The 94,532-nt window shown below is 39.9% G+C and carries 73 protein-coding genes and 1 CRISPR repeat array (1 of these 74 cut by a window edge); of the genes, 43 read left to right on the forward strand and 30 right to left on the reverse strand.

Annotation, left to right across the window (positions count from 1 at the left end):
• Positions 1 to 2,161: direct repeats of the CRISPR family, unit length 28 nt; unit sequence GTTCACTGCCGCACAGGCAGCTTAGAAA; it begins 1,109 nt to the left of the window's first position.
• A 278-nt stretch (positions 2,162 to 2,439) separates the two neighbouring features.
• Together MTCD1_RS01230 and MTCD1_RS01235 are read right to left on the reverse strand one after the other, a co-directional pair.
• Positions 2,440 to 2,739 (reverse strand): cyclic-phosphate processing receiver domain-containing protein, encoded by a 300-nt coding sequence (locus MTCD1_RS01230; protein WP_057182294.1) that lies wholly within the window; start codon positions 2,737 to 2,739, stop codon positions 2,440 to 2,442.
• Positions 2,740 to 2,792: 53 nt separating this feature from the next.
• Entirely contained in the window at positions 2,793 to 3,347 is a 555-nt protein-coding gene (locus tag MTCD1_RS01235) for a hypothetical protein (RefSeq protein WP_057182292.1), read from the reverse strand.
• A gap of 141 nt (positions 3,348 to 3,488) precedes the next feature.
• On the opposite strand from MTCD1_RS01235, the gene MTCD1_RS01240 reads away from it, so the two are divergent.
• Positions 3,489 to 4,274, forward strand: a complete 786-nt coding sequence (locus MTCD1_RS01240) for a hypothetical protein (protein ID WP_057182291.1) — start codon at positions 3,489 to 3,491, stop codon at positions 4,272 to 4,274.
• Positions 4,275 to 4,456: 182 nt separating this feature from the next.
• Positions 4,457 to 5,191, forward strand: coding sequence for a hypothetical protein (locus tag MTCD1_RS01245; RefSeq protein WP_057182289.1), 735 nt, complete (start codon positions 4,457 to 4,459; stop codon positions 5,189 to 5,191).
• Between the two features lie 17 nt (positions 5,192 to 5,208).
• Here the strand turns inward: MTCD1_RS01245 and MTCD1_RS01250 are convergent, their stop codons facing one another.
• The 3 genes from MTCD1_RS01250 to MTCD1_RS01260 form a co-directional block, all read right to left on the reverse strand.
• Positions 5,209 to 6,237, reverse strand: a complete 1,029-nt coding sequence (locus MTCD1_RS01250) for a helix-turn-helix transcriptional regulator (protein ID WP_057182287.1) — start codon at positions 6,235 to 6,237, stop codon at positions 5,209 to 5,211.
• A gap of 72 nt (positions 6,238 to 6,309) precedes the next feature.
• On the reverse strand, positions 6,310 to 6,438 hold the full coding sequence (locus MTCD1_RS22095; RefSeq protein ID WP_257721028.1) for a hypothetical protein: 129 nt from the start codon (positions 6,436 to 6,438) through the stop codon (positions 6,310 to 6,312).
• Between the two features lie 439 nt (positions 6,439 to 6,877).
• The gene (locus MTCD1_RS01260; protein WP_057182283.1) at positions 6,878 to 7,108 is read right to left on the reverse strand and encodes a hypothetical protein; all 231 of its coding nucleotides are present in this window, start codon (positions 7,106 to 7,108) and stop codon (positions 6,878 to 6,880) included.
• Positions 7,109 to 7,565: 457 nt separating this feature from the next.
• Here MTCD1_RS01260 and MTCD1_RS01265 point away from each other — a divergent pair, with 457 nt between their 5' ends.
• The 4 genes from MTCD1_RS01265 (at position 7,566) to MTCD1_RS01280 (ending at position 13,601) form a co-directional block, all read left to right on the forward strand.
• Complete coding sequence (locus MTCD1_RS01265; RefSeq protein ID WP_057182281.1) at positions 7,566 to 9,536, forward strand: methyl-accepting chemotaxis protein; 1,971 nt, start codon at positions 7,566 to 7,568, stop codon at positions 9,534 to 9,536.
• 255 nt (positions 9,537 to 9,791) lie between these two features.
• Positions 9,792 to 10,232: a YtoQ family protein gene (locus MTCD1_RS01270; protein WP_057182279.1), complete on the forward strand. Its 441-nt coding sequence runs from the start codon at positions 9,792 to 9,794 to the stop codon at positions 10,230 to 10,232.
• Between the two features lie 284 nt (positions 10,233 to 10,516).
• Positions 10,517 to 11,458, forward strand: a complete 942-nt coding sequence (locus MTCD1_RS01275; protein ID WP_057182277.1) for an urea transporter — start codon at positions 10,517 to 10,519, stop codon at positions 11,456 to 11,458.
• A gap of 262 nt (positions 11,459 to 11,720) precedes the next feature.
• Complete coding sequence (locus MTCD1_RS01280) at positions 11,721 to 13,601, forward strand: M43 family zinc metalloprotease (protein ID WP_159459890.1); 1,881 nt, start codon at positions 11,721 to 11,723, stop codon at positions 13,599 to 13,601.
• A 65-nt stretch (positions 13,602 to 13,666) separates the two neighbouring features.
• Here MTCD1_RS01280 and panC read toward each other — a convergent pair whose 3' ends face one another.
• The 9 genes from panC to MTCD1_RS01325 form a co-directional block, all read right to left on the reverse strand.
• Positions 13,667 to 14,539, reverse strand: coding sequence for a pantoate--beta-alanine ligase (panC, locus tag MTCD1_RS01285; protein ID WP_057182273.1), 873 nt, complete (start codon positions 14,537 to 14,539; stop codon positions 13,667 to 13,669).
• A gap of 80 nt (positions 14,540 to 14,619) precedes the next feature.
• Positions 14,620 to 15,414, reverse strand: a complete 795-nt coding sequence (gene panB, locus MTCD1_RS01290; protein ID WP_057182271.1) for a 3-methyl-2-oxobutanoate hydroxymethyltransferase — start codon at positions 15,412 to 15,414, stop codon at positions 14,620 to 14,622.
• A gap of 137 nt (positions 15,415 to 15,551) precedes the next feature.
• The gene (gene folK, locus MTCD1_RS01295) at positions 15,552 to 16,040 is read right to left on the reverse strand and encodes a 2-amino-4-hydroxy-6-hydroxymethyldihydropteridine diphosphokinase (protein ID WP_057182269.1); all 489 of its coding nucleotides are present in this window, start codon (positions 16,038 to 16,040) and stop codon (positions 15,552 to 15,554) included.
• A 13-nt stretch (positions 16,041 to 16,053) separates the two neighbouring features.
• Entirely contained in the window at positions 16,054 to 17,475 is a 1,422-nt protein-coding gene (gene pcnB, locus MTCD1_RS01300) for a polynucleotide adenylyltransferase PcnB (RefSeq protein ID WP_082606578.1), read from the reverse strand.
• A gap of 208 nt (positions 17,476 to 17,683) precedes the next feature.
• Complete coding sequence (locus tag MTCD1_RS01305; protein WP_057182268.1) at positions 17,684 to 18,376, reverse strand: SDR family oxidoreductase; 693 nt, start codon at positions 18,374 to 18,376, stop codon at positions 17,684 to 17,686.
• A gap of 61 nt (positions 18,377 to 18,437) precedes the next feature.
• Complete coding sequence (gluQRS, locus tag MTCD1_RS01310; RefSeq protein ID WP_057182266.1) at positions 18,438 to 19,385, reverse strand: tRNA glutamyl-Q(34) synthetase GluQRS; 948 nt, start codon at positions 19,383 to 19,385, stop codon at positions 18,438 to 18,440.
• A gap of 31 nt (positions 19,386 to 19,416) precedes the next feature.
• Complete coding sequence (gene dksA, locus MTCD1_RS01315; protein ID WP_088568891.1) at positions 19,417 to 19,863, reverse strand: RNA polymerase-binding protein DksA; 447 nt, start codon at positions 19,861 to 19,863, stop codon at positions 19,417 to 19,419.
• 274 nt (positions 19,864 to 20,137) lie between these two features.
• Positions 20,138 to 20,851, reverse strand: coding sequence for a DNA/RNA nuclease SfsA (sfsA, locus tag MTCD1_RS01320; RefSeq protein ID WP_057182262.1), 714 nt, complete (start codon positions 20,849 to 20,851; stop codon positions 20,138 to 20,140).
• A gap of 63 nt (positions 20,852 to 20,914) precedes the next feature.
• Entirely contained in the window at positions 20,915 to 21,358 is a 444-nt protein-coding gene (locus MTCD1_RS01325) for a hypothetical protein (protein WP_057182260.1), read from the reverse strand.
• A gap of 439 nt (positions 21,359 to 21,797) precedes the next feature.
• On the opposite strand from MTCD1_RS01325, the gene hrpB reads away from it, so the two are divergent.
• Together hrpB and mrcB are read left to right on the forward strand one after the other, a co-directional pair.
• Positions 21,798 to 24,416, forward strand: a complete 2,619-nt coding sequence (hrpB, locus tag MTCD1_RS01330; RefSeq protein ID WP_231733078.1) for an ATP-dependent helicase HrpB — start codon at positions 21,798 to 21,800, stop codon at positions 24,414 to 24,416.
• Between the two features lie 44 nt (positions 24,417 to 24,460).
• Positions 24,461 to 26,770 carry a penicillin-binding protein 1B gene (mrcB, locus tag MTCD1_RS01335; protein WP_057182258.1) on the forward strand — a complete coding sequence of 770 codons (2,310 nt, stop codon included), beginning with the start codon at positions 24,461 to 24,463 and terminating at the stop codon, positions 26,768 to 26,770.
• A gap of 67 nt (positions 26,771 to 26,837) precedes the next feature.
• Here the strand turns inward: mrcB and MTCD1_RS01340 are convergent, their stop codons facing one another.
• A complete protein-coding gene (locus tag MTCD1_RS01340) occupies positions 26,838 to 27,182 on the reverse strand; it encodes a DUF3718 domain-containing protein (protein WP_057182256.1) in 345 nt (114 codons plus the stop codon).
• Positions 27,183 to 27,648: 466 nt separating this feature from the next.
• Between MTCD1_RS01340 and MTCD1_RS01345 the strand changes: the two genes are divergently transcribed.
• The 10 genes from MTCD1_RS01345 to MTCD1_RS01390 all read left to right on the forward strand — a co-directional run bounded on the left by MTCD1_RS01345 (position 27,649) and on the right by MTCD1_RS01390 (position 38,129).
• Positions 27,649 to 28,011, forward strand: a complete 363-nt coding sequence (locus MTCD1_RS01345; protein WP_057182255.1) for a YebG family protein — start codon at positions 27,649 to 27,651, stop codon at positions 28,009 to 28,011.
• 45 nt (positions 28,012 to 28,056) lie between these two features.
• Positions 28,057 to 28,812, forward strand: a complete 756-nt coding sequence (locus tag MTCD1_RS01350) for a M48 family metallopeptidase (protein ID WP_057182253.1) — start codon at positions 28,057 to 28,059, stop codon at positions 28,810 to 28,812.
• A gap of 781 nt (positions 28,813 to 29,593) precedes the next feature.
• On the forward strand, positions 29,594 to 29,959 hold the full coding sequence (locus tag MTCD1_RS01355) for a response regulator (RefSeq protein ID WP_057182251.1): 366 nt from the start codon (positions 29,594 to 29,596) through the stop codon (positions 29,957 to 29,959).
• Positions 29,956 to 30,564, forward strand: a complete 609-nt coding sequence (locus MTCD1_RS01360) for a hypothetical protein (protein WP_057182249.1) — start codon at positions 29,956 to 29,958, stop codon at positions 30,562 to 30,564. Before MTCD1_RS01355 ends, MTCD1_RS01360 begins: the two co-directional genes overlap by 4 nt.
• Positions 30,565 to 30,611: 47 nt before the next feature.
• On the forward strand, positions 30,612 to 31,580 hold the full coding sequence (locus tag MTCD1_RS01365) for a GGDEF domain-containing protein (RefSeq protein ID WP_231733077.1): 969 nt from the start codon (positions 30,612 to 30,614) through the stop codon (positions 31,578 to 31,580).
• A gap of 406 nt (positions 31,581 to 31,986) precedes the next feature.
• Positions 31,987 to 34,464: a bifunctional aspartate kinase/homoserine dehydrogenase I gene (gene thrA / locus MTCD1_RS01370; RefSeq protein WP_057182245.1), complete on the forward strand. Its 2,478-nt coding sequence runs from the start codon at positions 31,987 to 31,989 to the stop codon at positions 34,462 to 34,464.
• Positions 34,464 to 35,435 (forward strand): homoserine kinase, encoded by a 972-nt coding sequence (thrB, locus tag MTCD1_RS01375; RefSeq protein ID WP_057182243.1) that lies wholly within the window; start codon positions 34,464 to 34,466, stop codon positions 35,433 to 35,435. The genes thrA and thrB overlap by 1 nt, the downstream gene beginning before the upstream one ends.
• A gap of 84 nt (positions 35,436 to 35,519) precedes the next feature.
• Positions 35,520 to 36,845: a threonine synthase gene (gene thrC, locus MTCD1_RS01380; RefSeq protein ID WP_057182241.1), complete on the forward strand. Its 1,326-nt coding sequence runs from the start codon at positions 35,520 to 35,522 to the stop codon at positions 36,843 to 36,845.
• A gap of 166 nt (positions 36,846 to 37,011) precedes the next feature.
• On the forward strand, positions 37,012 to 37,707 hold the full coding sequence (gene ung, locus MTCD1_RS01385; protein ID WP_057182239.1) for a uracil-DNA glycosylase: 696 nt from the start codon (positions 37,012 to 37,014) through the stop codon (positions 37,705 to 37,707).
• Between the two features lie 119 nt (positions 37,708 to 37,826).
• Entirely contained in the window at positions 37,827 to 38,129 is a 303-nt protein-coding gene (locus MTCD1_RS01390; RefSeq protein WP_057182237.1) for a hypothetical protein, read from the forward strand.
• Positions 38,130 to 38,144: 15 nt separating this feature from the next.
• Here MTCD1_RS01390 and MTCD1_RS01395 read toward each other — a convergent pair whose 3' ends face one another.
• The 3 genes from MTCD1_RS01395 to MTCD1_RS01405 form a co-directional block, all read right to left on the reverse strand.
• Positions 38,145 to 38,741 carry a GNAT family N-acetyltransferase gene (locus MTCD1_RS01395; RefSeq protein ID WP_057182235.1) on the reverse strand — a complete coding sequence of 199 codons (597 nt, stop codon included), beginning with the start codon at positions 38,739 to 38,741 and terminating at the stop codon, positions 38,145 to 38,147.
• 140 nt (positions 38,742 to 38,881) lie between these two features.
• The gene (locus tag MTCD1_RS01400) at positions 38,882 to 39,835 is read right to left on the reverse strand and encodes a D-2-hydroxyacid dehydrogenase (protein ID WP_057182233.1); all 954 of its coding nucleotides are present in this window, start codon (positions 39,833 to 39,835) and stop codon (positions 38,882 to 38,884) included.
• 209 nt (positions 39,836 to 40,044) lie between these two features.
• Positions 40,045 to 41,247: an NnrS family protein gene (locus MTCD1_RS01405; RefSeq protein ID WP_057182232.1), complete on the reverse strand. Its 1,203-nt coding sequence runs from the start codon at positions 41,245 to 41,247 to the stop codon at positions 40,045 to 40,047.
• A 637-nt stretch (positions 41,248 to 41,884) separates the two neighbouring features.
• On the opposite strand from MTCD1_RS01405, the gene MTCD1_RS01415 reads away from it, so the two are divergent.
• Positions 41,885 to 42,559 (forward strand): alpha/beta hydrolase, encoded by a 675-nt coding sequence (locus tag MTCD1_RS01415; protein WP_057182675.1) that lies wholly within the window; start codon positions 41,885 to 41,887, stop codon positions 42,557 to 42,559.
• Between the two features lie 364 nt (positions 42,560 to 42,923).
• On the opposite strand, the gene MTCD1_RS01420 is transcribed toward MTCD1_RS01415, so the two are convergent.
• The 3 genes from MTCD1_RS01420 to MTCD1_RS01430 all read right to left on the reverse strand — a co-directional run bounded on the left by MTCD1_RS01420 (position 42,924) and on the right by MTCD1_RS01430 (position 46,523).
• Positions 42,924 to 44,297, reverse strand: coding sequence for a sigma 54-interacting transcriptional regulator (locus tag MTCD1_RS01420; protein ID WP_057182230.1), 1,374 nt, complete (start codon positions 44,295 to 44,297; stop codon positions 42,924 to 42,926).
• Positions 44,298 to 44,370: 73 nt separating this feature from the next.
• Positions 44,371 to 44,994, reverse strand: a complete 624-nt coding sequence (locus MTCD1_RS01425) for a hypothetical protein (protein WP_057182228.1) — start codon at positions 44,992 to 44,994, stop codon at positions 44,371 to 44,373.
• Positions 44,991 to 46,523 (reverse strand): sensor histidine kinase, encoded by a 1,533-nt coding sequence (locus MTCD1_RS01430; RefSeq protein WP_057182226.1) that lies wholly within the window; start codon positions 46,521 to 46,523, stop codon positions 44,991 to 44,993. Before MTCD1_RS01430 ends, MTCD1_RS01425 begins: the two co-directional genes overlap by 4 nt.
• Positions 46,524 to 46,894: 371 nt before the next feature.
• Here MTCD1_RS01430 and MTCD1_RS01435 point away from each other — a divergent pair, with 371 nt between their 5' ends.
• The 3 genes from MTCD1_RS01435 to MTCD1_RS01445 all read left to right on the forward strand — a co-directional run bounded on the left by MTCD1_RS01435 (position 46,895) and on the right by MTCD1_RS01445 (position 51,512).
• A complete protein-coding gene (locus MTCD1_RS01435; protein WP_057182223.1) occupies positions 46,895 to 47,248 on the forward strand; it encodes an EF-hand domain-containing protein in 354 nt (117 codons plus the stop codon).
• Positions 47,249 to 47,511: 263 nt separating this feature from the next.
• Positions 47,512 to 49,701 carry a M3 family metallopeptidase gene (locus tag MTCD1_RS01440; protein WP_057182221.1) on the forward strand — a complete coding sequence of 730 codons (2,190 nt, stop codon included), beginning with the start codon at positions 47,512 to 47,514 and terminating at the stop codon, positions 49,699 to 49,701.
• Positions 49,702 to 49,940: 239 nt separating this feature from the next.
• Entirely contained in the window at positions 49,941 to 51,512 is a 1,572-nt protein-coding gene (locus MTCD1_RS01445) for a hypothetical protein (RefSeq protein ID WP_057182219.1), read from the forward strand.
• Between the two features lie 142 nt (positions 51,513 to 51,654).
• Here MTCD1_RS01445 and MTCD1_RS01450 read toward each other — a convergent pair whose 3' ends face one another.
• Positions 51,655 to 51,912 carry a DUF2164 domain-containing protein gene (locus MTCD1_RS01450; RefSeq protein ID WP_057182217.1) on the reverse strand — a complete coding sequence of 86 codons (258 nt, stop codon included), beginning with the start codon at positions 51,910 to 51,912 and terminating at the stop codon, positions 51,655 to 51,657.
• A 270-nt stretch (positions 51,913 to 52,182) separates the two neighbouring features.
• Between MTCD1_RS01450 and MTCD1_RS01455 the strand changes: the two genes are divergently transcribed.
• Complete coding sequence (locus MTCD1_RS01455) at positions 52,183 to 53,133, forward strand: putative porin (RefSeq protein WP_057182215.1); 951 nt, start codon at positions 52,183 to 52,185, stop codon at positions 53,131 to 53,133.
• A 92-nt stretch (positions 53,134 to 53,225) separates the two neighbouring features.
• Here MTCD1_RS01455 and MTCD1_RS01460 read toward each other — a convergent pair whose 3' ends face one another.
• On the reverse strand, positions 53,226 to 53,684 hold the full coding sequence (locus tag MTCD1_RS01460; RefSeq protein ID WP_057182212.1) for an Lrp/AsnC family transcriptional regulator: 459 nt from the start codon (positions 53,682 to 53,684) through the stop codon (positions 53,226 to 53,228).
• Positions 53,685 to 54,064: 380 nt separating this feature from the next.
• Between MTCD1_RS01460 and iscX the strand changes: the two genes are divergently transcribed.
• The 12 genes from iscX to MTCD1_RS01520 all read left to right on the forward strand — a co-directional run bounded on the left by iscX (position 54,065) and on the right by MTCD1_RS01520 (position 68,409).
• Positions 54,065 to 54,271 (forward strand): Fe-S cluster assembly protein IscX, encoded by a 207-nt coding sequence (gene iscX / locus MTCD1_RS01465; RefSeq protein ID WP_057182210.1) that lies wholly within the window; start codon positions 54,065 to 54,067, stop codon positions 54,269 to 54,271.
• A gap of 290 nt (positions 54,272 to 54,561) precedes the next feature.
• Positions 54,562 to 56,250, forward strand: a complete 1,689-nt coding sequence (locus MTCD1_RS01470) for an NAD-dependent malic enzyme (protein WP_057182209.1) — start codon at positions 54,562 to 54,564, stop codon at positions 56,248 to 56,250.
• 178 nt (positions 56,251 to 56,428) lie between these two features.
• The gene (ndk, locus tag MTCD1_RS01475; RefSeq protein WP_057182207.1) at positions 56,429 to 56,860 is read left to right on the forward strand and encodes a nucleoside-diphosphate kinase; all 432 of its coding nucleotides are present in this window, start codon (positions 56,429 to 56,431) and stop codon (positions 56,858 to 56,860) included.
• Positions 56,861 to 57,153: 293 nt separating this feature from the next.
• Positions 57,154 to 58,326 (forward strand): dual-specificity RNA methyltransferase RlmN, encoded by a 1,173-nt coding sequence (rlmN, locus tag MTCD1_RS01480; protein WP_057182205.1) that lies wholly within the window; start codon positions 57,154 to 57,156, stop codon positions 58,324 to 58,326.
• Between the two features lie 249 nt (positions 58,327 to 58,575).
• Complete coding sequence (pilW, locus tag MTCD1_RS01485; RefSeq protein ID WP_082606588.1) at positions 58,576 to 60,135, forward strand: type IV pilus biogenesis/stability protein PilW; 1,560 nt, start codon at positions 58,576 to 58,578, stop codon at positions 60,133 to 60,135.
• Positions 60,128 to 61,135, forward strand: a complete 1,008-nt coding sequence (locus tag MTCD1_RS01490) for a RodZ domain-containing protein (RefSeq protein ID WP_057182200.1) — start codon at positions 60,128 to 60,130, stop codon at positions 61,133 to 61,135. The genes pilW and MTCD1_RS01490 overlap by 8 nt, the downstream gene beginning before the upstream one ends.
• 67 nt (positions 61,136 to 61,202) lie before the next feature.
• Entirely contained in the window at positions 61,203 to 62,333 is a 1,131-nt protein-coding gene (gene ispG, locus MTCD1_RS01495) for a flavodoxin-dependent (E)-4-hydroxy-3-methylbut-2-enyl-diphosphate synthase (protein ID WP_057182197.1), read from the forward strand.
• A 227-nt stretch (positions 62,334 to 62,560) separates the two neighbouring features.
• Positions 62,561 to 63,841 (forward strand): histidine--tRNA ligase, encoded by a 1,281-nt coding sequence (gene hisS, locus MTCD1_RS01500; RefSeq protein ID WP_057182195.1) that lies wholly within the window; start codon positions 62,561 to 62,563, stop codon positions 63,839 to 63,841.
• 23 nt (positions 63,842 to 63,864) lie between these two features.
• Entirely contained in the window at positions 63,865 to 64,551 is a 687-nt protein-coding gene (locus MTCD1_RS01505) for a YfgM family protein (RefSeq protein ID WP_057182192.1), read from the forward strand.
• Between the two features lie 48 nt (positions 64,552 to 64,599).
• The gene (gene bamB, locus MTCD1_RS01510; protein ID WP_057182189.1) at positions 64,600 to 65,844 is read left to right on the forward strand and encodes an outer membrane protein assembly factor BamB; all 1,245 of its coding nucleotides are present in this window, start codon (positions 64,600 to 64,602) and stop codon (positions 65,842 to 65,844) included.
• Between the two features lie 286 nt (positions 65,845 to 66,130).
• Positions 66,131 to 67,618, forward strand: coding sequence for a ribosome biogenesis GTPase Der (gene der, locus MTCD1_RS01515; RefSeq protein ID WP_057182186.1), 1,488 nt, complete (start codon positions 66,131 to 66,133; stop codon positions 67,616 to 67,618).
• A 107-nt stretch (positions 67,619 to 67,725) separates the two neighbouring features.
• A complete protein-coding gene (locus tag MTCD1_RS01520; protein WP_057182184.1) occupies positions 67,726 to 68,409 on the forward strand; it encodes a PilZ domain-containing protein in 684 nt (227 codons plus the stop codon).
• Positions 68,410 to 68,456: 47 nt separating this feature from the next.
• On the opposite strand, the gene xseA is transcribed toward MTCD1_RS01520, so the two are convergent.
• Positions 68,457 to 69,791: an exodeoxyribonuclease VII large subunit gene (xseA, locus tag MTCD1_RS01525; protein WP_057182182.1), complete on the reverse strand. Its 1,335-nt coding sequence runs from the start codon at positions 69,789 to 69,791 to the stop codon at positions 68,457 to 68,459.
• A 362-nt stretch (positions 69,792 to 70,153) separates the two neighbouring features.
• On the opposite strand from xseA, the gene guaB reads away from it, so the two are divergent.
• The 5 genes from guaB (at position 70,154) to MTCD1_RS01550 (ending at position 75,981) form a co-directional block, all read left to right on the forward strand.
• Entirely contained in the window at positions 70,154 to 71,626 is a 1,473-nt protein-coding gene (guaB, locus tag MTCD1_RS01530) for an IMP dehydrogenase (protein ID WP_057182179.1), read from the forward strand.
• Between the two features lie 255 nt (positions 71,627 to 71,881).
• Positions 71,882 to 73,459, forward strand: a complete 1,578-nt coding sequence (gene guaA, locus MTCD1_RS01535; RefSeq protein WP_057182176.1) for a glutamine-hydrolyzing GMP synthase — start codon at positions 71,882 to 71,884, stop codon at positions 73,457 to 73,459.
• 350 nt (positions 73,460 to 73,809) lie between these two features.
• The gene (locus MTCD1_RS01540; protein ID WP_057182173.1) at positions 73,810 to 74,157 is read left to right on the forward strand and encodes a RidA family protein; all 348 of its coding nucleotides are present in this window, start codon (positions 73,810 to 73,812) and stop codon (positions 74,155 to 74,157) included.
• 101 nt (positions 74,158 to 74,258) lie between these two features.
• Positions 74,259 to 74,453: a glutathione S-transferase C-terminal domain-containing protein gene (locus MTCD1_RS22660; protein WP_057182169.1), complete on the forward strand. Its 195-nt coding sequence runs from the start codon at positions 74,259 to 74,261 to the stop codon at positions 74,451 to 74,453.
• 16 nt (positions 74,454 to 74,469) lie between these two features.
• Positions 74,470 to 75,981: a protein adenylyltransferase SelO gene (locus MTCD1_RS01550; protein ID WP_438819271.1), complete on the forward strand. Its 1,512-nt coding sequence runs from the start codon at positions 74,470 to 74,472 to the stop codon at positions 75,979 to 75,981.
• A 20-nt stretch (positions 75,982 to 76,001) separates the two neighbouring features.
• Here MTCD1_RS01550 and MTCD1_RS01555 read toward each other — a convergent pair whose 3' ends face one another.
• The 3 genes from MTCD1_RS01555 to MTCD1_RS01565 form a co-directional block, all read right to left on the reverse strand.
• Positions 76,002 to 76,784: a LytR/AlgR family response regulator transcription factor gene (locus MTCD1_RS01555; protein WP_057182166.1), complete on the reverse strand. Its 783-nt coding sequence runs from the start codon at positions 76,782 to 76,784 to the stop codon at positions 76,002 to 76,004.
• On the reverse strand, positions 76,781 to 77,791 hold the full coding sequence (locus MTCD1_RS01560; protein ID WP_057182164.1) for a sensor histidine kinase: 1,011 nt from the start codon (positions 77,789 to 77,791) through the stop codon (positions 76,781 to 76,783). Before MTCD1_RS01560 ends, MTCD1_RS01555 begins: the two co-directional genes overlap by 4 nt.
• 110 nt (positions 77,792 to 77,901) lie before the next feature.
• Complete coding sequence (locus tag MTCD1_RS01565) at positions 77,902 to 79,770, reverse strand: CIA30 family protein (protein ID WP_057182161.1); 1,869 nt, start codon at positions 79,768 to 79,770, stop codon at positions 77,902 to 77,904.
• Between the two features lie 283 nt (positions 79,771 to 80,053).
• Here MTCD1_RS01565 and MTCD1_RS01570 point away from each other — a divergent pair, with 283 nt between their 5' ends.
• The gene (locus tag MTCD1_RS01570) at positions 80,054 to 82,093 is read left to right on the forward strand and encodes a RecQ family ATP-dependent DNA helicase (RefSeq protein ID WP_057182671.1); all 2,040 of its coding nucleotides are present in this window, start codon (positions 80,054 to 80,056) and stop codon (positions 82,091 to 82,093) included.
• A 476-nt stretch (positions 82,094 to 82,569) separates the two neighbouring features.
• Here the strand turns inward: MTCD1_RS01570 and MTCD1_RS01575 are convergent, their stop codons facing one another.
• From MTCD1_RS01575 to MTCD1_RS01585, 3 genes are all read right to left on the reverse strand, one after another.
• Complete coding sequence (locus MTCD1_RS01575; protein ID WP_057182157.1) at positions 82,570 to 85,917, reverse strand: collagenase; 3,348 nt, start codon at positions 85,915 to 85,917, stop codon at positions 82,570 to 82,572.
• 148 nt (positions 85,918 to 86,065) lie between these two features.
• Positions 86,066 to 86,620 (reverse strand): PEP-CTERM sorting domain-containing protein, encoded by a 555-nt coding sequence (locus MTCD1_RS01580; RefSeq protein WP_057182154.1) that lies wholly within the window; start codon positions 86,618 to 86,620, stop codon positions 86,066 to 86,068.
• Positions 86,621 to 86,760: 140 nt separating this feature from the next.
• On the reverse strand, positions 86,761 to 90,444 hold the full coding sequence (locus MTCD1_RS01585) for a PKD domain-containing protein (protein ID WP_057182151.1): 3,684 nt from the start codon (positions 90,442 to 90,444) through the stop codon (positions 86,761 to 86,763).
• A gap of 474 nt (positions 90,445 to 90,918) precedes the next feature.
• Here MTCD1_RS01585 and MTCD1_RS01590 point away from each other — a divergent pair, with 474 nt between their 5' ends.
• Positions 90,919 to 93,060, forward strand: coding sequence for a TonB-dependent receptor (locus MTCD1_RS01590; protein WP_057182149.1), 2,142 nt, complete (start codon positions 90,919 to 90,921; stop codon positions 93,058 to 93,060).
• A gap of 186 nt (positions 93,061 to 93,246) precedes the next feature.
• A complete protein-coding gene (locus tag MTCD1_RS01595; RefSeq protein ID WP_057182146.1) occupies positions 93,247 to 94,122 on the forward strand; it encodes a DMT family transporter in 876 nt (291 codons plus the stop codon).
• Positions 94,123 to 94,532: the final 410 nt, after the last annotated feature.

The following is a 94,532-nucleotide window of genomic DNA, read 5'->3' on the forward strand; positions in this document are numbered from 1 at the left end:
AGAAAGTACCGCTTGAAGATACCGATCTAATGTTCACTGCCGCACAGGCAGCTTAGAAAGACAACTATGCTTATTCCAGTCGTTTCAGCTTGTTCACTGCCGCACAGGCAGCTTAGAAATGAATCAGTCGAAGACGGCGCATGGTTCAAAAGTTCACTGCCGCACAGGCAGCTTAGAAAGCTAATCTATCGGATATCGATCACTCACTTAAGTTCACTGCCGCACAGGCAGCTTAGAAAGTAAACAATAAAAGGAAATGAATTATGATTGAGTTCACTGCCGCACAGGCAGCTTAGAAAACAACAACGCAATCACTTTCTATATATGCAAAGTTCACTGCCGCACAGGCAGCTTAGAAAAGACCGTACCGTTTGCTGGATTAACCGAAGCTGTTCACTGCCGCACAGGCAGCTTAGAAAAGTATGAAGCTAGGCGAGTTGCAATACTTGAAGTTCACTGCCGCACAGGCAGCTTAGAAAATATAACCAGTGTGACCCATTTCACCCCATAAGTTCACTGCCGCACAGGCAGCTTAGAAAGTTAGCATCAATGAAAGCGACGACAGTATTTGGTTCACTGCCGCACAGGCAGCTTAGAAAGCTTGATTTAAAGTTTGATACAGACACTCGGCGTTCACTGCCGCACAGGCAGCTTAGAAATCAGTATTTAATGTTGCGCGTATACTTCCGTTGTTCACTGCCGCACAGGCAGCTTAGAAAGTTCACTGCTAAACAAAAATAAACTTAATATAGTTCACTGCCGCACAGGCAGCTTAGAAAATTCTTGGTTTTGGTGTCGGCAAAATGCTTGGGTTCACTGCCGCACAGGCAGCTTAGAAAAGTTAGAGATTGTTTTGTAGAGGAAGGATTTGGTTCACTGCCGCACAGGCAGCTTAGAAATTCACCATCGTCAATCATTCGTGTAGTTGTGTGTTCACTGCCGCACAGGCAGCTTAGAAAGATATTCTCGGTAACTATCGTAAAACAATCCGGTTCACTGCCGCACAGGCAGCTTAGAAAGTTATGGTTGGCTAACATACCAATACGAACCAGTTCACTGCCGCACAGGCAGCTTAGAAAACAATAGCTATTGCCGGTAAAATAGTTAAAGGGTTCACTGCCGCACAGGCAGCTTAGAAATTATTAACTTGCGTTACACTTTGCACCAGCGCGTTCACTGCCGCACAGGCAGCTTAGAAATATACCATCGGGCGGCGCAACAACTAGTATAAGTTCACTGCCGCACAGGCAGCTTAGAAATTACTATCAAGAAAGGTGATCGTGTGCTGTTTGTTCACTGCCGCACAGGCAGCTTAGAAAACCAGCATTCAAGTCTGCCATGATACCTACAGATGTTCACTGCCGCACAGGCAGCTTAGAAAGTGGTAGTAGATTCAGAGGCAACCGAGGCTAAGTTCACTGCCGCACAGGCAGCTTAGAAAATATAAGAAGAGAACATAAGGCAAAACCTTAAGTTCACTGCCGCACAGGCAGCTTAGAAATCAATTACTAAAGTACGTTCAGAGATGAGAGAGTTCACTGCCGCACAGGCAGCTTAGAAAGATGGTTTCTTGAATAGAACCCCATAAGAGCAGTTCACTGCCGCACAGGCAGCTTAGAAATTATATCCCCGTACCATATAGGGACAATGTTGGTTCACTGCCGCACAGGCAGCTTAGAAATCTTGGTCTTATCTAGGTGAGCGCGAAGGACTGTTCACTGCCGCACAGGCAGCTTAGAAATGTGCTATAAGTTAACTGACCTGTACGAATATGTTCACTGCCGCACAGGCAGCTTAGAAAATAGGTATTGCAACAGTTATAGAAGAGGACGAGTTCACTGCCGCACAGGCAGCTTAGAAATATTAATTCAAATAAAACACAATAAGGTGTTGGTTCACTGCCGCACAGGCAGCTTAGAAAACTATTGAGGCTGTGATGCGTTTATATAAAATGTTCACTGCCGCACAGGCAGCTTAGAAAAAAGAGACTACTTAAAAACGAACTGACTAGTTGTTCACTGCCGCACAGGCAGCTTAGAAATTTGATAAAATCGCTACGCTTAAAAGGGTAATGTTCACTGCCGCACAGGCAGCTTAGAAAGTGTAAAAATGTCTGATGTTGCTGACTTTGGCGTTCACTGCCGCACAGGCAGATTATCAAAGACATTCGTGATTGGCGACGGCAGTATTAGCAAATAGAAAAGAAGTTTATCAGCGTGCTAAGGAACGTGAATTGGAGTGTTGGAGGGGGCGATGGACAAACTGGTATGGTAATCCCCCCATTTTTAATGGAGGTCAGCAGTAGACCTTTTAAAGGGAACAAAGTGGTACTGAAATAGTGCTATATCATACTGTTAAAGAGAATTTTTTTGCTTGTACGGATGCAAGTGGCTACCTTATCTGTGCCACATATTTCAGTAAAGTTTAACTGGAGTAATACTATTTGCTAGCATTGTAAAAATGATTGATATTAGCTATCGCCAACAACATTTTATGCTTTGCCGAAGTATTAGCTGAGTGCACAAAAATAAGAGGGGGAATAAAGCCTTGGGTAAAAACAGCTTCCTCTATCCAAAGTAGTACATCATAACCAGTGCCATGCTCATCATCACCTAAGTCATGATCTAAACTTATTTCAGTTACTATATTTTGTTCGAGTAAGACTATAGCTTCTTCAGGCCAATAGACTCTGTGCCAACCAATAGGTGTTGATCTTTCATCATCTAAATAAACTTTCATAACTTACCTGATTTTTGTTTAACAGTACTTATACAAGTTGATTTTGGAGCTAATCAAAGGGGTAAAGTAAATATGTGGATAAATGACCGTACAGGGCGCCTGATAAACTGCCTAGCTAAACGTCTATTTAAAAAGCATTGAAACCTCGCCATTGGCATGATACCACCCATTGATCCTCCGTCATTACATGCAAACACGTAAATATAGGCATCTTCTTGGATATACTCTTCAATTACAGCTATAGCAGCGGTGAAGCAATCGATTAACAGCTCCGCAAAAGAGGGGTGTTTTGTTACCTTATTTTTCGGGTTAGGGTTATCTAGAATATAAAAGTTGTCAGGTGTTACTTTATACCCCTCAAACACTGATACATCCCATTCAATAAGCTTGTCATTTGGGGCGATAACCCCTGATAAATCAACCCACATGTCTACATAGTCACCATGTACAGACCATTTCAGTCGTGAGTTTAAACCAAGAAGGGTATATTCATCACGATTGCTTGAGCAATTGGTGTCACCTATTGAGCATAACTGAAACCTTAACTTTCTTTTATAGCGAGGTGAGTTAAGCCAGTCCCTAAAGACTTTTCTGGCATCATTAATCATCGAAAGCTCCCCTTATGCCCATGAGCGTCAGCTCTTAGTCATGCTATTTATTAATAGCTAGGACTATAACTTGAGCGAGCGACAAAGTTTGTCGCTTTACTTTGAGATACTTTTCAACATTGATTATGAGGGGAATACAAGATGTGTTTGGCAAATTTTTATGGTTTTGCGGCAGGCAGAGAGAGTAAATCATTTTGCAATAATATTACTGAAGAAATTGACGGTGTAGATTGGCGGCTAGACGATTTAGGAGGCAACGAATTTACTCATAAGATAAAGAGTGCCGACTTAGTTATTATTGTTGCTAACCTAAATAGCCATTTTGAAGCAAAACAAGTTGAATTTATGGTGATGGTTGCTGAAAAGTTGGCAGTGCCAATATTAGTTTATTCTCTTTATCCGATTAAGTTTGCACTTCAAGCTAGTGAGCAAGGAATTAGTCTTGAATTACTAGATAGTATTAATAAAGCAACGGTCGTTATGCAGTTAGATGGTGACTTGCTTGCAAGTGGCATGATAGCAACAACGCCTTTTATCCAGTATTACCTTGCTAAGGGGCTTGAGCTTTTATCAATAAATCTAATATTAACCATAAAAGCTATTGTTGAACCGGTAACTCAACAAGAATTAATTGGTGTTGATTTTACTGATTATTGTTTGGCGTTTGCTAACAAAGGCTTTTATCAAACTAAGCTATATACCCAAGAGACTTTATTCAAGGCTGAAGTAAATAGTGATAGCTGGTTAAAGGCGAAAGTCATTATTGTCACAATCTTTTTAAGTACTGATCATGCACTTGATGTTTTTTCTGCAACTTCAACATCCATATGTAATATGCTTGAGGAAAGCAATGCGTTATTGTTATTTGCTCCCGTTATAGCAGAGCATGCTCAAGACGAAGCTGTGATTGCATTGTTATATAAGTGATTATTATGCAAGATAAAATATATTTAGGAATATTAAGATGAAATACTCGCATCGTTCGGCGAAGTTTATATCCAAACATTATTTTATAGAAAGAATAGAGAAACGTTACCTAAGTTAAACTCTAGAATTGGTTAAGCGCCAGGGTCAATACAAATGCATTGCACATTATTAAAAGGAATAAAATGAATAAGAATCTTCAAGAATGGGCATGTTCCTTTTCAGGTTGTGATGGCGGAAATTTAGGTGCTGATATTTGGTTGTGCGGAATTGAATGGGGGGGAGCAAGTTATGGTGATTACTATGAGAAAACGCTTCCCGAAGAGCTCGAAAATGGAAAGGTTGAGCTTTCTTTAACTGCGTTTGATTGGAAAGATAGTCTTGGTTACACGTATGGTAGGAGTTTTGCTAAACTTTTTACAAGTATTCAAGGTGGGGATGTAGAGAATTATAAAGAAGTTAGTCTTTTAGAGGGGAATGAGTTGTTTAAGCTTAATTTATATCCTATTGCCTTTGATTCTACAGATCATGAATTGTGGCATAAAAATAACATTTCTAAGCTAACAGGTTTTGAAAATAAATACCTTTTTAATACATGGTGCTTCTTTAATCGCTTTCCTTTTTTTAGTGAATTAAGAAAAAAGCACAATCCCAAGTTAATTATTGGTACAGGCGTGAACTACCTACGTGACTTTTTAATGTTTTTTGTAGGCAATGAAAAGGTCGGTAGGTTATGTTCGGGTAACCTTACCCCCAAGTCTGAAGCAAACAAAACTAATAGGGTGTTTTACTGGGTAAAGCTAGATGGGGGTACACTCTTAGTAATTATCCCGTTCTTTAGTGGGAGGTATGGATTGAATAGCAACTATTTATTACAGGAAATGGGACAACGCATCAAATTATTGCTTGAAATGAAATAACCTTAAAGTGCTCTGTATCAACTGTCATCGTATAATTGCACTGCAGCTCTCAGTTTTTCTCGCATCAAGTTACGCAAACTTACGGGCTTCAATACCTCAACATGATTTGCCAAACCCAATAACCATGTTTCAAAATCATAGTTCATAGTAAGGCTAGCTTTTACTAGTAACTTATCCTCCGCATCTGTTCGATAAGTGCTTGTTTGTTGGTTTTTAGCTATGGGTGTTTCCATTATTATTTCGGCAGCAAAGCCGGTGAATATCCCTTCAAATTCAATAGGGCTATCACTATAAGCTAAGCCAGTAGTACCTTTTAGTACGTATTCTTTTAGGTTGAAATCATCAGGGTAGTCGAAGGTTTTGTGGCTGTTTTCACAAGATATTATGCGATTCATGGCGAGCATTCTGACATCGTCATAACCACAATACTGCACAATCAAATATTGAATATGTGCCCGAACGACTAGCCCTAAAGGCTGAACACTGGCATTACTTAGTTCACCACTTTTGTTCTTGTACTCTATTTCTAATATATTTTCCGCTAATAAAGCGTCATAAACACAGCAACGCACCATGTTATCAATTTCAGCGGGTATTAATGGCTGGCCTTTGTTTTCAATATAAACCTTGTCTAACCAAGTTTTTAATTTGCTGTGATAATTAAGGTTCGCTAATATTTGAGTGGATTTTTTAAAGATGCGAGTTAAATATGGGGATAACACATTGGGCATCATTGGCTGAATGAACTGCTCGATAATGGCAAAGCATAATGCATCTGCTGGCGAAAGTTGAGCTGTTAAATACATTGAGCCTTTAACTAATGACCACTTTAACCCTTCAGGGCTATCGCCTGATTCAGTAATGCCGTATTGCTCTAGTTGTTTTAAATCACGCTGTAAGTTGCGTTTAATATTTTGTTCATCATGATCTTTATATGCATGCTGATTCGCTAACTTTACGACTAGTTGATTCACAGTTAAAAATTTAGGGTAAATGGGGAGTAACTCTAGCAGCTCTAAATGCCTAACATTTAACTTTAAATTCACGTTTTGTCCTTATGACTACATAGCTTATATTTACTAATCAATCTAAGTGATGATAACCTTTAATGTTATGTTTTAGCACATGCCATCATGTTCTTTTAAAATGTCTGTAATATTTATACAGTGCTTTACTCGCCATTCCTTTGCTGTAGTGCCTTTATTCCTTTTATTCCATAAGTCATCAGGGCTGTTATGGTTAGACATAATCTGATGCTCTAATGATTTACTAATATTAAGCTTCCCATTTCCAGCGACATCGCAATAAGGTGATACACATAACCAAAGGAATAGTTGTTTGTCAGCTTTTAAGGAACTTTCAATATTGTCATGCATATGATGGTTAGCATGTCCTCTGGTTAACCATCTGTCTTTTAAGTTATAGGTATATTCGCCAACATATACTATTTTATCGTCACAGGTGATGAAGTAGGCAGTCTCGTCCGCTTTTTAAAAATCTTGAATATATAAGTTGAGCTTTACTGTTAACGTATAGTTCTTTAATTTGCACGGCGCATCAGAAAGAGAAAACTCACCCACCTTTACAAATTTAAAACCTGATTCCTGTTTAGTTTCTAACAAAGTAACTCCTTAATAAATTGGTTAATATTCCTGAGATTAACTCGAATAAGCTAAAAGGTTAATATTAAGATAATATCTTATCTATCTCAGTCAGTGCAGATAAAGCTGACATCTTTAATGGTATTTGCCCTTTTTCAATATTGCAGTGAGCAGGGTTGATACGAATTAAATTTTTGGCATTGTTCGAGCAAGCAATACGCACCGAGGGAATTGCTGTGCCTGCCCCTAATTCAATCGCTGTTATTTTCATTCCACAATGTTCATCAAGCCAGGAGTGAAAGTTACTATTTTGCATTCTTGTTCGGGCGCTAACCCACCAATTATCGTTAAACATTAATATATTAGGTCTAGCGATACCACCACAGTTTGGACAATGCGGATAACTACCCTTAATTGAAAGGTCTTGCTCAGAACTCTTAAATGGTAAACCAGATCAACCTAAATCATGAATGAGAAATCGTCAAAGTTGAGAGTGCATAACATAGTGATCGCGACAACTAGTTTGACAAACACCATTACCGCGCGAGCGGTTTAGTTCTTGGTGGTAGAGGTGATCATAAACAGAATATCCCAACAGGTTTGAATTTTGGCACTAATAAGCTTTTAATGACCTAGTTTCATCATGGTATATATATTATTTCATCTCAATAATAGTCAGTTATTCTAGAGTTAATTAGCTATTTATAGAATTATTTTCTATAAATAGCTAATGTTTTTATTTATGAACCGTTAATGCTGAACAGGATCTTATTATGGTGAGCTCAGAGACTAAAGCTAAATCGAGTGCAAGCGTTGTTAAAGATTACCGACTAGAAAACGATAACTTACTGCTTGAAATTGAACGATTAACAAAAATAAATGATGAATTTAAGAGCCAGATAAACGCTATTAGTAAAGCACAAGCGGTTATCGAGTTTAATATGGATGGCACCATTATTAGCGCCAATGACAATTTTCTTAACACCTTAGGTTACACCTTAGCCGAAGTGCAAGGAAAACATCACAGCATGTTTGTTGAGCCAGCCTTTAAAGCCAGTGATGAATACCGTGAGTTTTGGGAAAAGCTGAATCGCGGTGAATATGAAGCGAAGGAATATAAACGCTTAGGTAAAGGCGGTAAGGAAGTGTGGATACAAGCTTCTTACAACCCAATCTTAGACTTAAATGGCAAACCTTATAAAGTGGTCAAGTATGCCACTGATGTCACGGCACAAAAATTAGAAAGTGCCAATACCTCCGGTCAAATTGATGCTATCAGTAAAGCACAAGCGGTTATCGAGTTTAATATGGATGGCACCATTATTAGCGCCAATGACAATTTTCTTAACACCTTAGGTTACACCTTAGCCGAAGTGCAAGGAAAACATCACAGCATGTTTGTTGAGCCAGCCTTTAAAGCCAGTGATGAATACCGTGAGTTTTGGGAAAAGCTGAATCGCGGTGAATATGAAGCGAAGGAATATAAACGCTTAGGTAAAGGCGGTAAGGAAGTGTGGATACAAGCTTCTTACAATCCCATCTTAGACTTAAATGGTAAACCTTATAAAGTGGTCAAGTATGCCACTGATGTCACGGCACAAGTCATGGCTTTGAATCAGATAGATGTATTAGTTCAAGGTGCGGTAAGAGGACAATTGACAGATAGAATTAATACCGAAGGAGCGCAAGGATTTGTAGCTTCGTTAGGAAACAGTATTAACAATCTGATGGATGCAGTGGTTGAACCGATTAATGATGCAATTAATGTCTCTCAAGCGCTCGCTGAGGGTGATCTTACTCAGGAAATGAGTAATGGATACGATGGTGAATTTCTCGAATTAGCCAACGCAATGAATACATCAATTAAAAATTTAAAAAACATGGTTGATGAAATTCGTTCTGCTTCGACGAATGTTTTTGATACTTCAAGAGAAATTGCTGAAGGCAATAATGAATTAAGTCATCGCACTGAATCTCAGGCATCTAGCCTAGAAGAAACAGCTGCTGCAATGGAAGAATTAACTAGTACCGTGGAGCAAAATGCTGAAAATGCGAGTCAAGCGAGCAATTTATCATCTTCGGTAATGAAAAAAGCCAGTGCCGGTGGCGAGGTAGTAAAAAATGCCGTCACAGCTATGAGTGATATTAATAAATCAAGTAAAAAAATAGCGGATATTATCAGTGTTATAGATGTGATTGCTTTTCAGACCAATTTGCTAGCCTTAAATGCCGCGGTTGAAGCGGCACGAGCTGGTGAACAAGGTCGAGGTTTTGCAGTGGTCGCCGCTGAAGTCCGAAATTTAGCACAACGATCAGCAGGAGCTGCCAAAGAAATAAAAGGCTTAATTAATGATAGTGTTGAAGCGGTGGGACAAGGTACTAAGTTAGTCGATGAAACAGGTCAAATTTTTACAGATTTAGTCAGTTCAATCGAAGAAGTTAGTAAAATGGTCATTGATATCGATGGTGCATGTAAAGAGCAAGCCGCAGGTATTGGTGAGGTTAGTGCGGCGATAAGTCAAATGGATGATATGACACAGAAAAATGCTGCGTTGGTTGAAGAAGCCGCCACATCGAGTAAATCAATGGAAGAACAAGCACAAATATTATTAAACCAAGTCGCTTTTTTTGATAATGAGGAAGAAGTGAAATCGCCATCTAGAGGTCATTCATCACGTTCAATGCCCCTTTATCAAAGCAATATTAGGAGATCGGAGCGATATGAGCAACAGCAGTACAAGTAAATAAAAAATCGGCAACGCTTTAAATCAATATACCAGCGCGGGTTTTTATGTCGTCTGTGTTAGTCACTGCTCAAGTGGAATTCAGTAACTGAGCGTGGATTGAGCTTATGTGTCAGCTAAAGTTAAAATGCTTATTCCTTGTTAATTTTTCATCTAGTGAAACTGGATTTCATTTAATTTATTTATTGAGCTGCTGATTATTGGTGTACCATTGTTGTCTATATAAAATGGTAAAATGAAATAGAGAGCATTGTTATGAAATTAGAAGTTTATCTTTCAGGTGAAATTCATACCGATTGGCGCGACAAAATTATTCAAGCTTGCCAAGAGAGTGATTTAGATATCAGTTTTACTTCTGCGGTTACCCATCATGAAACCAGTGACGGTGCCGGTGATCACCTTGGCGCTGAAGAAAAGCAGTTTTGGCGAGATCATAAATCAGCTAAAGTGAATGCCATGAAAACGAAAACACTGATTGAGCGTTGTGATATTGCTGTTATTCGTTTTGGTGATAAGTATAAGCAGTGGAATGCTGCCTTTGATGCCGGTTATTGTGCAGCACTCAATAAGCCTTATATCACCTTACACAGTGAAGATATTATTCATCCGCTCAAAGAGGTTGATGCTTCGGCTCAAGCTTGGGCAAGCAGTGTTGAACAAGTGATAGCTACGTTAAAGTATATTAGTACTAAGTAGTTAAACCGTATTAGCCACTAATTTCATTTAGTGGCTAATAAATAAGCGGTATATGTAGATGCTCCGGCTTTACTCTTTAGATAATTCTTCTATGCGTTACTTAATTTTACATGCCTATGTACATGGTTCAGGATCGTCATCCCCGTGGTGTCTTAATCGGGGATCCAGCTTCTAAAAGCAATGGTTCTTCGATCAGAGACTTCGAAGATGACGTTTACAACGACGTCCTGAGCTAACTACATAGCCATGTAATTTTAAGTAACGTATTACACAAAATAATTTTCATGACACTCCCTTTTAAACAATTTTATAAAAGTTTTCTACGTAGCTTTGGCCAAGTTATGTTGCAAGGTAACGCTATCACTGGTTTGTTATTCTTGCTCGGTATTGGTTTAAGTTCGCCTACTATGCTGCTTGGCAGCATTCTGGCAACAATATCAGGCTTAGCGGTCGCTAAATTATGCCGCTTTGATTTAACCACGATGGAAAACGGTTTGTATGGTTTTAATGCGGTACTGGTTGGTGTTGCTGTTTTTTACTTTTTACCTGTTAGTTTGACCTCGCTGCTTATTGTTATTTTTGGCGGTGCTTTCTCTACGGCGTTAACGCATTTTATGCTGGTTAGGCTGACAAGTGTTCCTGCTTTTACTACGCCATTTATTCTGTCAACGTGGGGGTTATTGTTATTTATTGATTATGCTAAATTGAGCACTGTACCTAGCACTGTATCTAGCACTGTACTTAGCAGTGACTTAGCTGGGTATAGTTTTTCTGGTCTGAATAGCGCTACGCTGGTCGACTATTTTCAAGCAAGTATGCGCGGTATTAGTCAGGTGATGTTGCAAGACTATTGGCTCACCGGTGTGTTTTTTCTCTGTGCCATATTTATTCACTGTCGAACAGCAGCACTTTGGGCATTTATTGGCTCAACAGTGGGTCTGCTGTTAGCCACAGGCTTTAATTTTCCCCATGAGAAAGTCATGATGGGACTTTATGGCTTTAATAGTTGCTTAGTAGCTATCGCGCTGGTCGGTCGCTATGAAAATAAGCCATGGCTTATCATGTTGGCTATTTTACTTGCGGTGGTATTTACTAGGGCGTTTGAATGGCTAAGCATACCGGCATTAACTGCTCCTTTTGTTATCTCAACTTTACTTATTATTGCTTTAGTTAACATACACAGAAGTTATGCTGATAAAAGAAAAGCTCAGCATAACTTACAGTAAACCTTAGCTTAGGTAACTATTTTAACGGTAACTAAATCGCTTTAAGGTCAATCACCCTACCTCGCTAGAGCTTTTTATCTCATTAGCGATGAATAGAGCAAAAATCGACATAAAACCGGCATAAGCACTCTTCAAAATGACTTTTTGATTGAGTATGGTGTAGCCATGTTTTATTAACAGTTTCAAAGCCATGATATTTATCCGCAGTATTTACCTCGTTATAAAAGTATTTTTTTCGCGGCTAATGTTTTTACCCTGTGCCATGATATTTATACCAGCCAATGCTAATGAAATTGGCGTTTATTATCTTATTTCTGCCGAGAATAACAACGGTCAAGGCGCTAGTGCCACAGATGCTCAATTAGCAAGTGGTATTGAGCAACTCAACCATGATTATGCCTCATTAGATATCAGTTTTTTCTTACTCGATAAAATCTATTTAACCAATGATGATGTAACCGGTATACATGCGGGTAAATGGGATACTGATAATGAAGAGCAAGTTCGACCTTTTATCCGATATGGCGCTTTAAATGTTGTCGTGGCAGATCTTGATGGTAAAAATGGTCATGCTTATTGGAATTACGAAGCGACTGACTTGATTGAAGTTGAACCCGAAGATTTAGCGACGTCGACCATCTCCCATGAATTTGCTCATAATTTGGGGCTGCTGCACACTTATCAAAGTATTGATGACGGTCCAATAACATTACTTGAAGGCGTTGATGGCTGGCAGTATGGCGATAAAGTTATTGATACTGCGGTAGATCCAGGCGAACGAGGTTATTATAATGATTGTCTATACTCAGCCAGTGCTGTCGACGAGGCGGGTAATGCCTATCACCCGGATGGCTTTAATATCATGGGTAAGGGACAAAACACCTGTCGTAACCGTTTTAGTGAGGGGCAAATTAAACGGATGAAAAGAGTGTTACTCAGTGATAAATTCCATCTGCTTAATAGCTTTGATATGGCAGCAAACCCGACTTGCAGTGAGCTAAGTATCCAAACTGGGAATAATTTACTGGAAGGTTTTAATTATAACGAAACACCGGTGAGTAATAGTTGGCGACAAGATAGCTATCTCGATGACTTTAACTGGAAGTATTATAATTACACCAGTACTTCAGCTACGGGTGCTAGCGCTCCTCAAGAAGGCCATACTTTTTTACATATTGACGCCTCTCATGAATTGGTTTCAGCCAATGATAGTATCAACCTTATTAGTCCATGTTTCACTTTTGCAGCATCTTCAACTGCTGAGATGACATTTTATTATTCTATGTATGGCGCTGATACGGGGTCATTAAAGGTACAGGTTAGCCAGGATAATGGCGGCAGTTGGCAGAATATTTGGCACAAGTCAGGTCAACAACACACCAGTGGTACAAGTTGGTCATTAGCCACTATTTCACTTGCGCAATACACAGCTTCACCTTTTCAGTTACGATTTTCAGGGCAGGTTATAGGTGGTAGTAAAGGTGATATTTCATTAGATAATGTCAGCGTTACCACATCTCAAGTGTCTACAGATGTGGAGCTTGACCGTCTAGTTGATGACATTAGCTTTGCTGATCAGTCTGCTGTTGAATTAGACGTGTTGGTATATTCCCAACGTTTTGTGATTTCAGGTATTAATACGGAGATCAACTTGAGTATAGAAAATGGTGAATATTCTGTTGATTGCCAAACCGACGTTTATGCAAGCCAACGACTAACAGTAAAGCATGGCGATACCTTATGTTTACGTCATAACAGTGCTAGTGGCTACCAAGAGCAAGTGACAACTGTGCTCACCTTGGCTGAGCAAAAATTTTATTTTGTCAGTACTACTAGGTCAAGTACGCAAACTAATGCCGAGGCAGTGACAACCGTTGAGCCAGTAACTACCATAGCTGCTACTAACACCTCGGAGCCAGTTACTAGCCCTGTGCCGATCATTACCGCAGATGCGACAACAGAGACTAGCGCTGCAGCAGATGTAATAGCATCTGACGCTGTTATTGCGGCAATACCTCAATCAGGGGCTGTTGACACTGTACAAGAGCCGAAAAGTAGTGCCGGTGCTATGATGTGCTTACTGTTATTTGGCTTAGTGGTACGGCTAAATAGAAAAACTAAACCCGTACCGCTTTATCTCTAAGGACGCAGTGATTTTAACCAGTGAAATGACTGCGGCTAGAGCAACATATATTAAGCAGAGCAGAGTTAAGTTACGTTAAGGTTTATCTGTATGTTATCAATTAAACGTGCTTTGCCACAATGTGCGGCCGCTAAGATAACTAGTTGAGTGTCATCTTCACTGGCTGGTTGTAATGTTTGTGCGTGGCAAATATGCAAGTAATCAGTATGCAAACCAGCATGGTTTATTGCCTTAGCTGCTTGTTTGGCCAAACCGATAAAATCGATGCTTTCTTGCTGAGCAAAACCTGCGGTAATTTGCTCGGCGAGCCATTGTAAATTTTTCTGTAGGGCCGGGGCAATTGCTTTTTCTTCGATGCTTAAATAACCATTACGAGAACTCAGGGCTAAGCCACTTTCTTCTCTGCTGGTAGCCACAGGTATTATGGTAATTGGCATCGACAAATCTTCAACCATGGTTTGAATCACTTGTACTTGCTGGTAATCTTTTAAACCAAAACAAGCCACATCGGGCTGAACTAGGTTAAATAGTTTACAAACTACGGTGGCAACACCGCGAAAATGGCCAGGGCGGCTTTCGCCACAATACCCCTCAGAAACATTAGGCACTTCGACAAAGCTTTGTTTAGTAATGCCTTTGGGGTAAATAATGTCGGGTGTGGGCGTAAATAATAAATCGGTACCCGCCGCCGTTAATTTTTGCTGATCATCATGCATAGTACGTGGATAACTATCAATATCTTCATTGATGCCGAACTGCATTGGGTTAACAAAAATGCTGGCAACAATTTTATCGGCGTGTTTATGCGCTTCTGCCACTAACGAAATATGACCCGCATGTAAGTTACCCATAGTAGGTACAAAGGCAATGGTTAAACCTTGCTGACGCCATGTTTTAACTTGCGCACGTAATTCACTTATTTTACTGACTGTTTTCATAAATTTATCTTAGCATTATTTCTTGTTAGTATTTTATTGATAACGTATTCAAGCCTTGGCTATCACGGTACTCGCAGGGATTATTTAAAAATATGCTCATCAGCCGGGAAATTACCCTGACTCACTTCGCTAATATAAAGTTCAATGGCCTTTTTAATGTCCCCGGTGTCTTTTAAAAAGTTGCGCGAAAATTTAGGCATATAATTACAGGCAATACCTAAGGCATCGTGCATCACTAAAATCTGGCCATCAGTGTCTTTACCTGCGCCTATGCCAATCGTTGGTATGGTAAGTACTTTAGTGATGGCTGCGCCTAAACTTGCTGGAATACATTCTAGTACCAGCAATTGCGCGCCTGCTGCTTGGAGTGACTTGGCATCGGCGATCATTTTTTGCGCTTTATCCTCATCTCGGCCCTGTACTTTAAAGCCACCAAAGATATTAACGGATTGTGGTGTTAAACCTAAATGAGCACAGACCGGAATTCCACGCTCGACCAGTGCTGCAATGGTGTCATTAAGCCAAGCACCACCTTCCATTTTAACCATGCTAGCACCTGCTTGCATTAACAATGCCGCATTGTTAAGCGCTTGTTCTTGTGTGGCATAGCTCATAAAAGGCATATCGGCAATAATCAGAGTTTCTTCAACGCCACGTTTTACACAACGGGTATGATAGGCCATATCTTCAATGGAGACCGGTAGTGTGCTGTCTTCCCCTTGTAAGACCATACCGAGAGAATCACCAATGAGTATGGCATGTATGCCAGCTTGATCAAATAGTTTGGCAAAGCTGGCATCATAGGCGGTGATTGTCGATATTTTTTCGCCTTGTTGCTTCATGTTAAGCAAGCTTGCGGTGGTTATTTTAGCCATGATGTTTCCGAATAGGTTAATGAGCTTATGTATCAGTGTGCTATAAGCTGTTAGTGCTAATTATTATAGCGCTAAGGATTGTATTGCTAATATTTAAGATTTCAATATTTATTATTTAAATACTTATTATGGCAATATTATAACTTTACTATGCCATTGCTGCTGATTTCATTGGCAAGTGAGCTAATTGAACGGCCATCGGGGAAATTTAAATTAGGCGCAATCTCTGCGAGTGGCCATAAAACAAATTCACGCACCTTCATACCGTAGTGAGGCACGGTTAAACGGGGACTTTCTATGGCTTCATTACCATATAATAATATATCACAATCGAGAATTCGTGCGCCCCAGCGATTATCTTTTCGTACCCGACCAGCCGCATTTTCTATTGCTTGTAAGGCATCTAACAATTCAAGTGCAGATAAACAGGTTTCTAAAGAAATTACCGCGTTGATATAGTCATCTTGATCCTGAGGACCCATAGGTTTACTCAAATACAGCGACGATAATGCCATGACCTTAGTATTGGGCATATCAGCTATTTCGTTAGCGGCATTACTTACCTGTAACCTTGGATTTGATAAGTTGCTGCCTAAACCAATATAAGCAATTGTTTTTTTTTGCATTAGCGGGTCAATATCATTCAGTCGGTTTTGTACTGGGCTTACGACGTTTTCTTGGGCTTTTACGCTTAGTGCCTTGTGGCGGTTTTACGCCTTTGATCATTTGAATGCGGGCATCATTTGACACTTCTTGAAAGTCTGTCCACCACTGTGCTAACTCAACAAGCTCAGCGGTCGCTTCGATTTGTGCGCGTAATAATAAGAAATCGTAACCAGCTCTAAATTTAGGGTGTTCAAATGTTTTAAAGGCTCGTTTACCTTCGCGGCGACTTAATTTTTCTTGCAAGATCCAAATATCTTTAATGACCGCTTGAAAACGTTTAGGGATGGCAATACTGCGTTGCTGCTCTGGCATTATTTCACTCAAGGCGGCAAAGAAAATATCTTGCGGGGGAAGTTGTGTGGTGACTTTAATTTGCTGAATATGCTTTTGTAATGGGTACCAAAGCATGGCAGCGAATAAAAATGCTGGCGTTACTCGTTGCTCGTTATTGATACGGTTGTCGGTATTCTCCATCGCCAATCGAATAAAGGCGAGTAACAAAGCTTGTTCTTCTGATTCCTGATTAAGTGCTTGCTCAACGGCCGGGAAGAAATAACCAAACAAGTTATAACTACGCAGCTGCTCAAAGTTAGCGACCGCTTTACCTGACATAAACATTTTTAAGAATTCTTCAAACAAACGGGCCGCTGGAATATTGGCCATTAATGAAGACAGCTCTCTAATCGGCGCTTTAGTTGCATCACACATGGTCATATCAAGCTTGGTGGCGAAGCGGATCGCTCGCAACATACGGACAGGATCTTCACGGTAACGTGTTTCAGGATCGCCAATTAAGCGGATAATTTTATCATTGACATCTTGTACGCCATTGGCAAAGTCATAGACTTTGAAATCTTTCGTGGAGTAATAAAGCGCATTAATAGTGAAATCTCTACGCTCGGCATCTTCTTCTATGCTGCCGTAGATATTGTCACGTAGTAACATACCATCTTCACTGCGTTTAGAGGTTTTGGTACAATTTTTTTCTTGTTCAGAAGCCGTGTCATGATGGCCTCTAAAGGTTGCTACTTCAATGATTTCGCGACCAAAGACAATATGAGCTAAACGAAAACGTCGTCCAATTAAGCGACAATTCCTAAACAATTCTTTAATTTCATCCGGGGTTGCGTTAGTGGCTATATCAAAATCTTTCGGCTTTAAACCTAATAAGATGTCACGAACACCACCACCAACAAGATAAGCATCAAAACCACTGTTATTTAAGCGATATAATACTTTCAGTGCACTTTGACTAAGTAATTTACGTGAAACGGGGTGCTGGTCTCGAGAGAAAACCAATGGATTATCAAAGGATGCAGTGACAACATTTTTTTTGTTACTGGCACTTTTTTTTGCGTTCTTTTTAGGAAACGTTTTTTCGATAGCTTTACTCACTTTTCTGGAGAAAACTCTTTTACATAAATTTATAACGCTTTTGATAGTCACGGGCCTTTAAGACAGACATAAAATAGTGGCGCAATGATATAACAGTGCAGGGCAAAAGAGAATAACAGAGAGAGTAAATAGCATGAAAAAGCAGCGAAAAAGTGGCAGAGAAGGAAAGGCGACAATGACTGCACGTTTTTCCTTCTCTAAACGAAGCCTACCAGGGTAATGTTTCACCATTAGAGTGCTTAAATACCCCAGAATCTTTCATGGTTAAGTTATCCATTAAGGCGATTAAGCGTTGTGCTGCGACATCAGCGCTGATGTCGCCATTGTTTAATATACCATCGCTATTGACCATCTCAGTTTGCACATAACCTGGGTGATAGATGCCAACCGCGATATTTTCTTCACTAAGGTCTCTTGCTAATGATACGGCGGCAATATTGAGTGCCGCTTTTGACATGCGATAACCATATCGGCCACCGGAAGTATTATCAGCGATGGAGCCCATTCTAGAGGTGATTAAAGCAATTTTGCTGCCTGAAGATAAGTTGCCCAGTAACGCGTGGCTCAAGCATAGTGGTGCTAGAGCGTTGACCTTAAATTGCTCTATAATGGTCTGTTGATTTAACTCGCTCAGTTGTTCGTTACGCAAGATACCGGCGTTGTTAATCAATAAATCGATAGTAATACCGCTAAGTGCTGACACGGCTTTATCGATGCCAGCTTGTGTGGCAATATCAACTTGCTCTACCACATTAACGCCAAGCGCATCTAATTGCGCTGAGCTTTGTCGGCACAGTGCATAAACGTTATCGCCACGCTGTTGGCAAATTTTAGCCATGGCATATCCGATACCGCGATTAGCGCCGGTAATGACAATAGTCTTTGCTGTCTTGTTCGACATAATATTTCCTTATTACTTTATGTTTAGAATTAATGTAGGGGTAAAATTCTCTGCGTTCAGGCTACTCAATGTTTATCTCAATTTTATTGGGTACACGGCTTCGTTGCCAGTTGATAATGGCCCATTTAATTATTTCTTCAACACTAGCACCAGTCAAGCCAAGTTCAGGTGCTTGTCCTAAAAATGCTAGTGCGGCAATAAGTGCAGGTTGTGGCTTGGCATTCTCAATTGCCGTTGCTTTATTTTGCTTGCTCAGCTTAAAACCCTCACGGGTTATTGCTAAAGGGATATGGCCGTATTGTGGCGTGGTGCAGGGCAAAAAACTATCGTTTAAGGTTTTATAAAGCGTTAGTTGCCTGGCCGTGGGTTCGAGTAAATCGCAGCCTCTGACCACATGAGTGATTTTTTGGGCGATATCATCGGCGACCACAGCAAGCTGATAGGCAAATAAACCGTCTTTACGGTGAATAATAAAATCTTCACCGGCTAGGGCGTTATCACCAACAACATTACCTTGAAATATATCATTAAACCGATGCAAACCGTGTTGGTTAACAAGTCTTAAAGCGCTGCCTAGAGCTTGATGATTGGCGGTACGGCAATGTCTTTGGTATATACCACCAATGGCCTTGATTTGCGCCCGAGTACATTGACAATAATAGCTTAATTGTTGTTGTGCTAGGTTAGATAATATCTCACGATAATATTGACTCTGTGTGCTCTGGTAAAGCTCAGTTTCATCCCAATGCAGGCCAAAAGCCTCAAGAGTTGTTAATATTGCTGAGCTGGCACCTTGTTGTTCACGAGGAGGATCAATATCTTCAATGCGTATTAGCCATTTACCTTGCTCGCCACGATCATTAATAGTTGACTTTGCATCAAGAAAACTCGCTAGAGCAGCGATAAGGGAACCAAAATGAAGTAAACCAGAAGGGGATGGAGCAAAGCGACCACGGTATTGATGAGCTTTATTCGGCTCATGTGGTCGCTTATTATGCAAGTTAAGCAAGTTTTGCCTATGAACGAATGTTAACTAAAAATTAGCCAGCCATTTGGCGTTCTTTAATTTCAGCTAATGTTTTACATTCAATACAAAGATCGGCAGTAGGACGGGCTTCTAAACGACGAATGCCAATCTCAATACCACAAGAATCACAAAAACCAAAATCATTATCTTCAATGAACTGTAAAGTTTTCTCAATTTTCTTGATAAGTTTACGCTTACGGTCTCGTGTACGTAATTCAAGACTGAACTCTTCTTCTTGCGCCGCTCTATCCACAGGATCTGGGAAGTTTGCTGCTTCGTCTTGCATATGCGTTAAGGTACGATCAACTTCTTCACGTAATTGTACGCGCCAAGCATCTAAAATTTTCTTAAAATGCTTTTGTTGAGACTTATCCATATACTCTTCGCCAGATTTTTCTTGATATGGAGCAACGCCCGCTAATGCAAGAATACCTAATGGCTTGTGTTTGTTTGTTGGCATGCTTATTCTCCCAATGCTACATAGACCAAGGCGATTTATTAATATACCACGTTTTATATGGTAGAACGCCTTTGTTGTAAGTGCCAATATGTTATATATGACCCGATGAATCAGGACTATATTGTGTCGCTTATGATAAAAATCAACAAATTAGCTAAAATAAATTTATTTATCTAGTTTTATCAACTAGTTAATGGCAATGATAATTATTATTCTGTTGTTTAAATATTTTGAGCAAGCTTTTTTAGCAAGTTTTACTAGCATGAGTCAATCATTATCGTGTAATAAAAGGAACTTTGTCATCTAAACTAATATTTAGCTCTCCTTTTTTGAGGGAAAACTCTGCTTTATAGGCTATTATTTCAACACCAGCTTGCTGGGCTTCTTTGAGTAATTTCGCATAAATGGGGTCAACATGATCGGCCGCAGCAATGTCATTGATGCCAGTATGTAAAACAGCAAATAATAAAACAGCCCTATGCCCCTGCGCCACCATATCCATTAATTCACGTAAGTGTTTTTGACCACGGGTGGTAACTGCATCGGGAAAGTAGCCATGGCCACTTTCTAATAAGGTGACTGATTTCACTTCAATGTAGGTATCTGGGGCATCATTATAGCGGGCTAAGAAATCTATACGACTGTTTTCATTACCATATTTCACTTCTCGCTGTAATAAATTAAAGCCGCTTAGCTCAGTAATCAAGTCTTTGTGCAGAGCCTCCTCTACCAACTGATTGGCGCGTAAGGTGTTTACACAAATAAAATGCTCATCTTTGCTTACCGTAATCTCCCAGCTAAAAGGATATTTACGTTTAGCGTTGGCTGACGTGCTATACCAGACGGTATCACCAGGCTCAGCACAACCTTTCATCGCACCGGTATTGGCACAATGTATAGTTGTTTGTTCACCATTGGTAAATTCAATATCGGCTAAAAATCGTTTATAACGCTTAATTAATTTGGCTGGTTGTAATTGAAGTAACATATTAAAATGAGCTAACTGGTTGTTTCGCTCATCATAACGTAGTTTATTGTTGGCAGAGTATTTTTAATTCACTCGCGTTCTTTTTTGTTGTTGGTTTTTTAATACCTTAGCTTGTTCAATAAAATCATTAAGCCAAGTTGCGGCACTTTCGCTCTCGCTAAAGACATGAAACTCTATTTGGCAGTCGTGGTAGATACGTTGTAATTGCATTTGTTGCATATCGGCATAGGTGCTATTTAATATGACGACCGCAATAGCAATCATGCCTTTTTTTTGTCGATATTGTGTGGTTTCCCATAATTGCTGCTCAGCCTCAGGAGTAAAAATACTGTTACCACGAAAAGTTATTAATGAACCCCAGGGCTCACCAGTCATTTTTTCGGTGAGCAGTTTTATATCTTGGTGATATTGTGCCGCGGTCACTTCATTAAAGGGACCTTGTGCATCTACCAACATAATATTATCTTGCTGTTCAATAACATAACGTCCATGTGCTGAATATTCCATGGTATTCCTCTCTGATGATCTCTAATTAATTAAAGGCGGACGTTTAGTAATAACAGCCTTTAAATACCTTGCCAAGTAAGCATATATAATTTATTTTGCAAGTTTTAATGAAAAATTATTGAGGTTTTTTGACCTTGTTTTATTTGAGATAAAAGCATGTAAATTACAGTAAGGGGCGGTTAGCTAAGAAAACGACTCAATTAAGAGTAAAGCTTGTTAGCAGAACCCTTTGGCCGGTATTGCTTACTCATTTAAAAAACTTAAATAAAGTCGGCAGATAAAGGCTCTGTGTTCAGTTGAGGTGATTTTTTATTTCCAGCCAAGGTGTTGCTCAAAATATTACTCTCATTTAAGGGCAATTGTTTTGCGGGGATTGCCACTTGTGCTAAATTTTTTTCTTCCTCACTTTGGGGGCACAAGCTCTAACCAGCACATAAATGTGCTTATTGACTTAGTTCGATTGGGATTATGCCCAGCAAGTAATAATTGCTATGATGATGACCATTTTCTTAATCATTTTATTTTACCGATGGCCGTATCTACTGCTTTACCCATAGAAGAAATTAAACAACAATTTTGCCAAACTCTTGAGCAGCAAAATACGCTTATATTATCGGCGCCACCAGGAGCCGGTAAGTCAACGTGTTTACCTTTATGGTTATTAACTTTGCCAAGCTTGGCCAATAAAAAAATTTATTTACTGCAACCCAGACGTTTAGCCGTTAAAAATATAGCCATTTTTTTAGCAAAGCAATTAGATGAAAAAGTAGGTGAAACCGTTGGTTATCGATTACGCAATGATAGTAAAACATCTAAAAATACTCGCCTTGAAGTGATCACTGAAGGAATATTAACCCAAATCATTCAAAATGATGCTGAGCTGTCAGGAACAGCATTAGTCATTTTTGATGAATTTCATGAGCGAAGTTTGCAAGGAGATTTAGCTTTTGCCCTCACCCGTGAAGTACAAACAGAGTTACGAGAGGATTTAAAAATACTGCTTATGTCGGCGACGCTAGACATTGAGTATTTAAGTAAAGCGTTACCTGATGCACACCTACTTAGCAGCGAAGGGCGAAGCTTTCCTGTTGAAGTAAGTTATCAAGCACCTAAGAGTCATTTGCGCTGGCGTGAGCATGCCTTGGCGGTTATTAAAGATAAAATGTTCAACCATGTTGGTTCAATATTGGTTTTTTTACCTGGCATCGCCGATATTCGTTTTTTAGTTGAGCGTTTAAGTGCTGAACAAGCCGAAGGGGTAAAGGTTTGTCCTTTATTTGGTGAGCAGAGTTTAAAGGAGCAACAACAAGCCATAGCACCGTGCGAAAATGGCCAGCGGAAAATTGTTTTAGCAACCAATATCGCGGAAACGTCCCTAACTATTGATGGCATTGATCTGGTTATTGATTGTGGCCTTGAAAAAGTCGCTATTTACGATAGTAGTAGTTTGATGAATAAGCTGATGCAAAAGCAAATAGCAAAAGCTTCAGCGGTGCAAAGAGCAGGGCGTGCCGGGCGCTTAATGCCAGGGCAGTGTATCCGCTTATATGGTAAAGATGATTTTGAGCGCAGGCCGCAACATAGTGTCAATGATATTCAACAAGCAGACCTATTACCGACGCTTATTGAAGCGGCACGTTGGGGCGTTGCTGCTTTAAAAGCATTACCCTTACTGGAGCTGCCCAGTAGCACTAAGGAGCAGCAAGCTTGGCAAGAATTACAAAGTTTAGCTATTGTCGATGGCAAAAATCTACTGACCAAACATGGCGATAAAGTATCAAAGTTACCTTGTCATCCACGTTTTGCACACATGATATTAATGGCAAAAAATCACGGCCAGCAAGCAACACACTTAGCTTGTTTAATCGCGGCATTACTTGAAGAACGTGATGTATTAGGGCCGCAGGCGCAATACGATTGTGATTTAAGCCATCGATTGCAATTACTGATTAAAGGCGGCAGTAATAAAAATCCATTATTAACACGGATTTTACAACAAGCCCATCGACTTGCTCAACAGGTGCAATTACGCTTTAGCATACACTCATTAGATTTAGCAAAAGCAGGTCTACTGCTTGCTTATGCTTACCCAGAAAGAGTGGCCAAGGCTCGTGGTAACCATGGCGACTATATCTGTGTTAACGGTAAAGGGGTTTCAGTTCATGAGCAAGACGCGTTAGCAAATGAAGACTTTATTGTGATTGCTCAAGCCATGCAGCGTGATAGTCAGCTCAACGTACGTTTAGCTAGCCATATTAGCTTGGTAGAGATTACTGAGGTTTTTTCCAAGCAAATTAAACAGCAAAATATAGCCAAATTTGATGGTAAGAGCGGTAGGATAATAACGCGACAGCAAATATTATTAGGCGCCATTGTGTTATCCGATCTGCCTTTAAAACAAGCAGTAACGTCGGAAAGCATTAGTGACATGTGGTGTGATCTAATCAGAAAAAAAGGCCTGGGTTTTTTACCTTGGCAGGGTAAAGATTTAGCACTAAGATCACGTTGGCAATGGTTAAATAAGTACTTTCCAGAATATAATTTAGCCCCTATCGATGACCATAACTTATTAGCTGAGCTAGCAATTTGGTTTGCTCCTTTTGTTGGTGATATAAAAACGAAAGCACAACTAGCTAAGCTAGACTTATCAGCAATGTTATTATCTTTACTTAACTATCAAGGGCAAAAAATATTAACACAAGCGGCGCCACCTGTTTATATTGGCCCCACTGGGCGTCACTGTCCCATTAGCTATGATTTGGAGCGTTCGCCAAAAGTTTCACTGCCTATGCAGGAGCTCTATGGCTTAACACAAACGCCGAATATAGGTGTTTTAGTGGGGGTAAATGAACAAAAACAAGGTATTCCGCTGTTATTAGAATTGCTTTCTCCTGCGCAACGCCCTATTCAAGTAACACAAGATTTAGTTAAATTTTGGTCTGGCAGTTATCAAGCAGTGCAAAAAGATATGAAAAGCCGTTATCCTAGGCATTATTGGCCGGACGATCCTGCCAATGCTAAGGCCACTAATAAAACTAAACGCCATATAAAAGAATAACCCGATTACATCACTAGGTTAAATAACTAAGCATATCGAAAATAATGTCAAAAAATAAAGTCAAAAAACGTAGCAGCTCATCTGGGAAAAAAAGCTCAATATTAGCGCGAGTAGGCATCACCTTAGGTAAATTAATGATTGCCCTCATTTTTACCCTAGGGATTTTTTCAATTTATCTTGATGCAAAGATAAGAAAAACCTTCGAAGGGCAGCGCTGGCATGTGCCAGTGCAAGTTTATGGCCAACTACAAAAATTACAACTGGGGGAACGCGCCAACCTTGCCGAGCTAGCCGAGTCACTCATTATTAATGGCTATAACAAAGTCAATTATGTCACTAGAGTTGGGCAGTTTTCCTTATCTACCAATCAGTTGGAAATTTTTCAGCGTCCATTTGATTTTGTTGATAGCGTAAATCATGGCCAGCAATTAATGGTGGAAGTTGTCAGTGATATTGTGGTGGCCTTAAGTGTCGATCAACAAGCCGTGGCAGAGTTAACACTTGAGCCTCAGTTATTGGCGCGTTTAGTACCTGACAATAAGGAAGATCGTGTCCTAGTTGCCCTTGAAGAGGTGCCCAGTCAGCTAATCGATACCTTATTATTAATTGAAGACCGAGGTTTTTATCACCATCATGGGGTTTCGCCGCTAGGTATTGTTCGTGCTCTTATTAACAATATTCGAGCCGGGCGTACCGTACAAGGTGGTAGTACCTTAACCCAGCAGTTGGCGAAAAATATGTTTCTTAATCGAGAACGCACAATTTCTCGAAAAATTAAAGAAGCACTGATGGCGTTAATTTTAGAATTTAGGTACAGCAAAGACCAATTATTAGAAGCCTACATTAATGAAGTCTATTTAGGGCAAAATTATGCCAATGGTGTTTATGGTTTTGGTTTGGCCGCAAAGTTCTATTTTGGCAAAGCCATTAATGAATTAACCAATGCTCAAATGGCCTTATTGGTAGCGCAAGTTAAAGGGCCAAGTTACTACGACCCTTGGCGTCATCCTGAACGTGCGATAGAACGCCGTGATCTGGTGTTAAGGTTAATGTTTGAACAGCATTTATTATCACTGGTTGATTTTGAACAAGCGGCGGAGTCTTCTTTGTCTATTAGGCCTAATAGGCGTTTAGCTAAAAAAAATTATCCCGCGTATTTACAACTTGTTAATGCTGAGCTAAACCAGCACCTTTCAAGTTTTACCCAAAAATCAGGCATTAAAGTTTTTACCGGCTTCTCACATCGCAGTCAGCAGTTATTAGAACAAAGTGTTGCCCAGCAATTACCACGCTTAGAACGACAATATAAACAAAGCGGTTTAGAGGTGGCAATGGTCGTCACTGATATTGCTAGTGGCGAAATTAGAGCATTGGTTGGCGGTAGGGAAAGTGGCTATGCGGGTTTTAATCGTGCACTTAACGCGAAGCGACATATCGGCTCTTTAATTAAACCGGCGATTTATGCCGCGGCATTAGAGCGTTTCCATCAATATAATTTTGCCACTATTCTTGATGATAAGGCGATAACCTTAAAAAGTGGCTCAGGTAACAAGTGGCAGCCAAAAAATTATGATGGCAAATATCGAGGGCAAGTTTCATTAATTGAGGGCTTGGTATACTCCCTGAATATACCAACGATTAATCTTGGTATGAGCTTGGGTTTAGATAACGTTGCGGATGCTATTAAAACCTTAGGTTTTCAACATAAACTGCAAATGCGCCCATCGGTCTTATTAGGCGCAATTAATATGTCACCATTGGACGTTAACCAATTATATTTAACGATTGCGGCAAAAGGTTATGCTCAAAAGAGCCATACCATCACCAAAATCCTGTCTGCCAACAATGAAGTTTTATGGCAACAGCAGCAATTAAGTGAGCAGCGTTTATCGAGTAATACCGCTTATTTACTGGATTATGCCTTAACACAAGTTACTCAAATAGGCACTGCTAAGTCACTGACTTGGCGTTTGAATAATAACAAGGTCGCGGGGAAAACGGGTACCAGTAACGCCTTACGAGATAGTTGGTTTGTTGGCTATGATAACCGCCTCTTAGTCACTACCTGGTTAGGAAAAGATAATAACGCACCAACAGGATTAACAGGAAGTAGCGGTGCGCTAACGTTATTCGCAGATTTTATGAAAAAACAAGGCGTAGTCAATAGAATTTTAGAAAAACCGGCAGGTATAGTCATCACGTTATTTGAACAACAAACGGGTAATGCTGTTACCGATGACTGCGCCAATACCGTGGTTTATCCTGCTGTTCGAGCAGGAATCATAACGTCCAAGCAATGTTTACAAGAAAAAGTAGATACGCGATCTTGGTTTGAGAAGGTATTTGGTGACTAGGTAGGATATTAACAGTAAATATGAACGCTCAAGCATATCCGTTGAGCGTTCTTATTTAGCCGTCACCTTAAAAGGTTACTTTAACTTTTGATAATGCAGCAACATCGGTAATACTGACATTACCAATACTTCTTTGCAGTCTAGCTGCTGTTTTATCAGCGCCATAACTTTCAGCAAAACTTATCACGTCTTGACCATTACACATTAATTTTAATGCGACGGTTTTAGTTTGTAAGCGATATCCTTTTGTGGTGCCTTTTAGTTTGATAATGCTGTTACTTTTCGCTGCTTTACAAACATCAATAAGGGCTTTTTCCATATAAGGTGACATTGCCGCTTGGCTAGGCAAACTGATAGCTAACAGGGGTAAAGCGGCAGCAAGAGCTACTAGGGTTTTTTTAATCGTAGTCATAATAATTCTCCAAAGTGTTTTTATAATTCGTTAGTGTTTTATATGCCTAGCAATGCAAGGCACAACATAATAGTGGACTGTTTTTAGCTAAAAGTTGTAACCATTCGCCCAGATAATGTAAGCAAAAACCAAGGGTTTAATGATGGAAATTTGCTAAGTGATTGATTGCTTGTTTATTCAACAATATTCCTTGTATAGTACTGACATTAATCTTTACATTTTGTGATTTTTTGACATACGAAACTTGCTGTAGGTGTGATTAAACTCACGGTAATTGACCCAGGCTAGCGACTATTGTCTTGTTAAAAAGACTATCGACTGTTTTTATATACAGTTGTTATTGCTACTGTGTTATTGTGGTTAAATAAAATAATCTGGATAGACGTTAATTTAATGTACTTGGCATTAATTTAGTAACGATGTAGCGAGCCTTTATTGAGCTCAAATTTAGGAATGGGGAAAACTAATGGCAGTTGAAAGTCGGTTTGTAGTGATTAGAAACGGGGTAGAGGCGAAAACATTTATGGATAAAAAATCAGCAGATGAATATGACAAAATGTTGGACATGGCTGATAACTTAAGCCAAATGTTCTCTCAATCACCGGTAGAGTTAAGTGATAGTGTCAATGAAGAATTAAGCATTTATTTTGCGCAACATAGAGATGAGGTACTTGTCGCTTTATTGGCTAAAAAACCGACTAAAGCCGTTAGCAAGTCCAGTGAAAAAGTAGCGACTACGCCCATTGCTGAGGTGATTGATGCCAATGCAGATAAAAAAAATACCGTTAAAGCTAAAAAAAGTAAAACTAAAGCAAGCACAACCGAGTAAAATGATGTCAGTTAATCAATGATAAGGTGTTGTGGTTAGTCTTCTATGCTTGAATATCAACTTATCCGTAGTAAGCGTAGAAAGACACTCAGCTTACAAGTTAAGTATGGTCGTGTGACTGTACGTGCGCCTTATTATGTTAAATTAGCTTTTATTGATACTTTTATCCAAGAAAAGTCCGCTTGGTTACAAGCAAAGTTAATTGAGCAGCAAAAGCTAGTAAATTTTTGTGACTTTAGCCAAGGCTCAAGTTTGCTTTTTTTAGGTGAGCCAGTAAGCCTTAATATATATCAAGCAAAAAAGGCGCAGGTCTTTTTTAGTGATAACTTAGCAACTGACGCGGATTTATTAAGCGGGCAGCCGTTAGCGCCCAGACAACTTAATGTTGTTATTAGCCATCGAGTCAAGGCTAAACTAACGGGGACTCGAGCAATAACTACCCAGGTAAAAAAACAACTGGAAGGTTATTTTAAGCAACAAGCTGAAAACCTTATCATTCAGCGTCTTGACGTTATAAGTGAGCAAACGGCTTTAATTCCAACAAAAGTTAATATTCGCCAATATCGTGCTCGGTGGGGCAGTTGTAATAATCGAGGAGAAGTTAGCTTTAATTACTTGTTAATGATGGCACCGGTATTTGTCCTTGATTATGTTATTGTCCATGAATTATGCCACTTAACATTCCTTGATCACTCTAAAGGCTTTTGGCAATTGGTTGAGCAACACTGTCCTAATTATCAACAACCCAGGCAATGGCTTAGCCATCATCAATCACAACTATACTGGCAAAACCCTGCGTAAATAAGACAAAATAGCTAAAGATCTGTGATCTTTGTGACAAACTTAGACAAATAACCAGCCTTTAACTACACTCTTTTGCACCGCCATAAATTATAATTTGTTCACTAACTATCTTTACACTTTTTATTTAAATTTGAAAAGGCCTTGTGATGAAAATTAATTTACCTAGTATTAAACATAGTATTAAAATTATTACAGTTTATAGCAGCTCAGCAATGTTTTCTCTTGCTTGTGCATCATTTCTTATTGGCGGTTAGTCTAAAACTGACGCTAAGATGTCTACATATTCCAGCAGCGCTTGATAGCGCTTAATTTCATTAGCTGCTCATGCTAGCTTAAAATGCTTGTTTAAGGATAGCAGAGCGATCCATGATCAAGGCGCCTCTTTTATTAAGGGTCGTTCAGGAGAATATGCTCCTGCATTCTCTATTAAGCTGCATTATCCATGCAGGGTTCTTAATGAACTAGGCAATGAATAAGCATTATTTGTTCAGTCATCCCCGTAGAGCTGGTTTATAAACGCTTTATGCAGCGTTATTGACTTCGACAATAGAATAACTATTCTCTTCAATCAATGCCTGCCTAAAGTCGTTTCAAATTCCAGCTGAATCCTGTATTTTGCAGTAAAATGGGTATTTATACCCTACATTATCCTGCTAATTTTACCCTTATTGACTCGGTAGCCTAAATAAAAGCAATTGTTGATTAACAATTGCTTATTTTTAGGGTAAATTATCGCTAACAAAATAAATAATATAATATAATTAAGGTCCTTTCCAGTATGAGTCCGTCTGTACTAATTTGTGATGATTCTAATATGGCTAGAAAGCAAGTGCTTAGAAGCTTACCCGAGCAATGGAAAACTTCAGTTCAAACGGCCAGCAATGGCGCTGAAGCCTTAAGTATTTTGCGTGATAACAGTGTTGAAGTACTCTTTCTTGATCTCACCATGCCGGGTATTGATGGCATTGGTGTCTTGCAAGGTATTCAAAAATTAAAGCTAAACTGCAGTGTTTTTGTCATATCTGCTGATATCCAACCCGAAATGCAAGCTAAGGTGAAAGCCTTGGGGGCAAAGGAGTTTATGCGCAAGCCAGTCAAAGCAGATATTTTACTCAATCATTTGCAACAGCATGGTCTTTTATGAGTGAATTTCACCTAACTGAAGATCAGCAAGACTGTCTGCAAGAGCTTATTAATATTGCTATGGGTCAAGCAAGTGACCAACTTGCTCGCTATCTGGACACCTTTGTTTATTTGAAAGTGCCCAGCATTGAAAGCGTTGATGCAAAAGATTTAATACAAACTCTGAGTCAGCAGCAAAATACCATGGCCATAGTGAGTCAAGGTTTCTTTGGCTATGAAGGTATACGTGGTGAGGCTCTGCTTGCTTATCAAGAAGAAGATTCAGGTCGAATTGCTGATTTACTCGGTTATGAGCCTGATGAGTTATCACAAGATGAACAATTAATTGATATTAGTTCTATTTTAACAACGACATTTTTGAATGTATTTGCTCGGCAAATAGATAACCAAATGTCTTATAATGCCCCTAAATTATTGCCAATGGTGCAAAATAGTTTATTAGACCATTTACAGCAAATGACCTTTAATTGGGACGTAGCGTTAAAAATAAATATAAATTATCAAGTCACTGATTATTCTTTTAATTGCAATATGATCTTATTGATCCCTGAAACGGCAATATTAAATATCAAAAAGGTGCTTGACCGGATCTTGGCAGACTTCTGATGTTAGACCCTAATGCATTAACTCACCTAAAGAGCACAGGGGAACCTATGTTAACTGAGCCAATGCTTAAACAAATCAATAGCCAAATTGCCAACCAGTTAAATACCGGGGTTTTGGTGATTGATGATGAATTTAATATTGTGATGTGGAATCGTTTTCTGCAAGTACATACCGATAAAGCTACTGCAAATATAATAGGTCAATCGATATTTACTATTTTCCCCGAACTGCCTGAGCGCTGGTTAACCCGAAAGCTGACCTCAGTTTTACAATTAAATAGCCCCAGTTTTTGTTCTTGGCAACAAAGACATCACTTATTCGAATTGCCTCATACTCGCCCAATCACCACAGATAGTGAGTTTATGGCACAAAATTGTACTTTTCTACCGATAGAAACCGATTGTGCACAAAAGCATATCTGTATCTTGATCGAGGATGTAACCGATGTTTGCCATTATCAAGGTCAGTTACAAAAGACCCTAGAAGAGCTGGCTCAAATGAGCCGTATTGATGGTTTAACTCAAATATATAATCGTAGACATTGGCAAGAATCACTGGCTCAAGAGTATGCAAAATCACGCCGACATAATAAAAAATTATCGCTGATTATGCTTGATTTAGATCACTTCAAATTACTCAATGATAATTATGGTCATCAATGTGGCGATATGGTATTAACCGAAATCAGTGCCTTAGTCAGCTCTTTATTAAGGGTTGAAGACACCTTTGGTCGTTATGGTGGTGAAGAGTTCGCTATTATTTTACCAGAAACACATTTAGCTGGCGCGATGGAGCTTGGCCAACGTATTTGTACTAGTATCGCCACCGCATCTTTAAATTATAATGGTGTGGCTATCAAGGTAACGGTGAGCTTGGGCGTTGCCGAGCTAAGTGACGATGACTCTCGTTATGAAGAGTTGATCACGCAAGCCGACTTAGCTTTATATCAAGCGAAAGGTCAGGGGCGAAATAAAGTATGTAGTGCCGCTTTCGTCACTAGTTTTCCTTTGGCTTAAGCTTAATTTAGGCCGCAGCTAGATGTTTTATGCAAAATTTAAGCTAAAAATAAATTTTTATGCATAAAATATAACCTTTATGCATAATTTATAATTTTTTATTTAATATTTTTTGTTATTAAAGATTGACAGAGATCATAACTTAAGGCACTTTAAGGTTATGAAAATAAACAACAGCCACATTACTATTATGCTTATTATTATTACCACCACCACCCTCATTAGGGTGGCGGTCGCTGGCTAACGTGTAAAAAAGTTAAATTTTATCGAAGCCCGTGACCTGAAAAGGTTACGGGCTTTTTTTATGCTTACGATGAAGAGCTTTAACTCTAATGTCAATTGACTGTTTATAGCCAAGCTGACAACAGAGCTAGCCACTTCATTATTTCTTTACAAAGGACAAAACATGCGTGTACTTAAATTTGGTGGCTCATCATTAGCTTCGGCTGAGCGCTTTCGCCAAGTTGCCGATATTATTAAAGAGCAAAGTCAATCGTCCAAACTTGCGATAGTAGTCTCTGCACCACAAGGTGTTACCAATCACTTAGTTGCCATGGCTGAAAATATTAGCGATGAAGCAAAAATGGTAACTGACTTAGGTCACTTTAAACGCGCAATAACCACCATTATTGATGACTTATCCGCAAGTATTACTAATTTTAATAACCAACATTGTCAGCAAGCATTAACTAATTATGAAAAGCAATTGGAACGCTATATGCGAGGGGCGACCTTACTAAACTATTGTCCTGATCATATCCGTGCTCGTATTATTAGTACGGGGGAGCGGTTAAGCGTAGCAATTCTTGATGCCGTCCTGCAAGCTTATGGTTTACAAGTTTCGCTATTAGCACCTGAAAAATTTCTATTTACCAATAATTCATCACTGAATGCCGTGGCAGATTTAGTCTTATCGAAAGAAAAATTTGCCAGTGAATACCATGAATTGAATCAAGTGGCTTTAATGCCTGGCTTCATTGGCGTCTATGCTGACATTAATAATGGCCTACCACAAATAACGACATTAGGGCGTAATGGCTCTGATTATTCGGCTGCTGTGTTAGCCGTTTGTGCTCAAGCTGAGTGTTGTGAGATTTGGACCGATGTCGATGGTATCTATAACGCCGATCCTCGCTATATAAAAGAAGCTAAATTACTGGATAATTTGTCTTATCAAGAAGCCATGGAGCTGTCTTATTTTGGTGCCAGTGTGTTACATCCAAAAACAATAGGCCCTATCGCGCAATACCATATTCCTTGTTTAATTAAGAACACCAGTAATCCAAGTGCACCAGGGACGTTAATTTCTAATAAAAATAATCCACAAAAACGGGTAAAAGCAATTTCTAACCTTGATAACTTAACCATGGTCAATGTCTCTGGCCCTGGCATGAAAGGTATGGTCGGCATGGCGAGTCGTGTCTTTGCTACCATGAGTAGAGAAAATATCTCTCTGGTTATGATAAGTCAGTCCTCTAGTGAATATAGTATTAGCTTTTGTATTTATTCTAGAGATGCCGAACTTGCCAAACATAGCTTAGAAGATGAATTTGAATTAGAGCTTTTAAATGGTTTACTTGAACCGTTATCGTTAAAAGGTGAACTATCTATCGTCTCACTTGTGGGCGATGGTATGCATCACCAACGCGGCGTTGCCGCTAAATTCTTTAGCTCATTAGCACAAGCGCGAGTCAATGTGATTGCTATAGCGCAAGACTCTTCCGAGCGTAGTATTTCTGTTGTGGTGGAACAGCGAAAATGCATGGATGCCATGAAGGTAAGTCATCAGAATTTCTTTTCTCACCAGCGCACCATTGATGTCTTTCTCGTCGGCTGTGGTGTTGTTGGTAGTGAGCTTATCGCGCAAATATCTCGTCAACAAGCGAGTTTGAAAAAGCAAAATATCGTCTTGAAAGTCTATGGTATTGCCAATTCTAAAGGCATGGTATTTGACCAAGACGGTATTGATTTAAATAATTGGCAAGCAGCAGTTGCCCAAGCAGGGCCACCACTAGCCGTTAATGTTGAGAACCTGAAAACGTTTGTTCGTGATAATCATTTGATAAATCCGGTCTTTGTTGATTCAACGTCTAATGAAGCATTAGCCATGAGTTATGTAGATTATTTATCGGCAGGCTTTCATGTGGTTACCCCCAATAAAAAGGCTAATACTGATTCATGGGAGTATTACCAAAAGCTGCGCACTACTGCGCAGAGAACGAACCGCCGTTTCTTATATGAAACCACGGTAGGTGCTGGCTTACCTGTTATTGATACCTTGCAGAATTTAATCAAAGCAGGTGATGAACTACAACGTTTTGAAGGGGTATTATCAGGTTCATTATCTTATATATTTGGTAAGCTTGAAGAGGGCATGTCGTTATCAGAGGCTACCGCTATTGCCAAGGAAAATGGTTTTACCGAGCCAGATCCGCGTGATGATTTAAGTGGACTGGATGTCGCACGTAAACTATTAATTATAGCCCGTGAAGCAGGTATGCCCTTAGAGTTATCTGATATCACAATAGAATCAGTATTACCTAGTGATTTTGATGATAGTGGTAATGTCAGTGAGTTTATGGCTAACTTAAGCAAACTGGATAGTGGCTTTGCCGAGCGTGTAGCCAGTGCTAAAACGTCAGGTAAAGTACTACGTTACATCGGCAATATAGTGGCTGGAAAATGCCAAGTATCAATCGAAGCCGTTGGTATTGAACACCCCTTATATGGCATTAAAGACGGGGAAAATGCTTTAGCTATACATAGTCGATATTACCAACCGTTACCGTTTGTTTTACGTGGTTACGGCGCAGGCGCAGCAGTAACTGCCGCCGGTATTTTTGGTGATTTATTAAGAACTTTAACTTGGGAACAACAACACTAATGTCTATTCATAACACCAGTATTTCGGTATTTGCACCTGCCTCTATAGGTAATCTTAGTGTCGGTTTTGATGTATTAGGGCTCGCAGTAAAACCAATAGATGGCACCTTATTAGGCGATGTGGTTACCGTATCGGCGACAACAGCAGCCAACAGCTTAACGGTTAAGGGTGAATTTGCCGCTAAGCTGCCTAGTAAGAAAGAAGATAATATTGTTTGGTCATGTTTATTAATTTTTAATGAGCAATTACTCAAGGCTGAGCAAAGCCCTGTTTTTGTTGCGCTAACCTTAGATAAAAAAATGCCAGTTGGCAGTGGTTTAGGCTCAAGTGCCTGTTCTGTTGTTGCTGCACTGGTAGCATTAAATACTTTTTATGCAAAATATCAGGGTTTTAGCTTTGCTAAAAATGTTTTATTAAAAATGACTGGGCAAATGGAAGCTAAAATTAGTGGCAGCATACATTACGACAATGTTGCACCTTGTTATTTAGGTGGTTTGCAATTAATGGTTCCCGATGAAAACGTCATTTCGCGCCTTTTACCAAGCTTTGATGATTGCTTCTATGTTATGGCCTATCCAGGCATTTCAGTATCAACTAAAGCGGCCAGGGATGTTTTACCTACTGAATATAGTCGTAGTGACTTGATCAGTTTTGGTCAAAATTTAGCAACCTTTGTCGATGCCTGTCATCGTCAAGATAAGAGCCAAGCTTTTGCGGTACTAACCGATGTCGTTGCTGAGCCTTATCGCACAGATTTGTTACCAAGGTATCAAGCATCTCGCGACTATTTGACCGCACAAGGCGCCTTAGCTGTTGGCATTTCAGGCTCAGGGCCAACACTATTTTGTGTTTGTGATAGCGAACAACAAGCGCAGAAATTTGCTCTATGGTTACAAGATAATTATTTACAAACCGCACTAGGCTTTGTCCACGTATGTAAAGTAGATAATGTTGGTGCAACTGAGCTTTAGCTTAGGTATTAAAAAACGATTGGCATTAATCATATCTAAATAGTAAAGCTAAACAATTTAGTAAACAGATTATTAGGAATGACAGTGAAATATTATAATTTAAAAGAAAATGACGAACAGGTAAGTTTCGCACAAGCGGTAAAACAAGGATTAGGTAAAAATCAGGGCTTATTTTTCCCAACTGCTATACCTAAATTTGATAATATTGAAGAACTGTTGGCACTTCCTCTAGTTGAGCGTAGTGTTAAAATTCTACAACCTTTTGTTGGCGATGATCTAAGCAAGAGTGAATTAACTGACATCATTACGGATGCTTTTAATTTCCCGGCTTTATTACAGCCTATTAGCCCTGAACGGGCTGTTTTAGAGTTATTCCATGGCCCGACATTAGCGTTTAAAGACTTTGGCGCGCGCTTTATGGCGAAATGCTTACAAGTATTTGTTGCCAAAGATGTAAAAGCAAGTGGTAAAATTAAGCCTTTAACCATTTTAACGGCGACCTCAGGTGATACTGGTGCGGCCGTTGCTCATGCTTTTCACGGGATTGATAACATTCGTGTGGTTATTATGTACCCCAAGGGGAAAATCAGCTTACTACAAGAGAAGATGTTTACTACCTTAGGCGGTAATATTGAAACATTAGCGATTGATGGTGATTTTGATGATTGTCAGAGGTTAGTTAAGCAATCATTTGATGATACAGAATTGGCTAATACCATTGGTTTAAACTCCGCCAACTCCATTAATATTAGTCGACTGATAGCGCAAGTGTGTTATTACTTTGAAGCAGTAGCGCAATTATCACGAGTAAAAAGTGATTTAAGCAATATCGTCTTCTCTATTCCAAGTGGCAACTTTGGTAACCTAACAGCTGGCTTATTTGCCAAGGCTATGGGCTTGCCGATAAAGCGCTTTATTGCCGCAACCAATGTTAATGATACTGTGCCTCGTTACCTTAAAACAGGGCAATGGACGGTGAATAAAACGGTGGCTACCATTTCAAATGCGATGGATGTCAGTAACCCGAATAACTGGCCACGTGTTGAACATATGCTGAAAAGCGGTATTGTTGAACAGGGCTGTGTTAGCTCAGTATCTATCGATGAAGAGCAAACCCAGTCTGCGGTCATTCAGTTAAGTAAACTGGGTTATATTACTGAGCCCCATGCAGCTATCGCCTATAAAGCTCTACAATACAATGCAGAGGATGGGGAGTTTGGCGTGTTTTTAGGCACAGCTCATCCGGCGAAATTTAAAGAAATTGTTGAAAGTATTCTTGGACAACCTATAAGTTTACCAAAAGAGTTGGCTGCTTGTGTCGGCGAGCCTATTTTATCGGAAGATCTGTCGGCGAATTTTAGTGATTTACGCAGCTACCTGTTAAGTAAGTCAAGCTGTACAGTCGCTTAGCAACTTACTTGCAAATTTTTAGTCTCATTACTTAAGGTATAATACTAAGGTATAATACTAAGGTAAAATATAAAAGCTATCGCCTCGGTGATGGCTTTTTTACTTTTAAGGTAGCAATTGTAAAACTTTAGCTGTTAAAGTGAAGGTTAACTTTCTAGGAAAAATCATGATCAAACCCCAATGGCAGCAGTTAGTTAACCGTGAAGCGAAGCAAGAGTACTTTCAAAACTTAGTGACAGAAATAGCCAAACAAAGAACCGCTGAAATTGCCATTTACCCAGCAGAAAAGCATGTTTTTAACGCCTTTAAGTACGTTGATTTAGCGGATGTTAAAGTGCTTATTCTTGGTCAGGATCCTTATCACGGCAAAGGTCAAGCCCATGGTTTAGCCTTTTCCGTACCCGTAGGGATTAAAGTGCCACCATCACTGGTTAACATCTATAAAGAATTGTCGACGGATATCAAGGGTTTTACTACGCCCACACATGGTTGTTTAACGCATTGGGCTAAGCAAGGAGTGTTATTACTGAATACCGTGTTAACCGTACAGCAGGCTAATGCTCATTCACATGCAAAGCTAGGCTGGGAAACCTTTACGCAGCAAGTTATTGAGGAATTAAATAACCATAATAAGGGCTGTGTTTTTATTCTTTGGGGCGCACATGCCCACAAAAAAGGAAAAAACATCAACCAGCAAAAGCATTTAGTGTTAGCGGGTCCACACCCTTCACCACTGTCGGCCTATCGAGGTTTTTATGGTTGTCAGCATTTCTCCAAAACAAATGTATGGTTAACTCATCGCAAGGTTAGCGCGATTAATTGGCAGCTACCGATGAATACTTCACCTGATGACAACGAATGACGGCTAACAATATTATTAATCATTGCTTAAGTTATCGCGGAGCGCTAACAACTTTCTAATTGAAGTGAGTCTGCTATATTTTAGGTAGCCGTTATTTAATCGCACCAGCAGGAATAATAATGAATGTAAGTTTTATCCAATTTGATGAGTCAGCTGTCGTTATACTGAACGTATTAGCGCAACACTTTCCTACACCGACAGAAATTGGCTTTAATGATATTTTTCCCGATATCGAGAGTGATGTCGATAAACGCTCAGCTCATATTGGCACGCTAGCTTTTTTACGTCATGAGGATGTTATTGCCCATGATGTCGGTAGCGCCTCATCTTTTATTCTAACCCGAAAAGGTTTAGCGCTATTTAATGAAGATATTTTTAAGCATTTAAAAGAGCAGCTTAATGATGATGAAAATACTATTTAACTGCATCAATAAAAGCTAATCACTAAGTGAGCCTTTATTGTCAAAGTGAATGATCATCTCAGCGGCTTCACAATGACAATCATGACCACATAAAATGCACTGATAGCCTTGTTTACTTTCTTCATGCCATCTATCAGGATGAGACTTTATCAGTTTTCCACCGCATTTAGTGAAATAGGCTACGGCACTATTATTAGGGCTTTGTTGCCATAAATGACTTATACCCGCGAGCGCGCCTTGCTGTTTTGCGGCTTCAATGGCAAGTTGCAGTAGTTGTTTGCCAATGCCTAAGCCGCGGTGTTTTTCATCGACGGTATTGCATTTAAAGTAACAACACTTTTGCGGCTCTACTTGCCATAACGTTGGGCTACACCAATGATCTATTGGCCACTTATTGGCTGAATAGGTACTACGAAAGCCAATAAGCTTATTATCGAGTAAGGCAACAAAACTACAGTTAATTGTGTTAACTATGCCTTTATTAGTCCATTGACTTAGTTTGTCATTATCCAAATAACCCTTACCGTGCACTTGATTCGCTAGGGTGATAACTTGTGAAAAATATGCTGAGGTTAACGGCACATAGCGAATAGTATTTTTTTGATTAGTCATGGAATTTATTAAGGCACTTAATTGCTTACACCAGACCTAAGATAGCAAAGTTGCGAGCAAGTTGCAGCTAGGTATTTATGTCAGTGCACGAAGGTTGCAACACAAATTTCAGGTAAAATATCAGCGTTCAGTGAGTTAACTTAGTCTAAACGGTTTAAACGCTGACCTTGTTTAAAGGCGATAATATTATTCGCTAATAAATTAATCAGACGCTGCTGAGCTTCAATACTTGCCCAGGCAATATGAGCGGTGATTTTCAAGTTTGCTAACTTACTATTAAGCAATGGGTGCGCTACTGGCGGAGGCTCTTGCCTTAAAACATCTAAAATAGCATAGGCTATCTCTTTATTTTTTAATGCGTTTAGTAACGCTACCTCATCAACCAATGCGCCGCGGGCCGTATTGACTAGTACTGCGGTGTTTTTCATCCGTGATAAAACGCTAGCATCAATAAGGTTTTCTGTTTCAGCAGTTTGTGGGCAATGTAAACTAATAATGTCCGCTTGCTCTATTACCTGCGCAAAAGCAACTCGACCTGCTCGAACGGTTGTTGTCTTGGGTCGCTCACTAATAAGCACTTGCATATTAAATGCTTGCGCAATCGCGGCAACGGCTTTACCTAAATTTCCGTAACCAATAATACCGAGTGTTTTACCGGCCAATTCACTAAAACCATTGCCGTGATAGCAAAAAGCATCGCTTGTTGACCATAAACCTTGTCTAGTATTGTTATTATGATGGTTGGTTTGCTGATAACACTCGAGTAACTGAGCAAAAACATATTGTGCAACGGATTGCCCTGCGTAACCACTGACATTGCTCACGGCTATATTTAAACGCTTGGCGGCATTAATATCAACATTGTTATAACCCGTTGCACTGATACAAATTAGCCGCAATTTCGGTAAGTCTGCTAAGATTTCTGCGTTTAAGGGCACTTTATTAGTAATAATAATCTCAGCATCATGGCAACGGCTGATGACCTCAGTCGCTGAGGTTGTGGCATAACAGCTTAATTTAGTTAATTGTTGCTCAATGATAGAAAAATCAAGGGTTGAACTAAAGGTTTGTTTATCTAAAAATACCGCGCGCATGATTGTACTCAAAGGTTTAGGGAGTTAGTTATCTTGTCTAGCTGACTGTAAATACAATAAGCCAGCGAGTACATTTAATACTAGCTGGCTTATTTAGTGAAGCTTTAGTTAGGCTTAACTTAAGTTTGGTTAGTTTTCGTTAGTTTTCGTTAGATTTTGCTAGGTTTTAGCACACTAAAAACTAGCATGCTAACTGCAGACAACGAACATTACCCTGGGCGACCATCTTTTCTTACGCTTATTAACATCGGGGCATAGCCGACAATAAAAATAGCAAAGGCGCCAATCCATAAACCGCTACTGATATCAATAAAGAGTAACGTTTTCTCGGGTAGTCCCCAAGGGCCAAAAGTACGCACCAAGGCCGCTAAACTAATTAAAATAAAAGCAATGGACATCGATTTTGGTGGCGTTAGCGGGCGGCCGGTATGACCTAAAGAAACTCGGGCAATCATCGCTAAAATCAAACCACCCATGCCGCCAATAGTAAGTAAATGCCAAATATGCTTGCTTGGTACCTCAGGCAGTAAATAACTCAAGCCTAAGAGCAGTAAACCAAAACAGATGAATTTCATCGCGGTATGTAGAGACCATAACAGGGGCACGTTTAAGGTGAGCCAAGGTCGCCATCTTAACCAACGTATGGTTTGCAATATGCCGGCAATAATGAGTAAAACACCAAAAAATCGTCCTGAAAAACCAATGACTGGTTGTAATAGCAAACTGAACATGGCAATCGCTAAACTACCATTGGCCGCTTTATCTAACCAAGGTAGTGGTGTTACTTTGGGTGTTTTTGTACCGTTTGCGGTGAACATAGGCGCCACACGACCCGCCATTACCGACATTAAAAATGTCACTAACAATACCCCTGCATAACCTGCAAAAGCAATGTTGAAGCTGGTTGGATAATATAGTGCTAAGTGCATCTCTGCGTTAGCCAAGGTGAATAATGCTAATAGCGGCACGAAAAACAAATTACGGTACTGTTTTATAGCAATAATAGGTTTTGCCAAGACAAAAGCAACGGTGGGCAGAAAGGCTAGGTCAATTAAGCTGCTCAATTTTTCGCCCAGTAACTCAGGTACTATGAGCAAGATACGTCCAGCTAACCAAAGTAGCCATAGGGCTAATAGGGTGTTTCCTTGAGCGCCTCGTGCGCCGGTCCAGTTTTGCACTGCTGTTAATAAAAATCCGGCAATGATGGCACCGCCGAAGCCAAAAATCATTTCATGAATATGCCACCAATAGCCGCCACCTAATGGGGATAGGCTGATGGTACCCTGATACATTAATAACCAAAGAGTAACGGCAAAAACGCTAAAGAGAGCACCGCTCAGAAAAAATGGCCGAAAGCCTAAGCGTAATAGTGGCGGTATTTTTTGCTCGGTTTTTAAGTCGGTGATTTGCATCAGATGTGTGCCTTATATACAGCTAAGATGATTACGACAGTACGGTAATGAATGATGGTAATGAATAGTAAAAGCGGATGCCCGGAATAGATCAATGAAAAGTGCATTACTTACGTTAATTTTCAGGGGGCTAAATAAATACAGGGAGGATGGATAAATTTAAGGCTGACTCTAAAATTTTCAACTTAAGCTAGTGAGTGTTGAGAGCTTAAGCTGCTGCACAAATTATATTGTTCACCGCTGATAGCATCTGCAGCAGAGCAACTCACTGTTAGCGGTAGTGGCTAAGCAAGGTTTAGGGCTGTGCAAAGCACCTGATTATGTACTTAGCAATGATGATTTTAAAAATGACGTACTAAGAAATAATGCCTTCAATAGTGACTTGCTAAAGAATAATGGTCAAGGGCAGAGCTGACAACGCTTATCATTGAGCCATGAGCGTATCGCCCAGCGTTTAAGTGTTCTTTATCAGAGTCGTCATATTGCCAGTAAAAGCTGGACATTTTTAAATTACTTTCAAAGTAATGTCGGCAGATTATGGTAAAAACAGTGTAATTTCATGCTGCTTTTTTGCCACAAGGACTAACGGTTGCTATGATATGACATCTTTTTATTAATGAACAAAACATTGAATTTTATGCCAACAACGCCACTTGAACGAATTACCATCGAACCGAAATCTCCAGCAACCTCCTGTGTCATCTGGCTACATGGTCTGGGCGACTCTGGAGCAGGCTTTGCTCCTATTGTGCCGGTATTAGCTTTGCCAGAAAATCACGGTATTCGCTTTATTTTTCCCCATGCACCAGAGCAGCCAGTAACGATTAACCAAGGCTCTGTTATGCGCTCTTGGTATGATATTAAAAGTATGGATTTACATAATCGCGCTGATATGGCCGGTGTACTTGAGTCGGAAAAACGAGTACAGGCCTTAATCCAAGAACAAATTGACTTGGGCATAGCCTCGAAAAACATTGTCTTAGCTGGTTTTAGCCAAGGTGGTGTATTGAGTTTATTTACCGGTTTACGTTTTGAGCAAAGCTTAGCCGGTATCTTGGCATTATCTTGTTATTTACCGACCGCGGATAAACTTCCCGAGCAATGTCATCCCGCCAATCTAGCGACCCCTATTTTGCAAAATCATGGCGAGCGAGATGATGTTGTCCCTTTGAGTGCTGGTAAAATGGCAAATGCATTGCTAAACGCAGCCCAATATAAGGTGACTTGGCAAACTTACCCCATGGAGCATTCGGTATTACCCGAGCAGCTGACAGATATTTCAGCTTGGTTACAAGAGCGGCTACTTGCTTGATAGTTAATATATCGACCTTAGTATGAAAATAGGCGAGTTTAAAAGGCTTACCTGCGGCGTTATTGATTTTGACAATAACGCAGCCCGGATGTAGCTTATTCGATAATGCAGACGGTACAGGAAGTACCTTATTAGATAATGCAGGAGCAAATTATCCAGAGTAATTATCCTGAGAAAATTATCCAGAGTCTATTATCCTCAATAACTATTCTCTGCCATCAATGCCTGCCTCTTAGCCTTCTAGGTCTCGCTGCGTAGGAAGAAACTTACTTGAATTGCTTTAAGTGACACTGGCCTAGTGTCACTTACTGATTAAACTGCGCCCCGCTTATGTATTTGCTAGCCAATTGTTTAGTCACCTTGCTTAATCTACACGGTATGAGCCAGCAACTATGTGATGACGATTTAGCAATTTATAAAACTCGGTACGATTACGTTGAGCAATTCGCGCCGCTTGTGAAACATTACCTGCGGTAATCTTTAATAATTTTGCTAAATAATCTCGCTCAAAATGATCACGCGCTTGCTGAAAAGACGGAAATTGAGTGGCATCATCACGCAAGGCATTCTTTACTAGACCGGCACTAATAACGTTTTCACTTGATAAGGCGACACTTTGCTCAACCACATTTTGCAGTTGTCTGATGTTACCTGGCCAAGGGGCACTAATTAGCAATTCCATGGCTTCTTGGCTGATGCTTTTTATCGGCATATTGGAACGAGCAACGGCTTGGTTTAAGAAGTATTGTACTAATAAGGGAATATCTTCCCGTCGCTGTACTAGGGGAGGTAATTCCAACTCAACAACATTGAGTCGGTAATATAAATCTTCTCTAAAGGTTTTGTCTTTAATCGCTTTGACTAAATTAACATGGGTTGCCGAAATGATACGCACATCGACTTTTATCGCTTGAGTACTTCCGACTGGCCTTACTTCTCTTTCTTGTAACACTCGCAGTAGCTTTACCTGAAAGCTTAATGGCATATCGCCAATTTCATCCAAAAATAAAGTACCGCCATGGGTTGCTTGAAATAAGCCTTGATGATTGCGAACGGCGCCAGTAAAGGCGCCTTTAACGTGGCCAAATAATTCAGACTCTAGCAGTTGCTCAGGAATCGCCGCACAGTTTATCGCGGTGAAAACTTGGTCTTTTCTGTTACTGGCTTGATGAATTGCTTTGGCTAGTAGCTCCTTGCCGGTACCACTTTGGCTATGGATAAGCACACTGAAATCACTAGTGGCTACTTGTTTAGCTTGTTGTAATAGCGAGGTCATCACAGTGCTACGACTAATAATATTATTGCGCCAACGCTCTGTTTCACAGGTTTTTTCACCACTTGATGGTTGTAAACGTATGGCTTTCTCAACGGTTTCTAGTAATTCTTGGCTTTCAAAAGGCTTAGTTAAAAAACTAAATACCCCTTGTTTCGTGGCGTTAATTGCATCCGGAATTGTGCCATGGGCAGTCATTATCACTACCGGCATATTCGGGTGTTGTACTCTAATTTGCTCGAATAAAGCCATGCCATCCATGCCATCCATACGCAAATCGCTAATGACCACTTGTGGAATGAAATGTTGCAATGTCCCTAACGCTATTTTGGCATTGGCGGCAGACTCAACGTTATAGCCGGCAGCGGATAGGCGAATATTGAGTAAACGTAATAGACTAGGATCATCGTCTACGATAAGAATTTTGGCAGAGTACTGGGTAACTGTTTGAGTGTTTATGCTCATAAATTTCTCTCTTAGGGGGCATAGCAAACGGATTAATTCTCGTTAAGTGAGCTCTCAGTTAAGCCGATTGGTCTTAGCCACGTTCATTAATATTTTGCTCTATTTGTTTGAGTAGCATTAGTTGTTGGTTAACATGGTTTAGTTGGTTATTTAATTGCTTAATCTCTGCGTGATGTTCATCGCTCTGCTGAGTAAACTTTTTACTAGAGCGGGCCTGTTTTTCCAATAAATATAACTGAGTATTTAGTTGATCTCTAAGTAACATGGTAAAGGCTACATTTTCTTTACTCATATTATTGCTGGCTAATAAATGTTCATTAAGTAGTCGTTTGGCTTTATAGGGTTGATGCAGTGGCGTATTGGCTAAACTATAAATTAAAATAAGCTTACCTTGGCTAAAGTTGACACCCTTTAACGGCTGATTTATTAAAACGTGCTGCTTTTGCTCTTCTGTCAAAACCTCTTGCTTGTTTAAGGTTTTTAACCATAAATAATACTGGCTATAATTGACGCCATCATTAGTCTTAGTGGCTGGCGGGGACATTTGGCAAGCGCTGGCTAAGCTGGCTAAGAGGATAATTAGCCCCATCGATAGATATGGTCTAATCCAGCGAGGCGAGCCAGTGCTATATTTTACCGCTTTCGAGGTGATGAAAGTGCTAAGTATTTGTACCTTAAGGTTGTTGCTGTTCATCATTCATTATCTACTTGTGTATTAGGCAAGGTGATGGTGACACAGGCACCACTTTGAGTGGCGGTGCTTAGATTTTCTGCCGAGGTGATTTTTATACTGCCATTTAGGCGCAGTAATAGCTCTTTAACTATGGTAAGGCCTAAGCCACTGCCTTTTATTTGGCTGTTTTCTGGTGCTTGGCCTTGATAAAAGGCATCAAATACTTTGTCGGTAAGTGATAACTCTATCCCTGGGCCTTGGTCAATAATATTAATGGTTAAGCACTCCTTGCTACTGCTATACGTTATGGTGATATTACCGTTTATCGGTGAATACTTTATCGCATTCGACAAAATATTATCTAAAATTACACTCAGTTGTTTACTATTACTGTAAATAAAACTGGGCTTGTTAGTACACTTTAAGGTTAAACCTTTTGACTTAATGTCGAGCTTTCTTACGTGGCAAACGTCGCTTATTAGCTGCGCTAGGTTTATTTTTTCTAAGCCATGTAAGCTGGTTGAATCTAGGACGATATTAAAATCGAGTAAATCTTCAATTAAACGTTGTAAACGATTAACACTGGCGCGAATAATAGCGCAAATTTCTTGTTGTTCCTCATTGAGTGGGCCAACGCTATTATCATAGATAAGTTCGCTGCCTTCTCGGATCGCCGCGAGTGGAGTTTTTAATTCATGGGATATATGGCGAATAAAACTCGATTTTTGTAATTCTAAGGAATGTAGACGTTGCCGCATGTTCTCTAAAGCATCGGCTATTGCTCTTATTTCGGCAGGACCATGCAAGCTAATTTCTTGTTCAAAATCACCTTGCTCTAGTCGTTTTATTTTATCAGTGAGCCGTTTTAATGGTGTGGTAATGAGGATAATGAACACACCTGCTATCAATAGTGTCAGAGGAATAATATATAAGCGCGCAAGAATATTATTGTTAATTTTTTCTGTGGTGCGGTGTATATCTAATACTTGCTGATTAACGACAACGTTGCTGCGTTGTTCTAGTTCTTTATTAATGCGGTGTAACTGCTTGAATTCTAATTGAATTTGATTTAACGATAGTGAAATTGCGCCAGCGCTATTTATCAAGGTATATATCCTCTCATTCTCAATTTTTAAGGCATTTAATAGCTCCTTTAATGCGATATCTTGCTGCATTAACATTGCTTCTTGAATGATGGCGGCTAATGATTTTTGCTGGCGTTGAAAGACGGTATGTAATTCATCATCTTTAAGCACTATATATTGACTGGCATAACGCTCAACTTTAGCAATGGTGTCATCAAGGCGACTATTGAGTTGGGTTAATTGTGCAACATGATATATAGCACTGGTACTTTGCTTGGCTAGTTGACTGACCTTATTTGCACTAAAAAGTAAAGCCATCACTAGAGGCATAGCAACAAAGGTAAAGCCAAGCAAGGTTAGCTTATTGATGGAAACATTATTAAGTAATGACTGACTAAAAAGATAAAACGACAGCAGCAGCTTATTTAGTCTAGCTTTACTTTTTCTGAGGTTGTTAAGGTTTGCCATGAAATTTTAGCCTGAACTCTACTGCAGTGAATCGAACTGTAGCTACTTTGTCTGAAAAATTAAGCAAAAACAAGGGTGTCTTTATTTTGAGACAGTTATGTATAGCTAAATTTCATTGTCTAAACCCTTGTAAATGCTTGGTTAATCATACTATGAGCATTGTAATTAGTGATAGTTGGCCATTAATTTTTTATTCTGTTGCTATATGGCGACAGTTTTACCTAGCTTTAGCAGGTAACATCTAGATCTCATCTTGTAAAATCCTTTTAAATCAATGTTATGACAATCATGGCACACTGTGTGCTTATGCTCAAACGATAATGAATTTAATCCGCGTTAATTAACGCTTTAATTTTAAACAGAGGATTACCATGAATAGTATCAGTTTAACGCACGTAACCGCATTTGTAGTTGCTGTAAGTATGGCGTCGTTTTTTGTCAATGCTGATGATGCACTAGCTCATAGTACAGATGATAACTCTGCGGTACAGGCAGCCCCCTTAGCCAAGGCACTAGTGATTGCAGAGGTGAAAGAGTCAGCTAATAAGTTTACCTTTACTTCATTAGATAATGATAAAGATGGCAAATTAAGTCAGCAAGAGGTTATGGCCGGTAACAATGCATGGTTAGTGAAATCTTTTCAGCAAATCGATAGTAACGCTGATAAAGCAATTACAGAGCAAGAGCTAGTCGACTTTGTCGCTAAAACTACGGCGAGTAAATAACGAGTTCAGCACAGTTTTAGGGGAGCTCCCAACCCATATCAATTTGTTTCGTTGTCATTCTTAAGGACAGAGAAAGGACTTAATATACTTGTTATACTCCACTCCCCTTCAGGCCGGCTACATTAGTAGTCGGCCTTTTTTATGTCTTTTGCATAAAAATAAGTTTAATTGTAGAGATACTGCGATAGACGGTAATCACTGATATATCCCCGCTACTTGATGCTTGGTAAACTAGAGCTAATTACTATAAAAGAGAATATTCAATGAACCCCCTATTTATCAAGGCATTTTTAGTTTCTAGTATTTTGATGGGTTGCTCAACAGCAACTAATACTACTGATGTTCTGCCCGCAGCTAAGACATTAAATAACGCGACTAGTGTGCAAACCGTACAAGAGTCACAAGATCTATTACTTGCTAAGTGGCAAGGACCTTTTCAGGGCGTACCCGCCTTTGAGCAAGTGACCTTAACTGGGCTAGTGCCAGCGATGGATAAAGCCATGGCTGATAAATTGCTGGAAGTAGAACTCATTGCCAATAACACCTCAGCGCCTACTTTTGAAAATACCATAGTGGCTATGGAAAAAACGGGCGCAGAGTTAAGCCGACTATTCAGCTATTACGGTATTTGGCGTGCCAACAAATCTAGCCCAGAATTTAGAGCACTACAAGGTGAGATAGCGCCAAAACTGTCGACGTTTTATTCAAAAATAAATCAAAATGAAAAGTTGTTTAAACGTATTTCTGCGGTGTATAACAGTGATGCAACTAAGGTGATGAGCCCAGCAAATCAGCGTTTAGTGTTATTAATGTATAATAGCTTTGCCCGTAATGGTGCGACCTTAAATGTGGCAGATAAAAAACGTTATGCAGACATCAATTTGCGTTTAGCCCAGCTGCAAACCAAGTTCGGTAATAATATTTTAGCGGATGAAGAAGGCTATGTACTGTATTTAGACAAGTCACAATTAGGTGGTTTACCTGAATCAATTATCAACGTGGCAGCAGCAGCAGCGAATGAGCGTGATCATCAAGGTCAATACGCCATAACCAATACTCGCTCATCAATGGATCCCTTTTTAACTTACTCAACAGAGCGTGAGTTACGCAAAAATGTATGGCACAGCTACTATAGTCGTGGTGATAATGGCGACCAGTATGATAACAATGCCATTATGGCTGAAATTTTACAGTTACGTCATGAGCGTGTTGGTTTATTAGGTTATAAAAATTATGCGTCATGGCGCTTAGAAGACCGTATGGCTAAATCACCTGAAAATGCCATCGCCTTGATGGAATCAGTTTGGCCGGCAGCGATTGCCCGTGTCGAGGAAGAAGTTGCTGATATGCTTGCCATAGGCAAGAGACAAGATGGTATCGAGCAAATCCAAGCATGGGATTATCGTTTTTATGCTGAGAAAGTGCGTCAAGATAAATACAACTTAGACTCTGATGAAGTAAAACAGTATTTACAACTTAATAACCTGCGTGAAGCTATGTTTTATGTGGCAGGGCGTTTATTTAACTTTAACTTTACCGAAGTAACCGATGGCTCTGTGCCGGTATTCCATCAAGATGTGCGTGTTTGGGAAGTTAAAGATAAAACCTCAGGTGAGCATATTGGCTTATGGTATCTAGACCCGTTTGCGCGCAAAGGTAAGCGCTCAGGTGCATGGGCAACTACTTATCGGTCGCATACCACCTTTGACGGTAAGAAAAATGTCTTGTCTGCTAACAACTCCAATTTCTCTAAAGGCATCGCTGGACAGCCTACCTTGATTTCTTGGTCTGATGCGGAAACTTACTTCCATGAATTTGGCCATGCATTGCACTTTTTAGCCTCTAAAGTTGAGTACCCAACGTTGAACTCAGGCGTACGTGATTACACTGAATTTCAATCACAGCTATTAGAGCGTTGGTTATCTACCGATGAAGTCATTGATAATTACCTTGTGCATTATAAAACCGGCAAGCCAATGCCAAAATCGTTAGTGGCTAAAATTAAACAAGCAGCTACCTTTAATCAAGGCTTTAAAACCACGGAATATCTAGCTTCAGCTCTAGTGGATATGAAATTCCATACGGTAGACCCAACCGGTATTGATGTCGATAAGTTTGAGCGTGAAACGTTAGCTGCCCTTAATATGCCGAAGCAAATTGTGATGCGTCATCGTAGTCCTCAGTTTGGTCATATCTTTAGCAGCGAAGGTTATGCGGCTAGCTATTATGGTTACATGTGGGCAGAAGTATTAACCTCTGATGCGGCTGAGGCCTTTGCCCAAGCGCCAGGTGGTTTTTACGATAAAGAAGTTGCCGCTAAACTCGTTGAGCATTTATTTAGTGTTCGTAACGCGGTTGACCCAAGCGAAGCGTACCGCGCCTTTAGAGGGCGTAATGCGAGAGTTGAGGCGTTAATGCGTGATCGTGGTTTTCCAGTGAAAACTAAAAACTAAAGCTAAGTATGTTAAATAAGGGTAAATAGCGCTTAATTTTCAGGGTAAAAAAACTCGCTTCGGCGAGTTTTTTTATAATTATTATTCGTTGTTTTTATAGGCTTTTGTAACTAAAATCACTTTTTAAGAGTGGTTTTACCTATAAGAGTCAATTATTTTTTGATGCCTTAAATATATTCGCGCTATAATTTGTAAATAAATGTAAATATTTGTGCAGAATCACCTTTAAAGGACCTTAAATGAAAACCTTAACTCTATGTCTTGCCTGTGTAGGACTATCACTGTTGACGGCTTGTCAATCAACCAGTAAAGATTTGATGACTAAAAATGCTGAGGTGAATCAGCAAACTCAATATTTTGTCGAGGCTAAAATTTCCCTTGATAAGTTAAAGCAAGATATTAGTCAAGGCAGAAAAGAACAACTTGCTTATTTTGCTCCGAGCACCTTTAAAAAAGCGGTGGCTGAATTTGATAATGCCACTGAAGTGTATATGGATATAGGTAAAAACGGCGCTTCTTCTTTTAATGTTTTTCAAAGTGATACCGAACAATACCTGCAAGCCAAGCAAGAAATAATTAACTATATTGCCTTGGCACATCAAAAGCTTAAATTTTCATATAGCATTAAAGATACCGCGGAAAGCACCTTAGCCGAAACTTTTAAGCAACAGGCGTTTTTATCAGAGATTGGTGCGCCAAAAGTGTTTGTTAAAGATTATAGAAAAATTAGCGCTAGAGTAGATGATTTGGTTGAATACATTGATGAAGGCCAGGTTAGTACAGCGCAAGAAAAACAAACTAAATTACTTATCGATATGCAGGCACTAGAAGTTCGCACTGTGCGTTACAATTATTTAGGTCAACTTGATAGCGATATTGCTTATATCAAGAAAAAGCGTCTGGCCAAATATGTACCAATTAGCCATAAACAATTATTAGCGGCGCGCAGTCATGCGAATGCCATCATTACCGCTACTCCTCGAGCCAGCGCTGAGATAAAAGTTGCGGTAAAACTAGCTGAGTTTGAACTTGCCCATCTTTACCATATAGCGAAAGAAGTCAATGCCTTAAAGAAAACAAAAAGTAAATATTATGAGCAATATTTACTGGCTAAAGAAGCGCTGATACACACGGTAGGTGAATCATTAGCAATCGCTGATGTACGTGATTTAGCCATGAACAAACAAGTTGCAGCCATAGCATTGCAAGCGGGTACTATAAAGAGCAAGTTAACTACTGCTAAAGCTGCTGTGTTAGCACTGCAAAGTGATAGTAACCAATCATCGGCAGCAACGGAAAGCCTTAGAGCAGAGTTTAAAAGCCAATTGGTTAATTTAGATGCCAAATATGATGCCCTTGTTATTGAAAATTCAGCGCTAAATAAGCAATTACAACGTAAAGATATCGACTTGGTTCGTTTACAAGCTTATAAAGAAGCGGTCTTACAAATTGAAAGTAAACATGCTGTTGAAAAAGAGCTGGCAGTGCAGGTACAAGCTACCAAAGAAGCAGAGCAAAAAGTACTTGCTTTAAAAGCAAAAGCTCAGCAAGAGGCGTTAGCCTTAGCGGCAAAAGTTAAGCTGGAAGCGCAGCAAGCTGCTTTAGCATTGCAAGCACAAGTAAAAAAAGAGGCTGAGAAAAAAGCCTTAGCATTGCAAGCACAAGCCGCAGTTCAAACAGTGCCGGTAAGTCAAACAGCTGAGCCAGTAAAAGCGATTGCAACTAAGCTCGAGGTTGAAACTCCAGCGGTAAAGGTTGAGGTTGTTGAGGCAGTGGTTGAAAAACCCGAGAAGGAAAAAAATAACAACTAATCCTTAATAGTTAAGGGCGCTTAGTCGCAGGGGAAAATTGACTTTATCGAAATTAAAATAAACTAATAGGTTTTAACTAATCTAAGAGAAGCCGCAGTTAATGACTTAACAGCGGCTTTATTTTAGCGATAAGCATAGCTGTTTAACGGATAGGCTTTTCTATCTCACTGATGCCTTCGTGCATCATTTCACTAACATATTCTAGCTTAGTGGCAATAACCGTTTGTGCATCAAACAAGCCGCGATTATAAAAATGAGCACCGACTTCTTTAGAGAAAAAATCTAATAAAAATTCGGCATCAAACTGACCCAAATCTTGGTCGAGTTCTTTGGTAAAGTAGTCTTGTATTTTACTCACTAGTTGCTCTGTTTCAGTGCTGGAAAACTTAATGCTGCTCATAATAAACCTGTAAGAGGAGACGATTTTTATGCTTCGTGGTATCTCCCTAGTATACCTAGCTAGGCAGTAAAGTTGTTAGTGGTATTGTATCGTTTAATAAAGCCATTTCAGGGTGAATACTGCGTTAATTCGTCTCAGCAATCGTATATTATCTGTGAGATTTTTGTCTAAAAAGTGTAAGTTTATTAATCTATTAGTAGACGAGTTACTATTAGAGTGACATATTTATTTTACTTTTTAATGGACAATATAATAAGGATATTAATTTTTATGAAAGTCTCAAAATTATCAGCTCTAGTGGCTTTGCTGCTCTCAAATACGGTACTTGCCGAAAGTTATCAGTCTTTTTCGACATTAAGTTACTCACATAGTCGTTATACATCTAATATGCCAGCGTATGATCTTTATAGTAAAAGTGACACCGATGCTGTTGCGTTATATAGCAAATATTACTTCGATGAAAGGCAGACACTCGGTCCGTTAAATGAGTTTGCTTATATCAATACTATTAGTAATCTTTATGTTTTAGTTGCCAATAGCAACACGGAAGTTTCTTCAGCATATAAATCTAGAGATTCTAACTCGGATTCAAGCGATAATAGTATTGCTATTGGCGGTCAATGGATAATTAATAATTTTATTTTTGGCGTAAACTATAGCTACTACAAGTCAGAAGGTAAGTGGACAGATTCCTATTTTAGTGATGGTAACGAAATCTCTTATGATAATAGTAGTAGTTATTACGCGGCTGAGATCGGCTACTTAATTTCAGACGACTTAGTTATTAGCGCTCATTATAATGATGGCGGTGATGGCGATGACTACTTTAGCTATAGTAGTAGCTATAACTGGCAACTTTCTGGTATGGATTATATTGGTTTTAGTTATAATGTTGATGAAGACTTTGATGTTCATCAGCTGTCATCTAAATACTTTTTTGGCATCGCAGAGCAAAGTTATATAGTGCTTGGCGGCGGCTATACCCTTGATAATAGAGATGTTGTATTCGTTGATGATTACTGGAGTGTCAATGCTAGTTATTATTATAATGATAGCACCTCAGTGTCAGTGACTTATAGCGATAATGATTTTTATAGCCTAGGTGCTAGTTATTTTATTAGCAACCACTATTCAGTGCAATTGGGCTATAATTCAGTGGCTAATAATAAAGATGAAAATGATTTTGATGGTTATTACTTGAGCTTTTCCGCACAATTTTAATTAAGTAACTAGTCCGACAGCACCAGCTAACAGCCACCGATACTTTGCTGTAACGGTGGCTTTTTCATTGAGAATTTACTAAGAAAGTGTGCCTAAATATAATCTACTGGCAGGGCAGTGGTATATTTAATCTCTTCCATCGCGAAACTAGAGCTAATATCAGAAAAGTCTACCTTGGTAATCAATTCCTTATAAAAGCGATCGTAAGCTTTCATATCGGGCACAACTACACGCAGCAAGTAATCAACCTCGCCACTCATACGGTAGCACTCGACAATTTCGGGGAAATCTTGCGCAACTTGGGCAAATTTTGCTAACCAAGCAGGGTTATGTTGATTGGTTTTTATCATAACAAAAATAGACAGGCCAACATTTAATTTTTCAGGGTCGGCTAAAGCAACGCGGCCTTTAATAATGCCAGATTTTTCCATCGCTTGAATTCGGCGCCAACAGGGGGTCGTTGATAGACCTACTCGCTCGGCGATATCACTGGTTGAAAGGGTACAGTCTTTTTGTAAAATACTAAGGATATGCTTGTCGAAAGAATCCATTTGGCACCTGGGTATTTATAGAGAATATAAAACTAAAAATTTATGTAATGTTAGCATTTTATTTCTTGTTATGACCAAGTTAACATTGAATAAGTACAACTTCTTTAGAAATACTTTTGCCGAGGGCTCTCGGTATTATCTTTTAAAAGTTCTGTTGATATCATTTTGTTGATATATAATAGCGCGGTGTTTTACGAGTAGATTAATCATGAAGAGTTTTAAAAAGTGGTGGCATACCGATTGCCCTTTTTGTCGAAAGGCTAGGTTGCTATTCATCTGGCTTATACTAATGTTAATTATAGATTTATTTTTCTTTCAATTGTTATTTTAGTGGCTAGCTAAGTCATTAAAATCATGCAGCTAAGTATGGGGGTAATATCATGGCAAATGGACTACTATGGAGTGATTCTCAAGAGATCGCTCTTGATCTAATGGAGCAACATGTTGATGTTGATCCCCTTAAGTTACACTTTACTGAATTAAGACTATGGGTACTGGCATTAGATCGTTTTGAAGATGATCCGGAACATTGCGGCGAACGGGTACTTGAAGCTATTCAACTGGCTTGGATGGCAGAGATTGATTAATGCTTGGTTAATGCTAATAGATTAAGCTGCACTGATTGTTAGCCCAAAATAATAATGCCCTGCAGTGATAGCATGCCAAGGTAAAGCCGGTACTTTTCACCACAAAAAAGTAACTGATTTTTCACATAGTGGCATCGAAATATCTTTTTCAAATCTATTACCAATCGATTCCGTCAAATAGCGCTCATTTTTAACAAATTCAAGCATGCTCTTGCTTTTCAGCAGGGGTAATATCATCTATACTTTTGGCTGATTTCCATTATTCATCAAACATATAAGCAGTAAGTCAAATGCCCCAATCCAAACGCCCACTTTATATTCATTATGCTGGACCTTCATTATTAGAAACACCTCTACTTAATAAAGGCAGTGCCTTTAGCAAAGAAGAACGCGGTAATTTCAACTTAACTGGCTTATTGCCACCACGGTATGAAACTATTGATGAACAAGTTGAGCGGGCGTATCGTCAATACAGTTGCTTTAATAGTGACATTAATAAGCATATTTATTTACGTGCTATCCATGATAATAATGAAACCCTATTTTTTAAGTTAGTACAAAGTAATTTAACCGAAATGATGCCTATCATTTATACCCCGACGGTAGGAGATGCTTGTGAGCAGTTTTCGGATATCTATCGTAGCTCGCGTGGCTTATTTATTTCTTACGAAGATAGATTTAATATTGATGATATTTTACGAAATGCCACTAAAAATAAAGTTAAAGTCATTGTAGTTACCGATGGCGAACGTATCTTAGGTTTAGGCGACCAAGGCATTGGTGGCATGGGCATTCCAATTGGTAAGTTATCACTTTATACCGCTTGTGGTGGTATTAGCCCAGCCTATACTTTGCCTGTGATGCTTGATGTCGGTACTAATAATCAGAAATTATTAGACGATCCTATGTATATGGGCTCTCGACATAAACGTATCGATCAAGATTCCTATGATGAGTTTTTAGAGTTATTTATCAGTGCAGTTAAGCGTCGCTGGCCACAGGTGCTGTTGCAATTTGAAGATTTTGCTCAAGGCAATGCCATGCCTTTATTACAGCGCTATAGAGATAGAATTTGTTGTTTCAATGATGATATCCAAGGAACCGCTGCGGTTACTGTTGGCACTTTACTTGCTGCCTGTCGCAGTAAAGGCGAAAAATTATCAGAGCAACGTGTTGCTTTTGTTGGTGCCGGTTCTGCGGGTTGTGGTATTGCCGAACAAATTATCAGTCAGATGATAAGCGAAGGTGTTTCTGCGGAACAAGCGCGTAGCCAAGTATTTATGGTGGACAGGTTTGGTTTGCTAACCGAAGGTATGGCAGAGCTTAGAGACTTCCAACAAAAACTAGTACAAGGTAAAGAGGCTATTTCCGCCTGGAATGTACAAGGGGATTTCGCTTCACTTGTTGAAGTCATGCATGGTGCAAAACCTAATATATTGATTGGTGTTTCTGGGCAAGCAGGTTTATTTACCGAAGAGGTTATTACTGCGATGAAGTCACATTGTGACATGCCTATTATTTTGCCGTTAAGTAACCCTTCTCGTCAAGTAGAAGCTACCCCTAGCCAGGTGATTAATTGGACAAAAGGGCAAGTGATTATTGCTACAGGTAGCCCATTTGAGCCAGTTGAATATCAAGGTAAAACGTACCCTATTGCCCAGTGTAATAATGGTTACATCTTCCCTGGTATTGGTTTAGCGGTTGTTTCAGTAGGTATTACTCGCATAACTGATGATATGTTAAAAGTTGCTAGCGAAAAATTAGCGGCGGCTTCTCCACTGGCTAATAAAGAGTCTGATGAGCTATTACCACCGCTAACAGCCATTGCCCAATTAAGCAAAGACATCGCTTTTGCTATTGCTAAAGTTGCTTTTAAAGAAAACCTAGCGCTGGCAATGAGTGATGATGAATTGCGCGCTAAAATAGAGCGTAACTTCTGGCAGCCTGCTTACCGCCAATATCGTCGGACCAGTGCGTAAGGTCTCTAGCTAATTGCCATTGCGAGCTCTAAATAAACTAATGATGTTGCTGAGACGATATCATTAGTTTTTTACTGTTTTTTCGTCTATAATGCGCGCAAAATTTTAGCCGTTTTACCAATGGCTAAAGAGACATTTAAATTTTCAACTTAACTACATTAAATTAAGAGGGCTTATCATGGCTATCGAACGTACTTTTTCTATCGTAAAACCAGACGCAGTTGCTAAAAACTTCATCGGTCAAATCTACAACCGTTTTGAAACTGCTGGTTTAAAAATCGTTGCAGCTAAAATGATTCACTTAAGCAAAGAAAAAGCCGAAGGTTTCTATGCTGAACATAGTGAACGTCCTTTCTTTGGTGCTTTAGTTGAGTTTATGACTTCAGGTCCTGTGATGGTGCAAGTGTTAGAAGGCGAAAACGCTGTTCTTAAAAACCGTGAAATCATGGGTGCTACTAACCCTGCTGAAGCACTTGCGGGTACTATCCGTGCTGACCTTGCTGATAGCATCGACGAAAATGCTGCTCATGGCTCTGACGCGGTAGCATCAGCGGCACGTGAAATCGCTTATTTCTTCTCAGACGACGAAATTTGTGCTCGCACTCGTTAATATTGCTTAACAGTTATTACTTTGTACAATCTTTTGCTCGCCAGTGCACACGTAGTGCTAGCGCCTTAATCTTGAACAAATTAGCGAGCTGTTAATGCAACATTAATTGCAGTGAATACAAAGGATTTTACTGAGCAATTAGTAAAATCCTTTTGTTATTTTAAGCGGATAATAATTCGCAGTAAAATAAGCCAGTAAAATTGCGATTGTTGCTTAAAAAGCGTACAATACGCGCCTTGTTTTTTAGACTGCTGTTAGCAGTAGTTTGATGTTAGTTATTGAGAGTTTTTTGTATGAGTGATGTAAGCGGTAAAATAAACCTACTTAATTTTGATCATAAAAGTATGCGTGAATACTTTGAGTCTATTGGCGAAAAACCCTTTAGGGCCGATCAAATGATGAAGTGGATTTATCACTTTGGTTACAGTGACTTTGAATTAATGACTAATATTAATAAGAAGTTACGGGAAAAACTACAGCGTAATTGTGTAATAACGGCGCCGGAAATTTCTGAAAAACAAGTGTCGGTTGACGGTACTATTAAATATTCATTAAGACTTGAAGGCGGCCAAGAAATTGAAACCGTATGGATCCCTGAAAATGGTCGTGCCACCTTGTGTGTCTCCTCTCAAGTTGGTTGTGCATTAGAGTGCACCTTCTGTGCTACCGCCCAGCAAGGCTTCAATCGCAATTTAACTGTGGCTGAAATTATTGGCCAAGTATGGCGTGTTGCCAATGATATTGGTGCAACCCGCATTACCGGTACTCGTCCTATTACCAACATTGTTATGATGGGAATGGGAGAGCCGCTATTAAATATGAAAAATTTAATCCCGGCACTGGATACCATGTTGAACGATTTAGGTTATGGTTTGTCTAAGCGTCGAGTGACGGTCAGTACTTCCGGTGTTGTTCCTGCGTTAGACATGCTTAAAGAAAAAATTGATTGTGCTTTAGCTATCTCAATTCATGCGCCAAATAATAAGTTACGTGATGAATTAGTGCCAATCAATAAGAAATACCCCTTGGAAGATTTTCTTGCCGCAGCCGGACGATATATTGATGGCTCAAAAGCAAACAAACAAGCAACTATTGAATATGTCATGCTTGATCATGTTAATGACAGTACTGAACAAGCACACGAACTGGCTCATGTTTTAAAAGGCTTGCCGAGTAAAATTAACTTGATTCCTTTTAACCCATACCCAGGTTCACCTTATAAGCGCTCAAGTAACTCTCGAATCGACCGTTTTGATAAAGTATTGCAAAGTTATGGCTTAACGGTAATTACTAGACGTACACGTGGTGGTGATATTGATGCCGCTTGTGGTCAGCTTGCCGGTGATGTATTAGATAGGACTAAGCGTAGCGCTTTTCTTAGCGCTAAAAACAGCGCAAAAAATGCTGAAATAAGTTCATTGAAAGATCAGGCTAAAGCTGACACTATCTCTATCAAAGTAGTTTAAGCATTAGGGTATTGTTTTTAGTGAAAAATAGTACCAACTTTATTAATGTAAGCTTACAGTTACAACTTTACCAGCTGCAATGAAGAAAAATGTTCAAGAGCCAGGCGTTTGCTTGAGTAATAGCTGACTGCTGGCATTGAAAACAACGAAGTTATTGGCTATTTAAGCTATTTGAAAATGATCACTAAGTTAGTGAGTTTGCTATGACAATAAGAGGCGGTCAACACCTTGCATATTATGGATAAAGCTATGGCTAAATATATTCTCCCGACAATTTTGACTGTGGTTTCAATGTCGCTGTTAAGTGGTTGTGTTACCCAAAGTTTTGAAAATAATCAGCCCATAGTAAGAAACAAAGCTAATCGAGATGAAATGGCGGCAACTCGTGTTTCTTTAGGCTTAGGTTACCTAAGAATGGGCAACATGTCTCAAGCTAAGTTCAATTTAGACAAAGCGAAAAGATTCTCTCCAGACTTAGTACAAGTACATACTGCCTTCGCTCACTACTATGAAACAGTAGGTGAAAGTAAGCTCGCCATTGCGTCCTTCGAACAAGCTTTAGCTATCAAAGCCGACAGTGCAGACACTCTAAATAACTATGGGGTGTTTTTATGTCGACAAGGTAAAGTTGAGGCTGCTGAAGTTCAGTTTTTAAAAGCGATTGCTGTGCCGAGTTACATATTGGTATCACAAAGTTATGAAAATCTTGCCTCCTGTTATTTACAAATTAATGACTTTGAAAAAGCTGAAATGTATTTTCATAAAGCTATATTCCATAGCCCAAATAGAACAAAAAGCTTGTTACAAATGGTACGGTTGCAATATGCCATGGCAAATTACCAAGAAGCTAAGCGATTTTTACAAAAATTTGAACGTCATACCCAGCGATTTACGGCTGACTCACTTGCACTCGCTTATAAATTATATAGGCAGTTAGGTCAGCGGCGTACCGCAAGTAATTACGCGAATATGCTAGTGAAAATGTATCCGCAATCGTGGGAGAGTAAGCAATATCTACTCAATAACTTAAACTTTATTGAAGCGGATGATTTAGCGAGAAGGTATCAAGTTAGCCAGAAAGGAAAATATCCTCAGTTATTCCCCGCTAGCAATAAACGTGTAGTAAAACTTTCGCCTAGAAAAGTAGGCGACTCGCCATATACCACCAGTGTTAAAACAACTAGTTTAACTAAAAATAGTAAGGCCCTAGTAGAGGTGGCGCAAGTACCTACAAGGTTAATGACTGCTACGACTGCTGGTACATCCGCATTGACTATGATGCCAGCCACACTTGGCTCAGGAAGTGCTTTGCTTTCTGCTACAGTAGTGGCAACGGTAGCAGCGGCTAGCACGCAGGTCAGTCAAACTAGCGTAGCCAACCCTGAGGAAATGACAGCTATAGCAGCAGCAGCCCCTGTAGTAACTACCAGCACAGTAGTCGAACAATCGCTATTTAATACCATTGAACCGACTTCAACTCAGCCTATAGCGGCTACACGTGATGTGCCTTTACCGGAAGAGTTACCTCAACAACTTGCCGCCGAGGTTATAACGTCAGCATTGATAACGCCTGAACCAGCAATAGCTAAAGAAGCAAGGTATGTCGTGGCTCCGATGATCTCAGTCGATGCTAAAGATGCTTTGCACACAGTGATGTCAGGTGAAAATCTTTACAATATATCGATGAAATATAACGTTAAGCTAAAAGCATTACGAAAGTGGAATAATATCTCTGAAAAAAATAAAATCCATGCAGGTGATAAGCTCTATGTGGTTGACCCTATAACAGTGAAAAATATTAATGATTAATGATGTAACCCCTACTGGAAAACCAGATAAAGAACAAGGTGATATTACCGAACAAGTCACCGATCAAATTCGCGACAAAATCACCGAGCTAAGTGAAGACATGGAAATGGTGAGCCCGGGAGCTATGTTGCGCGACGCTCGAAAAGCGTTATCACTCTCACAAGAATATATCACCAGTAAGCTGAACTTTAAGGTAGCTCTGGTTAACGATATGGAACACGATATTTTTGACCCTTTAATACCGGTTACTTTCACTCGAGGTTACCTGGTTAATTATGCTAAATTAGTCGCCGTTGACGTAGATGATGTCTTGGCCAGTTATGATGCACTTGATGCTGCTAATATTCAACGTAGTGAAATGTTGAGCTTTTCTAATGAAACCACGAAGCAAGCTGAGCATAGTCGTGTTATGTGGTTAAGCTATCTTATCGTGGCTGTATTAGTCGGTTTGACCATTTTATGGTGGCAGCAAGATAGTGACCAGCAAGCGGCTGGTGCTGTCAATGTTAGCGCAAAGTCTTTAGCCGTTAACCTGGAAAATACGAGCGAAGAGCGAGAAAGTGCAGGGATTGTGCTTAACCCTTTAAGTGAACGACCCACTTTAGTTAATAGCCAAGTTCAAGCCATGGCCAAGAACAACAAAACTGAACTAGTGTCGCACCCTGAGAGTGAGCCTGTTATTGTTAAAGATACTCAGCTTTCATCTGCAGTAATAGCAATAAGTGAGGTGTCACCATCCCAGGAGCCAGAGATAAGTACTGCAGTGTTTACTTTTATTGGTGATTGCTGGGTAAATATTTTTGATGCTACCGGTGAGCGAATTGCTTGGGGTGTTAAAAAGTCAGGTTATGTGATGACTATTGAAGGTAAGGCGCCACTGCGTATTACCGTCGGTAAACCTGAGTTAACCAGTATTGTCTTTAATGGCCAGCCCGTAGACATGTCTGCGTTTGCTGTTGGAAATATTGCTAAATTTAATTTACCCATCATCGCTGAATAGCTACTGTTGAATAGTTATTAATACTTACTTTTGAGTTTAGTTACTACCCTTTATATAAAGAAAAATTATGTTTAAAGAATCTCCAATTATACGTCGTGTCTCTCGCCAAATTATGGTCGGTAATGTACCGGTTGGCGGCGGTGCCCCTATTACTGTGCAATCAATGACCAATACCTTGACCACAGATGTTGACGCGACCGTGGCGCAAATAAATGCGCTGGAAGCGGTTGGTGCCGATATAGTACGGGTAAGTGTACCAACAATGGATGCTGCTGAAGCGTTTCGTGCCATTAAAAAGCAAGTGAATGTGCCTTTAGTCGCTGATATTCACTTTGATTACCGTATCGCGCTAAAAGTTGCTGAGTACGGCGCTGACTGTTTACGTATCAATCCAGGTAATATTGGTCGGATTGATAGAGTACGCAGTGTGGTTGAGTGTGCTCGAGATAACAATATCCCCATTCGCATTGGCGTTAATGGCGGCTCCTTAGAGAAAGATATTCAAGAAAAGTATACTGAACCAACAGCTGAAGCTTTGTTAGAATCGGCTATGCGTCATGTCGATATTCTCGATAAATTAAATTTTCATGAATTTAAAGTCAGTGTTAAAGCGTCTGATGTCTTCCTTGCAGTTGAGTCTTATAAGTTACTGGCCAAACAAATTGATAACCCATTACACTTGGGCATCACAGAAGCTGGTGGCTTACGTTCTGGTTCGGTAAAATCGTCCGTTGGTTTGGGCATATTATTGGCACAAGGCATTGGTGATACTATACGTATCTCTCTTGCCGCCGATCCGATTGAAGAAATTAAAGTGGGCTTTGATATTTTAAAGTCGTTGAAATTACGCAGTCGTGGTATTAACTTGATTGCTTGCCCAAGTTGTTCTCGGCAAGAGTTTGATGTGGTGGCAACGGTCAATGCTTTAGAGCAGCGTATTGAAGATATTATGACGCCGATGGATGTCTCTATCATTGGCTGTATTGTTAATGGTCCGGGGGAAGCTATGGTGTCAGACTTAGGCTTAACTGGCAGTAGTAAAAAAAGTGGCTTTTATTTAGATGGCATACGTCAAAAAGAGCGCTTTGATAATAATAACCTTGTTGATCAACTGGAGCAGCGTATCCGTGCCAAAGCACACGCGATAAATGAACGCGAAGATGAAAAGAATAAAATCGACTTTAAGTCAGTCGATTAACTGCCGATAATAACCCGTGATTTTACGCGAAGCTAAAGGCTAAACACTAGATTATTTAGCCTTTATTCGCATTAGTTTATTAGCGCTCTGTTATTAGGTATACTGCGCGCTGCGCAATTTAACACAGCACATAACCTATCCATTATTAATTTAAGCTAATGCTAAAGATTTCGCCTTAAATGGTCAGTCTTTAAGATTATAAAATTAAAAGAAAGAGAGACCCCTCAGTGGCTAAACAAAAGGCTCTACAAGCAATTCGTGGCATGAATGATTGCCTCCCAAGTGAAACTCCTATTTGGCAAATGGTTGAAGCGGTACTGCGCCGCGTTGCCAGTAATTATGGTTTTGCTGAAATTCGCATGCCAATTGTTGAGTCAACTGCATTATTTAAACGTGGTATTGGTGAAGTCACCGATATAGTTGAAAAAGAAATGTACACCTTTGATGATCTTAACGGTGATAGCTTAACGCTACGCCCAGAAGGCACGGCGAGTTGTGTCCGTGCGGGTGTTCAACATGGCTTATTGTATAACCAAGAGCAACGCCTTTGGTATATGGGGCCAATGTTTCGCCATGAAAGACCACAAAAAGGTCGCTATCGCCAATTTCATCAATTTGGCCTGGAAGCCTTTGGTATAGCGACTGCTGATATAGATGCTGAAATTATTATACTGACCGCGCGTATATGGAAGGAACTTGGCATCAATGAGTTTGTCACACTAGAGTTGAACTCGTTAGGTTCAAACGATGAACGAGCAAATTACCGTGTGGCATTGATTGCTTATTTAGTTGAACATGAGCATTTACTTGATGAAGACTCTAAACGTCGTATGCACACCAATCCGTTAAGAGTATTAGACAGTAAAAACCCACAAGTTCAACAAGCACTTGCTAATGCGCCTAAGCTATCCGATCATTTTGGTGAAGAAACGCAAGCGCATTTTACTAGCCTTTGTGCTCGTTTAGATGCAGCTGGTATTAATTATGTATTAAATGAGCGTCTAGTACGTGGTTTAGATTATTATAATCGCACCGTATTTGAATGGATTACTACAACTTTAGGCGCCCAAGGTACTATTTGTGCGGGTGGCCGCTATGATGGTTTAGTTGAACAACTTGGTGGTAAAGCAACGCCAGCTTTTGGTTTTGCCTTAGGTATTGAACGCATAATTTTAATGCTCACAGAGTTAGATAAAGTCACCAATACTCGCCCGCAAGTTGATGCTTATGTGGTGATCTTAGGTGATGACGCGCAAGTGATAGCAAACAAATTAGCGGAACAATGGCGTGATCAAGTACCTGATATTAGATTGCAGTGTCACTGTGGTGGTGGCAATATGAAAAAACAATTAAAACGTGCCGATAAGTCCGGCGCACAAATCGCGTTAATATTGGGTGATGATGAAATTGCTCAACAGAAAATTATGGTGAAATACCTACGCGGTCAAAAAGAACAGCAAAGCGTGGAATTTAACCAAATTTCGAGCTTGTTAACTGAATTAATTTAAGGGCGTTAAGCCAGGGTGAAGTAGTGGAAATTTATCAAACGGAAGAACAACAAGTCGAAGCCATTAAAGGTTACTGGCAAAAAAATGGTAATACTATTGTGGCTGGTATTGCCTTAGGTTTTGCTGGTTTTGTCGGTTTTAACTTTTATCTAGATGATAAACTTGAGCAAGAGCTAGCCGTATCTGATAGTTATCAAACGCTTATGGAGCAAAGCGGTAAAGACTTTGCAGCTTTTACTGCGAATGGTGAAAAATTTATCAGTGAACATGGTAACAATAGCTATGTATCTTTAACGGCATTGGCGCTAGCAAAAGAGTCAGCTTCACATAAAGATTGGACTCAAGTTGAAAAACAACTAACCATTGCGATAGAGTCAGCGCCAACGGATGGTATTAAAGCAATTGCCAGTTTACGCTTAGCACGAGTTCAAGTGCAACTTGAGCAATATTCGCAAGCCTTTACTACTTTAAATAACAACTTACCGGTATCATTTACCGCAGCTATTGAAGAAATCAAAGGTGATGCGTATTTACAACAAGGTAAAAAAGACCTTGCTCGTAATGCCTATCAAGCGGCACTTGCGGCTAACGGTATAGCGACCAGCCCCAATTTACAAATTAAATTAGATGATTTAGCCCAAGTAACTACTTTACCAACGACTAAACTAGTCGTTGCAGAATTGGTAGCTACTGAGTCTGAAGGTAAGTAACTTATCCCGTTATTTGCACAATCATTTATTTTAGTTAAAAGGCAGACTATGCGTTATTTTGATAGTAAATTTTTTAAGGGCCTGAGTGTTAAAAAAGCACTGGCCATTGTCTTGTTGTCGGCAAGTTTATTTGCTTGTTCTTCAAATGATGATGAAGACCCTAGTACCAAGGTGGCAGAACTCTCAGCATTAGATAATGCTTTTGATGTCGAAGTATTATGGGAACGTAGCGTTGGTGATGGTGTTGATGATTATTTTTCTCGGATAAAACCTATTGTTGCTTATAACAAAGTCTATAGCGCAAGTCGTATGGGTGACGTTATTGCCTTTGATAAAGACAGTGGTAAAAAAGTTTGGCAAGTTGACTTAAGTGACATTAATAACGAACGCAGTTTCTGGGATAGCCGAGTTTCGGCTTTAGTTGCTGGTGGTCCGACAGCTGGGCTTAACAAAATATTTTTGGGTACTGAAAACGGTGAAGTTTTCGCCCTAGATGCAGAAACGGGTGCCTTGGTTTGGCAAGCAAAAATACGGGGTGAAGTGCTCACTCCGCCAGCCTTAGATTCAGGTATCTTAGTGGTGAACTCAGCTTCAGGCTTAATTAAAGCTTTTAACGCCAATACGGGGGAAGAGCTGTGGAAAGTTGAGCAAGATGTTCCCGCACTTACACTGCGCGGTATTAGCACGCCGGTAATCGCCTCTGGTGGTGTCTTGATTGGCTCAGGCAAGGGTGAACTTTCCGTTTACATACTTGAGAAAGGCCAAGCAGGCTGGACTACAGAAGTTGGTGAAGCGACCGGTTCCACTGAATTACAGCGAGTTATTGATGTTGACTCAGCGCCGGTTGTTTTTGGTGACAAAATTTATGTTATCTCTGCTCGTGGCAACCTTGTTGCTATTGAATTAAAATCAGGGCGCATTTTATGGAAACGCCAATATTCATCATATAGACAAATTGCTGTTTATCGTAATGACATTTTTATTACTAATACTAGTGGTCACGTTTATGCCCTTAACCGTATTAATGGCATTGAACGCTGGAGTAATGTGGAGTTAACAAACCGTAGTGTTACGGGGCCAGCTGTGGTGGATAAATACATTGTTGTTGGTGATTTTGAAGGTTACTTACATTGGCTTGATCAAGAAACCGGTGAAATTGTTTCTCGCCATAAAGTTGATGGCAGTGGTATACATTCAACACCAACAGTGGTTGATGATATCTTGTATAGCCAATCTCGTGATGGAGACTTACAAGCTATCATTACACCAATAATTGTCAGTGCGGCGCAATAAGTCGCACTTTTTAGCGGCTTTATTTTCGAACCTAGCCGCTAAAATGAATACCAATTAAATTAGTTTTGTTTTCACTCAGTGAGAATAAAACTATTTGATTTGGTATACTAACGGCTCCTATGCTAAGTGCATCAGGAGCCGTTACTTGTTTTTAGCAGTATCATTTTTAGTCATATCATTTTAAGCTAAGTAAGCTAAGACAGTTACTTATTATTAGTGGTATTTAGTTTTTATTTGTTTGCAAACCATGCATTACTCGCTTGTATGGTGAATTTTTGAGGTGCTCATGCTTCCTGTAGTTGCTCTTGTTGGCCGTCCTAATGTCGGAAAATCAACGTTATTTAACCGTTTAACCCGTAGTCGTGATGCACTTGTCGCTGATTACCCAGGTCTTACTCGCGATCGCCAATATGGCAAAGCTGTAGTAGAAGAACATCCATTTATTGTTATTGATACCGGTGGTATCAATGGTGATGAAAAAGGCATTGATGTTCTTATGGCCGAGCAGTCATTGGTGGCAATTGAAGAAGCCGATGCGGTACTCTTTTTGGTCGATGCTCGAGAAGGCTTAACCGCTGCAGATCACGGTATTGCCGAATACCTGCGTAAGCAAGATAAAAAAGTATTCTTAGTGGCCAATAAAATCGATGGCATTGATGGTGATTCAGCCGTAGCCGAATTTTACGCTTTAGGTTTAGGTGAACATGTTTACCAAATTGCTGCAGCACACGGTCGTGGAGTTACGCAACTATTAACACTGGCACTAACACCTCATATTGAAGCCCTAGCGAACCCAGTTCAGCCTAAAGTAGAAGGTGAAGAGGATGATGAGTTTGCTGTAGAAGAAGAGGTAGAGCTAACTGCAGAACAACTGGCTAAAAAGCTTGAAGATGAGCCAAAAGAAAATGACAAAATAAAACTAGCTATTATTGGTCGCCCTAATGTGGGTAAATCAACCCTTATTAACCGTATTTTGGGTGAAGAGCGTGTTGTTGTTTTTGATATGCCCGGCACTACTCGTGACAGCGTTTATATTCCCATGGAACATAACGGTCGAGAGTACACCTTAATTGATACAGCCGGTATTCGACGTCGTAAAAACGTTACCGATGTAGTAGAAAAATATTCTGTCATTAAAACCTTACGTGCCATTGAAGACGCTAATGTTTGCTTACTTCTCATTGATGCTCAAGATGGCATTAGCGATCAAGATTTAAGCTTATTAGGTTTTATTCTCGAAGCAGGGCGCTCATTAGTTTTAGTCGTTAATAAATGGGATGGTTTGGCAGAGCATCAAAAAAATCGTATTAAAACTGAGTTAGACCGACGTTTAGGCTTTATTGATTTTGCCCGTATACACTTTATCTCAGCATTGCATGGCACAGGTGTTGGTCACTTATATGAGTCAGTGGAAGAAGCGTTTGTTTCAGCAACTAAGCGTATCTCTACCGCTATGGTTACTAAAATACTCGATATGGCGACTTTTGATCACCAACCCCCAATGCACCAAGGCCGTCGAATTAAACTTAAATATGCCCATGCGGGTGGTTATAACCCACCTATCATTATCATTCATGGTAACTTGGCGAAGAAATTACCCATGTCTTATAAACGTTATTTAATGAATTACTATCGTAAGTCGTTAAAAATGATGGGCACCCCGATTAGAGTTCAGTTTAAAGATACCTTGAATCCCTTTGCCGGTAAGAAAAAGTTAACCTATACCCAGCAGAAGAAAATTGCTCGATTAACACAAGGTTATAAAAAAGACTAGTCTTTGCTAACCGTTATCATTGCAACGGACACAAAAGTGTCTGTTGCAATTTTTGTCTGATTTAATTAAGGTAATAGCTACACTTCACACTTAATTTTATTGAAAATATGGCTGGAAAAGTAATTCTAACCGATGCAACTAAACCCTCTGCTCGTCACTTAGCTTTTTTAAAAGCGGGTGCAGCTATCACTATTGATATAGCAACCCCTGCTGGTCAAAAAAGAAAGTTCCATACTTTTTATATTGGTTACTCGCCTAAAAAATATGTACTCATTGAATTTCCTGATGCAAGCAAGCTAGGCGCATTTTCTCAATATATTTGTCAAGGTACAGTGATCACCGTGCGTGGTCTTATTGAAGGTCGCGATGGTGCTGCGGTTGCTTTTATTAGTATTATTAGACAAACTTTGCAAATTCCCTCACGTATTATGGTGTTAGACATCCCTAATAAGGTCACCTTACAACAATTACGTTCCTCTGTGCGTATCGATACTCATATTCACGCGAAAGTAAAAATAGATGGTGTTTACTGGCAAACGACCATGACCAACATATCAGTTGATGGTGGTCAGCTAGATATTATTAATGGCGAAAAGTTGCTGTTGGCCGAAGATAAAATAATCGAGATTGTCGTGGTAATGGGCGAAGGGGAAAGTAACCTTAAACTCAACGCCACTATTTGCAATATTAAACAACAAATTGATGGTGTATCTTTTGGTGTTAAATTCAACCAAGTGAGTAAACAACAAGTCATTGAATTACTTTATCAAGGGCTAGCACAGGATAACTAATTTAGCTTGTCCTTAACTTATCCAAAGTTCAGGTTAACTTACAAAGCTTAGATTACCCTAGCATTAATATGACCATCGCTTAACTGCACGCTTATTTCGTCACCCTTACTCACCTGAGCAACCTTAGTAATAACAGCATTGTTTTTATTGCGCGTGACGCTGTAGCCTCTTGCTATCGTCGCTAGCGGGCTAACAAGTTGTAATTGCTCAAGCAAATGCACAAAGCGTTCACTTTTATGCTGTAAAGTGTTTTGCATAGCTTGGCTAATTCTCTGCTTATTTAGGCGGACTTGTTGTTGCTGTAATAGAATTACCTTTGCTGGAGATTGCTGTAATAATCGTTGGCTAAGTTGCGCCGGTTTACCTTGTAGCTGGACCATATTACGCTTCATCACTTGCTTTAAACGTAACGCTAATTCATCGGCTTTTTGTTGCTGTAATTGTAACTGTTGCTCGGGGTGTACTTGCGATAACCTGTGCTGTAAATAACTTTTTTCATTGCCTAAATGCGCTAGTGTCCCTTGTAGGGCTTTAATTAACCGCTGTTTAAGCATAACTACATGGTTAAGCAACTCATTACTATCGCTTGATACTAACTCAGCGGCAGCAGAGGGGGTGGCGGCTCGTAAATCAGCAACATAGTCACTTAGCGTGGTATCAATTTCATGGCCGACGGCGCTAATTACCGGCAGAGCACTTTGATAAATGGCCCGCACGACACTTTCTTCATTAAAGGGCCATAAATCTTCTAAAGAGCCACCACCTCGACCAACAATGAGGACATCACATTCTTGGCGGCTATTGGCCGTCTCAATGGCATGACAAATGTCGGTTTGCGCATATTCTCCTTGCACTAATGCTGGGTAGATAATCGCTTTGATATTGGGATTACGACGTTTGAGTACCGTTAAAATATCTTTCACCGCTGCGCCAGTTGGCGAGGTGATAATGCCAACACAATTGATATGTGCAGGTATTTCTTTTTTATGGCTTAAGTCAAATAAACCTTGGGCGTTCAGTTTGTTTTTTAATTGTTCAAACTGCTGACGCAAGATACCAGTACCGGCATCTTCCATATGTTCGATAATTAACTGGAAGTCTCCGCGCGGCTCATATAAAGATACTTTAGCGCGCACTAAAACTTGTTGGCCATTCTTAGGTGTGGCACCATTACTTAATCGAACTCGTCGATTACTGCCCTTAAACATGGCACATTTTACTTGTGACTTGGCGTCTTTCAATGATAAATACCAATGACCTGAGCTGGCGGCGATAAAGTTAGATACTTCACCGGTTAACCACACCGTATTTAGTTCACTTTCCAGTATAAAGCGTACTTTTTTAGTTAATTCGCTGATTTGTAAAATATGCTGTTGGCTCATAAGGCAGAGGTAATAGTAGTGTTTTAGGCGGATAGCTAATGAGTATATCAAGTCTAATAAAATAATATCGAACTCATCATTGCAAAGGTAGCAGCCATATTTATCCAAGTAGTTATACTTTCAAATAAATTTTATATTTTTGCTAGTTATGTTAGAAAAGTTGACACATCTGTCAATTATTAGCTAAGAGGCTAATAATTCAAATTATATTCTTCTAAAAGATATATTCCGGTACTTTTTTTTAGATGTTTTATGGTGAGTTGATAAAAGTTTAAAAAAATAGGTTTACCTAAAACAAGAAAACGGTTAAAATTCTGCCGCAATATTCACTCCCTAACCAACCTTTTTAGAGAGATGTTGCGATGCTAAGAATTGCCCAAGAAGCTTTAACTTTTGATGATGTGTTACTTATACCTGCCCATTCAAAAGTACTCCCACACACGGCTGATTTAAAAACTAAATTAACCCGTAAAATTAATTTAAACATACCGATGATTTCTGCGTCTATGGACACAGTGACAGAAGCGCGTTTAGCGATCACGTTAGCGCAAGAAGGTGGTTTAGGTTTTATTCATAAAAACATGACCATTGCCGAACAAGCGCAAAATGTTTCTCAAGTGAAGAAGTATGAAAGTGGCATAGTCTCAGAGCCAGTAACAGTAAATAGCAACTTTACTATTGAACAAGTCATGCACAAAGTCGATGACTTAGGTTTCTCCGGTTTCCCGGTTGTTGATGATGACAACAACTTAGTTGGTATCATCACCAGCCGTGATTTACGTTTTGAAACGGATTTAAGCAAACCGGTATCGTCACTAATGACAGTAAAAGAAAAGTTAGTGACAGTAAAAGAAGGCGCAGCACGCGAACAGATTCTAGGTTTAATGCACAGTAACCGTATTGAGAAAATCTTAGTGGTTGATGATGCTTTTAAGTTAGTGGGTCTTATTACCGCAAAAGATTACCAAAAAGCCGAAGATAAGCCAGACGCTTGTAAAGATGAATTTGGTCGTTTACGTGTTGGTGCTGCTGTTGGTGTTGGTGCCGGTACCGATGAACGTATTGATGCCTTAGTTGCTGCCGGTGTAGATGTGTTATTAATTGATACGTCACACGGTCACTCTCAAGGTGTATTAGATAGAGTTAAAGAAACACGTAATAAATATCCTGATTTGCAAATTATTGCCGGTAATGTTGCCACCGCATCGGGTGCAAAAGCTATGGCTGATGCCGGTGTTGATGCCGTTAAAGTAGGTATTGGCCCAGGATCAATTTGTACCACGCGTATTGTTACGGGTGTTGGTGTCCCACAGTTAACGGCCATTTCAAATGCTGTTGAAGGCTTGAAAGGTACCGGTATTCCAGTGATTGCTGACGGTGGTATTCGTTTTTCCGGTGATATTGCTAAAGCCTTAGTTGCTGGTGCACATTGTGTCATGGTCGGCAGCATGTTTGCAGGCTCGGAAGAAGCTCCTGGTGAAGTTGAACTTTATCAAGGTCGTTACTATAAATCATATCGCGGAATGGGCTCTTTAGGCGCAATGGCGCAAAAAGATGGCTCAAGCGATAGATATTTCCAAAAATCTGATGGTGAAGCTGATAAATTAGTGCCAGAAGGTATTGAAGGTCGAGTGGCTTATAAAGGTCCAGTGGCAGCTATAATTCATCAGCAAATGGGTGGTTTACGTTCATCCATGGGCTTAACTGGCTGCAAAGATATTGAAACCATGCGTACCAAACCTGAGTTTATGAAAATTACCTCTGCAGGTATGGGTGAGTCTCACGTACATGATGTAACCATCACCAAAGAAGCTCCTAATTACCGTACAGGTTAGTCGAATAGCTTATTTCTGTGCTAGTTAATCACAATAGCCGCAGCAGAAGTACTCACTGACTAGCGTCAGCTCCGTGCTTCTTCTTTGCTCTAGTGCTAACTAGCTTTGAACTAAACTATTCTTGGTCTCTTAATTACAATTAAGAAGATAACAAATTCAAATAGGCTGAGCTCGAATCTCACAAGAGAAAGCTCAGCCTTTTTACTTAATATACACCGCTCTAAATGAACGAGCGTTAACAGTAGGAAAACAACCATGAGTAAAAACATTCATGATCACCGAATACTAATATTAGATTTTGGCTCTCAATACACTCAGCTTATTGCCCGTCGCGTCCGTGAAATTGGCGTTTTTTGTGAGCTTTGGGCTTGGGATGTAACCGAAGAGCAAATTAAAGGCTTTAACCCAACTGGCATTATCCTTGCTGGTGGCCCAGAGTCGGTAACGGAAGCTAACTCGCCACGTGCACCTGAATATGTATTTAATGCGGGTGTGCCAGTTTTAGGTATTTGTTACGGCATGCAAACCATGGCTGAGCAACTTGGTGGTGGTGTTGAAAGCTCTGACCATAAAGAATTTGGTTATGCTGCGGTTGAGCTCGTTACTCAGTCTGCGTTATTCAACAAAGTTGAAGATAGCGTGGGTGATAACGGTAATGCCTTACTCGATGTTTGGATGAGCCACGGCGATAAGGTCTCAAGTCTTCCAGACGGTTTTGTTACGGTTGCAAAAACGGCAAGTTGTGCTTATGGCGCAATGGCCAATGAGAATAAAAAATTCTACGGTGTGCAATTCCATCCAGAAGTTACTCATACTAAACAAGGTTTACGTATTTTAGAAAACTTTGTTGTTGATATTTGTCAGTGTGAAAAATTATGGACCTCAGCGTCAATCATTGATGATGCTATTGCTAAAATGAAAGCGCAAGTGGGTGATGACGAAGTTATCTTAGGCCTCTCAGGTGGTGTTGATTCATCGGTTGTGGCCATGTTATTACAACGTGCCATTGGCGATAAATTGACTTGTGTGTTTGTTGATAACGGTTTACTTCGTTTAGACGAAGGTCAGCAAGTCATGGATATGTTTGGTGATCATTTCGGCTTGAAAATTGTGCATGTTAAGGCTGAAGACAGGTTCTTAGATCGTTTAGCCGGAGAAAGTGATCCAGAGAAAAAACGTAAGATCATTGGTAATGTTTTTGTTGAAGTTTTTGAAGAAGAATCTAAAAAGCTTAACAACGCCAAATGGTTAGCACAAGGCACTATTTACCCAGATGTTATTGAATCAGCGGCTTCTGCTACCGGTAAAGCCCATGTCATTAAGTCTCATCATAACGTCGGTGGTTTACCTGAGCATATGGAAATGGGTTTAGTTGAACCATTACGTGAATTATTTAAAGATGAGGTACGTAAAATAGGTTTAGAGCTAGGTTTGCCGTATGACATGCTTTACCGTCACCCGTTCCCTGGACCTGGTTTAGGTGTGCGTATTTTAGGTGCAGTGAAAAAAGAATATTGTGACATATTACGTCGCGCCGATGCTATCTTCATTGAAGAATTACACAAGCACGACTTATACAAAAAAGTAAGCCAAGCATTTACCGTATTCTTACCAGTACGTTCAGTTGGCGTCATGGGCGATCAACGTAAATATGATTGGGTAGTAAGTTTACGTTGTGTAGAAACTATCGACTTTATGACCGCTCGTTGGTCACATTTACCCTATGATTTCCTCGGTTTGGTTTCAAATCGTATTATCAACGAAGTTGATGGCATATCTCGCGTAGTTTACGACATATCGGGTAAGCCACCTGCCACCATCGAATGGGAGTGAAAATAGCACTCTTTTTTGCTAGTTCACCTAACTTCAGCGTTGGTTGTACTCACTGACATGCGTCAGCTCCGTGCAACCGCCTTGAATTAAGGCAAACTATCTGCAAATAGCGCTATTTTACCTGCAATATATCTATTTATGTAAAACCCCATTGTTGAAAAACACTGGGGTTTTATTTTTGATTTATTTTAGTAAATTGCTGCTACATCAGGTATGAGAAAATTTTAAGTTTTGTTGAGGTGATAAAAGTAAGCTTCATAATCAGGGATGATTATGTAGAGCGCCCATGGATGGGTTTACCCCGCAATACTTGAAATTAACCTATTAATAAAAACTTTGGAAAAGACACCATGATTGAAAGACTAGAAACAAAGCAACGCATGAGTAGAATCGTTAAACATAACGGTACTATTTATTTGTGTGGGCAAGTGGCGGCCGATGCCAGTAAAGACATTACCGAACAAACACAAACCATGCTGGATAAGGTTGATGCTTTGTTAATACAAGCAGGTAGTGACCGAGAGCACATCTTATCAGCGACTATTTATGTTAAAGACATGAGTTATTTTGCTGATATGAATGCGGTATGGGATGCTTGGCTGCCAGCAGGGCATGCACCAGCACGCGCTTGTGTTGCTGCTAAAATGGCTAGAGCAGCCTTACTAGTAGAAATTTCAGTGGTTGCTGCTGAAATATAAGGTTACGGGCTGTTAATTGTTCGTGCCAAACAAACATGCTAGTTTAGCTATCTTATTAAATTGATAAGACGAAATATTAACTATGGCTGACAATAGCTTTAATGTTTTGTTTATTTTACTTGGCGATCAACACCCAACGACAACAGAGCCATTTTTATGGTACGCAACTAAGCTCTTTTGATGCGACCGCTTACGCTATATTATGTCAGTTTATCTCAGTAAACTGTGAGCATGATTTTAATCGTAAAGCCCGTAGTTATCCTAACTTAATGCGCTATTGTCAGCGTATCGAATAAGAATTTTATTAGCGGAGTGAGTGCTTTGAAACTTTCCAATCACTACCATAAATTAGGTAGTAGTTTTTACCAGCAAACCCAGCCATCAGCCGTAGCTAGGCCAGTATTATTACTGTGGAATGGACCTTTAGCACAAGAACTACAAATAGACTATTCTGCCCAGCAAGATAGCGAGTTACTGGCACAATACTTCTCGGGTAGTAAATTAATTGACGGCAGTAAACCGATAGCGCAAGCCTATTCAGGTCACCAGTTTGGTCATTTTAATCCGCAACTCGGTGATGGTCGTGCACACTTATTAGGTGATCTTAGTGATAAGCAAGGTCAGTATTGGGATGTACAATTAAAAGGCTCAGGTACCAGTTTCTTTTCTCGACAAGGTGATGGCCGTTGCGCGCTAGGACCAGCACTACGTGAATATATAATGAGTGAGGCGATGTTCGCCTTAGGTGTACCCACTACACGCTGTTTAGCCGTAGTCGCTACCGGTGAAGCGGTTTATCGAGAGCAAGCATTACCTGGCGCCGTGGTTACTCGTATTGCCACTAGTCATATTCGTGTTGGTACTTTTCAATATTTTTCTGCTCGTAATGATATTGAGTCCTTAAAGAAATTGACCAGTTATGCCATTGAACGCCACTTTCCCCAGCTTAAAGGCGTTGACGGTGAAGCACTATCTGGCGAGCAAGTAGTTGATTTCTTTGCGGCGGTAATCGCCAAACAAGTTACCTTGGTTGTATCATGGTTACGGGTTGGTTTTATTCACGGTGTGATGAATACTGATAATACCGCAATTTCAGGGGAAACCATTGATTACGGTCCTTGTGCCATGATGAACCATTATCACAGCGATACAGTGTTTAGCTCTATTGATAGAAATTCGCGTTATGCTTTTGGTAACCAAAGTAAAATAATGCAGTGGAATATGGCGCGTCTTGCCGATTGTTTGTTACCGCTGATTGATGAAGATGAGGACATTGCCTCAGCTAAGTTAGCGCCCTTGTTGCAGCAGTTTACCGATGACTTTAAGCAAGGATATTTTATCATGATGGCTAACAAGTTAGGCATCGCTGAGCTGGAAGACACCGATCATGAATTGATCAATGATTTGCTCGGCATCATGGCCGAGAAGAAATTAGATTACAGCCAGTCTTTTGTCACCTTGCGCGATAACTTAAACCAAGCAGAAGTAGATAACCTCCTTGCTCAGGAAAGTGTCGATGATGAAGCGGAACAAGACAAGTGGCAGCAATGGCTAAAACGTTGGTATGTAAGAATCGCCGCCGACGTAAACGGGGCTAAGGCGTTGATGGCAAAAACTAACCCACTAGTTATTCCAAGAAACCATCATGTTGAAGCTATTTTAGCGTCTAGCCAAGCTGCTTATCAAGAAAATGGTGACTTATCAGACTTAAATAACTTTCTAGCAGTAGTACAGCAACCTTATACACAATTAGATGATACTCACAATTATCAAGATGCACCCAGTGATGGTGATGAAAATTACCATACCTTCTGTGGTACTTAAGGCTCTTTATAAACGCTAGGTTACAAACCTAATAACTGCTTTAACTTATCAGCACCAGCGCGACTGGTGCTGAGTTCTGTTTTATTGTCATCATCCATGATCACCATTAACTTGCCATTAAACCAACGTTGAATCTCTTTAATTTTATCGATATTAATTAGGTAACTTCGATGAATACGTACGAACTCTGCTGACGCTAATGATTGCTCTAAGCAGTCGAGCTTTTCTGATAAGTAATGATGCTCTTTACCATCCCAAGCTAAGCAATTACCTTGAGATGATTTGATAAAGAGTAAGTCACTTGGTGATAATATGGTCATGCGCTCACCATTTTTACTGATTAAGCGTTTAATCGGTGCGTTATTATTGAGTATATAGTTTTGTTCTTGTTGGCTTTTATCTATCGGTAAGCCAGCCAAAAACTGTTTTTTTGCTTTATCTATAGCCGCTTTTAACCGTCCCAGAGGGAAGGGCTTTAACAGGTAATCAGTAGATGACTGTTCAAAGGCTTGTATGGCAAATTGATCATAAGCAGTGGTAAAAATGATCAGTGGTTTATAATCAAGTAAACTTAATAACTCCATGCCGCTAATTTCAGGCATTTGAATATCCAGTAACACTAAATCAGGTTTTTGGGCATTAATTAGCGCGACAGCTTCCTTGCCAGTGGTAGCAAAACCGACCACGTCGATATCTGCAATAAGACTTAACTGATGGGCGAGTTTATCTCTGGCAGGTTTTTCATCGTCAGCAAAAATAACGCGCATTTTATTTGGCATTTCCTTACCCGTTAATTTATTCATAGTGCCATCTCCACCAATACAGTCGCTCCTTTGCGATTAGGGGTTGTACCGTTAGTTAAAATGACTTTACCTTGTGGTAACTGCTGCATGCGCAGTTGCAAGTTTTTCATGCCAATGCCCTTACCATAACCTTTGGTTAACACGGCTTCACTAAAACCAGAGCCGTTATCACTGATCGATATTCTTAATATTTCATCTTTACGGTTAATGACTTTTTCTACTTTAATGGTGATTGCCAGTTCGATTTGCTGAGCATTGTGCTTTATGGCGTTTTCAACAATAGGTTGTAAAATAAGTGGCGGAACTTGGATATTTAACAGCTCTGCTGGAATATCAAAGTTAACGATAAGTCGGTCGCCAAAGCGCGCTTTTTCGATATTTAAATACTTATCTATAATGGCAATTTCTTGTTGTAGAGAGACACTATTATCTTCGCCTGTATCTAAGGAATAGCGAAGAATATCAGCCAATTCATGCAATACTTCATCGGCTAAATCAGGGTTAGAATGAATATAAGCTGAAATTGTATTTAAGCTATTGAACATAAAATGCGGATTTAATTGGTACCTTAAGGTTTGCAATTGTGCTTGTTTCCTTGCCTGTTTTTCCTGTGATATTTTGCCTCTACTTTCAATAAATCGCGCAATAAAATAAATGGGTGTACCCCACGTTAGTCCACCAAGGAGTAAAAAATTCCCCAACGAAAATGAATCATTGAAGCTTAGCTGTAATAATTTCTCTGTAATGAGTAAACCTAGGCTCAGCATTATTACGGTAATTATCCACTCAATAAAAGCATTTTCAATGCCTCTAGCTCTAATATTAAAAATGATATAAGCCGCCGCCCAAACAGGTAACCAATAAAAGCTAATAAACCAGATAGTTGTTGCGAGAAGAGTGCTTAATGAAATATCTGACATGCCAGATATAATAAGACCAGCAGTAAAAGTGAGATCAACAATAAGCAGAGCAAAAAAACTGTATTTAAAAAAGGGCTGACGCAACATATTCTTCTCTACTTTTTTGGTGAAATATTGAGTTGTTATCTTAATTCAGCTAATAAAATGTAGCTGAATATTTTAGATGTTTTTATAAAAATCAGCGTCAGCTTAACAAATTAAAAATAACTTATATTACTTATTTGTAAGGTGTTTTTGTTACTCGGTAATTGCTGCCCTGGCGTAGTACGCCACACTAAACTCAAACCCGCTAAGCTTTTTGCCGACCAATCTTTCTGGCTGCCAAAGCCAAATTGCTGCAATTGATTAAACGGAATTTCTACCGTTGTCCAAGTATCACTTGGCTGTAGTGTGGCAGAAAAGTGGTCCCAGTCTTGAACTTCGCTATGATAAACAGAAAGTCCAAACGGTACTTTGGATCCTTGGTAAGTTATTTTTACTCCCTTGAATTTCGAAGCGTCAATGGGCGTATCAAACATAACTTGCATACCAGCCCAGGCGCCAAAACCACCTGGTTTACCTAATTGAGTATCTATAGACAGCATATTATCTTGCTGCGCTAGTTTGGCGGTTGATTGACCGCCCATCATGGTATCGCTTATCGCCTGCCACTGAATTTCGCCACTAAAGTCATCAATAGTTTTTTTCGCTTTGTTGGCGATGACGGTTTCGACATTGCATGCGGCTCCTTGTGGTATTAGCTTTTTATTTTTGGCAATCAGATCTTTTCTATCAATTTTTATCCCTGATTTATACACTGCTTGGATATTACTTAACTGGCTAATGTCGTTAAGCGGGTTTTGTGCTAGTAAAATAAAACTTGCTTGAAATCCTACTTTTAATTGGCCTAGCTCTGCTGCATTAATTATTTTTGCCGCATCTATGGTCGCTGCATTTATTACTTGTGCATTCGTTAAGCCAGATTGACTCAGTGCTTGTAGTTCATTATGCAGACCGCTGCCATGTAAAGTATAAGGGTTGCCTGCATCAGAGCCTGTACCAATGATAATACCGGCTTGGGCAAGTATTCGAATATTTTGAAAAGAAACTTGCCGCTTTTGCCAAACGATATCTTGCCATTTTGATGGTTTTGCTACTTTATCAAATAAACAATGTTGCAGTTTATCTGGCACTGTCGCTAACAAAGTTTTGTTACTGCTAACTTGCTGATGTTTATATTCGGCACTGTGATTTTGAGTTACAGCGAGTGTTGGTATGTAAGCTACCTTGTGTTTAACCATTAAGGCGATAAACTCCTCATCAATTGCTTCGATATTAATACCATGGGCTAAGGCAGTTGCACCCGCTTTAATTGCTCTTTTGCCATCGACTAAGCTAGATACATGGACAAAGTAAGGCAGTCCAGCCGCTTTTGAACGTCGGCCAATTTCGGTTAGTTGCTTATCAGTTAACGAAGCGCCATGACCCCCAAAGGTTTCAATAACGGCTTTAGTTAGATGAGGCTTGCGCGCCATATGTTGTTGCCATAAATCATCAATAGCCGAAAAATTAGTGACTTCTAAGGCACTACCACCAAACTGTGTGCCATGACCACCAGGATTGGTAAATAATACCCCGGCGTAAAATAAGTTTGGCGAGGTCTGTTTAGCGATTAATTGGCTGGCCTCGTTAAGGGTACTATCAAAGGAAAACAGGTCGACAATACTGGTGATACCAAAATATAAGTTTGAATTAAAATGTGATGCTACTGGTAAGTATTGAAACTCTTTACCGTAGTTGCTACCAGATGCACCAAGGTGAACATGTAAATCAATTAAGCCAGGTAGGGCGAAGTTATTATGTGCATCAACAATATTATCTGCGTTTTTGCTGTTAGCTTGGCTGGTGGTTATTTCAATAATCTTGCCATCTTCAATATACAAAGTACTTGGCTGGCTAAAAGCGCTTTGCTCCGCTTGGTATAAGCGAACATTGTCTATACGTAGATCAATGGCTTGAACACTTAGGCTACTAATACAGTTAAGGCCAGCCAATAGATTGGTAATGGTCAGTGATGATTTTTTCATTCATTAATCCCTTATATTTTATTTATTATGCTGTGCTATATCGGTGCAGCACTTTTGTCATGATGGGATTAATTTAGCGCGTTAGCAGGGGCATGTCGGTCTACTTTCTTTGAACTGACATTATTTGCCTTTGAATCGACATAAAGACTGGTTTGATGATTTTAAATGGGCTGAACTAAGTATTTTTAGTTGATGCAAGGTATGATGAACAGATGAATAAGTGACTACCTTTAATGTGATAATACCCATGAGCAACCCGACATTCGGCCAGCAAGCGCCACCAATGACTCAGCAAGTCAGACAAATTAGCGAATTAGCGCCATCACTCAAAAAAATCTTTGGCTTTGATGGCTTTCGCCCAGGACAGGAGCAGACCATTACGCAATTGTTAAATGGTCAATCTTCTTTAGCTATTTTTCCAACTGGCTCAGGTAAGTCCTTGTGTTATCAATTAACGGCGTTGCATTTGCCACATTTAACCTTAGTGGTATCCCCATTATTAGCCTTGATGAAAGATCAACTGGCCTTTTTGGCGAGCAAAGGTATTAAGGCGGCAAGCATTGATTCGACCCTAAAGGGTAATGAAGCTCAAACCGTGATGGCAGGGGTGCGTGACGGTAATATCAAAGTTTTGATGGTGTCGGTTGAGCGTTTTAAAAACGAAAGATTTAGGCAATTTATTGAATCTGTACCTGTATCTATGTTGGTGGTTGATGAAGCACATTGTATTTCAGAGTGGGGCCATAACTTTAGACCTGACTATTTAAAGTTACCTAGCTACTGCCAAGCGTTAAAAATTCCCTTGGTGTTATTACTTACTGCCACGGCTACCCGTAAAGTAAAAATGGACATGGCCGCTAAGTTTGCTATACGAGACGAACATATTGTGCAGACGGGTTTTTATCGCGCAAATCTTGATTTAAGTGTTGTGCCAGTGCTTGAGGTAGAAAAAAATGGCCTATTAGCGCAAATTATCTCTCAACAAAGTACTCAGCAACAAGGCCCAGGTATTGTCTATGTAACCTTGCAACAGAGTGCTGAAAAAGTTGCGCAATATTTAACGCAACAAGGCATTAATGCCTGTGCCTATCATGCCGGTTTTGATAGTGATACTCGCAGTCAGATTCAGCAAGATTTTATGGCGGGTAAAATTCAAGTGATTGTCGCCACCATTGCCTTTGGTATGGGCATAGATAAAAGTGATATCCGCTTCGTTATTCATTATGACTTACCTAAATCTATTGAAAACTACAGTCAAGAAATCGGTCGAGCAGGACGAGATGGACAACCAGCACAATGTTTTACCTTGGCAAATCTGGATGGTTTGAATACGGTGGAAAATTTTGTTTATGGCGATACCCCGGAATTTAACGGTATTGAAATGCTGCTTAACAGTATCAAAGATGAAGTAATAACCAGTGCTTATGACAGCAAGTGGGAGCTGCAAATATTGCAACTGTCTAATGCCGTTAATATTAAACAATTACCGTTAAAAACCTTACTGGTTCAGTTAGAGCTAGCTGGCGTGATTGAACCACTTTATGCTTATTTTGCCGATTTTAAAATTAAGCTGTTAAAGCCGAAAGATGAAATACTTAATAGTTTTAATGAGCAACGTAAAGATTTTCTGCAACGTATTTTTAACGCCACCGAGTTTAAAAAAGTCTGGGGTAGTTTAAATTTTGATAGCTTGTTAAAAGATAAAAGTATTGAGCGTAATCGTGTTATTGCTGCCCTAGAATACTTGCAAGAGCAACAGTTGATAGTACTGGAAACTAAAGGTATGACCGAGGTCTTTAAAATTAACCTTAATGAGTTAGCCGATCCTAGCTTGTGCCAAACCTTAAGTGACTACTTTAAAGACAATGAAGAAAAAGAAATAAAACGCATCGCCGCCTTAGTACGTTTTTTTCAACTTGATACTTGCTTAACGGTAAATCTAGCACGTTATTTTGATGATGATTTTTTTGGCAGTAACCGCCTAGATGCTAATGGTGCTAATGGCTCTGGTGGCTCAGGCACAGTGCCACAATGTGGACATTGTAGTGTTTGTCGCGGAAAAGTTGCCGTGCTTGCGCGCTCTCAAGAAAATACGCCATGGCCGAGTGATGAGACATTAAAGCATGGCATGACTGAATTAGCAGAGCGTCTCAGCGGTAAAATCAACCAACCTTTATCACTGGAAAGTTACTGCCGCTTTTTTGCTGGCATGACAGTGCCATTATTTGGCCGCAATAAAGTCAGACAATTATCAGGGTTTGGACTTTGTCAGCAACAAAGGTATCAAGCTATACGTGATAAGTTGGCGAGTTTAGCTGATTAAATTTATTGAAATAAATATCGAGAACTAAATATCGAGAAATAAATTAACTGTAAGTAGATAATGAAAAAAGTGGCTAATACCAAACGGATTAATGAATTGACCAATTTAGAGCTGCATTAGCGAGTTAAGAACGAAAAAATGGATTAAACATAGTTATTCTATATTTTATTGATTTTTTGATGTTATTAGTTTGCTAATGAGCTCCTCAAGGGCGAGTTTAAAAGGCTTATAAGCGGCGTTATTGATTTTGACAAGGGAGTAACCATTCTCATCAATCAATGCCTTGCCTCTAAGCCTTTTAATTCTCGCTAAATGATCAATAAATTAGTCCGATTGGTATAAAATAGCCACTTTTTTATAGCTGTAATTTACCGTTAAATTTTTAAAGGTAAATGTTTAACAATAAATACTTAATAGTAAAACAGTAGCAATGTTTATTAAGGTCTAACTAGCTAACATTGCTACCATCTTGCCTCTTACTCCGGTGTTGGGTTTGCGCTACAGCGATTGTAAGTACATATGCTTCTCATTAATCTAACATCGCGTGAATTGATAACGCCATCTGCATTTAAATCAAATGATATAGGCAGTGCTTCACCACGGCGAATAGCCAGAGAAAAAGCGCGAATATCATTTCTATCGACATCGCCATCACCATCCATATCGCCAATGACAACATCGGGTACCTCGGGTTCAAAGAGTGCATTAGTAATTTCATAATCGTTACTAGTATCTTCTTCTGTCATCACAGCAACACCAGCACAATGTCCATTTTCATCAGTAATGGCGGCACGGCGGTTACCAAACCACTTCCAAGTTGAGGCACTGTCGTAAGTATCACCTTTGGCTAGTGTGGTAAAACCAAAACCTTCACTTAGTTCACCAGTAACATTATCAACACGATAAACCCGCACAGTGTGATCGCTGTTATTAACAAAGGAGAAGTCACTTTCAAAAGGTCCGACTAAATGCGGTGCTTTTAGCTCACAGCTACCAATGGTATTTGCTACAGGGATAACCTCTGGTGCAGCAGCACTCGCTACTATGGCTTCATTAACCGTAAAGCTACTAACTTCATTGTTTAATACGCCAACACTTAAACAATTTAAGCTAGTATCGGTAACCATTAAGCGGCGATCACCATACCAAACATCGTTACTGTAACTTGCCCCTGGTGCTAATATACCGTAACCATGAGTAAAGTCATTGGCACCACTGGTGGTGATGATTTTACCGCTAGTATTATCAATTCTGAATAAACGCACTGGCGTATCAGAGGTATTGGTAATGGTAAATTGATGTGATTCGTTCATGATTAAATGAGCTTGTGCTAATTCACAACTGCCCATTTGGTTTAATTCAGGAATGGTCTCAACAACGACATCTTTAACCAAGTCTTCATCGATAGTGAAAGTATTGTCATCTGCTGCCATTACCGCAACACCTAAACAGTTCATGTTGTTATCGCTTAACATCATGCGATCGCCTACCGTCCAACTGGCTGAGGTGTAAGTATCACCCTGGTTTAAGGTTTTATAGTTTTTGCCAAAGTTAGTTTTACCGGTAGTACTATTTACCCAGAATAGTGAAACTGGCGTATCGGTAGTATTAGTAAAGGTAAAGTTAGTTTTACTGGCATCATAATAACGCGGATATTGCTGGACTAAGTCACAGCTGCCAATGGTATCAGCTGCCGGAATTTGTGCAGCGATTGGCGCCACTGTTTCAGAGTTTGCTAGTACAAATGCTGGAAAGCCTGAAGCTGTGCGCAGTACTACCTCTTTAAGTGTAGCGACATAAGCATTGTTATTGCCTGATTGTAAGGCGGTAACTAAAAGGTTTAAATCATCTTTATGCTGCTCACCTAAATAACGCATGGCAAAATAACCCCATTGATATAAGTTATCGTACTCATAACTCATAAATAGGATGTTATATAAAGGGGGAATGGTTTCACCTTTTAGGGTATTTAAGGTACGGGGATGTTCTTTACCCATGGCCATATATTCAGCCAAGCCTTCAGACCAAGCGACGTTATAGTCAAATGAACCGTATGAGCCTGATTTTATATAACGACCGTCAAGGTAGTGGGTAAATTCATGTCTTAAGTTATAAATTTGATCTTCATATTGGCATGAACCACCTACCCAAGAGTCAGGGCATTGCATGGCAATAAAGCGTGCTTGGTTACCTTGCGCTGTTGGTGTGCCTTCTAAATACATACCGCCATTATCAGTACTGATACCAAAAAATTCGCCAGCATATTTTTCATAATCGTCCGGACTAGCAAAGGCAATCACTTCAATGTGTTCATTCAAATCGCCAGCAACAGGCGTGCCGGCAGTATTAAAGAAAGCATGAAATTCACTTTCTTGTCGTGCCATATCTGCACATGACTGAGCCAGTGTTGCTTGGCTGATTGAGCCTTGTGCGCGTATAGTAATGTTGTCAGTACAAGCATGGTTAACCGTTAAAATATCTGCTACTTTAGGCGGCACAATACAGCTACCAAATAAGGCATCACCCGCTTCACAACTACGTCCGGCATTCTCTAAGTAGTTTTTAGTAACAATAATACTGGCGGTTTCTACTGAGATATCAGCGATTACTTTACCGTGCGCCTCTAAAATAGTGCTATCAAAACGGGCTTTCGCTTCATCGGTAGCAATAGTTGAAATTTTACCCATAGCATTAAACGAATGCGGCAGTATCCATTTTCTGTCATCTTCAGTAGACCAGCGCATATCAAGGGATGTTTCACCTAAAAATACAAATGAGCGCATCACCGATAATACCTCTAACATATTGTCGTTATAGGCGGCTTTAACTGGGGCATCACCATAATAGGCGGCAGAAGCAATAGTACCCATTAATGCCATGGTGGTATCGCCGGCATTACTTAGTGAGAATGGCTTGCTTTGCTCAGAGTAATATTGAATAAGACCTAATAAATGCGGTAAATGATCTTTAAAATGTACCGCGCCCGAGTAGCGCTGTAAGTTTGTTAATGCATAAGCATAACCTTCTTGTATGACACTGCCCGCAGGGCTGACAAAATTGCTCATTTGAGTAACCGCTAATAATGCGGTACTTAAATCTTCAGCTTCTGAGTCCGTCATCTGCTCAGCATAATATTTATAAGTGGCTAAAAAGTATAATAACTGGTTTAAATCCGGATCGGTTAAATCATCTGCTTCGCTTAGATAATGAAGGGCTTGAGATACATCTGTTATTGGGTCGTTCACAGCGCCGGCAATGGTTTTAAAACCATTATAATCTGAGGCTAAAATTTCAGCAATGCTAGCGCCATATTGTGCTTTAGAGCTAATAAGTGCCGCAGGTACGTTAACAAATGTACTGGTAGGATAAATAATATAATCACCCATAGGCTCAGGTGGCTCTGGAATATCACCACCGCTAATGTTAACAATTAAACTGGTTTGTTGAATGTTGCCGCCAATGTGGAAGTAACGTTTACCAGCATGGGAGACAAATGAAATACTTTCATCGTTGGTATCAGGGTTGCTACTACTCGCTTCAACATCGCCGTCTCCCCACCAAGTACCCGGGTAAAGGGTTATATCAGCATCAGAGCCAGTAAAAGTACCACCCGAAGTAGTAATGGTTACCTCGCTATTATCGTAAGGCACAGTGACATATAAGTAATGGCCATAATCGGTAATACAATGCATTTCGTTAGCAGGAACTTCGCCTTGACGAGGTAGTGTTTTCTCGCCACACATGTCAGCAGCTTGGACATTAGCGATATTCATCGACAGTAATAGTGCGCTAGCAAGTAGCGACTTTTTAGGTAATATTTTCATTGTGAGACCGTTGCAAGTTTGTTGAATTTATAATTATTTTGATAGGTAAACATCGCCGTACTGAGTAAGTTGTCTAGACAACTTACTCAGTTAACTCAATGCATCCATTTATTGTTTTTTTTATTAACTTAGAGGTTTACGTGATTATTTACTTAGCTTTACGACGGCTGCTAACTAAAGCAAAACCAGCTAACATCATCATAAATACAGCACTGGGCTCAGATACCGCAACAGCAGAACTCACATTAACTGAACTTGCACCAGAAAAAGCTATAGTATAATCATCAAATGCTGACGGGTTAAAGAAGTTAGCTATTGAGAAGTCAGTGAAGCCTTCAGAACCCGCAATTAAATTAAAGCTTGCTAGGACAAAGTCACCTGCTGCCCTTATTGAAAAATCATCGGTAAAAAAGTTAAATGCTAAACCAAAATCTTCGGCAGATACTTCTAAGCCATTAAAATTGATATTATCATCGGCTAAAGTCAAGCCACTACTCAATGAGCTTGCATCATAAGAGACAACAGAATTGTCAAAATTGAAGTCAAACCAGAACATATCTGTCTCGTCAAAATTACTGGCACTAATAGTCACCAATACTGATTCGCCTACTGAAACCTCATCAGCAGAAATATCTATAGTTAGTAAACCAGCATTTGCATTAAAGCCGATAAGTAAAGTAAGCATTGCAATAAATTTTTTCATGGTCTTTCCTTTTATTATTTTAGTTATTTTTATGAAGTGTTATTAATAAATTTTATTCATTATTTTAAAATAAGCCAGACTCGCGACTGGCTGCTTTGTATTTTTTAGAGGTATTTTTATTTTATGATTTTATTTTGTAATTACTGAACTGGGCGACAGCCCTGAGTATCAAAATCAATCACTATAGTAGCGCCTGAACTGGCACCAGTAAGCTCAATGTAGCTCCAGTAATCCATTTCTGGCGTTAACTCAAGGTAGATACAAGCTTGGTTATTGGCTTCAGTAGAAGAGGCATCAAAACTGGAGTTATTAAGGTTTACCCAACCGCTATTACGGTAATACAGTGATATATCACCTCCGCCATGGGCGACAGTAATGGCGATACTTTTATGATTGTTAATTTCAGGAACTGAGAAGCTTTGACGGCTGTCAGCACCTAAACAGGTAACACTGCCCGCTGCTAATGTGCCATCAGTAAAGGCCGGCTGATTTGTACAGCTATCTAACAATGCGCCGTAATTAACATTAAGGGCAATAGTGTCAGTTGCTGTCATACCATCATTATCAGTAACCGTTAGTACTACGCTGTAGCTACCAACTTGCTGGTAAGCATGGCTTGGATTTGCTTGGCTACTGGTAGCGCCGTCACCAAAATTCCAGGCATAGCTAACAATGCGTCCGTAATTATCATTTGAACCAGCACTGCTAAAGGCAATACTTGCAAATTGTTCAACGTTATCATTGCTCGAAGCCATTGCTGTAGGTGGCTCTGGCGGCGGAGCTATGGTGCTACAGCGGTTATAAGAACAAATACTTCTCATCGCGCGCACGTCACGTGAGTTAACCACACCATCACCATTAATATCGAAAGCTAGGTCTAATTGCTCACCACGACGAATTGCTAATGATAAAGCACGCATATCATCTCTATCAACATCGCCATCGCCATCCATATCACCCGCTGGATTGATGATTACTGTCGCAGTAGCGGTAGCAGTAGCGCCATCGTTATCGGTAACCGTTAAGCTAATGTTATATTGACCCGCTTGTGCGTAGTTATGCTGAGGATTTTCTAAGTCACTAGTATTACCGTCACCTAAGTTCCACAAGTAACTAACAATGTAACCATCTTCATCCATTGAACCAGCACTACTCAACGTTAAGGCATTACCGGTAAAGCCGGTATAACTTGCACCTGCTTGCGCAATGGGCAACTCGTTAGGCATTGAATGGTCGGCATCATCTCTAATGTCGTAATACGCTTTGAAAGTAACGTCACTGTAAGCATCAAAAGGGTCAATCATGACATTAAAAATACCGCCTTGGTTAAATTGACAGCTTTCTAATGCACCTGGACCTTCCCAAGGGCGACAAGTAAAGGACTCAATGGATACCGCTTTGTTGTGACTGACATGTAAATCTGGATCGCCACTTGAGCCAGCAACAATTTCAATCACTACCAAAGATGCTGCCGTTGGTACGCTGAATTTATAACTGCGTGGCTCACTACCTTTAGCCGCAGATAAACCAATTTCTTCGGTTAAATAAACACGGCTACAACCATCACATAACACCGCATCATTAGGGTTATATAAAGTGATATCAACAACCGTATTAGTCGTGCTACTCACACCCATATCATCAGTCACCGTTAAGCTGGCATGGTACTGACCTAGTTGGTTATAAACATAAACAGGGTTTGTTTCTGTGCTGTTATCGCCATTACCAAAGTCCCAAAGGTAGCTAACAATACTGCCATCTACATCTGTTGAAGAGTCACCGTTAAAGTGCACTTCATGGTCAAGCATTGCTTGGTAGTTAGGGTTAGTATTGGCAAAAGGTGGCTGATTGCTATCATCACTTGTTTCATAATAAACATGTAATTCGCCATCCCAATATTCAGCAAAGGGGTCGATTAAGATATTAAAGGTACCGCCTTGAGCAAACTCACAGTACTCGGCTAATTTAGCGGCGCTAAAGGGCTTACAATCGGCAGTATTCATATCTACCGGTTTATTGCGACTGATATACATATCAGGATCGCCGCCATAAGCACCAGCAAAAACGATAACCACTTTTTCCGCGCTATCAGGGATAGTAAATTGATATTTTTTCGGCGCTACACCCGCAGCAGACCATATGCCAGCTTGCTTAATAACGTGGTAACGTTTATTACCTGCGGCTAATAAAGGATCTTCAACCGCTAATACTTGCAAGTTAGCTTGCTCATATTCGCTAAAGGCATGCACAGTGGCATAATAAGTTTCATTAGCCTTAGGACCTAAAACACCAATAAACTCTGGCGTTGCTGCAGATAAAAATGATATGTAATCCGCTTGCCAGCTGCCGTCGGCTAAGAGTCTCGATTCTTGACCTGCCGATACGTACATATCAGGGTCTTGCTCATAACCCGATAAGTAAAATGCCAAAGCTTGTGTGCCAACAGGTGCATCAATGACAAAAGTATCGATGGCATCTTTTTCTGCTGATAAGTTATCAAAGCTAGCGATAAGCTCACCAACTGGACCATTATCAGTACCTGAAATACCATCCCACGGATGATCGGCATTGCTGGTGTAAGCTGTTAAACCGGTAGCAATAAGGTTGTCATTTGACCAAAGTGTTGCCCGTGCATCGCCATGTAAAGCAGCGGTCATACGCGCTACTTGCCCTTGAGTAAACATGGCATAGTTGCTGGTATAGTGCATGAAGTTTTCGGTGTTGGTCGGCTGACCAAGACAGTTTGGTGAGTTTTCATACATGTCAGTTGATAACGACATTTGCGGAGTATCACAGCTTCTATCGCCGGTTAAAGCACAAAAGGTTTCGTTTGCTAATGAACAGCTATTACCGGCAAAGGTATGTGGTAGATTCAACCAATGGCCAAACTCATGGGTTAATACCGAACGGAAATTTTCATCAGTATTATCACCAACATACCAACCGTTATAAACCACACGAGAAGTGTTGGCTTGGCTCATCGCTATATCAGGATACCAAGCAACGCCTGAGTTATTGCTTGAACCATCATCATACAAGTCGTTCATAATATAAACGTTCATGTACTTAAAGTTATCCCAAGCATCCCCAGCAATGGCAGTATCTGCACCGCTGCCATTACCATAACCTGCTTGCTCACGGCCGTAACGTACAATACCTGTGGTGTCAGCACCCGTTGGAGATTTCTTCGCTAAAAAAAACTCAATATTTAAGTTGTCACGAATGGCTTGAAACTGTGGGGCAATGGGACCGTCTTGAGTATTGGTACCGAGAAAATCTTCATTAAGACGTTGTAGGGCATCAATAATTTTTGCATCTGTTAAGCAGCTTTGTGCCGCATCATCACAGGTAAAATCTGCACCGTAAACATGAAAAACTACCGGAATATAATAACGTCCCGCTACACCATTGTCGGCTACCGCTGCAGCTAAGCTGCTGGTTCTAGCCAAAAGACTGCTTGCTAAAGATCGACTCGATAGCGATTTAATGGCCTTGCTCGATGACAAGGTAAATTGTTTAAGCTCTTTGTTTAATTTTTTTTGTAATTTATGCCAGTCTTGGCCGTTATCATCAATGGCACAAACTTGGTTTGCCGCACTAACACTCGACGGATGAACATTGCGACTTTTCCGTAAACTTTTTGCTAGGGTCTTGCCCTTAACAAGTGTTTTTTGTTTTGCAGACGTCGACTGTTTACTTGTTGGTATTTTTAATTCTTTAGCAAAGCCATTATCAGACGTTTGCTTTCCCGCTACAGCAGTTAGTGATGCACATAACATCATTAACATAGACAGACTCATTATTTTATTGTTGATGAGAGTCATTTTCTATCCTTGGTTATTATTATATTTTTATCTGATAGCCAGTTACTTATCTTATCCCTAAGTTACAAATTCACTATAAAAGCACTGTTTATCAAAGCTTTGTTGTTTTTTATTTATTAACTTGCTACAAAATTTTTAAAAAAGCCTAAAGGTTATAAAGTAATCGTATATTGTAGCGAAAATCATCATAAACAATATTAGATATATTGTATATCTTATATTCCCCGTGTTTTTTACAAAATTTACATTTTTATAACGCTTAAATAGCCGCTAATAAAAAGGCAAGGCGTGCTAATGGCGGCGTGAAGAGGAAAACCTAAAGAAAAACTATGCTGTTCAAACAGAGAAAAATATGAATAGATCAATAAGTTCTAACTATATTGTTAAAAGATGTAACCAAGCGGTGTCCTAGGGTTGCATTAATGTAGTAAATAGTAATAATAACAATTCCCATTTCTATTTAGTCTTTTTAACATGAACTTATCCATTGTAAACCTTGCTGTAACAACAGCTTTATCGGCAGCAATAGCTGTCAGCCCTGTCTTTGCCCAATCAGCAGCTGCGTCTGATAATATTGAAAGAATAGTTGTTACCGCTTCTCCCTTTGAGCAAAAATTATCAGATACGGCAAACTCTGTTTTTATCGTTTCTCAAGAAGATTTAGCCTTACAAAAAACCGTTGCCCGAAATTTAAGTGAAATCATTTCAAATTTAGTGCCGGGCTTTTCGCCAAGTACTGAAACTATGTCGACCTTTGGACAAAACTTCCGTGGTGGCAAAGCTATTGTCATGATTGACGGCGTGTTAATTTCAACAACTTTACGTGCTGGTGGCCGTGATTTACAATCAATTTCAGTTGATGCTATCCAAAGCATTGAAGTCATTAAAGGTGCTAGTGCTATGTATGGTAACGGTGAAGCTGGCGCTATCATCAATATTATTACTAAAAAATCGACTGCCAATGTTGAAATGCAAACTACCATTGGCGCTGAAGCGTTTGCCAGTGAATTATCTGATACTGGCTACAGTTTCTCACAAACCGTCTCGGGTACCAGTGAGTCAGATATTGGCTTTATGCTAAACCTAGCAGGTAAAGATCGTGGTAATTTATATGATGCTGATGGTAATCGTTTACCCGGTGCTCCTAATAGCCAAGGCGGCATGGGTGATGCAGACGAGTACGATATTTTATTTAAACTCGATAAAGAAATGAGCAACTCGCGTGTCGCCTTTCTTGCCCATCATTATAAAATCGTTAATAATCTGCAATATAAGCGCAGTGTTAATGAAGATAATGGCATGGTGGAAATTGATGAAACTAGCCCGTATCAAGGTCCAAATCCATCAACTAAATTAACCAGTTTTCAAGTAACCTATGAGCATGATGATTTTTTTGGTCAGCAACTGAGCCTTTCAGCTTATAAAAGTGATGTCAATGTTGGCTATGAATCAGGCTCAGAAATTGTTTCAGAGCGAGCTGGTTTTAAAGCCGCATTACAATGGCACATTACCGATGAACAACGCTTAGTTTATGGTTTTGAATATGGTACCGACAACACAGAACAAGGTCGTATACGTGAGGTCATTGTTGGTCAAAGAGATGCTGGGGAGCCGATACTTGAGTCGCAATATATTTGCTCAGTATGTGATTTAACTGAAACCAAGTTAAGTCCATTTGCCCAATATTGGCAGCAATTAGGTGATGATTTAACCTTGCAAGCAGGTCTGCGGTACGAAAATTTTGAAATTGAAGTACCAGATTATCAGCGCTATAAAAAAGGTGTCATTACGGCAAAACAGGGCGACACCTTAAAATATCATAAACCATTAGTTAACTTAGGCGCGGTTTATAGTGTTACCGATAGTAGCGATATTTTTGCCAGTTTCTCACAAGGTTATTCACATGGCGATATGCGTATGTTACGTGATATGCCGGTAGATACAGTGGCCGAATTTGCTAATAAAATTCCGGCGACACAAACTAATTACTTTGAGACTGGTTTGCGTTTTGGCGATCATAATCTGCAAGCAAGTTTTGCCATCTTCTACTCCGATATCTCAGACAGCTATGGCTACGACTACAATGTTGCCGCTGAAACCGATAAACGTGTTGCCGCAGTGATTGTTGCCGATGAAGAAATTTGGGGCTATGAAGTAACCGCAGATTACTTTGTTACTAAAGGCTTTAAATTAGGTGGCGCTTTGTCACAGTCTGAAGGTAAGCGGACCAATGGCAGTACAGGTGAAGAGTACTGGTTAAATGATACTAAAATAACGCCAGTAAAAGTGTCACTTTATGCCAATTATCAATTTAATGAAATTGCCGCCTTACGTTTACAAGCCAATTATGTTGGCGACCGTGAAAAGAATGCTGCAGAAGGGCCAGAGGGTTATAGCTACTACGAGTCACCTTATGATGGTTACACCCTGGTTGATCTAATTGCTACTTTTAACACCAAACTTGGTCGCATTTCCTTAGGTATTGATAACTTACTTAATGAAGATTACCAACCACTGGTCTCACAAATGAACAAAGAAGTGGTTTGGCAAACATATAGGAACCAATTCAAAGGTTACGGCCGTCGCATCGCCCTTGAATACAGCATTAGCTACTAGCTATAGGCAAATATTAAGCGAGTGAGTGAATACTTGAGCTAACTGGTATATTAGATAAAATTAAAGGCTTAAGGTTAATTAACTTTAAGCCTTTTTTATTAGCCTTCATGGGGTAGAATGGGGCCCGTTCACCGAATTATCCGTTTGGTATAACTCTGCCTCTTACCTTTTCGAGTACCCTAGTAAATGTTTACCACCATTAAAAATTCAGTACCAATGAGTGTTTGGTATATGTTGATCTCAGCTTTTGGTTTCGCCTTAATGGCCGCCTGTGTAAAAGAAGTCAGTGGCTTAGGTATTCCTGTGTTAGAAATTGTTGCCGCACGCGCCATCGTTTCAGGCATGATTAGTTACGCTGATATTAAGCGTAAAAAGATCTCCCTGTGGGGGAATAATAAAACCCTGCTGATTGCCCGCGGTACTGTGGGAACGTTTGCGCTAATGTTTGTTTATTATGCGGTAACAACTTTGCCCTTGGCAGAAGCGACGGTATTACAATATTTGCATCCAGTGTTTACCGCTATGCTGGCATTGTTTTTTTTGAAAGAAATCATCCAGCGCTCAACCATAGCCTGCATCGTTATGAGCTTGATTGGCTTAGTTATTATGATTCAGCCAAATTTGCAAATAGACAGCGGATTTCAATATCCATGGCTAAGTATTGGCGCGGGGGTACTTGGTGCTTTTGGCAGTGCGGTGGCATATATTATAATTAAAAAGCTGACCAAAACAGATGACAGCTCGGTCATTATTTTTTATTTCCCGCTGATAGCCTTGCCTATCTCAATTGTTATGTTAGGTGACGATTTTGTTGTGCCGAGTTTAGCAGCAACGGGTTTACTGATTTTAATCGGCATATTCACCCAAGTAGGGCAGGTGGGCTTAACAAAAGCACTACACTGCGCCGATGCTAACAAGGCAACCGCTTATGCCTACGTGCAGGTACTGTTTTCAGTCTTTATCGGTTGGGCGTATTTTAGTGAAGTACCAGTGGCCACCACTATCATGGGCGGTACTTTCATTATGTTCGGCGCGTTAATTAATGTCTTGTGGAAGCGCTAATGATGCCATTGCTATTAGGTAATGAGTATTAGCTAAGCTGGCTTAGTTACATCGGCGGGGGCGTTGTGGAGGTTTAGTGGACGGTTGCGCCGTTTTGACGAAAACCGCGCTAAAGCTAGTCCTTAGCCGTAAAAATAGCCTGCTTATTTTGGCTCCAACCACCAATGGCAACAACTTTACCACCGACTTTTCAGACATGTGAGTTGCCCCATTGCCTTACCTAGCTAGTTGCGGCTAAAGAACCATAAAACTTATTGAACTTATCGTAATTCATCAGACCCGCCTTGCCTCATAGTCATATCAAGGCGCCTACAAGCGGCTGATAATAGTTTACTAATACCAATTGCATTAATTAAGTTCCCACTTTTATCCAGTCTCGATCACACAATTCCATTACTCTCGACACATCA

The organism is Colwellia marinimaniae, assembly GCF_002207865.1.
GTDB classification, from domain to species: Bacteria; Pseudomonadota; Gammaproteobacteria; order Enterobacterales; family Alteromonadaceae; genus Colwellia; species Colwellia marinimaniae.

What these genes read in the sequence shown, in the direction of transcription:
- MTCD1_RS01435 (WP_057182223.1), top strand. Translation starts at nt 46,895, where the DNA reads ATGAATAGTATCAGTTTAACGCACGTAACCGCATTTGTAGTTGCTGTA.
- MTCD1_RS01395 (WP_057182235.1), bottom strand. Translation starts at nt 38,741, where the DNA reads ATGACTAATCAAAAAAATACTATTCGCTATGTGCCGTTAACCTCAGCA.
- MTCD1_RS01455 (WP_057182215.1), top strand. Translation starts at nt 52,183, where the DNA reads ATGAAAGTCTCAAAATTATCAGCTCTAGTGGCTTTGCTGCTCTCAAAT.
- MTCD1_RS01440 (WP_057182221.1), top strand. Translation starts at nt 47,512, where the DNA reads ATGAACCCCCTATTTATCAAGGCATTTTTAGTTTCTAGTATTTTGATG.
- MTCD1_RS01540 (WP_057182173.1), top strand. Translation starts at nt 73,810, where the DNA reads ATGATTGAAAGACTAGAAACAAAGCAACGCATGAGTAGAATCGTTAAA.
- MTCD1_RS01425 (WP_057182228.1), bottom strand. Translation starts at nt 44,994, where the DNA reads ATGATGAACAGCAACAACCTTAAGGTACAAATACTTAGCACTTTCATC.
- ung (WP_057182239.1), top strand. Translation starts at nt 37,012, where the DNA reads ATGATCAAACCCCAATGGCAGCAGTTAGTTAACCGTGAAGCGAAGCAA.
- guaA (WP_057182176.1), top strand. Translation starts at nt 71,882, where the DNA reads ATGAGTAAAAACATTCATGATCACCGAATACTAATATTAGATTTTGGC.
- MTCD1_RS01245 (WP_057182289.1), top strand. Translation starts at nt 4,457, where the DNA reads ATGAATAAGAATCTTCAAGAATGGGCATGTTCCTTTTCAGGTTGTGAT.
- MTCD1_RS01590 (WP_057182149.1), top strand. Translation starts at nt 90,919, where the DNA reads ATGAACTTATCCATTGTAAACCTTGCTGTAACAACAGCTTTATCGGCA.
- MTCD1_RS01390 (WP_057182237.1), top strand. Translation starts at nt 37,827, where the DNA reads ATGAATGTAAGTTTTATCCAATTTGATGAGTCAGCTGTCGTTATACTG.
- MTCD1_RS01305 (WP_057182268.1), bottom strand. Translation starts at nt 18,376, where the DNA reads ATGTCGAACAAGACAGCAAAGACTATTGTCATTACCGGCGCTAATCGC.
- MTCD1_RS01585 (WP_057182151.1), bottom strand. Translation starts at nt 90,444, where the DNA reads ATGACTCTCATCAACAATAAAATAATGAGTCTGTCTATGTTAATGATG.
- MTCD1_RS01340 (WP_057182256.1), bottom strand. Translation starts at nt 27,182, where the DNA reads ATGACTACGATTAAAAAAACCCTAGTAGCTCTTGCTGCCGCTTTACCC.
- MTCD1_RS01350 (WP_057182253.1), top strand. Translation starts at nt 28,057, where the DNA reads ATGCTTGAATATCAACTTATCCGTAGTAAGCGTAGAAAGACACTCAGC.
- MTCD1_RS01520 (WP_057182184.1), top strand. Translation starts at nt 67,726, where the DNA reads ATGGCTGGAAAAGTAATTCTAACCGATGCAACTAAACCCTCTGCTCGT.
- MTCD1_RS22095 (WP_257721028.1), bottom strand. Translation starts at nt 6,438, where the DNA reads ATGTCTAACCATAACAGCCCTGATGACTTATGGAATAAAAGGAATAAA.
- iscX (WP_057182210.1), top strand. Translation starts at nt 54,065, where the DNA reads ATGGCAAATGGACTACTATGGAGTGATTCTCAAGAGATCGCTCTTGAT.
- MTCD1_RS01565 (WP_057182161.1), bottom strand. Translation starts at nt 79,770, where the DNA reads ATGAAAAAATCATCACTGACCATTACCAATCTATTGGCTGGCCTTAAC.
- MTCD1_RS01470 (WP_057182209.1), top strand. Translation starts at nt 54,562, where the DNA reads ATGCCCCAATCCAAACGCCCACTTTATATTCATTATGCTGGACCTTCA.
- MTCD1_RS01325 (WP_057182260.1), bottom strand. Translation starts at nt 21,358, where the DNA reads ATGGAATATTCAGCACATGGACGTTATGTTATTGAACAGCAAGATAAT.
- MTCD1_RS01230 (WP_057182294.1), bottom strand. Translation starts at nt 2,739, where the DNA reads ATGAAAGTTTATTTAGATGATGAAAGATCAACACCTATTGGTTGGCAC.
- bamB (WP_057182189.1), top strand. Translation starts at nt 64,600, where the DNA reads ATGCGTTATTTTGATAGTAAATTTTTTAAGGGCCTGAGTGTTAAAAAA.
- MTCD1_RS01570 (WP_057182671.1), top strand. Translation starts at nt 80,054, where the DNA reads ATGACTCAGCAAGTCAGACAAATTAGCGAATTAGCGCCATCACTCAAA.
- MTCD1_RS01345 (WP_057182255.1), top strand. Translation starts at nt 27,649, where the DNA reads ATGGCAGTTGAAAGTCGGTTTGTAGTGATTAGAAACGGGGTAGAGGCG.
- panB (WP_057182271.1), bottom strand. Translation starts at nt 15,414, where the DNA reads ATGGCTAAAATAACCACCGCAAGCTTGCTTAACATGAAGCAACAAGGC.
- MTCD1_RS01360 (WP_057182249.1), top strand. Translation starts at nt 29,956, where the DNA reads ATGAGTGAATTTCACCTAACTGAAGATCAGCAAGACTGTCTGCAAGAG.
- rlmN (WP_057182205.1), top strand. Translation starts at nt 57,154, where the DNA reads ATGAGTGATGTAAGCGGTAAAATAAACCTACTTAATTTTGATCATAAA.
- dksA (WP_088568891.1), bottom strand. Translation starts at nt 19,863, where the DNA reads ATGCCAACAAACAAACACAAGCCATTAGGTATTCTTGCATTAGCGGGC.
- MTCD1_RS01555 (WP_057182166.1), bottom strand. Translation starts at nt 76,784, where the DNA reads ATGAATAAATTAACGGGTAAGGAAATGCCAAATAAAATGCGCGTTATT.
- thrB (WP_057182243.1), top strand. Translation starts at nt 34,464, where the DNA reads ATGTCTATTCATAACACCAGTATTTCGGTATTTGCACCTGCCTCTATA.
- MTCD1_RS01460 (WP_057182212.1), bottom strand. Translation starts at nt 53,684, where the DNA reads ATGGATTCTTTCGACAAGCATATCCTTAGTATTTTACAAAAAGACTGT.
- xseA (WP_057182182.1), bottom strand. Translation starts at nt 69,791, where the DNA reads ATGAGCCAACAGCATATTTTACAAATCAGCGAATTAACTAAAAAAGTA.
- MTCD1_RS01365 (WP_231733077.1), top strand. Translation starts at nt 30,612, where the DNA reads ATGTTAACTGAGCCAATGCTTAAACAAATCAATAGCCAAATTGCCAAC.
- MTCD1_RS01275 (WP_057182277.1), top strand. Translation starts at nt 10,517, where the DNA reads ATGACACTCCCTTTTAAACAATTTTATAAAAGTTTTCTACGTAGCTTT.
- MTCD1_RS01445 (WP_057182219.1), top strand. Translation starts at nt 49,941, where the DNA reads ATGAAAACCTTAACTCTATGTCTTGCCTGTGTAGGACTATCACTGTTG.
- folK (WP_057182269.1), bottom strand. Translation starts at nt 16,040, where the DNA reads ATGCAAAAAAAAACAATTGCTTATATTGGTTTAGGCAGCAACTTATCA.
- MTCD1_RS01595 (WP_057182146.1), top strand. Translation starts at nt 93,247, where the DNA reads ATGTTTACCACCATTAAAAATTCAGTACCAATGAGTGTTTGGTATATG.
- MTCD1_RS01240 (WP_057182291.1), top strand. Translation starts at nt 3,489, where the DNA reads ATGTGTTTGGCAAATTTTTATGGTTTTGCGGCAGGCAGAGAGAGTAAA.
- MTCD1_RS01575 (WP_057182157.1), bottom strand. Translation starts at nt 85,917, where the DNA reads ATGAAAATATTACCTAAAAAGTCGCTACTTGCTAGCGCACTATTACTG.
- MTCD1_RS01400 (WP_057182233.1), bottom strand. Translation starts at nt 39,835, where the DNA reads ATGCGCGCGGTATTTTTAGATAAACAAACCTTTAGTTCAACCCTTGAT.
- MTCD1_RS01265 (WP_057182281.1), top strand. Translation starts at nt 7,566, where the DNA reads ATGGTGAGCTCAGAGACTAAAGCTAAATCGAGTGCAAGCGTTGTTAAA.
- MTCD1_RS01260 (WP_057182283.1), bottom strand. Translation starts at nt 7,108, where the DNA reads ATGCAAAATAGTAACTTTCACTCCTGGCTTGATGAACATTGTGGAATG.
- MTCD1_RS01420 (WP_057182230.1), bottom strand. Translation starts at nt 44,297, where the DNA reads ATGAGCATAAACACTCAAACAGTTACCCAGTACTCTGCCAAAATTCTT.
- MTCD1_RS22660 (WP_057182169.1), top strand. Translation starts at nt 74,259, where the DNA reads ATGTTTTGTTTATTTTACTTGGCGATCAACACCCAACGACAACAGAGC.
- guaB (WP_057182179.1), top strand. Translation starts at nt 70,154, where the DNA reads ATGCTAAGAATTGCCCAAGAAGCTTTAACTTTTGATGATGTGTTACTT.
- MTCD1_RS01415 (WP_057182675.1), top strand. Translation starts at nt 41,885, where the DNA reads ATGCCAACAACGCCACTTGAACGAATTACCATCGAACCGAAATCTCCA.
- mrcB (WP_057182258.1), top strand. Translation starts at nt 24,461, where the DNA reads ATGTCAAAAAATAAAGTCAAAAAACGTAGCAGCTCATCTGGGAAAAAA.
- MTCD1_RS01490 (WP_057182200.1), top strand. Translation starts at nt 60,128, where the DNA reads ATGATTAATGATGTAACCCCTACTGGAAAACCAGATAAAGAACAAGGT.
- ndk (WP_057182207.1), top strand. Translation starts at nt 56,429, where the DNA reads ATGGCTATCGAACGTACTTTTTCTATCGTAAAACCAGACGCAGTTGCT.
- panC (WP_057182273.1), bottom strand. Translation starts at nt 14,539, where the DNA reads ATGAAAACAGTCAGTAAAATAAGTGAATTACGTGCGCAAGTTAAAACA.
- pilW (WP_082606588.1), top strand. Translation starts at nt 58,576, where the DNA reads ATGGCTAAATATATTCTCCCGACAATTTTGACTGTGGTTTCAATGTCG.
- MTCD1_RS01430 (WP_057182226.1), bottom strand. Translation starts at nt 46,523, where the DNA reads ATGGCAAACCTTAACAACCTCAGAAAAAGTAAAGCTAGACTAAATAAG.
- MTCD1_RS01235 (WP_057182292.1), bottom strand. Translation starts at nt 3,347, where the DNA reads ATGATTAATGATGCCAGAAAAGTCTTTAGGGACTGGCTTAACTCACCT.
- thrA (WP_057182245.1), top strand. Translation starts at nt 31,987, where the DNA reads ATGCGTGTACTTAAATTTGGTGGCTCATCATTAGCTTCGGCTGAGCGC.
- MTCD1_RS01280 (WP_159459890.1), top strand. Translation starts at nt 11,721, where the DNA reads ATGATATTTATACCAGCCAATGCTAATGAAATTGGCGTTTATTATCTT.
- MTCD1_RS01580 (WP_057182154.1), bottom strand. Translation starts at nt 86,620, where the DNA reads ATGAAAAAATTTATTGCAATGCTTACTTTACTTATCGGCTTTAATGCA.
- sfsA (WP_057182262.1), bottom strand. Translation starts at nt 20,851, where the DNA reads ATGTTACTTCAATTACAACCAGCCAAATTAATTAAGCGTTATAAACGA.
- MTCD1_RS01405 (WP_057182232.1), bottom strand. Translation starts at nt 41,247, where the DNA reads ATGCAAATCACCGACTTAAAAACCGAGCAAAAAATACCGCCACTATTA.
- MTCD1_RS01450 (WP_057182217.1), bottom strand. Translation starts at nt 51,912, where the DNA reads ATGAGCAGCATTAAGTTTTCCAGCACTGAAACAGAGCAACTAGTGAGT.
- ispG (WP_057182197.1), top strand. Translation starts at nt 61,203, where the DNA reads ATGTTTAAAGAATCTCCAATTATACGTCGTGTCTCTCGCCAAATTATG.
- MTCD1_RS01270 (WP_057182279.1), top strand. Translation starts at nt 9,792, where the DNA reads ATGAAATTAGAAGTTTATCTTTCAGGTGAAATTCATACCGATTGGCGC.
- MTCD1_RS01355 (WP_057182251.1), top strand. Translation starts at nt 29,594, where the DNA reads ATGAGTCCGTCTGTACTAATTTGTGATGATTCTAATATGGCTAGAAAG.
- der (WP_057182186.1), top strand. Translation starts at nt 66,131, where the DNA reads ATGCTTCCTGTAGTTGCTCTTGTTGGCCGTCCTAATGTCGGAAAATCA.
- MTCD1_RS01560 (WP_057182164.1), bottom strand. Translation starts at nt 77,791, where the DNA reads ATGTTGCGTCAGCCCTTTTTTAAATACAGTTTTTTTGCTCTGCTTATT.